Here is a 115,343-nt window from a genome sequence, read left to right as displayed (position 1 = left end):
GCTATCTCCGTACCCGTGACCGTTGTGGCCTCCGTTGGGGCTGCCAGTCGGATCGGGGTGCTCATCAAGGGCGGCGGCGCCCTGGAAACTCTGGGCAAGATCCGCACCATCGCCCTGGACAAGACCGGAACACTGACACGGAACAAGCCTTCAGTGATCGAGGTTGTTGGCACCAGCTCCGTGACGCGGGACCAGGTTCTTGCCCTCGCAGCGGGGCTGGAAGCCCGCAGCGAACACCCGCTGGCCCGCGCCATCCTCGCCTCGACCACCGACCGGGCATCGGTCACCGACGTGGACACGATTCCCGGGGCGGGCCTAGAGGGCCGACTCGACGGGCGTCTTGTTCGACTTGGCCGCCCGGGCTGGATTAATGCTGGTGCCTTGTCCGGCGACATTGAGCGGATGCAGCATGCAGGGGCCACCGCCGTACTTATCGAGGACGACGGGCAAGTCATCGGAGCCATCGGTGTCCGCGATGAACTGCGCCCCGAGGCCCGTGAGGTCATCGCCAAGCTCACCGCGGCCGGATACACCACGGCCATGCTCACCGGTGACAACGTCATTACCGCAACAGCCCTGGGCAAGGCAGCGGGCATTACCGAAGTCCACGCCGACCTGCGCCCGGAGGACAAGGCAGAGATCATCCGCACCCTCCAAACCCGTCAGCCCACCGCGATGGTTGGCGACGGAGTCAATGACGCGCCCGCCTTGGCCACGGCCGACTCAGGAATCGCGATGGGAGCCATGGGTACCGATGTGGCCATCGAAACCGCGGATATTGCACTGATGGGTGAGGACCTGAACCACCTACCCCAGGTACTGGACCACGCACGCAACACACGGCGCATTATGCTCCAGAACGTGGGCTTGTCCCTGTTGCTGATTGCCGCACTCATCCCCTTGGCTCTCTTTGGTGTCCTCGGCTTGGCCGCGGTAGTCCTTATCCACGAATTGGCAGAAATTGTGGTAATTGCCAACGGCGTCCGGGCCGGCCGGATCAGTGGCAAGACCACACTGAAAAGCACACAGCCGGTGCCGTCCTTGGAGCCGGCAGCTTGAGCGCCCAGGCCCTGGAGGCAGCCGCCCCCGGGAAGCGGCGGATACGCGTGATCAGGATCGGCATGCTGCTTTGCGCCGCAGTCCTGGTTGCCGTGGATCTTGCCATCAAGACAATGGCCGAAGCTTTGCTATCCGACGGTTCAACGACCGACCTTGGTCTGATCAATTTCCGATTGCTCTACAACCCAGGCGTCGCGTTTAGCTTTGGTGCGGATCTTCCTGCCGGGGTCGTTATCGCGGTCACCGGGCTGATCATCACCGCCCTAATTTGGTATGCGGTTGCTTCAGCACCGGCTATGAGCAAGTTTTCCAGAACAGGGGCGACATTGTTGATCGGTGGTGCACTCGGCAATTTCATTGACCGGCTGGACGGGCACGGTGTGGTGGACTACCTGCACACCGGATGGTTCGCCACCTTCAATCTGGCCGATGTATTCGTCACCGTCGGAGTGCTTCTCTATGCTATCGGTACCCTTCGTGCCGCCCCTTCACGGACCGCTGCTGAAGAATAATACCTACTCCCCGAGCGACTACGTATCGTCCACACATGCCCCAATTCTGCACCGAGACGTAGACAGGGTGGAACCCTCCAGCGCCGTGATTGGCCCATCAATTTCTGAAGATAGGACAGGATCTGAGCGCTATGGTCTTCAGAGGGCTGTATGTGTTTTTTTTGAGGGTCGGCCGTGGACACTCTGCAGCAACAGGGTTAACATTCATTTCACCACCAGTTGTTTGGCCCCGAGGCTTGGGTGATATGGCTGATGAAAAAGGGAAACTGTGGTCCCACGTGTAAAGACTGATTCGAAAATTATTCGTGTGCAATCGGGGGCAACCGCCTTCTATTCCCACTGATCTGATTTAGGAGAGGTTGAGATGAAAACGAATCCGCATCAGAGTAAAACCGAGGAAGATGCTCCACTGCAGATGCCACAGATCGTTTGTTCGGCTTGCTGTACATCGGAGCATCTGATCATCGAATCCATCGAGTCACTGGTGCCTCGGAGAGACGGGGGGATTGCAGTGGAATATAGCTGTGGTATCTGCGAGTCCTTCTACGCTCATGAGGCATCCGTGCAGGATGTGGCCAGCTTCCTTGCGGAAGGCGATGAGATACCCGGCGTTTTGAGGTTCGGAAGGTACTACATACATTGCGGTGAGCCGATGGAAGAAGGCGACATGAAAATATCCGGCGTGGGTGTCGATGAAGACGAAGTGACTGGTTTGCACTACGTCCGTATTCCTTCAGTTGTTCTGCGGTGTCGTTGCGGATTTCAAATAGCCATACCAAACTAGTGCCCTATCCGCTGATCAGCCCTCTGTTGTCTTGTGGTGCTATGAATTTCATGACTTTCCCATGAGTAAGGATGGAAGTAGGTGCATGAAATGTTGACATTTGGGATTGAGGAAGAGTTCGTTCTTCTTGACCGCGCTACACTGGTGCCCGTTCCGATCGCGGCCGATATTCAACGGGGACTTGCAACCTTCGGCTTTGGACCTGACATCGTTCACAGTGAGTTTCTTCGGTGTCAGGTGGAGTATTGCTCGCCGGTGTTGATGCAGTTTGACGAGGCCGCTCAAGCGTTGTGGGACTTCAGGTCTGTTTTGGCTGCATGCGCTGAGGAATACGGTGCGGTAGTAGCCGGTGTCGGCACTTCCTTTATGAATCCAGTGCGTCCAATGGTGACCGAGAATAGTAGGTATAGGGAAATTGCAGAATGCATTGGCCTTCTGGCATCGGAGCATTATATTAATGGGCTCCATATCCATGTGGGGGTCCCAAGCCGGGAGGCAGGGATAGTTTCCTTGAATTTCTTGCGCCGCTGGCTTCCGACGGTTCTGGCGATGTCAGCTAACTCACCGTATTGGTGTGGGCAGGACACCGGTTTTTCCAGCTGGCGTGCAATCCAATATCGGCGCTGGAGCACTGCAGGGTGTCCGCCCGAATTCGTCGATCCTACTGATTATGATCAAAGGATCCAAGCCCTGATAGGCATGGGGATCACCCCTGATGAGGGGTCCATTTCATGGTCGGCTCGGCTTTCTGCCCGTCATCCTACTGTGGAAGTTCGGGTCGCAGATGCTCAGCTCAATCCTTCCACCACGCTGCTGTTAGCACTTCTCATCCGTGCCATAGTTCTCACATCGATGGCACATCCCGGGACAGTAAAGCCAGGCCAGGACCCTGAGCTATTGGACGCGGCGCTATGGCACGCGGCGCGGTACGGCCTGTCTGCCCAACTGGTACATCCGTTGCATCACAGTCTGATGCCAGCGTCGGAAGCGGTTCAGTCTTTGCTCGATACTATGCAGCAGGCATTAGAAGTGTCGGGAGACCTTGCCATTGTCACCGCTTTGACCGAACAGTTACTTCTGGTCGGTACAGGGCCCGATCGGCAACGCCTTGCCTTCAACACTGCAGGTCAAAAGGGGCTTGCCTCGTTTCTGGCCAAGGCCGTCAGGAGCGAATCATCGGCTCATCTTCCCGTCGCCGGTCATCTCGGGCCTAATGATCCCAGACCGATGGAGTCTGACTCTTTAAGTTGACGGGCACCTTGCCTAAGCCCAAACCAACAGCATTGGCCATCCAATGGACCAATTCTTAACGACTAGTCGTTGACGGGGGACCTTACCCTGTAGTTCCTGTAGCTTCGTGGGCTGCTCCGACGGGCTTGGATTCGGGGGACCCGCGTTGACGCAGGTAAATGGAGAGCACCACCATGGATCCAACTGCGAGGAATTCTGATTGCCAGTTCTGCAGTGTGCGATTCCAGAACTCGGGAGACAGAACATATTGGCCCCATGTCAGGGTGTCTTGTAGATCTTGAACTTGTTTTTCGTTATAGGCACTGACGCCGGCCACAGATTGGGCAAACCAGGACAGAAAGAATATCGAACCCATGACGAGTACGAGGGAGTTGGCGAAAACCTGATGGCGCCAGCCTGACAATTTCGCCCAGGCGGGGGAGCGCGAGGTTGCATAGTCTCCCGTGAGTTGCTCTTTGTCGGTCTCGGGCCCAATCTTGTCCAGTTCTTTGGATTCCGGAGAGCCTTTTTGTACTAGCCAGACGGTGGCCACAATGTAGAGCAGGAACTGCAAATACTCAGATTGCCAGTTCTCGGCTACATCTACCCCGAAGCTGGCAGACGTTACATACTGTCCTAAGCTGACGGTGGGAAAGCCGGCTGAGAGTTGTTCTTCGTTGTACAGCGCATGGCCGGTAAGTGCTTGGCCTAGGAGAGCCAGCAGAAAAATCAGGCCAAAGAATAAACCCAAACCATTCTCGCGCAATGTTTTTTTCATGGCATGTCCTAACTCTGTGAAAAGCCGACCACTAGGATGAATATCAGGCCTAGGGCAATGACGAGCAGATATGCGATAAATTGCCGTCTCATGATTGCTTCCTTTCCCCGGTGCTGTTGTGGACCCTACGATAAAGAGCATCGGCAACCCTCAAGCGACAGGCCCCGTGGCGGGCAGAATCGAGGCCGCAATGACTACTGCTGGGATGGACGGCACCGAACATGATGGGATAGCGGATGCTGGCACCGGGCGTCACGAAACCCGCAATGAGAAGCGGGACCGCAACTGGGACGACCTGCTGCAGGAACTGCGTGTCATGCAGACCGGCACTCAGATCATCGCGGGATTTCTGCTGACGTTGCCGTTCCAGCAGAGGTTCACTGACTTGGACGCATTCGCAGTAGCGCTGTACTTGGGCTTGGTGGTTCTGGCAGCCGGAACCACCTGCCTGATGTTGGTTCCTGTCGCCATGCACCGTGAGCTGTTTGGCCTGCGGGTTAAGGACCGGTTGGTGGCTTCGGGGCACCGGGTGGTCAGTGTGGTGTTGTGGCTGATTGGGCTGCTGGTGATGGGCACAACGGCCCTGATTTTCTATCTGGTGTTGGACGGGCTGGCAGCGGCCTTGGTCGCCGCGGCATTCGGCCTTGCGCTGCTGCTTGGGTTGCTGATTTATCCCCGTCGAATCAGGGGCAGCCGTGCACGGCACTGAAAGCCCGAACTGCCGCCAGTAATGTGTGGAAAGCATGAGCTTTGCCTACTGTCCGGTTTCAGGGCCGGTGCGGAACCCAATCAATTTGTGCGTGCCGTCGCAATATGGCTTGATCCCTGATGCTCCGCAGCGGCATAAAGCCACAGTTTTTCTACGTCGAGGCAGGGCCTCTCCCGTGGTTGACACGATCTCAAAATCGCCGCGCACCAACAGCGGCCCATCTGGGCAAGCCACTATTTCCGGGACGGATGTATCCCTCACATGCACATGACCTTGGTCTGAGCTCCCGGGGACTTTGGGCTCTTCTTTGCTTGCTGTAGGCATCTTAGTCATGGGCGGGGACTTTCTCGATGTGCAGGGGAGTGGTGGGTAGGGGTGCCAGAAGTGAAGTGGTGCCGGATTCCCAGGCGTCCATTGTTCTTCGGGTGGACATCGCATCGAGGGCAAGTGCCGCAGCCGCGCCGAAGTAGATGTCTTCTAGGAGTGCCGGTTCGGCGTCAAAGAGCCCGCCGGCTAAGTCCCGGCCGGCGATCTGCTCATGCACTGCATCGGCCTCTACATGTTCGTCAAAGTAGCCTGTGACGTCCTCCTTGAAACCATGCCGACGGAATCCATTACCGTAGAGCCGGTTAGGCTGGGACGACGTCATTTCGTAGGCAGCGAGGTGGCCCACGATAGCGCCCCTGAGGCGCCTGTTCAGTCCAAACATGGACATCATGTTGGTTCCAGCCAAAGTCAGCGCGGGCACTGCGTCCACATAGCCGCCGTAGTCTTCGTCAAGTCCTAACCCTCGCATGGTGCGGGCAAAAAGGGCCGAATGCATCCGCTCCGGCCGTCCGCCACCATATTCATCTGCCTGAATCTCTACCATGGCAGCCTTCGACCGACCAGTCAGGCGTGGAATGGCCCACGTGTGCGGATCGGCTTCCTTGAGTTGATAGATGGATTTATGGATCAGAAATTCCTGCAGTTGTTCCACTGTGGCCGCTTTGGCAACAAAACGGGACATGGACGGCCCAGTGTCCACAGCGGCCATGGCGAACAGGGCCTCCGCCACTGCATCACTCGTGCGAGCATTTAGTTCTGGAAGCACGACGGCGGCGCGCAATTCCTGTTCGAAGGCGGACTCAAGTTGCCCTCGTGCGGTGATCAGGGAGGGGTTCCATTCCCATCGTTCATCCGCTTGCGCCAAGCCGCTGTAGTGCAGCTCGTAGAGGATAAATAGAGTCAGTTGTAGGTCCTCATCAGCCAGCATGCCCTGCGTCTGCGCTACACCGCTGGCAACACTGTCCAGGAACGGGCTGAAATCCTCTGCTTGATTCTCTGCTGAGCCCCGCAACAGGTTCACTAACGATCGGCTGGCTGGGCCGCGGGCTGTTGGAAATTTCATTGGGGTTCTCCTGAGTGTGGATCGTTCCCCGGACGCGTGGTTGACACGGCATCGCTGCCGGATTCAGCATCCGGGACACGGACTAAGTTGATTGTTGCTGCCTCGAGCATCTGTAGCGCACGTAATGTGGTCTCCTGCACAACCTCGGACGGGTTTCCTAGAAAGCGGTGTTTGGCTACGGAGGTCCCAGTTGGTGTGTGAACAGCAATAAATACAGTCCCCGCGGGTTGGCCTTCTTCAGGCTCCGGTCCACCCGCGCCGGTCACAGCTACAGCGAAGTCTGCGTGCATCATTTCCGCTGTCCCATCGGCCATCTGCCGGGCACAGTCGGCCGTAATGACGTCACCGCGTTCGACTCCCAAAACTGAGAATTTCACTTCACTGTCGTAGGCAATTACGGAGCCGAGAAACCATTCGGAGGAACTTTCAGCCGCCCCCAGATGGCATGAAATACTCCCGCTTGTCAGGGATTCCGCAGCGGCCACCTTGTGGTGTGCCCGGCGCATGATGCGTGAAATTCGTGCAGAGATCTCCACTGATTTTTCCAGCAAGCGATCCGGATGAGGGGCCTTCATGATGTTCTCCTGCGCGGCATGCTCTGTTGCAGGCATCGAGGATCCCTACCCGGAAGGCATCTGATAGCTGGTACAAAAATCACAGTTTCCTTCTTTTCTAGGTCTCTCTGGTGCCAGGTGCCCATGTCATACCTTCATCAGCGGAGCTAGCGTGAGAGGCAGCTCGCGGGTTGAAGTCATTTTTGGGCGGTTCACAAGTTAGGGGGAGGGGGTTCCGCCATTGACGTTCAGTGTTTCCCCGGACACGTAGCTGGATTCAGGTGAGGCGAGAAAAACAAACGCCGGTGCTAGTTCCGTCGGTTGCCCCGCCCTACCGAGCGGGGTGTCTTTACCGAACTTAGGCAGGGCTTCTTTGGGCTGGCCGTCGCTGACTTGAAGCGGAGTCCAAATTGGCCCTGGCGCCACGGCGTTGACGCGAATGCCGCGTGGAGCCAATTGCTGGGCGAGGCCCTTGGAGAAGTTATTAATAGCTGCCTTGGTGGAGGCATAGTCGATCAGCGTAGGCGAGGGGTTGTAAGCCTGAATCGAGGTGGTATTGATGATGGTTGACCCTGGAGCCAAATGTGGCAAGGCTGCCTTGGTAATCCAGAACATGGCGAAGATATTTGTCTTAAACGTTTCTTCGAACTGCTCATCGCTGAGATCCTCTAGTTTCTCCACAGCAATTTGCCGTCCGGCGTTGTTGACGACGATGTCCAGCCCGCCAAGCTGTTCGACGGCGTTAGCCACCAATTCACGTGCGGTGGAAGCTTCTGAGATGTCTCCGGGCAAGGCCACGGCGTTTTGCCCGCATTCACGGATGATTGCTGCAACCTTTTGCGCGTCAGGCTCTTCAACGGGGAGATAGGACAGCGCCACGTCTGCCCCCTCACGGGCGAAAGCAATGGCAACAGCGGCACCAATGCCGGAATCTGCCCCGGTAATTAAGGCTTTTCGGCCTACTAGCCGGCCAGTGCCTCGGTAGGACTTCTCGCCGCGGTCCGTGTGCGGCTTCAAATCACGGTCCAACCCGGGCTCGGGCTGATCTTGGATGGGCGGGCTGATGCTGGGGTAGCGGGTGACAGGGTTTTGGAATGTGTACTGGTCATTGTTCGTCATCAGTAATTCCTTTCAATGAACTTGCAAACACTAGAACTAGTGGTCCAGATTAGACATCATGGCAGTTGGCTCATGCCGGTGGTGACTGCCGTTCAGATTCCAGTCTTTGGATGTGCAGGCCCGGACTTGCTCCGGCCAGTCCAGTTTTGGCCCTCGCCACCGTTGAGCGCTGCGTCCGGAAACTCATCCGAAACCTCAGAGGCGATATCCAGAGGTGTGGCGGCAGTGGCATCGGAGACTGAGTCCAGCGGGGTGGCAGCACTGGTCGATTCTCGCTTGTGGGCTGGTAAGACTTGGTCTATCAGTTTGTGCACCGCATGGCCCGCTTGATCCTTAACGGATTCTTGGATGTTGGAGACTGTCGCCTGGACGGCGTCTCTGTTCCATAATTTCTTCGCGGAGGCCTTGATTTTTTCGTAACTGGCTCGACCTGCACGGGTGCCCAGTACGTATCCGGCAGTCAGTCCGGCGAGAAATGTTAGCTTCGATTTCATGACGTTATCCTTCTGTGTGGAGAACCTCGGTCATTTCAGGTGTTTATGCTTCCCTCCCTCTTGGCAGCTCTGCGTTTGTGCGCACGGGGCTTCGCTGGACCGTTCGCGTTGGAGTAGCGAAACGCCGGGAAGCAGAGAAAGGAAAGCTGTCGCGGTGCTGGTTGCGGTTGAGCGGTCAGCACCGCGACCGGGGCAACTCCTAGGCTGCAGTTTTGTTCCGGCCGGTAATGGCGCCGTAGATTCCGGCCACAACCAAGCCACCAACGATTGCGAGAATCCAGGAACCGAGATTCCAAAATTCCATTTTTCCGTCTCCGAACAACAAGTCGCCGATCCAACCACCGACCACGGCGCCGACAACGCCCAAGACCAGACTGGTGATCCAGCCGCCCCCGACTCGGCCAGGCATGACTGCCTTGACGATGACCCCCACGATAAGGCCCAATACGATCCATCCGATGAAACCCATGACTCCTCCTTAGAAAAGAATGGCTAACTTTATACGGTAAAAATCCGGAAGCTAGTTTCCAGAAGGCCCCGCCATCATATGCAACGGCCGACAATGACAGCCTAACCACAACAGGGACAAAAATCTCCACTAGATGTTTCATTTATTGCGGCGAGAAGGCGTAATGTCCTTCTCAAATACAAGTCTGGTCCCACAGGCATTCCACTCTCAGGCTGCGGTGCTTGCCGTCTTTTTGACCGGCTGGTGGGTTCGATCCCAGAGATCTCCAGAATGAGGGCGGGTTCGCTGACGCTCTTGAGTGCAACACTAAAAGGTGCACGATAAGAGCCAATGCAAGGGAGTGTCATGGCAACGTTGGGTGCATGGATGAAATCCACGGTGACGGGCCAACGTGTGTTGCTCGCCGCCAAGACTGCCTTGGCGGTGGGTGTTGCTTGGTCTTTGGCACCCCACCTCCCTGGAGTGGTTGATGATTACCCCTATTACGCGCCTTTGGGGGTCTTGGTGAGCATGTATCCAACGTTCATGGGATCGGTGCGCACGGCGGTGCAATCTCTGGCTGGTTTGCTTTTGGGTATTGTTTTGGCTGCCGGGGTTCTTCTGTTGGGAAATCCGAACGTGGTCTCCATCTCTGCGGCAGTTGGCTTGGGGGTTTTACTGGCGGGGATGCCTCGACTCGGAGCTGGGCGGGAGTACGTCCCCGTAGCGGTCCTTTTGGTGTTGATCATTGGGGGCCAAGACGCCGACGCATTTTCGATTGGATATGCCGTTCAGATGGGATTTGGCGTTGTGGTGGGTCTCGTGATTAATGTGGGCATATTTCCGCCCCTGGCACTCGATGCAGCTCGGGCACAGATATCGAGGGCGCGGCTGACACTCATCAGCCAGCTAGAGGATGCGGCGGCCGCCTTGGGTGAGCAGTGGCCGCCACAGCATGAAGAATGGGCGGCCCGGCGGCATGCGCTTGATGATGCCATTGTTGAGGTGAGGGATGCCGTGCACAACGCGGCCGAAAGTCAACGGGCTAACCCGCGTGCCTTCCGCCGTTCACGCCACGGCGTGGTTGCAAACAGCTATGGTGACTTAGCTGTTTTGGAGGACATCACGTTCCACGTTCGGGATCTTTCTGAAGTCTTGGCCGGAGCGATCTGGGAAGGGCCTAACGAGTTCCGGCTGGAAGTGATGCTGCGTGAACCGCTACGGCGGTGCTTGTCGGCAACAGCCGGATTGCTGCAGTCGTGGGAGGACGGCGATGACCATCAGGAGTCTATTAACCGTGTGTCCACACGCCTGAGCGCCTTGACGGATGCCATCGCTGCCAGCCACGCAGCAGCACCTCAAGGCGCCGGCGTTGACTCTTTAGCACCGGGAGCAGCCGCTGCCTTGGATGTGCAGCGGATCCTCACTGCACTTACCCGCCATCTACGTTCCGACGGCGGCGGCCCTTGAGCTGGCTGACTGTTCCAGATACAGCCGGGCCATTGAATTCTGGCAGAATGACCACACCGAAAACGCCTAAGGATGCTGGGCCTGGCCATCTATAGCCCGATATTTGGGGTGAGGCAGAAACTGAGTGGGGCTGGCGTTCCTGTGATCGAATCATTACCGTGGGAAATACACCGGCCGCAGCAGATCGGCCGCTTCGAGAGGAGTTCCCATGGTTTCCAAGAAAACTTCCACGGCGAAATTTACTGTCCCCGGCCTGTCCTTGAAGGACGGACATCAGGTGGCAGCCACCCTGCAAGGCAGGCTTCACTCCTTGAATGACCTCCAACTGACATTGAAACACGCACACTGGAATGTGGTGGGGCGTGATTTTATAGGTGTCCACACCATGCTTGACCCCCAGATCGAACTGGTCCGGGCGATGATTGACGAAACAGCAGAGCGTATCGCGACGCTCGGTGTCTCGCCCAATGGGCTGCCCGGTGCGCTGGTCAGGGATCGGGACTGGGACGATTACGGGTTGGGACGCGCCTCCACGATGGAGCACTTGGCCGCTCTGGATCTTGTCTACGACGGCGTGGTCTCCAGCCACCGCGATGCCATCGCACTCACAGGAGAACTTGACCCCATCACCGAGGACATGCTCATTGGGCAGACAGCGAAACTAGAGCTTTTCCAGTGGTTCATGCGCGCGCATCTGGAAAACGCTGGGGGGACACTGAGCGACGCTGACACGCACACGGAAACCTCCGCTGCGGCAAAGTCCAAGAAATAGAATTAGAACGCAGCGAACCAGCAGTACGACAAGAGTAAGTACGAGATCAAGATCAGGAGCATCAACATGTCAAACACGGAGCAGTTCGACCATCCCCAGAGCCGCGACGCTGCCGAAAAGTCCATCAAAGACAGAAACGATGCCTCTGGACCTGAAAATGACGGGCCGCAAACGGTGCCCAGCACAGTTTCACAAGACGTGGAATCTGATCCTGCGCTCAATGACGGACTTGGCCAGGACTGGGCCGACGAGGGAGGATCCACTCCCCAAGGACCGGCCACATCGTCAGAGTGAACCAGCTACTTTGCCGGCGGGCATCGTTCTCTGATTTCTAATGCTCCTAAACCGTCGGTATAACCGAACCCTCATGTGCCCCGCCCTGCTTTCAGGTCGGGGCACATGCGCGCGGCGGCAGTGTTACGGGGGAGGGGAGCCCTGCGTGCCAGTCAGGGACCCACTTGCACAGCGCCAACGGTTGCCTTGGCCTGGTAGATGAACCCATTGTGGCAGCGCCTATTTGAGCTATTGCCGCGGCCCAATGGACAACCGTCGAGGTCCCTCAGTGAGCCGCCGGCGGTTGCTGCCCGAACGCGACGAGCAAGCGCCCAGTGAAAGTGTCCGGGCAGCTCAGCGCACAGGGGATGACATCGACAGTTCCCGGCGCGGTATTCTCATCACCTAAATCTTTCGTATGAACGTCTAAGAATTTGCTTGTTTGCGGCGGTCAACTGCCCAGACAGAGATCGGGGCCTCGCCGACGTGTAGTCCACATGGTTAGTTCAGAGGTTTCTAGAAACTTTCTAGTAGCTCTCGTTAGGGGAAACTGTGAAGAAACAAGATCAAGGTCCAGGCATTTTTACCCGGTTCACTACCAAGGTAGCCACCGTTCTGGGCCGTCCATGGATCTTCGCGACGGCGGTAGCTGTCCTGATTTTATGGGCGCTTTCCGGACCACTGCTTGGCTTCTCCGATACATGGCAACTCATTATCAACACCAGTACCACGATCATCACTTTTTTAATGGTGTTCATTATCCAGAACACCCAAAACCGTGACAGCGAAGCGCTGCACGTCAAACTTGATGCCATCATGCTGGAGTTGAAGATCAGTAACGCCAAACTCTACGACGCCGAACATGAGGGGGAGAAGGAGCTTGAAAGCCAACGTCAGCGACTGAAAGATGATGGTGAGGAGAATTCAGGAGCTATGGGCCAGTAGACCCCGCCTCGATGAGGAGAGACTTGGCCGGCGAAGCATGGACAGGAACATGCGTGATCTGAGCGGCACTCGGAATATCATCCTAGGGCCGCTCACGCCGGTCAGAACAGGAACTTGTCCGGGGTGAGCGGCAACGTTCGTACCCGGAGTCCGGTGGCGTTGTAGGTGGCATTGGCGATCGCGGCCGCAGCTCCCACGATGCCAATCTCACCAATTCCCCTAGCGCCGAGTGGGCCAGCACGATGGTCGGTTTCCTCCAACCAGATTGCATCGACATCGGTAATGTCAGCGTTGGTGGGAATGTGATAGTCGGCGAGGTCGTGGTTGACGATCATGCCAAACCGGGGATCCATGACGCCTTCTTCATGCAGCGCCATGCCGATGCCCATGGTCATTCCGCCGATGAATTGTGAGCGTGCCGTGCGGGGATTAATGATCCGGCCGGCAGAGAACACCCCGAGCATGCGGGAAACCCGGACCTCTCCGGTGTCGGCATGCACGCGGGTTTCAGCGAACTGGGCGCCGAAGGAGTGCATCGCATAGCGCTCGGCATCGGGGTCTTCGGGTGCCTCTGCCTGGGTCTGCGCACCGGGTGCAGGATTGCCCCCGTGCTCTCGACGGAAGGCCAGGGCTGCTGCAATGATGGTGCCACCCCAGCTGGCCGTGCCGGAGGAACCACCGGCCACCGTCGCCACGGGCAGGGAGGAATCACCTATTTCCAGGTGCACCTGAGCCGGTGGAACATGCAGGGCATCAGCGGCGATCTGGGTCAGGACAGTCCAGGCGCCGGTACCCAAATCAGCGGCGCCGATTTGCACCGTGTAGGATCCATCTTCTTGGAAGGACATCCGTGCGGCATTGCCCGGGTTTCGCATGAAGGGATAAGTGGCGCTGGCAACGCCCAAGCCCACCCACCAGCCATCTTCGAGCCGTGCCCGCGGCTGAGAGGAACGCCGGCCCCAGCCGAAACGTTCGGCACCTATCCTGAAGCATTCCAACAAGTGGCGGCTGGAAAATGGTTTCCCGGAATCCGGATCACGGTCGGGTTCATTCCGGACCCGCAGCTCAAGGGGGTCCAGCCCGCATGCCTCGGCCAACTCATCCATGGCAACTTCCGGGCCAAACATGCCCGGGCATTCCCCGGGTCCGCGCATCCACGATGGAACCGCGACATCCAAGGGCACTAGGCGGTGCGTAGTCCGCCGGTTTGGCGAGGAGTACATCATCCGGGCCGGGACAGCCGTTTGCTCGGCGAACTCCTTTATTCTGGAGGTCTGACTCACCGCATCCTGCGAAATGGCCACAAGCCGGCCGTTCTTGTCCGCACCCAAGCGGACATGCTGAATGGTGGGTGTGCGGTAACCAGCCAGAGAGAACATTTGCTGTCGCGTTAGTGCGAATTTCACCGGCCGCCCGCCACTGCATTGCGCGGCCAAGGCAGCGAGCACCACGTGGGCGTGCGGCAAACCCTTGGACCCGAAGCCGCCACCTACATGAGGAGCAATCACCCGGACTGCCTCAGGAGCTAGCCCGAACATTGGTGCGATGCTCTGCCTGACAGGGTGCACTCCCTGGGTGGAGTCGTAGAGCGTCAGCTCACCATCTTGCCACTGCGCCACGGTGGCATGGGGCTCCATGGGATTGTTGTGCTCGGCCGGGGTTGTGTAAATCTGGTCAATCACCACGGCGGAAGCCGCCAGTGCGGCCTCAACATCTCCCTCACTGGTGTCAGTGTCAAAGTCTCCATTGACCTGTTCCGGCGCATATAGCCCGGGGTGCTCCGCACTAAAGGCTGCATCGTGTTCGGCGATCTGGTATTTCACGGCCACCAGACTGGCTGCATGACGTGCAATCTCAGGTGTTTCAGCTATCACTGCTGCAATGAATTGGCCGCGAAATCCAATGTGGGGACCTTGCAGAACAGCAAGCTCTGCATCGTCTGTTTGCGCCAGTTTGGGGGCGTTGAGGTGGCTGAGCACGGCAATCACGCCGGTCACCCCCTCGGCTCTACCTGTGTCCATCTTGCTGATCTGCCCCAACGCGATGGTGGACTGGACAGGATACAGGTAGGCGGGATTTTCCACCTGCTGATCGAAGGCGTAGCGTGCGGTACCCCGCACTTTTGCCACACCGTCCAGACGCCGGAGACTGGAGCCGATAGCCGTCGATTTGAGCAGTTCAACCATTGTTCTGCCCTCCGGCGAGCTGGCGAAGCACCGCAACCATGGTGTTGCGGACCATGGGTATTTTGAAAGCGTTGTCCGGCAGTGGCGAGGCGAATACAAGTTCAGCATCAGCGGCCCGGCGGAAATTCTCCTCAGTTGCTTCCGCGCCACGCAGGACTTCCTCGGCACGTTCTGCCCGCCAAGGCTGGTGGGCCACGCCGCCCAGTGCGATGCGCACCTCACGGAAGGTCCCGCTGTCGTCAATGTCCATTAAGGCCGCCACTGACACTAGAGCAAACGCGTACGACGCGCGGTCCCGCACCTTGCGGTAAGCCGACAGGCTGGAAGTGTCCGCTGGCAGGTCCACGGCGATGATGAGCTCGCCGTGTTCCAAGGTAGTGTCGCGGTTCGGCTCACTCCCCGGGTTGCGGAACAACGCCGTGAGCGGAAGTGAGCGCTTCCCGTGAGTTCCCAAGATTACGACCGTGGCGTCCAGAGCCGTCATGGCGACGGCCATGTCGGATGGGTGAACCGCCACGCAGCTGTCCGAAGCGCCAAGAATGGCATGGTTGCGGGTATAGCCGCCAAGGGCTGAACAGCCGGTGCCGGGTTCACGCTTGTTGCAGGGTGTGCTTACATCCTGAAAGTAAACACACCGAGTGCGCTGGAGCAGGTTTCCGCCCGTGGTGGCCATGTTGCGGAGCTGTCCGGAGGCGCCAGCTAACAGCGCTTGGGAAAGCACGGGATAGCGTTGCCGGATCAGCGGATGTGCTGCGAGATCGCTGTTGCGCACAGTTGCCCCGATCCGAACACGCCCGTCCGGCAATTCTTCAATCGTATCGAGAGGGAGCTTACTGATGTCGACCAGAAAATCCGGGGTGGCGATCCCGAGCTTCATATGGTCAACGAGGTTGGTGCCGCCAGCAAGAAACGCGGCTCCGGAATGGCCGGTCACCTTGGCGACGGCACTGGCGGCGCCCACGGCACGTTCATAGTCAAAGGGGATCATGAAGTGGCTCCTGCCGAACCGTCGGGACCTGGAGCGGAGTCTGTTTCTGCTACTTCCCGTAGCACTTCATTCCCGGTGGGGGCATCAAGGTTTACAGCCTCTCGGATCGCCGCAACGATGTTGACGTAGGCGCCGCAGCGGCAGAGATTTCCGCTCATACGTTCACGGATCTCCTCATCGGTCAATTCCATCGCAGCTGTGCCTGTGCCACTGCCGATGGCCGTGACGAGGCTGGGCTGTCCCGCGGCGGCTTCCTGCAGCATGCCCACCGCCGAACACACCTGACCGGGAGTGCAATACCCGCACTGGAGACCGTCTTTCTCCAGAAAGGCTTCCTGCATGGGGTGCAGTTCCTGTCCGCCGCCCAGTCCTTGGGCCGTGGTCACCTCAGCACCTTCCTGTGTGACAGCGAGCACTAGGCAGGAGTTCACCCGCCGACCCTCCAGCAGTACGGTGCAGGCACCGCATTGGCCGTGATCGCATCCCTTTTTGGGTGCGGTTACCTCCAGTCGGTTCCGCAGCGCGTCCAAGAGCGTGGTGCGGGTGTCAACGGTCAATGACCGCGGCACTCCGTCGACCAGCAATGCGATCTCTACTTCCATGGATACAGCACCTCCGGTTGGTACGGGCGGGCCTGAATTCGGGTCAGTGCCAAACGCTTAGTGTGTCTATTTCGTAACATATCCCAGTGAACGGCGGCGTACAACCCTCTGCCGAGCGGCGGCTGACACTATCGTTCGTCGTGCCTCGAGGCCACGGCTTTGGGTGAAAGCGAGGGCTCTGGCGCAATGCGCGGGGGTCTGGCAGAGTGAAAGAATGACTGATGCATCCACGAAAGCGCTGATCCTGGTCTGCACACTTTCACCCTCGCCGGAGAAATCCAGTAGTGATTTGTTGGCCCACCAAGTCGCCGAAGCATTTTCCAATCACAATGTGCAGAGCGAGATTCTGCGCATTGTGGACCACGACGTGAAGCCGGGGGTGAAGAAGAACATGGGGGGTGCAGACGCATGGCCCGCCATTCGCGACAAATTAATGGCCGCCCAAATCTTGGTGTTGGCCACCCCAATTTGGGTGGGACATCCCTCCAGTCTGGCCCAGCGGGTGTTGGAACGGCTGGATGCAGAACTCTCTGAAACTGACAGCCAAGGGCGGCCCATTCTGTTTGACAAGGTCGCAATGGTGGCCGTAGTGGCAACGAGGACGGTGCCCACCATGTCATCGCCGATCTGTCCCAAGGGCTCGTCGAAGTGGGATACTCCATCCCGGCCCAGGGGTCCACCTATTGGGTGGGTGAAGCCATGCATAGCATCGATTATCAAGACCTCGAAGCGGTTCCTGAAGTGACGGCCAACGCCACGCAGATCTCCACCCGGAATTCTGTGCATCTGGCTGCGTTGCTTCGAGAACGGCCCTATCCGGCGGGATAATTCGCCACAGTAGGCGGACATCCTGTACCGGCTTGGCCATCAGTTTGGCCCAGCCTGATTGGCCCACTGTCGGCAGCATTTATTGCCAAGTTTCGCTGCCGGGATCAGTGCACCATCGGCTGGCTATGAGGTGCGGCGACTCCCCGTCGCCGACCGCCACGAACTCGTCAGGATACTCAGGCACGGAGATATCGCCCGAAACTATCAAGCCGAAACGATCGGGGCTTAATAGGTATATCTGCTACGAATGATTTCTGTACGTAACGGTGGGGCTGGGAGAATCCCACCTAAACCTGTTGTTCGTTCATTGCGCTCCCCAAACGGTCACCACCGCAGATTCAAACGACGTGGAATCTGATCCTGCGCTCAACGACGGATGAGGCTAGGACCGGGCCGACGAGCGAGGAGCCGCTCCCCAAGGTCCCGCCACGTGGTCACAGTGAACTAGTGGCTTTTCCGGCGGACATCGTTCCCTGATTTCTGATGCCCTTGAAACGTCGGCGCAACCGAACCCCCAAGTGTGCCACTGCGTGCTTACCCGACGGGCGAGCTGGCCGAACCGGGCCAAGGCATATTGGCGACATTGCCATAGCCATCGTCCTCTCCAAAGCCGATGCTCGGAGCGGCGCTGCTGGAAAAAAGTAGCGCCAAAGCGTCCCGTCCACCGATCGCGTAATGGGCCCGTTGCTGTTGAGCCCCGGATCCTCGGACCTGCAACTGGAGCAGCAGGGAGGAGACCGCGGCGAGGTCTTCACTGGCGGCCAGAGCGGGCGTGATTGTCTCCAAGAGGCACGCGATTGCCTCTGACGCGGGAACCAACCTCTGATGAAGGGGATGAACCAGTTGGCCACTCATTCCGTATCGGGCGCCGTGCCAGAGGGCAGCATCCATAAATTCGCTGGTTGGTTCCGGTTGCGAACAGGGGGCAAAGTCTAAGCATGTTGCGACTAGGCCCCTGCACAACAGCGCTAGGAGGATTGAGGACCAGGGCTGTAGCTGCGCGTCAGCTACCCGGATTTCAAGGGTTGGCTGGTGTTCGGACAATCTGGCATACCAAGCAATGGAGCCGCTGTCCGGAGTGCCGCCAATGCCTATGAGGGCGTTGACGCGGTTGCGGTAGTCCTGGGCGTCGGTGAAATGCGGGGGGCATCCCGCCGTGGTCCAGCGGCGGGATTGAATGGCCCGCCAACTGGCAAAGCCGGTGTCCACGCCACACCAGAACGGTGAATTTGCTGAGATGGCCATCAGGGTGGGCAGCCAGCGGCGAATGCTGTTGAGGCAGCGCAGTCCGCTCTCCTGGTCCGGGATGCCCACGTGGACGTGCAGGCCGTTGATTTCATGTTCCTGGCTCAGAGCAGCCACCACCGTAGCAATTTCTTCATAACGGCTGTCCTCGGTCATTATCGGTGCCAAGGATTTCTGGTAGGGCGTCCCTGTGCCGGCCACCACCACCCCATGTTCGGCTGCAACGCTCAGCAGCGCAGTGCGGAATGTTGACAGTGAACCCACTGCCACTTCCCGGGAGTCAAAAATAGGTGATGCGAACTCAATTTGTGATTGAAAGAATTCGTGCTGCACCTCGGTAATTTTATACCCCGCGGCCAATAGTTCTCTCTGGATGGCGGGGGCCACATGGGCTGGCGAAAGAGTGTCGGGATCTAGGAAGACAAACTCCTCTTCGATGCCAAAGGTCAACATGTCGGTCTCCATTTCAGCCAGGGATGCGGGATGGACATTTACAATCGAGAGCACAATCATGGTTGCGGGCATCATGCTACCGGCAACATTGTCCCGAGCATAGGAATTCTTAAGTGCAGTGGCCCGCGTACTGGCGCGGATTTAGCACCATCAGCTGCTTGCGGGGGTCTTGACCATGCTTCGCTACGAGGTCAGAGTTGGTGTTGTTGCATCAATCACCCAAATCAGTGGGAGGAATCATGACTGAATCCAGTTTGCCCGTACCGCCGCCAGTTCCCGGAACGCCGTCGGTTGAGCCGCCCTCATATGATGAGCCAACGCAGCCACGCAAACCGTTGCCGCCCAAACCCGATCAGCACGGGCCCGAACTTGTCTCCTCCACGGGCACCCCCACGGGGGAGACGGAGAACTCGCGTAGCCAGAGCGGTGATTACCTCACCACGGCACAAGGCACCAGACTGCAGGACACGGATCATTCCCTCAAAGCCGGGCGCCGAGGCCCGACTCTGCTCCAAGATCATCATTTACGCGAAAAGATCACCCACTTCGACCATGAACGCATCCCGGAGCGGGTGGTACATGCCCGGGGTGCTGGGGCTCATGGTGTTTTCCAGTCCTACGGCACAGGTGCCGGACTCACACGTGCTGGGTTCTTGGCTCCGGAAGTGGAAACCCCTGTCTTTGTGCGTTTTTCGACTGTTGTGGGGTCCCGGGGTTCGGCGGACGCGGTGCGGGATACTCGTGGTTTCGCGGTGAAGTTCTATACCGACGAGGGCACCTTCGACCTCGTGGGAAACAACATTCCGGTCTTCTTCATCCAAGATGCCATCAAATTCCCTGACGTGGTCCATGCCGCCAAGCCGCATCCTGACCGGGAGATCCCGCAGGCGCAAAGTGCCCACGACACTTTCTGGGACTTCGTTTCCTTACACACCGAAGCACAGGCTCACACCCTGTGGTTTATGGCTGACCGTGGCATTCCTCGTTCGTTCCGAATGATGGAAGGATTCGGTGTTCACACGTTCCGCATGGTCAACGCTGAAGGGACGACGGCGCTGGTCAAGTTCCATTGGAAGCCCGCCTTGGGTGTGCACTCGCTGGTGTGGGAGGAAGCACAGATTCTCAATGGCATTGATCCCGATTTTCACCGCCGCGATCTCGCCGACGCCATCGAATCCGGCCACTACCCTTCGTGGGAACTGGGCGTGCAAGTCTTCCCTGACACAGAGGATGAGATGTTTGCAGGGATTGACTTACTGGACCCCACAAAATTTGTTCCTGAGGAACTCGCGCCAGTGCAAATGCTGGGCCGTATGACCTTGAATGCGAACCCGAAAAACTATTTCGCGGAAGTCGAACAAGTGGCGTTCCACCCTGGGCATCTAGTGCCGGGCATTGACGTTAGCAACGACCCCCTGCTGCAAGGGCGACTGTTTTCGTACCTAGACACCCAGATCAGTCGACTCGGCGGACCTAACTTCGGCCAGCTACCTATCAACCGCCCCCATGCACCTGTCAATGACATGCTCCGGGACGGCATGCACCAAAGCGCCGATCATGCAGGGGTGGCCCCTTACAAACCCAACTCTCTGGATGGTGGCTGTCCCTTCCATGCAGGCGCGGACGCCGGTGCCTTCATCGACATTCCGCAGGCTGTGCAGCAGGGCCAAAAGGAACGCGCCAACCCGGCAACCTTCAAGGACCATTTTTCCCAAGCAACGCTGTTCTACCGCAGCCTTACCGCAGTGGAACAGGACCATGTGGCGCAGGCTTACGCCTTTGAGCTGGGCAAGTGCTACGAACAAACCATCCGGGAACGGCAACTTGCTGCTCTGGCAAACATTGACGCTGATTTGTGCCGCCAGGTTGCCGCGGAACTGGGGCTGCCCGCCCCTGAAGCCACAAAGCCGGCTACGGAGCAAACCCCAAGCCCGGCCGTGTCGCAGCTGGGTCAGAATTGGCCCATTGCATCGCGAGTCATTGGCATTGTGACCGACGCCGGAAGTGATGCCGACCAGGTACTCCAAGCACGAGATGCCCTCACTGAAGCTGGGATGCTGGCGTTGATCATAGCCCCAGTAGCCGGCAAGCTCCTTGACACGGGGGAGCCCGTGCAGCGTAGCTACGCCACTGCCCGCTCCGTGGAATACGACGCCGTCGTTCTCGCCACCGGAGAAATGACTGGATTAGACCCCCGGGTCGTGGTGTTGGCAGCAGAAGCATACCGGCACGGCAAAGCGATCGGCGGATGGGGCAGTGCGGGGGAAGTATTGGCCGCCGCCGCTGTGGATGCGCAGGCAGCAGGGATAGTTCATGGATACCCGGGGGAAGTGGTGGAGGGCCTAGCTCAGCTACTTACAGAGCATCGCGTATGGGCAAGGTTCAGCCCGCAGCAACGGGGAGAGGACTGAAGCGACAGAGATACTGCAGGCCGTTGGCCGACACACAACGAGAAAGAGAGCGATGAAGGAACAGCTACACAGAGTCGAGCCAGGGACGGGCGGGATAACCCGCAAAGGGGCCGGTCGGGGTTTCTCGTATGTGTCGGCCAACGGTCGCAGAATCACTTCCGATAAACTACTCAAACGCATAGCAGACCTAGCCGTTCCACCGGCATGGCAGCATGTCTGGATTGCCTCGGATCCGCGGGCACATATTCAAGCCACCGGGGTGGACGCCGCCGGGCGCACCCAATACATTTACCATCCCCAGTGGCGCGAACTGCGAGATGACGAGAAATTCATCCGGTCTCTGGCTTTCGCCCAACGGCTCCCCAGCATGCGCAGGATAGTGACACGAGACCTCCAACAACACAGCGATGCCAAGCGGCGGACGCTTGCAGCAGCCGTGCGCCTCATTGACCGTGCTGGATTGAGGGTGGGTGGAGCCGCCTATGCTGAGGAGAACGGTTCCTTCGGCGCCACCACGTTGCAACGGCGCCACGTTCACATCCAAGATAGCGAGATCCGTTTAGTGTTCCGGGGCAAATCAGCGGGCGCGTGGGACGTGCATCTCTCCGATACGTTATTGGGGGACTACTTTTCCTCAGTGCCAGAGAACCCCCGCCAAGGACCAGCGTTGTGCTATATCGTCAAAAATGGGCGTCGGAAAATCTGTCAGTCCGTCTCCGATTCGGACGTCAACTCCTACCTCGGCACAGTAGTAGGTAGTGGCTTTACCGCCAAAGATTTTCGCACCTGGCAAGGAACCACGGTAGCCGCAATTTCTCTGGCTCGCTCCTACCGGCTGGGAGCCTCATCGCCCGATGCCGTTACCGCGGCCATTCAAGATGCCTCCGTGTGGCTGCACAACACCCCCACGATAGCCAAGGATTCATACGTGAATCCTCGGGTGGTGGCCCTTTTCGAACAGGGTAAAGTTGCTGCCCTGAACCGCCAGCGTGACAGTGCTGTACTTGAGTTGCTGACCTCCGGAACCAGAGCCCATAGGAAGTCCGCATCGCAGGGCAGCGTCACCACCTGAAAGGGGAGCAGGCAAGGCAGCGACTCAGTCACGGAAGATAAGGTGGGCCGTTAGAGCAGCCAATCCGGGTCTGACACTGCGGATAGGCAGGGGATGCGAGCATTCCGAATTTTTTTGCTTCGACAAGGGGCGCGTTCCTCCACTGCTGGCTGAACGCACCCCTTGGCCCGACAGTTTTTAGCCGGCGTCGAAGGACTTGCCGCCATCTTCTTGACCTGGCTCAGAGTCTGTTTTTTTGGCGTCGGTTCCCGTGCCATCGGGCAACTCCTCAGGGTTCTTACGCCCCTTAGGCTTTTGCGCTGAGGTTTCTTGCTCCGATTTCGCCGGGGCCTTCGGTTCGTTTGTTTCGTCGTGTGTCTGCATAGCGTTCCTCCTCATTGTTGAATGTATTGCTTGGATCAATTGATGGCCCTGAAGTGGCGGGTCAGTCTCCGGGATCGGCTCCCTGCGCGGCTTGTAACAGCGTTCCGAGCCTGCTCTGGTCTACTTTCTCCAGTAACTCCCGGACGTCGTCAAAGACTTCCACGGCTCCCGCGTTGTACAACTCCGCTGCGCTGGTGCCGCCGCTGCCCACCCCGATCATGGGTATACCCAGGGCTGCCGCGGCTTTGGCATCCCAGACTGCATCACCCACAAAAAGAGCATGGGTGGTGTCCACGCCTACTGATTTCAGAGCGGCGGCAAGGATGTCAGGAGATGGTTTGCCCCGCTCGGCGTCAGAGGAACTAGTGCTTGCAGCAATGGCGTGATCAGCGTCTAGGGCCTTGCGCAGCACGTCCAGTTCAGTCTGCGCGGCGGATGAGGCCAGGACCACCGCCGCTCCTGCCCGGGCACAATGCTCCAGCAGTGCTGCGGCAGACTCGAAAGGAAGCAGGGCCGGCCAATAGGTGGAGAAAATGGTGTCATGCGCGTCGATGAGCTTCTGGGTCTGTTTGGGGCTGGTGCCATTGCCCAGAATGTGCCGGATTAGTTCTTCACCACCCATTCCTATCGCCCTGTGCAGCGTGGCAGCAGGGGCAGTGAAGCTCTGTTGGCGTAAGGCCTGCCACCAGGACAGTGTGTGCAAGTAGTTGGAATCGATCAGGGTGCCGTCCACGTCGAATAGTACGGCATGGGAATATTCACTGGCCATGGGGCTCTCCTTTCATTATTAGATCTATTGTCGGCAGTGACGTGGTCTGCTCTGTTTCCGGCGTACTGGCTCGGCCAAGTTTGTCCAGAAAATCAGCGAAGCCCCCACCGGTTCGGCTGTTGATCCGTCCGGAATTTTTGACGCGGGAAGTGTCGGTGGCGGCCACTATTTATCCCGAGGATCGGGACGCAGCCGCGAAGAACCGGTCTCATGTCCTTGGTCATTTGAGCCGCCCAGAGCGGCAAAAGTATCCGCTCTAAAGCCCCTAAGAGCCCCCTGGATGTAGGGATGATCCTCGTTTCTCTGATGGAGGTTGAGCCGGCGCAGCATCCGCACTGTACCAATAGGGGAGCTGCGCAGTTCAGCAGTGTCCACGACAACGTCAGCACCGCCTGCGGTAAGTTCAAAATTTCTCTGGAGCCAATGCTCCGGGACCTCCGTATCAGCGTCTGTGTTGGCAATCCAGAATTCTCTAGTCGGCCCTTGCCGTATCAACTCTGCTGGGATGCCGGCGTTTCTATAAGCTGCCACCCTCAACGCAGGCACCTGCCCACACCGGCCGCTTCTCAGCACGGAGGATAAGAGGCACATCCGCACCGTTTAGCGGGCCGACCATTTCAGGCAGTGTCGCTGAGCTCACGTAGTAGCCGATCTCGAACAAAACGAACAGGTCGAATTTCCTTTCCGACCAATTCGCGGGAAGAACAGCGAAAAATGCATTGGCGGTTTGCCCATTTTCCGTGTGAACCGTCAGCGTACTTTTCTCAGCGGCCTGCGCCGTCGGCGTCCGCATCCGGTTCAGAGGAAAATGACTCTCTACCCTCGCGGGCGGGTTCCGTATTACTGTCGTTGAGAGGGGCATCCGCTGACGGTAGATCCAAGGACGACTCATCCTCAGGAGCAATGTGCGCTGGGCTGCCCTCTGCTCGGTCCAACTCCTCCCGGTACTGATCGTCAGTGCCCCCAAGTCGCCCAGCACCTGGTTCGCCATCACTTCCAGCCTCTTCATCCTCAAAGAAACTTTTGTCGGGAGCACCCAAGCTCGCATCATCGCTCAGTGCTTCCTCATCAGTTTCTTGGCCTCGAAGTGTGGGGTCAGGTGATCCAGGATTGGTGGCAGCATCATCGGGCATTTCGTCTTCGGGGGTGGGAGAGCCGTACCCTCCTTGAGCCTGATCTGCGGGCTGCTGCCCTTTGAGGGTTTCTTCGCGTTTTTCGTTGTCTTCGATACTCACGATGTTCTCCTTCGTTGACGGATTCACTCATCAGGTCTCGCTGTTCTTACTGTAATCACAAGCCGCCGCTTGCGAAAGCCTGCCACATTGGCAAGAGTGGGTAAGGAACGGGTTACGCCACTGCAAAACAGAGGAGACAACGGAATGAAAATCATTATAAAAATTCTGAGCCTGGGGGCAAGTCTGGCGGCTGGAGCCGCCGCGCGTAAAGCATTGGCTGCAGGCTGGCGAAAAGGTACCGGCCATGAGCCACCCAAGGAGGCCGACGACCTAGGGAATCCATTGCCGGGTGTACTGGTTTTTGCGCTGGCCACAGCAGCTACGGGCGCTGTCATTCACGTCATCACTCAACGACTTGCACGCAAGGCAACACTGAAGCTGGAAAGCAATCCAGCTGAGGTCTAGCTCTCCCACTCATCAAAGTCCCTGCCATGGCAGGCAGGGAGTTCCTGCGGGCACCCGCCCTGACAGCGGGCGGGTGCCCGCAGACAAACAAGGAATTTTAATCGTCCCGGGACCACATCACAAGCGTTGCTCCGAACGAAACACGCCCCTGCCAGAATGAAGGCCACAGCCAACGTGAACCCCGTCCCAGCGAAGTGCGCTGCAGATCAGGGTGCAGCATAGAGGCGGATGGCGAACGCAGTTGAAACGACGGCGCCCGTCGCATGAAAGCCGCTGCAAGGCAGCTCTCAGCCGTTATCTGCCTCTGGTTTCACCTGCTCACCTGCGGGGCTCGCACCACGGCCGCTGTAGTCTCGCACTCTGCGATGCCCCTAGCAATATGCGGCGGGTTCGAAGATAAAGATCCAGCACCGGGATTTTCCATCCAAGGATGCGGACGAAGTTTTGCCTTCGGCAATGAAATTGGTTCGCTACGGTGTGCTCTCGGAGTTTGAGGCTTATATTTCCAGATAATTGGCGGGAGAACTGCCCTACAACATGCGTGGTACGGATATGTTGGTGCTGTATTCGCGCCAGACGTCCATGAGCGCGGTCAAAAGTATTCCTAATGATTTACTTCGTTCAGTGCTTGGCGACGATGCGGTCCTTCAACGGGGGAAGTCCCGGTTACGTGCAGTTAGTAGTGCGGAATGGAGCGTGAGTTTCCGGCTTCGAAAAACCCGAAGCTCACAGACCTCCCAGCCAAGACTGGCCACCATTGAGTCGTGCTGGTGCGTACTCCGTGGCTGGCTGACATCCGGGTGGGTCCGGCTCTGCAGAGAGAACTGCTTCCAAAGATTGGAGGCTCCGGGAGCGGCTTGCTCTGCAGTATAAAACAGCGCCGACTAAATCACCGGGGGTGCTGTGGGGAAAAACGGATCCGGATGACCGGGCGCGCTCGGCTCGGGAACGGGGAGCGGAGGCCCGTTGGGATCATCCGGCTGGGCCGGCTCTGTCGGATCAACAGGCGCTCCGGGGTTTGGGGAAGGATCGACGGGAAACGGTTCCGGAGCCTGCGGCTTCGGTTCAACGGGCTGGTGCTCGTTCATGTGTGGCGCCTCTTCTCAGTGGCTGCTATTCGTGGGGAGACAGGTTGTCCCGACGCGAGTGCCGCACTTGTTGCCACAAGTGCGAACGTCATCTCATGCTACCGAGGTTGCCGCGGAGCGTCCACGTCCTCGAGGCAGCAATGGCCCGAGCACATCCTGTGGACGGCAAGCAGCGACGGGTCTGGGAATCCGAAGAAGACTTCGCCCCCTCGCAGCGACTCCTTGGTGAGGATCCTGCAAGGCCGAGGCGGCGGGCTCAAGGACTTAGGTGCCCGGCCAAGAAGGCTTGAAAAGCACAAAGCTTTACACTCCAATTGGTGTGCGGCAACTTAAAAAGACGTAGATATTTACCGCATGTCTCGTTAGAGTCGAAGTGGCGGATGAAACAGCCATCAGCCAACGAAGCAGCGACCCGCTCAGTGCTGCAGGAGAAGTCGCATGACCGGATTTTCTGCAATTTTTGCTAAAGCGAAAGGCAGGAGGACCATCCAAGTCACACTTCACCACTCCCGGAAGGATCTTCAGCGGCATGAACGGTTTCCCTATGCTTGCGACAGATCACCTTGGGGACGCTAAGGAAAAAACGGGCATGCGCAATGGACTCCGTGATCCCTTCCATGCCCCCGGAGACGTACCTGAGGATATACAATCCAAAATACTGTTTGGGCCTTAGCCCCGAAGCGGCTGAATGCGAGCCTGGAAGAAGCGCAACCGAATCGCGAAAGGACAGAGATCATGCCTGAGAAGCAGAATCCCAGCCTGAAGGATCCAGAGATGTACGAGGCTTTGCGCGATGATGGAGCCTCGGAGCAAAAAGCAGCCAGAATCTCCAATGCTGCGGCCAAGAAGGGACGATCTGCGGTGGGGCGCAAGGGCGGCAAGTCCAAAGACTATGAGGACTGGACTGTGCCCGAGCTCAAAGACAAGGCCAAAGAAATTGGACTGGGCGGATATTCCAAAAAACGTAAGTCGGAACTCATTGAAGCATTGCGTAATTCCTAGTTTCTGACAGTGGCCCAATACCCACCAGTGTCGGTGGAAGTGGAGTCCAGATCTTGACATCCGGGAGGCTGTCAATCGCCAATTCAATACTTAGGAGAAGAACGTGACTGAGAGCACCAACGAACCTGTGGAGATTTCCACCCGCATGCGTCCCGGGGAGTGGACGCCGGAATCCTTGGAGCAATTGGTGGGGTCGTACCAGGAGAAAATCAGGGACATGGGCGCCCCCATGGAGGAAATTGTGACTAACGTCAAAACTCCCGAAGACGGATCAGCCCACGTGCATGTGAGTTGGCGCCATGCGGGTCTGCATACATTCGCAGATCTGGGCCAGAGCCCCGTCGAGGAGTCGGAGTTATCGCGTGGCCACGGTGAATCTATTCCTGTTGGCGAGCCTACTGAAGATTCCAAGGGCCTCGGTGCTGTGTTCGGTGACGCTGAACGGTCAGCCATTGACGAGCCACCGACCGCACGGTCCCTAAGGGCCAAGGAAAATCAGCCCACAAATGAGTACCGCGTCTTCACTGACGACGACGGGAAAACCATTGTCGAGGATGCCGGTCCCGCGAAGGAATAGATTCTCGGCATGTAAAAGAGAAAATCACAACAGGAGGAATGATGGGTATTGCAGATAAGTTCGACGCAGCCAAAGACAAAGCCACCGGAAAGATCAAAGAAACTGTAGGCAAGGCCACGGATGACAAGTCGCAGGTGGTCGAAGGCAAGTTGGAGCAGGCCAAAGGTACGGCCAAGGACAAGCTGGCAGACGCCAAGGCTCACCTCAAGGAGGACTCTAACGACGTTCACACTGATGACACCGAGGGCGGAGCATCCACCACTGGCGGTGCGTGACGGAAGCGCCACCACCAAGGGGGCAGCTGGTTGGCAGATTTGCTGTCCCCGCGGTGGGTTTTTCGCAGCAGGCTTTTCCGCAACAGTGTTTGATTCGTGGTTACCGTCATCCTGACAACACTGCCGATGCCTCCTGCGTAGGGGCGCTTAGCTTCCAATTTCATTTGTCAGTGCCGCCGCGGCGACCGGACATGGTTTGGGGAGCTCCGAGGATTCCTCACGTCGGGCCAGAGCCTTGCGTATGGTCTAGCTCCCAATGCACGTCCTTGGCTGTTTTGTCGGGACGCCACCCACGCCAGGTTGCGTGACGCAGTTTGCCGTCAGCGGTGAGCTCGGCGTATTTGACCTCTCCGACCATTTTAGGTGTTGTCCACACGACGTCGCGCCTGTCCGTGGCGGCGATGTTCTTGACAGGTGGAGTCTTGCGTTCACGGGTTTTCAGCAGAGCTGCAGCCTCCTGCAGTTCATGTTCGGAGAAACCGGTGCCCACCCTTCCCACGTAGCGCAGCCCGCTCTCGTCATGCACGGCAAGTAGTAGTGAGCCGAGGGTTTTGCTGCGGGAGCCGGTACCCTTACGCCAGCCAATGACGATGACTTCCTGATGTTTTTCGTCTTTGATCTTTAGCCAGTCCCGGCTGCGCTTACCCGGTAGATAGCGGCTGTCCATTTTCTTGGCGACCACACCCTCTAACTGGAGTTCACGGCTTGTAATCAGTGCTTCTTCAAGAGTTCCCGTGAGGGCAGGCGGCACGTGGATGTGTCGACCTTGGGCAACTGCTGCAAGGAGTGACTCGCGCCGTTGTGAATACCGCTTGTGCTGCAGTGGTTGCACGACGCTCCCAGCACTTGTTTGCAGCGCATCAAAAAGCATCAGCTGGACGGGAACCGTTTTCATGGCCTTCGCAATATCCCGAGGGTTACTCAGCTTCATGCGTCTCTGCAGTAATCCGAAATTGGGCCGACCGGACTTGTCCAAGGCGACAATTTCGCCGTCGAGCACGGACCCGTCAGCGGCCAAAGATGCAAGCTCCTGGAGTTCCGGGTATTGCTGAGTGACATCCCGGCCACTTCTGCTGGCGATACGCACTGTCCCACCAGCCACACCGGCCATGGCACGCATGCCATCCCATTTCATCTCGAATGACCATGATGTGGTGAAATCCACGCCGTCTGCTGTGGCCGCCGTCGCCAGCATGGGAGCGGGGAGATCCAAGGCTTCCCCTGTCCAAATTTTCGCCCGCCGCGTCTGCGTGACTAGCCTGTTACCCGCACTATCGGCACCGGGTGCGAGGTCGAACTCACCCGCTTTTTCCTGTGTCTGACGACCGGTATCGGGCTGGTCTTTCATGAGGTGGATCAGCCAATTCTTTGCCCCTCCCATGCCGGGGGTGTTGATGAGGGCGTAGCGGCGCGGGACTCCGCCCAAGCCGCCGTCGGGCCTGCCGTGGAGCAATGCAATGACTTCCTTTCCCTCTCGCCATTTCTCCAGCACGCATGTTCCTGCGTCCCAAATGGTGACAGTACCTGCTCCGTACTCGCCTTGAGGAATGGTGCCTTCGAAGGAACCATAGCCTAAGGGGTGGTCCTCCGTCATGACGGCCAGCCGGTTTTCAGCCTGTTCTAGGGGCGGGCCTTTGGGGACGGCCCAGGACACCAGGACGCCGGAATGTTCGAGTCGGAAATCCCAATGCAGTCGCGACGCGTGATGTTCCTGAATGACAAACGTGGGTTCGGAGGAAGCGGTGTCTTTCGCAGGCTCAAGGGGGACCGGCTCGGGGGTTTTGCCAGCGTCGCGTATGGACCGGTATTTATGAAGCCGGTCCGCTGCCTCTGGCCGTTCCTCGACGGGTTGCTGCAAGCCTAAATTACTGATGGGGTCGATTTCTTGTTTGACCCTCGCTACCACTTCATGGAGTTCGAGCTGGCGCAGTTCGGGGTCCGCAATCTCATCCCACAATCGTGGGGCGGCAACGGTGGGCCTAGTCCTTCCGCGGAGTGAGTACGGGCAGATAGTGGTCTTGGCTTCGCTATTTTGACTCCAGTCAATCAGAACCTTGCCGTTCCGCAATGACTTTTTCATGTCTGAGACGATCAGGTCCGGATGGTCCGATTCCAAAGACCTGGCAAGTTCATGGGCGACCTTTTCAATGTCTGTGGAATCGTAACTGCCGTCCAGAGGCGCATAAAGATGGATGCCCTTGGACCCGCTTGTGACCGGATAGGCCTCCAAGCCCATGGCAGTGAGCAGTTCACGGCACAGCTGCGCAGCCTCGGCACACTCCCTGAGGGCGGCACCATCCCCTGGATCCAAGTCCAGAACCAGCCGGTCGGGCCTTGCTGGCTTCCCGTCTAGACCAAACCTCCACTGTGGAACATGGATTTCCAGTGCGGCCACTTGGCCAAACCATGCCAAAACGGCAGGCTCGTTGACGAGGGGATAAGTATTGACATGGTCCTTGTGCATCAGGATTTGCCGCGGAACCCAGTCTGGCGCTGAGTTCTCAAGGTCTTTTCGAAAAAAGACTTTTCCAGGCTTCTCGGCCGTGCCCACTCCGTCCACCCAGCGTTTTCGTGTAGCGGGGCGCCTCGCCGCCTGTGGAATCAGGACATGGGCCACCTAGGCGTAGTAACCCAGCACATCAGCCTTGGTGGTGCCGGAATCAGGGTAAAACACCTTGTCCAAATTGCTGAGCTTTAAACGGTGGCCATCAACATTCACGAGTTGATCTGCTGAACGGGACACGTTAGGCCTCCTCGGTGGACATAGTTCATTGTTACCGTGTGGTGAGTTCTTTGCCACCCCTGCCCGTGATCGCACCCCGGGCAACCGCCGTTTCATGCCACCGGCTATCCTCTGGAAAAGACCCAACGATGGTGCTTAGCTGGATCCATGAGATCAATATGGACTGGTTCGATTGCTTTTGGATTAGTCAATGTGCCCGTCAAAGCGTATGGGGCCACCCAAGATCATGATGTGGATTTGCACCAAGTTCACGATGCCGACGGCGGCCGCATCCGCTACCAGCGACGTTGCGAGGTCTGTGGAAAGAAAATCGATTACGGGCATATCGAAAAGGCCTTTGACGACGGAGACCGGACAGTCGTGCTTAGTGAGGAAGACATTGAGTCCCTACCAGCGGAAAAGAGCCGCGAAATTGAAGTGGTGCAGTTCGTGCCCAACAACCAAATCGATCCCATCATGCTCGAACGCAGCTACTACCTGGAACCCGACTCTAAATCTCCCAAGGCCTATCGACTGCTGGTAAAGACCCTGGAAAATACGGAACTGACGGCAGTGGTCAAATTTGCCCTGCGGCAGAAAACTCGGTTGGGAGCACTGCGGGTCAGCGGCAAGGTTCTGGTTCTACAGGGGATCCTCTGGGCTGACGAGGTGCGCGACCCCAGTTTTCTGGACTCCTCGGGAACAGCCAAAATCAGTGCACAGGAACTGAAGATGTCTTCGGCTTTGGTTGCTCAGTTCCGCGGAGACTTTAATCCAAGTGATTTTGCGGATGACTATCAACTAGAGTTGCGAAGCCTGATTGACGAGAAAATCAAGCACGGCGATTCCCTAGACACTGCAGCGACTTTTGGAGATGAAGAGGAAGCAGAAAAATGCAAGCCAAAAACGTGACCAACTTTTCGTTCAAAAACGTGAGTAAAACGTGACTTGGGCCGTTTTTGCCCTTAAATGGCTCTGACCTGCGGAACATAACCGCAGGTCAGAGCCACATTTTGGTGCCCCGGGCGGGAATTGAACCCACGACCAAGAGATTAGAAGGCTCCTGCTCTATCCGCTGAGCTACCGAGGCGTTGGCCCAACCAAGGGCCGCATCTAAATTATCAGGTTAATTCACCAATCTCTTCCCCCACAGGCAGGGCAGCCACTGTTTAGGCCCACATTTGGGGTTTTTCCACTGGTGGGCAGGCTATGAACGGCGTTGGCTGGATCCCAAGCAACCATTGCCGCAGCTGCGGCTTATCGAAAGGTAGTGAAATGGCCAACTACATCAGCCTTCGGGGATTTGTCAGCTCGGACATCACAATGAGTACTACGGAGACCGGTCTGGTGATCGGGAAATTCCGCATGGGTTCCAACACGCGCCAGCGGGATCCTGTCACAAACCAGTGGGTTGACGGTAAGACCAACTGGTTTCAGGTCACAGCTTTCAGGACCTTGGCTACCAACGCCATGATCAGCATTCACAAGGGGAACCGGATCGTGGTCATGGGCAAGCTCAACGTGACTTCCTACCTGCGTAAGGACGGCACACCAGGCAACGGCGTTGAAATCGAAGCTGACAGTATTGGCCTCGACCTCAATTTTGGAACCGTCACCTATCACCGCATGCGTTCTGCCAAGCAAAGCTACGACGCAACAAGCGGCAACCCCGCGGGTGGATCTCTGCAACCGAATTTCGAGGAGGGCGAATTCCCGCCTGACGAGCCAGCCGATACTGTCAACCACGTTGACGGTGACGACGAGGATGCCGGCCAAGGAGATTCTGATGATGACGATCTGAAAGCCGCGGAAGGTCTCCAGTCCGGCGAGCACGCTGATGAGCAAACTGGCGAGATTCTCGTGAGCTCAGCGCCCTTCTAGTGCGGGGGGCCAAAGTATCAGGTGCACATGGCACAATGGCGGGGTGACTTTGGAAAAGATGACATATTGCCACCAGCCCGCACAACGCAGCAGGGGCGTCCGGGCTGTAGGTTTAACGGTTCTGCTGGCTGCCACCGCGGCTCTGGGCGGTTGTTCACTCTTGCCTGGTGGAACGCCCACCCCGGAAGCGGCCCCACCAGTCAGCACGGCCCCGGTCAAGGGCGATGCCCCGACTCCCAGTGAGAAGCCGGAAACCGTGTCTGCGGCAGAAGAGATGTCGGGCAAACTGAAGGCGTCGCTTAGCGCTTTAGCGTCCACTACCAAGGCACCCAATCGCGAGCAAATGATGGCCGCGATGCTTGAAGCGGGCGCCGTCAAGGAAAGCGTCGAGTTGTCCATTGACATCACGCCCACTGGTCTGGCCGTTGATGCCATCGAATCGGCCACACTCGTGGGAGCAGAGTGCGTCATTGGGCAGGTTCGGGACGGAAATGTTGCCGTCACCATCCTGCCCGTCCTAGGTTCAGGGCGCTGCTTTGTGGGAGACACGCACTAACTTCGTCTCCTTCGAAGCAGCCACATTCTGCCGTGTTGCTCACTTAGGCCGTAGCGAATGTGAGTTATGAGCCTGCACCCACTAACCTTGTGGGTATGGCGGAATTTATTTATACGATGTCCAATGCCCGCAAGGCTGTTGGCGAAAAACTCATTCTTGACAACGTAAGTATGTCTTTCTACCCCGGCGCCAAAATTGGTGTTGTGGGTCCCAACGGTGCCGGTAAATCAACCATTCTGAAAATTATGGCTGGCTTGGACACTCCTTCCAACGGTGAGGCTCGTCTGAGCCCGGGCTACACTGTGGGCATTTTGCTCCAGGAGCCGCCGCTGAACGAGGAAAAAACCGTTCTGGGCAACGTGCAAGAAGGCGTTGGTGAGATCTACTCCAAGATTCAGCGCTACAACGAGATCTCTGAGGAAATGGCCAGCCCCGATGCTGACTTTGACACCCTCCTTGAAGAGATGGGCAAACTGCAGGAAGCCATTGACGCTGCCGACGCATGGGACATTGACTCCCAGCTCGAACAGGCCATGGATGCACTCCAGTGCCCGCCGGGAGACGCCGATGTCACGTTGCTCTCCGGTGGTGAGCGCCGTCGCGTAGCTTTGTGCAAGCTCCTGCTGCAGAAGCCGGACCTGCTGCTCCTTGATGAGCCCACTAACCACTTGGACGCCGAGTCCGTGAACTGGTTGGAACAGCACCTCAAGAGCTACGCCGGCGCCGTTCTCGCCGTGACCCACGATAGGTACTTCCTGGACCACGTGGCCGAATGGATCGCAGAAGTTGACCGCGGTCACCTGTACCCCTACGAAGGCAACTACTCCACGTACCTGGAGAAGAAGCGCGCCCGCCTTGAAGTTCAGGGCAAGAAGGACGCCAAGCAGGCCAAGCGCCTCACCGAAGAACTCGAGTGGGTACGCTCCAACGCCAAGGGCCGCCAGACCAAGTCCAAGGCTCGTCTGGCTCGCTACGAGGAAATGGCTGCCGAGGCAGACCGCACCCGCAAGCTCGACTTCGAAGAAATCCAGATTCCGCCGGGCCCGCGCCTGGGTGGCATCGTGCTCGAGGCCGAAAACCTCAAGAAGGGCTACGGTGACCGCATCCTGATCGACGGACTGAGCTTCACCCTGCCACGCAACGGCATTGTTGGTGTCATCGGCCCGAACGGTGTTGGTAAGTCCACGCTGTTCAAGACCATTGTTGGTCTGGAAGAGCTCGACGGCGGCAACCTCAAGGTTGGCGACTCAGTCAAGATCTCCTACGCGGACCAGAGTCGTGGCGGAATCGATCCAGACAAGACCCTGTGGGAAGTTGTTTCCGACGGCTTGGACTTCATCCAGGTTGGACAGGTAGAAATGCCGTCCCGCGCTTATGTTGCCGCTTTCGGCTTCAAGGGTCCGGATCAGCAGAAGAAGGCGGGTGTGCTCTCCGGTGGTGAGCGCAACCGCTTGAACCTTGCGTTGACCCTCAAGCAGGGTGGAAATCTGTTGCTGTTGGATGAGCCCACTAACGACCTTGACGTGGAAACCCTCAGCAGCCTGGAAAACGCGCTGCTGGAATTCCCCGGCTGCGCCGTCGTGGTATCGCACGATCGCTGGTTCCTGGACCGAATTGCTACCCACATCCTCGCTTACGAAGGCACCAACGAGAACCCGGCCAACTGGCACTGGTTCGAGGGTAACTTCGACTCCTACGAGGAGAACAAGGTTGAGCGCTTGGGCGCCGATGCGGCACGTCCGCACCGCGTCACCCACCGCCGCCTAACCCGCGACTAATACGCAGGGCCCATAAAGAAATGGCCGGTCCCCACAAGGAGACCGGCCATTTCTATGCCCAAAAACTATTAGTCGTGAGGAGTGCCCTCAGGAATACGGATCATGCCTTCTTGAGCAACCGAGGCGACCAGCACGCCGTCGCGCGTGTAAAAACGGCCCATATTCAGCCCGCGAGCCTCCGAGGCACTGGGGGATTCGGCCACATACAGCAGCCATTCGTCCACCTGCACCGGGCGGTGCCACCACATGGCGTGGTCCAGGCTGGCAACGCTGATGCCCGGCGTGGCCCAGTTGATCCCATGGCGGCGCAGCGACGGTTCCAGCAACGTGTAGTCACTGGCATAGGCCAAGGCGGCACGGTGCAGGTTCTGGTCCTCGGGCATGGGTCCAAGCGTTTTTAGCCACACGGCTGTGTGGGCAGTGTGTTCGCCCTTGACGTCGAAGTAGATGTTGTGGCCAACGTGGCGGATGTCGAAGGGGCGCTCATAGGCCCAAGCGTGAGCCACCGGGTGGTTGATTCCGCCCAACAGTTGGGCCGAGGTGGGAAGAGTCTCAGGTGCTGGAATACCCTCTGGCATCGTTTCTTGATGCTCAATTCCATGATCGGGGTGCTGGAAGGAGGCGATCATGGACAAGATCGGCACACCGCTCTGGTAAGCATGCGTGCGGCGGGCCGCGAAAGAGCGACCGTCGCGCAGGCGCTGCACACCGAACGTCAACGCTGATGCGGCATCACCTGGGCGCAGGAAGTAGCCGTGCATCGAGTGGACCAGTTGGTCCTCATTCACGGTGCGAGCCGCTGCCACGATGGATTGCGCCAAGACCTGGCCGCCAAAAAGTCTGGGTCGGGGTGCATTGGCATCGCCGAGTCCTACGAAAACGTCCTCATCGGTCTGAGCCCCGCTGGCGTCGGAAAGATCCAACATGCGTAGGAGTGTTTCCATGTTCTCTGTTGCTGATGGTGTCACATTCATAAACGTGACTCTATGTGTCAGGGGGATGCTGCGACAAATGGACAATCCTGCATAAAACCCGTCAACTGGGCCTGGCTTTGCTGTGAGGTGAGGAACATCAATTGGTGGCGCCCCGGCGGCTTTGACATGATGAAGGCATGGCACCCGGTCTCCAGCTCTCACAGCAAATCCGCTTCGGCGACATTGATTCCTACAACCACGTCAATAATGTGGTGTATTTGCAATATCTCGAGGACGCCCGAGTCCACTTGACGTATGCCGAACTGCCCGGTGGCGGCACCTTTCAGGACCTGATCGGCACCGAGCTGTTCATCCTCGTGGGCCGCAACGAGATCGAATACCTTGCCCCCATCAGCTTCCGCACCGAGCCCGTTTACGTGAACATCTGGGTCACCAACGTCGGCGGCTCCAGCTTCGATTTCGGTTACACCGTCTCCGAGGCCGACACCTCCATCGTCTACGCCCAAGCAGCAACATCAATGGTGTTGGTCTCGCGCGACACTGGCCGCCCCATCCGGCTCACGGATCAACAGCGCAGCTCCTTGGAAGCATGGCGCGGGGATCCCGTGCCGTTCAAGCGCAGCCCCGCCCGCCCCGTGACAAAAACCGTAGAAGGAAACCGCTGATGTCCACCACCACGCACACTGAAGAATTTGATCTTGCCGACGCCGGGACGGTCGCGGATCTGCGCACCTTTGTGACGCGTGCCCGCAACGCGGACGACGGCGCCATCCGCCTTCAGGGGGCCGGTCACGTTCTCGCGGCGTATGTCTGCGTCATGCGCGGGAAGCTTTTGGGGGAGGGGACCCCCACCATACTGGGGCTGCGCACCATGGCTCTGGGAACGCCGTCGGACATTGATGTGACAGTGTCACTGTCCTCGGTGGCTGACCGGTTGGCACGCATGGACGAAGGAGACGCGAAACTTCCCGTTCCGCCCATGACGGTGCAGGAATCCTGGACGGGCATCAGCGCCCCGCGCAGCGCGTGGGAGGAGATCGGCACCATTTCTGCCGACGAACTCATCGCCGTGGCGAAGTCTGGTGTTCAGGAAATTGGGCAGATTATCCCCGTCAATCCCGGAGCCCTGCTGGTGAACAACGTCCGGTCCTCCGTCTGGGGACGTCCCATGGACGGTGTTCCTGGCGAGATTCCCGGCGGTGCGGCCTTCGCAGCTTACGCACTGGGTTTCGTAGCCCCGGGCCAAACCGGCACCATCTACAGCTCGCACCGGTGGCTGCGGATCAGCACCAACCGCGGCCACATCTTGGTCAAGCCAGCGTCGCTGCTGTAGGTACCCCTGCTGGCGACAGCGGCTGTTCTTGACAGGCTAGTAGCTACAGCGCCTGCGACGGATCTGAGGGTGCGTTGACCAGCGAATGCGCCGCGCGTTCCATGTAATCCCACAAGGTGGCCTCATGCATGGGCGACAGTTCACCGGCGTCGACTCCCTTGCGCATGGCGGCGAGCCAGCGGTCGCGCGCCTCAGGGGTGACGGCGAACGGCACGTGGCGCATGCGCAGGCGCGGGTGGCCGCGTTCCTCCAAATACGTGCGCGGTCCGCCCCAGTACTGCTCGATGAACATCAGCATGCGGTGCTCGGCCGGGCCCAGATCTTCCTCGTGGTACATGGCGCGCAGCAATGGATCGGCGGCGATGCCCTGGTAGAAGACGTGAATGATCTTCTTGAACGTCTCGTGCCCGCCCACCTGCCCGTAAAACGTGTCCGAATAGTCCACCGGCTCAGCAGCCGGCTCATCCGCTGCGGGGCCTGAAGTGGACGGCAGCGGGCGCCCCACGGTGGTGGGAATGGGCAGCAGGGTGGCCAGCGGCTCGCCAAAGCGCGACGGGATGGGCGTGCCCTCCGGGGCGCTCTTTTCGGCAGCGTCGTTGGCGGCCGGTCCCTTGGCGAAGGGCGAGGTGGGGTTGTACTCGGAACTCATGGTCGCTTCAGTTCTTTCTGGGTGCTCATTCGGTGGACTCGTTGGCAGTACTTGCCGCGGGGGCGTTGCTGGGGCCGCTGGGGTTATTAGCGGTCGACGCCGGAGACGCCCCTTGCGCGGATGGCGCACCTGCCGCGGTGGTCGGGGACGCGCCGTCGGAAGTGTCAGTGTCGATGCCAGGTGTGGGGGAGATGTAGCTACCCTTGGAACGGTTGCCCAGGCGCAAGATCTCGCCGTTGCGCAGGTACCAGAGCGTGCCATCTTCGCCCAGGACCCTGGTGATGCGCAAACTCACGTACTCGACCGTGCCGATGACCTCACTGGTCTGGATGACGTCACCGATACCGTATTGGTCTTCAATGGCGATGAAGATCCCGGCGAGGAAGTCACGGATGAGCTGCTGGCAGCCGAAACCAATCGCAATGCCCACCACACCCACGCTGGCCAGCAGGGGCGCAATGTCGATCTCGAAGGCGATTAGCACGTAGAAGCTGGTCACCACGGCAACCACAATGGTCAGGACCGAGTTCAAGAGGGTGCCGATGGTGCGCGCCCGCTGCACGCGTCGCTCATTTTCCAATGCGCGCACTACGGGGTCTATATTGCGCAGCATGGGAGCCGCCCAGCGCAAGGTTCGGTGTTCCAACGGGGCGCGGTCCATCCTGGCGCGTTTGACTACTATCCGGATCAAATAGTGCAACACCAGCCACACCACCAGGCCAATGGCGATGGTGATGCCGGCCAACACGAGGTGGTTGAGGAAGGTGCTATTGGGTTCACCCAAGAAGTTTGTCGCTTGCACTCGTGATCTACCTTGTGTCCGTTCAGGGTTGGAAGTGGGGCCTGTTATCAACCCTAACGCGGACACGGCATGATTTTAGTCCTGGGTGGTTTAGTCGAAGGTGGGTGTTAGTAGCCCAGGTTCGTGATGCACAGGAAAGTTCAGGCTGCGGGCGATGAAGCACTGGGAGGCAGCTTCGGCATGTAGGGAGAGGGCGAGCTCTTCGGTGGCGGGATCGGTTACGTAGATATTGGGGTGCAGCGTGGCTGATTCAAATTGTCCGCTGCCATCGGGGTTCAGGATCAAGGTGCCGGTGGCGGTGTCTTCATACTTGGTGACCACCACGCCATGTTTCACGGCCACGTGCAGATAAGAGAGCATGTGGCACTGCGCCAGAGCTGTCAGCAGCAGCAACTCTGGATTCCACCGGTCCCGGTCTCCGTGAAAGGTCTTATCTGCCGAGCCCAGCAGCACGGGCATGCCAACGGCCGTGACACTGTGGTCGCGGCCGTAAGCCTTGTAAGCGGATGTCCCGGATCCCCGGTTACCGGTCCAATTGACGTTGATCTCGTAGTGATGCTGATTCAGTGCCATGAGGCTAAGCGTAGCGCTAGCGCTAGGGGCCTTCCCCAAACGAGCTTCAGTTGCCTCTACATTCTTGGAACTGGTAAACGGAACTCCTTAGCGGAATGTCCGCAGGAACGGGCTCAGCGCCGCAGCATAACCATTCTGGTATCCGGCGAGGTTGGGGTGGAACGGGTAGACGCTGTCTCCTATGTTGTTCAGCCACGGCGAAGCGGAAGGAACTCCATGGCCGTTGAACAGATAAGCCACTGGAACAAAAGCTGTCCGGTTTGAGAGGGCGCTGACGGCTAATATGCCGTTGAGTAGGTCAGCGGCTGCGTTGAGTACTTTTGTTCCGCTGATTTGAGTGGGAGTGAAGCCCAAAGCGGCCATGTTCTGCGGTTCAAAGAGCCGCGGATAACCCACATACAGGACCTTTGCCCCTGGGGCCTTGGCCTTGATTGCCTTGAGCATGGAGGCCACCGACTTCGGCAGATTTCTCATGAGGTAGATCGAATTGGCTACTGCTGCTTTGCAGAGTGCCACGGTTGAGGTGGGTGCCAGGCAAGCTCCGATGGCGGTTGTCCACCCGATGTCGTTGCCGCCTGCTGTCAGCGTGATCAGTGTGGTGCTGGGTGAGAGCTGGGGGACCTCCAAGGTCCGGACCTGCTCCGTGCTGAACCCGGCACAGGCAATATTGGTGACTTGGGTGCCCATGGCTGCGGCAACCCAGGTGCCGTAACCGTTGGCGCTTTGACCGCAGTACCCCTCGCCGCCTCCGCCTGATCCGGCCGAGTAGGAATCGCCCATCACGGTGTAACTAATGGTGACGGGAGCGGTGCGTGTTTGGGCCATGGCCGGTGCTCCGGCGATGCCTGCAATCATCCCGATGGACAGGAGCGAAACAGCGCCTGCCCGGGCAGCAAATCCCTTAAGCTTATGTATTCCCATGCCCTGAAGATACGCCGCTGAACCGTGCGGGGATAGACTTGCTGGCACGTGCTTTTTTGTGGCCGGCGCCTGCGTGCCGGCTTAAATAACGACATGCAAAAACGGGTGCGCCCGCAGCATTTTGCAGCTGAGACGCACCCGAAAAGCCCTTAGGCGCCTGGCTCCTTAGGCGTCGGCGGCCTGAGCCCGGAGCGCGCGCACCACGGTATCCCGGCTTTCCGTCAGCAAGCGGCGCAGGGCCGGAACATCCGGACTCAACGCGTCAAGGAAAGCATCCGTGGCGTCCAGCGTTGCTTGCGATACCAGCTGCGACGGGTACAGTCCTGTGATCATCGACGATGCCGTCTCGTATGACTTGGATTCCCACAGATCCTGGATAGCCGCGAAGTACTTAGCCACATAAGGCTCAAGCAGGGATGTGTCCCACACCTTCGTGAACCCATCGATCGCCGCGCGCTGCACAGCGTTGGCACGCTCGCCACGGACGACGACGGACTCCCAGGTCCCAGCCTTCCCCTCGGCTGTGGGGATGGCTGCGTGGGCGGTCGCTGCCGCGAGTTGACCGTTCTGGGTATTGTCCAGCGCCAAGGCAGCCTCAATAACGGATGCATCGGCACGGCCACCGGCGGCCAAGGAGATGAGGAACTCCCAGCGCATGTCGGTGTCCAGCGCCAACTCATCCAGCTGCACTTCACCGTCCAGCAGCGCCTGCACCACATCTAGTTGAGCCGGTGACTGCGCGTGGCCAGCGAAGGCCTTCACAAACTGCAACTGCGCATCCGAACCAGCCTCGGAGCTCTGTGCCAGTTCCCACAGGGAATCGGCGGCAGCAATGGCTGTGGCCTTCTGGTGCTCGGGGGCAACGTAGAAGCTCAACGCCGTGGCCAGCTGACGCAGCAGCACCATGATGACTGTCGAATCAGTCTCGTAAGCAATCGTGGCCAGCACAAAGTCCACATAGTCGCGGGCAGGGGTTTCACCATCACGCGCCGCATCCCACACCGACGCCGAGACCAACGTGCGCGGCAGCGATTCCTTAAAGTCCTGCACATGAGCCTTGGCGGTGGCCAGTGACTGCGGATCAAGGCGGATCTTCGCGTACGCCAGATCATCGTCGTTGAGCAGGATCAGAGCCGGACGCGCCATACCCACCAGTTCCGGAACGGACGTCGAAGCCCCGTCAATATCCAACTCCACGCGGTGGGTACGGACCAGCTTGCCGGCATCGTCCCCGGAAGTAGCCAGATCGTAGAAGCCGATGGCTGCACGGTGCGGGCGCAACGTCGGGTGCTGGTCAACAGCGGACTGGGCGATCGAGAATGAGGTAATCACGCCGTCGTCGCTCACCTCGATGACGGGCTTAAACGTGTTCACACCGGCAGTTTCGAGCCACTTCTCTGTCCACACGGAGAGGTCGCGACCGCTGGCAGCTTCCAGCTCCACCATGAGATCGGGCAGCTCGGTGTTTCCCCAGGCGTGCTTGGCGAAGTAGGCGCGGACGCCGGCCATGAACTCTTCCTGGCCCACCCAGGCCACCAGCTGGCGCAGCACGGAGGCGCCCTTGGCGTAGGTGATGCCGTCAAAGTTGACCAACACATCCTCAAGATCGTTGATCTCAGCCTTGATGGGGTGCGTGGAGGAGAGTTGGTCCTGACGGTACGCCCAGCTCTTTTCCAGCGAGGAGAACGTGGTCCAGGCGTCCACATACTGGGTGTTTTCCGCGGCGGCCAGAGTGGACATGAACTCGGCGAAGGACTCGTTGAGCCACAGGTCATTCCACCAGCGCATGGTGACGAGGTCGCCGAACCACATGTGCGCGAGCTCGTGCAAGATGGTGATGGCGCGGCGTTCCACCATGGCGTCGGTGACCTTGGAGCGGAACACGTAGCTCTCCAGGAACGTCACGGCACCAGCGTTTTCCATGGCCCCGGCGTTGAATTCGGGGACGAACAGCTGATCGTACTTAGGGAACGGGTACGGCACGCCGAACTGCTTCTCAAAGAACTCAAAGCCCTGGCGGGTTAGCTCAAAGACGTTCTCGGCGTCCATGAATTCCATGAGCGACTTGCGGGCGAACACGCCCAGCGGCACGATCCGCCCATTCGAGCTGGTCAGCTCGCCGCGCACGCACTCGTAAGGGCCGGCAATCAGCGCGGTGATGTAACTGGACATTTTCAGCGTCGGCTCGAAATGCCAGACGGACGTGCCCTCACCGGCAGCTTCCGGGGTAGGGGTGGGGGAGTTGGAAATGACGTCCCAATGCGACGGGGCAGTGATGTGGAAGGTGAACTCGGCCTTCTGATCGGGCTGCTCGAACACGGCGAACATGCGGCGGGAATCCGGTACCTCAAATTGGCTGTACAGGTACACCTCGCCGTCCACGGGATCCACAAAACGGTGCAGGCCTTCGCCAGTGTTCATGAACAGCGCGTCGGTTTTGACGGTCAGTTCATTCTCGGCGGCGAGCTTGGGCAGCTGGATGCGTACGCCGTCGGACACCTCTGCTGGATCCAGTTCAACCCCGTTCAGGGTCACCTGGTGCACGGCGTGGGTCACTGCATCAATGAACGACGACGAGCCCTCCTTCGCGCTGAACCTCACCGTGGTGGTGGAGGCGAAGGTGGATTCGGAGGTGGTCAGGTCAAGGGTGACGTCATAGCTGTTAACGGTCAGGGAAGATGAGCGCTCAATGGCTTCTGCGCGGGTGAGATTCATGCCAGGCAAGGTAGTGCCTTCCGTTGTGTCAGGTGGGTGGCCGGCCTGAAGGGTGATCAGGATGGCTTCTGTGGCTGCAACCGGACGGAACGGCAGTGTTCCGACAGCGGTGTGCAGTGATTGTTCCACGGTACTCCGCACCGGGCGGGAACTGAATTTGTCCGGCCGGTGCGGATGGGACAGGGTTGGAGCAGAGAATTGTTGTGCGGTGCGAAAGAAAAGAGTTTTTGGTGGGGGAGCAAGCACGCAGTGCCGATGCGGAACGGATCTACAACAAGCGGTGGCTTATCGCCCTAATTGTGGGCCCGCTGCTGCTGGGGGTGTTGGCCGCGGCCTGGATACTGACGGTGGCCGACAGATTGCCGGCAGAGTTGGCGTCCCACTGGAACGGCAGGAACGAGGTGGACGGCTGGATGTCCGTGGCCGGGGCCGCCTGGATGGCCGTGGCCATGGGTGCATTGGGCGCCCTCATTGCGCCAATGGGCATCCTGTTCCGGGCACAGTCCTTGCTGTTTGCCCGGATTGGTGTGGGCTTTGGGTTGGCGTTTGGGGTGGGCATGGTGGCCCTTTCCGTGGCGATGGTTGCCGGTCAGATTGATCTTGTAGACACGTCCCAAGCGGATCTTTCCGGCCCCGTCATGGCTGCGGGCGTGGGGCTGGCGTTCGTGGTGGGCCTGGTGGGAATGTTTTTATATAAACCGGACGAAGTGGACCGGACCCAGAGTTCGGAGGTCATTGCCACCAACGAGGCCGCCGCCTCGGACAGGAGCCCGGTGGTGCAGGCCGGCGTGTCGCGGGCCGCACGCAATGAAACTATGCGGATCAGGGTTTCCATGGGCAAGTTGGCCTGGCTGTTGAGCTTGGGCCTTGGTGGGATCGTCGCCGTCAGCACCTACTTCATCTTCCCGGTCCTTGGACTGCTTGGGCTGGTGGTTGCTGCGATCACGTGGGTGTTCTGCAGTGGCACCATGGTCATCGGCCCGGAGGGGCATAAGGTGCTGGCAGGCGGATTCTGGAAGGTCATGCCGCTGGAGTGGAAGGAAGTCCGGGGCGCCTCAGTGGAAGACATCACGGCTATGGATTACGGCGGGTGGGGCTACCGGATGAACGGCGGGAGCATTGGTTTCATCATGGGCAGCGGCCCGGCCCTCATCATGGAGGCGGGATTCCACCAGAAGTTCGTGGTGTCCATGCCGGATGTGGCAACGGCGGGCGAGGCTGCGGCCTTGGTCAACGCTTATGTTCACAGCGGGAAAGTGAAAAGCTAAGACCATGACCTCCGATGGTAGGAATGAGCTTAGGAACGAACGGCATGTCGATGCCCGTGCGATGCGCTTTGCCCTGGTCTTCCCGTTACTGCTGGCTATAGGACTCATTGCCGGCGGGCTCATGATGACTGCCAAGCTTCCCGGTGGCGCTGTGCTGCCGTGGGGCGGGGACCCAGTTTCCATGCCCGTATTCCTTGCTGTGGGTGCCGCCGTAATTCTGCTTGTCGGGGCCGGTCTTGGCAGTTTTGGGGCACGCACTAAGCTGCCTCGCACCCTGCGCCGCATCCTTCTGGGCGTGGCGATGGCCTTGCAATTGGCCGCCTGCACGTTGTTTGCCGCGGCACTGTTGGGCCAAGCTGGCGAAGGTTCACTGCCTTCCGTTCGCGTTGACGGTTACGTGCTGCTCATGGGTTGTGGTCTGGCGGCCGCGATGGGTGTGGTGTTGGCCTTGACCTTCAAACCGGACGAGCAATGGACCTCAGCGGATGATCAGGCCCTCGCCGCCCTGCTCGATGCCGAGATGGACCCCACGGCTGTGAACGACCAAATGGCGTACTTCATCCATCCCCGCGGCTCGGTCATCATGATGATCCTGCTGGCGGCGATCCTCCCCGGATCCCTGTTGACGTTGCTGTCCCCGTGGATCCTGCTGGGCCTGGGTGTGGCGGCACTGCTGGTCATCGCCATGCTCTGCGCCACGGTTCAGGTGGACCGCCGGGCGCTGGTCGTGAAGATCCTGGGACTTGTTCCTGTCCTGGTGGCACCCTGCGAAGGCGTGGACGCGGCCGTGTCCTTGGACATTGTGGCCGGTGACTATGGCGGGGTTGGCCTGCGCAAGCACAGCGGGTCTGCAACCTTCCTCGCCCGCTCAGGTGCCGCCGTCGTGCTTCGAATGAACGACGGCGGGAAGGTTGTGGTGGGTGCCCCCAACCTCGATGCGGCTGATGAGCTCTCGGAGATACTCAACCGCCGGGCCGGGAAAACGCCGCAGCAACGCTGAGGTCGCCGGCTCGGCAGGAAGGACGGCAGGGAAACGGCGCGGCGGTAGGTAGGCTTGACGGAGCACAATCACCTCGAACCTAAGGAATTCTCATGCGCGTTCACATCGCAACCGACCACGCCGGCATGGAGCTCAGCGCCCACCTCATCACCGCCTTGGCCGCCAAGGGCTACGACATGGTTGACCACGGACCGCAGGCCTACGACGCAGAAGACGATTACCCCTCTTTCTGCATCAACGCGGCCCTTGCCGTTGTGGCGGACCAGAAAGCAGGCGTTGACGCGCTGGGCATCGTGCTGGGCGGTTCGGGCAACGGTGAGCAGATCGCAGCCAACAAGGTCAAGGGGGTGCGTGCTGCATTGGCGTGGAACCTGTCCACCGCACGGCTGGCTCGCGAGCACAACGACGCCAATGTGGTAGCCGTCGGCGGCCGCCAGCACAGCGTTGAAGAGGCCACGGAAATCATCGAAGCATTCCTGGCCGAGCCCTTCAGCGACGCCGAACGCCACGTGCGCCGCATCGGCAAGATCGCCACGTACGAGACCACCGGCGACGTCGTCGAGTAAATAGTCGAGTGAATCGTCAACGAGTAAATAATTGGCGTCAGTTGTGAGTAGATGCACGGTGCTGGCTCCGGGGCGCTCGGTGTCCGGGGCAGCATCCGCTAGTGGTTGGCAGCTCTCTGGCAGTGGGCGCAATGCCTGAGGGCCATTCCGTCCACCGTTTGGCACGGCAGTTCAATGACGTCTTTGGTGGTGCCGCACTGGCTGTTTCCAGTCCGCAAGGAAAGTTTGCTGCGGGCGCGTTGTTAGTTGATGGCCAAGTGCTGCAGCGGGCCGAAGCGCACGGGAAGCAAATGTTCCTGTACTTCTCTCATGATCTGGTGATGCGCGTTCATCTTGGCCTCTATGGGGCATGGGATTTTGGTGGCGACTCCACGTTCACGGGGGCGTCCAGCATCGGTGCACCCCGGCGAATCGGAGAGCAGGAAATTTCCGGCACCGATGGCTCCGGCACAGATGGCTTCATGCTCAGCGGGGAAGCTCCCGGCGGGCGTGAGGAATACCAGGGCCCGCCAGAACCCAAGGGCGCTGTACGGGTACGCCTCTTGTCCGATCACGGCTGGGCTGATCTTCGCGGGCCCACGGCTTGCGAGGTCATCACCCCCGATGAATCGGAAGTGGTACGGCGCCGGCTGGGACCGGATCCGCTGAACAATCTGCCCGGCGACGCACAAGAGTTTGCCATCCGGATCCGTAAGAGTTCCACCGCCATTGCCTTACAGCTGATGAAACAGGAAGTGCTGGCTGGGGTAGGCAATGTCTACCGGGCCGAGGTGCTGTTCCGGCTAGGCCTTGACCCGATGCTGCCAGGCAAGAGCCTGGGCACCGATGAGGCCCAGACGCTGTGGGAGGACATTGCCCGCATCATGGCAGATGGTGTCCGCGATGGGCGCATCATCACCACCGAACTCAGTGACCGCCCCGCAGGCGTGGGCTTGGAAGTGGGCCACGGGCTGCGTGAATCCAGCGTGCCCGCAACTACCGACGCGGGAACCAACGCGCGCACCAACAAACACGTGCCGGTGGAGGACGCCCACTATGTGTATAAACGCGAAGGGCGGCCCTGCCGGCACTGCGGCACCGACATCGCGTTGAAGGAGCTCGGTGGCCGGAAACTATATTGGTGTCCGAGCTGTCAAAAGAGTTAGCCGGTGAACAATGCTGCCGCTCCCGCATGTTGCCGTGGGATAGAGCTGCGGCAAATATGCGGGAGCGGCGGCAATTTTGGGCTCGGATTCGCCCGATTTGCAGGACCGGCAAAGTGATTGATAGTGTTACGGAGTTGTTGCGGCGAAAGCCCACAGCAGGCCCAGAATATGGGGGCGTAGCTTAATGGTAAAGCCTCAGTCTTCCAAACTGATTACGCGGGTTCGATTCCCGTCGCCCCCTCCATATTGAAGATTCCCCGGTCACTTGACCGGGGAATTTTTGCATTCCGCGCCACTTCCGTGCCACAGCTTGGAACCACAGCTAAAAAGCCAAAGGGCCGCGGATTCCCCGGATGACGGCAGAAGCGTCCCCGCGGTGGAGATCGAAGCGCAAGGAAACGCATCCGGCGTCGTGCGTGACGGTGTGCCAAGGTGCGGATAGACGTGCGGATAGAAGGCCGGGAAATACACGGAATTCCACGGCAAGTTGCGCCGATTGTGCATCTGGGAACTTTTGCCCGTAGACTGTTGCGGGCACTACGGGGCGTAGCGTAGTGGCTAGCGCGCCTGCTTTGGGAGCAGGAGACCGCAGGTTCGAGTCCTGTCGCCCCGACTTCAGCATTATCCGGTTCACGTTTGGTCAGTGGCTGCCCATGTGCTGGGCCTAATTATCCATCAACAGACCATCAGGAGTACCACGCTGTGAAGAGCGCTGTCGAAAACCTCACACCCACTCGTGTAAAGCTCGATGTTGAGGTTTCCTTTGAGGAATTGAAGCCCAGCATCAAAGAGGCTTACAAGACGATTGGTACGCAGGTCCAGGTGCCTGGTTTCCGTAAGGGCAAAGTCCCGAACACGTTGATCGACCAGCGCGTTGGCCGTGGCTACGTTTTGGAAACGGCCATCAACTCCGGTCTCAACGGCTGGTACCAGGAAGCTGTCATCGAGAACAAGCTCGTTCCGTTGAGCCGCCCCGAGGTTGAAATCACCGAGGTCCCGGATCCCACAGGCACCGATGGTGTTGTCAAGTTCCATGTTGAACTAGACATCCGCCCCGAGATTGAACTGCCGAACTACGAAGGCATCGAAGTTGAGGTAGCCGCTGTTGAGGCTGCTGAGGAAGATACCGAGAAGGCTCTCGACGATCTGCGCGCCCGCTTTGGCACGCTGAAGACTGAGGACCGCCCGGCCGCCGATGGTGATTTCCTCACCATTAACATCGCTGCCAAGATCGACGACGTCGAGGTTGATTCAGCAACTGACCTTTCCTACCAGATCGGCGCAGGCAACATGCTTGACGGCCTGGACGAGGCTGCAACCGGACTTTCCGCTGGTGAAGAAGCAATCTTTACCACCAAGCTGGCCGGTGGCGAGCACGCTGGTGAAGAAGCGCAGGTCACCCTCAAGGTCACCTCCGTGAAGGTTCGCGAACTGCCTGAGGCAAACGACGACTTCGCTCAGCTGGCTTCGGAGTTCGACACCATTGCCGAACTGAAGGAAGACCTGGCCAAGCAGGCTGCCGAGTCCAAGACCGTTGAGCAGGGTGTTGAAGCCCGCGACAAGGTTCTTGAAGCACTCATCGGCCTGGTCGAGGTTCCCGTTCCGGACTCCGTGGTTGAAGAGCAGCTCGAGCAGCACTTCCGCCCCGAGAACTCACACGGTGAAGACCACGACACCGAAGAGCACCGCGCTGAGGTCAAGGAAAACACCGAGAAGGCCTTCCGCAACGAGATCATCCTCGATGCCATCGCTGAGAAGGAAGAAATCAGCGTCAGCCAGGCTGAACTGATCGACTACATCGTGTCCTCCGCCAGCCAGTACGGCATGGAACCGAACCAGTTCGCTCAGATGCTGGATTCCTCCGGCCAGGTCAACATGATAGTTGGCGAAGTTCGCCGCCGCAAGGCACTCGCCGCTGTTTTGGGCAAGGCCACCGTGACCGACTCTGAAGGTGCCGCAGTGGACTTGACCGACTTCGTTTCAGTTGCATCCGAGGAAGAGGAAGTTACTTCCGAAGACGAGGTCATCGAGCCGACAGCTGTCACTGATCCGGGCGAAGTCCGCATCTAAGGCGTTCCCTTACGGGTTTCAAGATCTACAAGCCGTTGCCGGCTCCTTCTGGGAGCCGGCAACGGCTTTTTTGTGCCCCACAACAAGGCTGCCGGTGGGTGCATTTATTCCCCTACGCGCAGGGCGAACGGTGATCGTGCGCCGACAGCGAACAGCGTCCAGATGGGCCACAAACCCGGTGCGAAAAGGGCTACTGTCCAAGTAGTGAACATTAGTGATGGACCCGCTGGGCACGCCCGGCAGGCCACACGAAGGAGAGGTAAACCACCATGGCACAGCACACCACCCCCACGATGGCCAGCGCGGACCCGTCCGGATCGGACCAGTACATCTACAACCGCCTGCTGAAGGAACGCATCATTTGGCTGGGCTCGGAAGTTCGTGATGACAACGCGAACTTGATCTGCTCGCAGCTGCTGCTGCTCTCGGCTGAGGACCCTGAGAAGGACATCTACCTTTACATCAACTCACCCGGTGGATCGGTCACAGCCGGCATGGCCATCTATGACACCATGGAGTTCATCCCGAACGACGTCGTCACCGTCGCCACAGGGCTGGCCGCCTCGATGGGACAGTTCCTGCTCTCCTCGGGCACCAAGGGTAAGCGCTACGCGACACCTAACGCACGCATCCTCATGCACCAGCCTTCCGGCGGAATTGGTGGAACGGCGTCGGACATCAAGATCCAGGCCGAGCTGATCTTGCACATGAAGAAGGTCATGGCTGAACTGACGGCTGAGCAGACCGGTCAGACTGTCGAGAAGATCTTGGTCGATAACGACCGTGACAAGTGGTTCACGGCTGAGGAAGCCCTCGAATACGGCTTCTTCGACAAGATCTCCCGCCACGCAGGAACCGTTGCCGGTGGCGGCGGAACCCACGCCAAGTAAGCAAGCCAAAGAACAGATTTCAGGAGCAAGAAGACATGACATATAACTTTGGCAGCACAGCGTTTGGCAAAACTGCCGGCAACCTGCCCACCAGCCGTTACGTACTCCCTCAGTTCGAGGAGCGCACACCGTACGGCTTCAAGCGCCAGGATCCGTACACCAAGCTCTTCGAAGACCGCATCATCTTCCTCGGTGTTCAGGTTGATGACGCCTCGGCCGATGACGTCATGGCCCAGCTGCTTGTGCTGGAAGCCGACGACACCGACCGCGACATCACCTTGTACATCAACTCTCCCGGCGGATCGTTCACGGCCATGACGGCTATTTACGACACGATGCAGTTCATTCGCCCCGAGATTCAGACTGTCTGCCTGGGCCAGGCTGCTTCCGCAGCAGCTGTGCTCTTGGCAGCCGGTGCTCCGGGCAAGCGTCTGGCCCTGCCGAACGCCCGCGTTTTGATCCACCAGCCGGCACTCTCCGGCGGCCAGGGTGGCCAGGCTTCTGACCTGGAAATCCAGGCCAATGAGGTCATGCGTATGCGTGAGTGGTTGGAGAACACCCTCGCCGACCTTTCCGGCCGCACACCGGAGCAGGTCAGCAATGACATTGAGCGCGATAACATCCTCACCGCCGCTCAGGCCAAGGAATACGGTCTGATCGATGAAGTGCTGGCACCGCGCAAGATGAAGCCGGTAGCGATCACCCGCTAGGCAATCTGAAGTACCTGCCGGAACAAGGGAATTAATCCCTTGTTCCGGCGTTTGCTTTCCACCCAATGTCAGTACCTTGGCTTAGAGTGGATGGTAATTCGAAGGACGTTTCCGGCACCTGCTGTGGAATGAAGAAGTAGTAGAGGTAACACCGCTACCAGCGGGTTATTCGTGGAAGGACACGCCAATGGCCAGGATGGGCGAAAGCACCGATCTGCTGAAGTGTTCCTTCTGTGGAAAGAGTCAGAAACAAGTCCGCAAACTCATTGCCGGACCCGGTGTCTACATCTGTGATGAGTGCATTGAACTGTGCAACGAGATCATCGATGAGGAACTCTCTGAGGTCGCGGATCTAGACGCTTTTGAACTGCCCAAGCCGCGGGAAATCTTCGACTTCCTGCAGGAATACGTCATTGGCCAGGAGCCCGCCAAGCGCTCATTGGCTGTTGCCGTCTACAACCACTACAAGCGCATCCAGTCCGGGCATGCCGTTAAGAGCACCACCATTTCCGGCGGCGTCCACGACGAGGTGGAAATCGCAAAGTCCAACATCTTGCTCGTTGGCCCCACCGGTTGTGGCAAGACCTACTTGGCGCAGACGCTTGCCCGTCGCCTAAATGTCCCGTTCGCCGTGGCAGACGCCACCGCCTTAACCGAGGCCGGCTATGTGGGCGAGGACGTGGAAAACATTCTGCTCAAGCTCATCCAGGCCGCAGACTTTGACATTAAAAAGGCCGAGCAGGGCATCATTTACATTGACGAGATTGATAAGATCTCGCGCAAGTCTGAGAATCCCTCCATTACCCGTGACGTGTCCGGTGAGGGCGTGCAGCAGGCGCTGCTGAAGATCCTGGAAGGAACCGTAGCATCGGTGCCGCCGCAGGGTGGGCGCAAGCATCCGCATCAGGAATTCATTCAGATTGACACCACCAATGTGCTCTTCATTGTGGCTGGCGCGTTTGCCGGCCTGGAAGAAATCATCGGCTCCCGCGCGGGCAAGAAGGGCATCGGCTTCGGGGCCCCGCTCAGTGCCCTGAAGAAGAACGAGGCTAGCTACGCCGATGTCATGCCGGAGGACCTGCTGAAGTTTGGGCTCATCCCCGAGTTCATTGGCCGCCTGCCCGTCATCACCACTGTCACCCAGCTGGACCGCACGGCCTTGATCCAGATCCTCACCGAGCCGAAGAACGCTCTGGTGAAGCAGTACCAAAAGATGTTCACGCTCGACGGCGTTGAGCTTGAGTTTGATGATGAGGCGCTGACGGCAATTGCCGAGCTTGCCCTGGACCGGGGGACCGGTGCCCGAGGCCTGCGCGCCATCTTGGAAGAAGTGCTCCAGCCCGTCATGTTTGATCTGCCCAGCCGTGAAGATATCGCCACCGTAGTGATCACGGCAGAGGTAGTGGCTAAGCAGGCCGAGCCCACCTTGATCCCCCACGAGGTCGTGGCCAATCGCAGGAACAAGTCAGCGTAACTGCAGCTGCCAGCTGTCCTGCCCGGAATAGTTTTTAGCCTGGCTCCGTTGGAAATAATGAAGGGCTTTGGCCCACTCAGTTGCTGTAATCCATGCTCTACCAAGGAGATTTTTACGTGTCTGAAAGCACTTTGACTGCACCCGAAACGGCTGATTTCTGGTTTGACCCCACCTGCCCCTTTGCCTGGGTTACCTCGCGATGGATCGGTGAAGTGGAGCAGGTCCGCAACATCACTGTCAACTGGCATGTCATGAGCCTGTCAGTGCTCAATGAGAATAATGCGGATATTCCGGAGGATTACCGAAAGCGCATGGCAAAGGCTTGGGGCCCGGTCCGTGTCATCATTGCTGCCGTCCAAGAGCACGGTGAGAAAGTCATCAAACCCTTGTATGACGCCATGGGCACGCAGATCCACAACAACGGAAACAAGGACATTGCCGACGTCATCGCCAAGTCCTTGGCCGAAACAGGTCTGCCGGCAGAACTGGCAGCTGCCGCAAACACCGACGCCTATGACGTTGCCTTGCGGGCCAGCCACAGCGAAGGCATCTCCAAGGTTGGCCAGGATGTCGGTACACCGATCGTAGCCTTCGACGGCACAGCCTTCTTTGGCCCTGTGATCACCCGAATCCCGCGCGGCGAGGACGCCGGTAAGCTCTGGGACGCCACAGTGTCACTGGCCAGCTTCCCGTACTTCTTCGAGATCAAGCGCAGCCGCACCGAAGACCCGCAGTTCGGCTAAACACCTGTCAAGTGGACATGGCTTTTTGGGCCCCGTCCGTTGCCTGGCTAGCTCGCAACTTATACGCCTGAGGGCAGGTGGAAAAGTTTCTCAAAAAACTTCTCCACCTGCCCTTGCCTGTGTCCTGGCACAGGCGCATACTTGTTCTTACCCAATCCGCCAAGGAAAGGGCTGGTAGAAACTAAAAAAATTCAGTGACTGAACCTATGATCATTGAGCACTGCTTCGGCGGGACGCTCGTAAAGGTTCGTTAGCACCGGTGACGCGGTGACTGTCCTGAAAATCGTTAGCATCCACCAGACCGCGTTCGTCACATGCGGCATGAAAGTCGAAGCCCCACCGACGGCAATAAGCCGATGGGGCTTCCCCTTTGCCCAAAGGTAGAAGCAGCAGTTCACCTAGTCTTCACCGTGCTGTTCCTGCAACGGCCCGTGGTGGCAACCTCAACCCGTCACGGTTAAAACGTGAAGATTGCCATCATAGCTGAGTCATTCTTGCCGGAAATGAACGGGGTCACCCATTCACTCCTGAAAATCCTCCAATACTTGGACGCGCGCGGTGACGACGTCCTGGTCATTGCCCCATCGAGCACGCAAGCAGTACCCGCGGTGGTTGAAGGCGCAAGGGTCAGGCGACTGCCCGCTGTCCCGCTGGCCGGGTACCCAAACATTCGTGTAGCCCTAGGCGGGGTGCGCCGGATCAAGACCCTTCTGGCAGAGTTCGAACCGGACGTGGTCCATCTAGCTTCTCCCTTTGTGCTCGGCTGGAGGGCCGTCCGAGCCGCTGCTGCCCTGGGGATCCCGACCGTAGCGATCTACCAAACCGATGTGCCCGGATATGCCGGCAAATACGGTCTTCCCTACCTGGAAAACTGGGCGTGGCAGCGCGTGGAACGCATCCACACCACGGCGACCACAACACTGGCACCATCCACGGATTCCGTGCACAAGCTGCGCGGCCACGGGATTCCGCGGGTGGAACTGTGGCGCCGAGGTGTGGACACCGATCGTTTCCACCCCGACAAGCGCAGTATTGCCTTCCGAAACAAGGTCGCCCCCAACAGCACCAAGATTATTGGTTACGTGGGCCGGCTCGCGTTGGAGAAGCAGGTGCAGGACCTGTCCGTGCTGGCCGATATCCCCGATACCACCGTTGTCATCGTCGGGGAAGGCCCGCAGCGGGCAGCGCTGGAAGCGGCCCTGCCGCGGGCTCACTTCACCGGTTTTCTTGGCGGCGAGGACCTCGCGAGCGCCATGGCCTCCTTCGATCTCTTTGTGCACCCGGGCGAGTTGGAGACCTTCTGTCAGACCATTCAGGAAGCCATGGCGTCGGGGGTCCCCGTGGTCGCAACGGGTCGTGGTGGGCCCGTCGATTTGGTCGACTCGTCCCACACGGGCTGGCTCTACACACCGGGGAACTTGAACGAGTTGCGCGAGTACGCCCTAGACCTCATGGGTGATGATGCCAAACGCGCAGCATTTAGCGCAGCCGCCTTCGCTCAAGTGCAGGGTCGCAGCTGGTCCGTTGTGGTGGATCAACTCATGGAACATTACCGTCACGCCATAGCCGCGGGTGCTGCTGTGCCCGCCGAACTCAGAGGAACAAAATGAAGGTTTCAGTCATTGGTGCCGGCTACCTGGGCACCGTTCACGCCGCCACATTGGCCGCCATGGGGCACGAGGTTATCGGGCTAGACACCGATGCTGCCAGGATCGCCCAGCTGGCCGCGGGCATCACCCCGTTCCATGAACCCGGTCTGGAAAAGCTTCTGCAAGAAGGGCACGACGGCGGCCGCCTCACCTTCACCACGGACCCGGCACAGGTGGCTGAAGCTCATGTGCACTTCCTGTGCGTGGGCACACCCCAGTCCAAGACAGGAAACGAAAGTGATCTGAGCTTCCTGATGGCAGCAGTGTCATCACTGATTCCGTATCTGCGCCCCGACGCAGTGGTCGTGGGGAAATCGACTGTACCCGTTGGAACCGCGGCCAGGATCCAAGAGATGCTCGTTGGCACGGAGGCAGTGCTGGCATGGAACCCCGAGTTCCTGCGTCAGGGTAGCGCCGTCCAAGACTCCCTGATCCCGGACCGGATTGTCTACGGCGCCCAAGATGGGACCGCTGGGGCCCAAGGGGCTGCCGCCCTAGACGCCGTCTACGCTCCGCTGCTGGCACGCGGTACACCGCGCATCATCACCAACTTCGCCACAGCGGAACTGATCAAAGTATCCGCCAACGCGTTCTTGGCTTTGAAGCTTTCCTACATCAACGCAGTGGGTGAGTTTTGCGAAGAGGCTGGGGCCGACGTCGTGCAATTAGCGCAGGCTCTGGGGCATGATGAACGCATAGGTGGCAGATATTTTCAGGCCGGTGTGGGCTTTGGTGGCGGCTGCCTGCCCAAGGATTTGCGCTCCTTCCGCGCCCAGGCACAAGCGCACGGTGTGGAATCGCTCGATGAGATGTTTTCTCTCGTTGATGGCGTGAATGCCGATGCGCGGTATCGCGTGGCCGAAACCGGTGTGCGTTTGTTGGGTGGTTCGGTCAAGGGACGGGCCATCACTGTTCTGGGCGCCTCCTTCAAGCCGCACACCGATGACATTCGGGATTCCCCTGCACTGGATGTGGCCTCCCAGCTGGCAAACCAAGGGGCCAGGGTAACCGTGACTGATCCGCAGGCAGTGGAAACTGCGTGGCTCCAATACCCGCAGCTGACGTTTGAAAGCGACCTTGAGAGGGCCTTGGCAGGCGCCGAATTGGTTCTGCTCTTGACTCCCTGGCCCGAGTTCCTCGCCCTCGACCCGGCCAACACGGCTGCCCTTGTGCAGCGACCCGTCATGCTGGATGGTCGCAATGCCTTGGATGGTGCGCAGTGGCGCGACGCCGGATGGGACTACCACGGTGTGGGCCGGGCCACGGAGGCAAGCGGGGCCGTTTCAGCCCGGACGCCGCGGCCGCAGGCAGCGCTCTAGGAGCCGTGGAGAACAGCATCCCGGGCAGATATGTCGCGTTGGGGGACTCCTTCACGGAAGGGGTCGGCGATAGCAATAGGCACCTGCCCAATGGGGTCAAGGGTTGGGCAGATCGCGTGGCAGAGGCGCTTGCCCACGATACGCCTGGCTGGGAGTACGCGAACCTAGCTATCCGCAGCAAACGGCTACGCCACATTGTCGCCGAGCAGATCGAAGCAGCAATCGCCATGGAGCCGACGCTGATTACGCTGTATGCCGGTGGCAATGACGTCATGGACGTGGGCACCTCGATCACTCAGATCCTGGAGCACTACGAATTTTTGGTGTCACAGTTGGCCGGATCCGGGGCCACCCTGTTGCTCTTCACCGGCTACGACGTGGAAGTCTCCCCGCTGCTGACCCCGCTCCGTCGAAAGAACCACGCCTACAACGCGGGCATCAAGGAGATCGCGGCAAAGTATGGGGCCACCGTGGTGGATTATGCCGCGTTGGACGCCTACGCAAACCCGCGCATGTGGTGCTCGGACCGGCTCCACATGTCTAAACGTGGGCACAAGTACCTGGCCGCCCATGTGCTGGAGATCTTGGAAGTCTCACATTCGATCATGCTCAAGGAGAAAAAGCTCCCACCCACGCCCACATGGAAACAGCGCGGTCACGGGCATTATCTGTGGGTCAGAGAGTGGGTGGTACCCCTGATCGGTCGAAAAATTCGGGGCACCACCTTGGGCGATTCGCTTGCGCCGCGGTGGCCTCAGCCCGTCCGCGTCCCGCCCAAGAAAGGCCTCAAGAAGTTGGCCCAGAAGGTCAACCACTGATGCAAAAAGGAACGCTGCACCACCAAAAAGTGATGCAGCGTTCCTGATCGCGGCTGAGCCTGATTCCGGCTGAGCCTGGTCCGGCGCTATTGCTTAAGCCTGGACGGGCTCCTCAGCGGGCGCCAGTACGACGTCGGACACGGTCAGTTCGCCCTCACCCACGGCAACCGTGAGTTCCAGCGCATTGGCGGCGGCCCTGAGGTCGCCCAAACCGGCCCTCAACTGAGCTGCCTCAACTTCGCTAGCTGTCACAGTCGCGGCGAGCACCTGAGTGCGCTGCTTGACCTTGGCCTCGGACTTGGCCTTACGGATCCCGCTCAAAGCATCCCCGACCGTCGCGAGCAAGGAGGTGTCGCCGTCGTCCACGCCAACAGCGGCGGGCCACGGTGCGCGGTGCACCGAACCCGTACGCCACCAGCCCCACACTTCCTCCGTTGCGAAGGGCAGGAAGGGTGCGAACAAGCGCAGCAGCGAATCAAGGGTGGTGGCCAGGGCGGCCAGCACCGAAGCCTGACCCTCTTCGCCGGAGGCACCGTAGGCGCGATCCTTGATCAGCTCAACGTAGTCGTCGGTGAAGTGCCAGAAGAAACTCTCGGTGATCTGCAAAGCACGGGCGTAATCGTACTTTTCAAACGCAGCCGTAGATGCAACAACAACCTCGGAGAGCTGGGCCAGCAGGCCACGGTCCAGCGGATTGGTGAGCACAGCGGTGTCGGCTGCGAGCACATTGGCTTCCGTGGCGCCCAAGTTCAGCACGAACTTGGAGGCGTTGAGCAGCTTGATGGCCAGACGACGGCCAATCTTCATCTGCGCAATCTCGTACGCCGTGTCGGCACCAAGCTTGGCGGAGGCTGCCCAGTAGCGGACGGCGTCGGCGCCAAAGTCGTTGAGCACATCGGTGGGGACCACCACGTTGCCCTTGGACTTGGACATCTTCTTGCGGTCCGGGTCAAGGATCCAACCGGAGATCGCGGCGTGCTTCCACGGTGCGCTGCCCTGCAGAGCGTCGGCGCGCACTGCGGAGGAGAACAGCCAGGTGCGGATGATGTCGTGGCCCTGGGGACGCAAATCGAACGGGTAGACCTTGGAAAACAGGTCCTCATCAACGCCCCAGCCGCCAACAATCTGCGGTGTCAGCGAGGAGGTGGCCCAGGTGTCCAGTACATCGGCGTCGCCTACGAAACCGCCGGCAACATTGCGCTGATCCTCGGTGTATCCGGGAGCAACATCTGCTGCGGGGTCAACCGGCAGCATCTCGGTGCTGGGCAGGATCGGGTGATCGTAATCCGGGTTAGCGTCGGCATCCAACGGGTACCAGACGGGAACCGGCACGCCGAAGAAGCGCTGGCGTGAAACCAGCCAGTCACCGTTCAAGCCGGAGATCCAGTTGTCATAGCGCGAACGCATGAACGCGGGGTGGAATTCAATTTCCTTGCCGCGGTTGATCAGGCGTTCACGGCGGTCCTCGTCGCGGCCACCGTTGCGGATGTACCACTGGCGGGAGGAGACAATCTCCAAGGGCTTGTCACCCTTTTCAAAGAAGTTCACGGGGTGCATGATCTTCTTGGCTTCGCCATCCATCAGCTCGGCCTCGCCCAGCATCGCAATGACGCTTTCCTTGGCGCTGAAAACGGTCTTGCCGGCGATGGCTGCGTAGTTGGCGCGGCCTTCCTCGGTGGTGATCCACTCAGGAATTTCACCCAGGATACGACCGTCACGGCCCACAATGGCGCGGGTGGGCAGCTGCAATTCACGCCACCAGATAACGTCGGTCAAGTCACCGAAGGTGCAGACCATGGCAATGCCGGAGCCCTTGTCAGCCTTGGCGAGGGCGTGCGGACGGACCTCAACCTCAACACCGAACAAAGGCGAGGTGACCTTCTTACCGAACAGCGGCTTGTAGCGCTCATCATCCGGGTTAGCCACCAGCGCCGAGCACGCTGCCAGCAGTTCCGGACGCGTGGTCTCAATGTAAATCTTGGTGCCGTCTTCGGCGAAGAACGGGTAGCGGTAGTACGCGCCCGGCATTTCACGGTCTTCCAGCTCTGCCTGCGCAACAGCCGTGCGGAAGGTGACATCCCACAGGGTGGGCGCTTCAGCCATGTAGGCGTCGCCGGCGTTCAGGTTCTCCAGGAAGCCGCGCTGGGAAACTGCCCGTGAATGATCATCGATGGTGCGGTACGTCAGCGCCCAGTCAACAGAGAGGCCCAAGGTCTGGAAGAGGTGCTCGAAAACCTTCTCGTCCTCAACAGCCAGCTCTTCACACAGTTCAATGAAGTTCTTGCGGGAAATGACATCCCAGTCGCGCTGGTTCTTGGCCGGCGTGGCCGGGGGACGGTAGCCCTCAACATAGGAGAACTTCGGATCGCAACGCACACCGTAGAAGTTCTGCACACGGCGCTCGGTGGGCAGACCGTTGTCATCCCAACCCATGGGGTAGAAGACGTTCTTGCCGTTCATACGCTGGAAGCGAGCCAGCACATCGGTCTGTGTGTAGGAGAACATGTGACCCACATGCAAGGAGCCCGACGCCGTCGGCGGGGGAGTGTCAATCGAGTACACCTGCTCCCGTGTGGTCTCACGGTCAAACTTGTAGGTGCCCTCTGCCAGCCAGCGCTTGGTCAGAGACTCTTCCAGTCCCTCCAAAACGGGCTTGTCGGGAACGTTGCTTGTGGTGGGTGCGGGCGTGTCTGTGCCCGGAATGTTTTCAGCCATGGAGCAATTCTTTCATGAGTTGCCATGGAACCCAGATTCGTCCCTTAATGGGCAGGTGATGATTCCTCTTCAAGCAAGCACCCTGTGGCAGGCGGCCGCGCTGGAATATGCCCAGATTCAGCCTGAACCAGAGAGCACCGAGTACGCCGCGCACACCCTGCTTCTGGGCGGTCGGCTCGCCGTGTTTCGCCAAGCCAAGACCACGCCCACCAAGCTGGGCCAGTTTGTCACGCTGTGGCAGCGTTCCTTGGAAGGGCCTATCCGCCCCTTTGACACGGACGACGGCGTTGAACTGTTCATCATCCACGCCGGCCTGGGCACGGGGCTGGGCCAGTTCGTGTTCCCCCTTGCCGTTTTGGCTCGCCACGGGGTGGTGTCAATTGATGGCAAGGGAGGCAAACGCGCCATGCGGGTTTATCCGCCAGAGGTAGTGACCACCAGCGCGCAGGCTCAGCGGACCCAGAAATGGCAGTGCGAGTACTTTCTGCCGATGGATGCGCCCGCGGCCCGGGTGTTGGAGCTGTACGCGGCCTGATTGGGCGTGCCCGCCTGAATGACTTCACACATACGCAGAACTGGTTGCTACTGGTGCGTCTAGATGCTCATACGCACCAGTAACAACGAGTGGTGCGTATGTGTTCAGGGAACTTCACGCACACGCACCACTGGCGTTGAGTGGTGCGTATGTGTTCAGGGAACCGGCAGCCCGGGCCCCTGACGCCCCCACGCACCGGGGCTATGATGCAAATATGGGCACAATCAGGATTTTGCGTGTTTATGAGGAGCCGGACCCGGGGGAGTACCGCGTCCTCGTCGACAGGCTCTGGCCCCGGGGCGTCAAGAAGGACAAAGTGGACCTCTGGCTCAAAGAAGTCGCTCCCAGCACAGAGGTACGCAACGCCTTCGGCCATGTGCCGGAACACTTCACGACCTTTCAACACGACTACACAGCGGAGCTGGAGCACAATCCGGCCGTCGCAGAGCTGCGGGAAGTCATCAAAGACCGCGAAAAAGTGGTGCTGCTCTACGGGGCCAAGGACCACCATGAAAACCAGGCCGCCGTGCTGCTCGACTTCCTGAATGCGGCCCCATAGCGGCTACATTTGTTCCATGGCTGAAAACACTTCCAAGAATGCAATTGTCACCGGAGCCAGCTCCGGAATTGGTGCCGCCGCAGTCCGTCAACTCCGTAGCAACGGCTGGAACGTGATTGCCGTAGCCCGACGCGAGGACCGCCTGGCTCAACTGGCACAGGAAACTGGCGCCCTACCGTTCACCGCCGACGTCACCGTGAGTGAGGACATCGAGCGGTTGCATGCCTTCGCTACCGAAACATTCAAAACAGCAGGCGGTGTGGACACCGTGATCAACATTGCCGGTGGCGCTCGCGGTGTGGACAGTGTGGCCAACGCCAAGGAGGACGATTGGCAGTGGATGTTCCAAGTCAACGTGCTCGGCACCTTGAATGTCCTCAAGGCCTTCCTTCCAGACTTACGCGACCATGGCTTCGGCACGGTTCTAAACCTGACCTCCACCGCTGGGCACACAGCGTATGAGGGCGGCGCCGGCTACAACGCGGCCAAGTTCGGCCAGCACGCACTGACCGGAGCCCTGCGTTTGGAGGAAGCCGAGCACAATATCCGCGTCATCGAGGTGGCCCCCGGAATGGTGCACACCAATGAGTTCACCGTTAACCGGCTCGGCGGGAACCAAGAAGCCGCAGATGCGGTGTACCAGGGCGTGGACAAGCCACTGACGGCTGAGGACGTGGCAGAGGTGGTGGCATACGCCGTCGGGCTTCCCCATCACATCAACCTGGACCAGATCGTCATGCGTCCGGTGGCCCAGGCAGCAGCACACAAGGTAATTCGCCGATAGTCGACTCTGCCCGCATTGACCCGTGAGCTTTGGTCGCTTAGAACGCTCAAAGCAGCCTTTTGTCACGGGTCGGTGAAGGCCGGGTCGGTGAAGGCCGGGCCAGAGCAGGCCGGGACCGGGCGGTGAAGGCCGCTCCAGTCCTAGCCCCGCGCAAGTATCCGGTAGAATGAGGAACAAAGCTTCGACCCGGCTATCACCGGTGAGCTTCCGGAAGAACGCCGCGCGCCCCGCAAAGCAAGTAGAACCGGACGGGTAAGCCCGTCACAGCAGCTAATGAGCGGCCGCACCAGCGCCCTCGACGCAAGTCGAAAGGCGAAGGGACGGTAAGCGAGGTGGTACCGCGGCGCAAGCCGTCCTTGCATCCTGAACCTGAACACCCACAACCAGGATGATGTGATGACCCACTTCCCGAAGGCCTCTGCCGCCGCCGGCCTCCACGCCGAATCCAAGCACGTTCCCTCCTCCGTGAATTTCCCGAAGGTGGAAGAACTCGTCCTGAAGTACTGGGACGAAGACGGCACTTTCCAGGCCAGCATTGATGCCCGGGATGCCGGTGAAGATGGGTCAAACGAGTTCGTCTTCTACGACGGCCCTCCCTTCGCCAACGGCCTGCCGCACTACGGCCACCTGCTCACGGGCTACGTCAAGGACCTGGTAGCCCGTTACCAGACCCAGCGCGGCCACCGCGTGGAGCGCCGCTTCGGCTGGGACACCCACGGCCTGCCCGCTGAGCTGGAAGCCATGAAGCAGCTGGGCATGACGGACAAGGCCCAGATCGAGGCCATGGGCATCGACAAGTTCAACGACGCCTGCCGCTCCTCCGTCATGAAGTACGCCGGCGAATGGCAGGAATACGTCACCCGCCAGGCCCGCTGGGTGGACTTCGACAACGACTACAAGACGCTCAACGTCGAGTACATGGAGTCCGTCCTCTGGGCCTTCAAGCAGCTCCACTCCAAGGGGCTCACGTACAACGGCTACCGTGTGCTGCCGTACTGCTGGAAGGATGAGACGCCCCTTTCCAACCACGAGCTGCGCATGGATGACGACGTCTACAAGGACCGTCAGGACCAGACAGTCACCGTCACCTTCCCCATCCTGACTGGCGAATCGGCCATCTCGCAGGAGTTGGCCGGCGTCGCTGCCATCGCCTGGACCACCACGCCCTGGACCCTGCCCACCAACCAGGCCCTCGCTGTTGGGCCCAAGGTCAGCTACTCCGTGGTCCCTGCCGGTCCCAACGGGGTCACCCTGGGCGCCACCGCGGAGAAGTTCCTGCTGGCCGCTGACCTCGTTGCCGCGCACGCCAAGGACTTGGGGTACGACGACGGTGCTGCCGCGACTGCCGCTGTCACCGCCAGCTACACGGGTGCCCAGCTTGAAGGCCTCAAGTATGAGCCCCTGTGGGACTACTTTGCCGACGACGAGAAGTACGGCACCGCTAAGTCCTGGCAGTTCCTGCTGGCCGATTACGTCACCACCACCGACGGTACCGGAATCGTCCACCAGGCTCCGGCCTACGGTGAAGAGGACCAGAAGGTCTGCGAGGCGTACGGCATCCCCGTTGTCCTCTCGATCGATGAGGGCGCCAAGTTCCTGCCCCTGTTTGCGAACGGCCCGTTGAGTGAGATCGCTGGCGTGCAGGTCTTTGACGCCAACAAGACCATCACGCGCGTCGTGAAGGACGCCGGCCGCCTGGTCCGCCAGGCCAGCTACGTGCACAGCTACCCGCATTGCTGGCGCTGCCGCACACCCCTGATCTACCGTGCCGTTTCCTCCTGGTATGTGGAAGTCACCGCGTTCAAGGACCGCATGGTGGAGCTGAACCAGGACATCAACTGGATCCCCGGCAACGTCAAGGACGGCCAGTTCGGCAAGTGGATTGCCAACGCCCGCGACTGGTCCATCTCCCGCAACCGCTACTGGGGTTCCCCCATCCCGGTGTGGCAGTCCGACGACCCCGAATACCCGCGCACCGACGTCTACGGTTCCCTGGCCGAGATGCAGGCCGACTTTGGCCGCCTGCCCCTGAACAAGGAAGGCGCAGTGGACCTGCACCGCCCGTTCATCGACGAGCTGACCCGCCCCAACCCGGATGACCCCACCGGCAAGTCCACCATGCGCCGCGTGGAAGATGTGCTCGATGTCTGGTTCGATTCCGGCTCCATGCCGTACGGCCAGGTCCACTACCCGTTCGAGAACGAGGACTGGTTCAACACCCATAACCCGGCCGACTTCATCGTCGAGTACATCGGCCAGACCCGCGGCTGGTTCTACATGCTGCATGTGCTCTCCACGGCACTCTTTGACCGCCCGGCGTTCAAGAACGTCATCAGCCACGGCATCGTCCTGGGCTCCGACGGGCAGAAGATGTCCAAGTCCCTGCGCAACTACCCGGATGTTTCCGAGGTGCTGGACCGCGACGGCGCCGACGCCATGCGCTGGTTCCTGATGGCCAGCCCCATCCTGCGCGGTGGCAACCTGGTGGTCACCGAACAGGGCATCCGCGAGGGTGTCCGCCAGGTCATCCTGCCGCTGTGGAACGTTTACAGCTTCTTCACCCTCTACGCGAATACCGCCAACGAGGGCAAGGGCTACGATGCCAAGCTGCGCTACGACGACTACTCCGACCCCATGGACCAGTACCTGATGGCCAACACCGGCGACCTGGTGCGCGAGGTGGAAGCCAAGCTCAACGAGTATGACGTCTCCGGCGCCTGCGACTCCCTGCGCAGCTACTTCGACATGCTCACCAACTGGTACGTCCGCCGCAGCCGCAACCGCTTCTTTGACGAGAACGTGGACGCCTTCGACGCGCTCTACACGGCACTGGAAACAGTGTGCCGCGTCGGCGCATCCCTGCTGCCGCTGGTCACCGAGGAAGTCTGGCGCGGTCTCACCGGTGGGCGCTCCGTGCACCTGACCGACTGGCCCAACGCCGACCTGTTCCTGCCTAATGCGGACTTGGCTGAAGGCATGGACCGAGTACGCCAGATTTGTTCCATCGGTTCGAGTTTGCGCAAGGCTGCCAACCTGCGGGTGCGTCAGCCTCTGCAGGAATTGACCGTCGTCACATCCAACTTCAACCTGAGTGTTGCCGCTGACATCGTTAAGGACGAACTCAATATCCGCAATGTTCGCTTCGTTGATGCCACTGTCGCTTCCCCGGAAGAGTTCGGCATCTCCCAGAAGCTCGTGGTCAACGCCCGTGCCGCTGGACCCCGCCTGGGCAAGAACGTCCAGCTCGCCATCAAGGGCTCCAAGTCCGGCGATTGGTCCGTCACCGATGGTGTCGTCACGGCCGGCGGACTGACCTTGGAAGAGTCCGAGTACACGCTGGAGACAGTTGTTGCCGACGCGGCCGACGGCGGCAAGAGTGCCGTTGCGATGTTGCCCGGTGGCGGCTTCGTGGTGCTCAACACCGAGTTGACCCCCGAGCTCGAGGCTGAGGGTACGGCTCGCGATATGGTCCGTGCCATCCAGCAGGCACGTAAAGACACCGGCCTGCAGGTCAGCGACCGGATTCGCACCGTCATCAGCGCCCCGCAGGACATCATCGACGCCCTGCATGCCAACGCTGAATTGGTCAAGAGTGAAACCCTGACACTGAAGCTTGAACTCATCCCCGGTGACGTTGAAACCACCATCACAGTTGAACGGACAGTGTCTTAGATGACTGCTAACCACGACGAATTCTCGGTGGAGAGCGTTTACGCCGAACTCTTGGGCCGCGCCCCGGAGAACAAGATGGAACCGCGTCTGGCTCCCTTGGTCCGTGCCATGGATATTTTGGGTGACCCCAACAAGGCGTTCCCCATCATCCACATCACCGGAACCAACGGAAAAACCTCCACGGCACGCATGATCGAATGTGGCCTGCTGGCTCACGATCTGCGCACGGGCCGTTACACCAGCCCGCACCTGACGAAGGTCACCGAACGCATTAGCGTTGACGGGGCTCCCGTCAGCGACGAGACGTTTGTGCGGATCTGGGACGAAATCCGCCCCTACCTCGAGATTGTCGACGCCGAACTTGAAGCAGCGGGCGAAAACCGCCTGACGTTCTTCGAGTGCCTGACCATCCTCGCCTTCGCGATCTTTGCCGATCAGCCGGTAGATGTAGCCGTCATGGAAGTCGGCTTGGGCGGCATCACCGATGCCACCAATGTGGGAGATGGCCAAGTTGCTGTCATTACCCCCATCTCCCTCGACCACACCGAGCTGTTGGGTGACACCACCGGCCTCATCGCGGAGGAGAAAGCTGGCATCATCAAGGAAGGCGCGTTCGTCATCAGCGCCGCCCAGCCACAGGATGCTGCCCAGGTCATCCTCGAAAAAGCCCGCGAAAAGCATGCCGACTTCCGCTTTGAAGGGGTGGAGTTCGGTGTGGAATCACGCACAGTTGCCGTGGGTGGGCAACAGCTGGACCTGCAGGGTCTGGCCGGCCGCTACCCGGGGATCTTGCTCCCGCTGCACGGTGAACACCAAGCCCAGAATGCCGCCGTCGCACTTGCGGCATTGGAAGCATTCTTGGGCGGGGGAGAGAAGGAACTCAACCACGAGCTGGTCCAGGAAGGCTTCGCCGCCGCCACCTCACCCGGCCGTCTTGAGGTCATGCGCACCTCGCCCACCATCGTGGTCGATGCTGCGCACAACCCGGCAGGCATTGCCGCCAGCGCCGCCGCACTGCAGGAGTCCTTTGCCTTCAGCAAGCTCGTGGTGGTTCTGGGTGTCCTAGTCGAAAAGGACGCCGAGGAAATCCTGAACTCCCTCAAGGAAGCGTACGGGGATGAAGCGCAGGAATTGTGCCTGACCCAGTCCAACTCCCCGCGTGCCATCCCGGCCGCGGAACTGGCCGAACTCGCCGTCGACCTAGGCTGGGATGAGGAAGACGTTCACATTGCCGAGAAGCTCGACGACGCCATCGAGTGGGCCGTTGAACGCGCCGAAGCCAACAATGACCTCGCCGGCGGCGTCTTGATCACCGGCTCCATCACCCTGGTGGGCGAGGCCCGGATCCTCTTGGGCCGCCCCGGCGAAAAGGAAGGCGCCTGACATGGCAAAACTGACTAAGGCCCAGCGCGAATGGCGGCCTAATACGCCCAAGAAGTTGCGCTCCACGAAGACCATGTTCGCCTCGGTGGTGCTGATGCTCGAGGCCTTCGTGGCATTGTTCTTGGGCCTGGCACTGTTCGGCCTCAAGGACAAGAACCCGGCTTATCTCATCGCTGCCGCCGTATTGGCTGTGCTGCTGATCCTCGCCTGCGGTGTGGTCCGCAAGACCTGGGGCGTAGCCTTTGGTTGGATCCTGCAACTGCTGCTGATCGCCGGCGGTTTCTGGGAGCCCTCCATGTTCGTAGTGGGCGTGCTCTTCGCGGTCGCCTGGTGGTATGCCCTGTTCGGCGGTGCCAAGATTGATCGTGAGAACGCTGTCCGGGCCAAGGCTCAGGCCGAGTGGGATGCAGCCCATCCCGCAGAGTCTGCACCGGAAGAACCTGCCCCGGACGAGCCGTCCAAGTAAGCTGTTATTGATCGTCCTTTTTATCTAGTTATTGGAGTTATCTGTGAGCATTGAGCGCACTCTTGTCCTTGTGAAGCCCGACGGCGTGGCACGCAACCTCTCCGGTGCCGTGTTGGCCCGCATCGAAGCCAAGGGCTACACCCTGGCTGAGCTGAAGAAGGTCACCCCCACCCGCGAGCAGCTGCAGGCACATTACGAGGAGCACGTGGGCAAGCCCTTCTACGAGCCTCTGGTTGAGTTCATGCTCTCCGGCCCGGTTGTTGCCGCGATCTTCGAGGGCCACCGCGTCATCGAAGGCTTCCGCGCACTGGCTGGCACCACCGATCCCACCACCGCCGCTCCGGGCACCATCCGTGGCGACTTCGGTCGCGACTGGGGCCTGAAGGTGCAGCAAAACCTGGTCCACGGCTCAGACTCCGTAGAGTCCGCCGAGCGTGAGATCGGCATCTGGTTCGCCTAGTCCCCACTCGCCGGCCCAGTAAATCGCTGGCACGATTTCCCGGGAACCTGGCGAGCGTGGGCCCAGCACCCCTATAAAGTTCGACGGCGGGTGGTCACCTTTTTTACAAAGGTGACCACCCGCCGTCGAACTTTAAGCGCAGATGCTTTAAGCGTAGGTGTGTGTTTTAGCCGATGATGGCGTGCATGAAGCGGAAGAAGATGGAGGCCAGCACTGCAATGTAGAGCAGGCCGACGATCACCCAAGCCCATTCGTTGAGGACTTTGGTCAGTGCCGCCGGGGCGGGGATCACGCCGTGGTTCACATTGCGCAGCGTAGTGAACACAAAGATCGGGATCATCATGGACCACACGATCATGCAGTAGGGGCACAGTACGGCCAGCGTGTACAAGGCTGTAAACCAGAACCAGCACACCAAGGCCATGCCGGCAGTGATGCCGATCTGCACGCAGATCCAGAACCAGCGGTTCATGCGTGCGCCGGCCAGCAGGACCACGCCAATGGTGATCACGACGGCAAAGGCGCAGATTCCAATGAACGGATTGGGGAAGCCCAGAAGTGCGGCTTCAGGTGTCTTCATGACATCGCTGCAGGAGATCCAGGAATTGAAATCACAGCTGGCTGACGCATTGGGGTCCACATACAAGTGCAGCCGTTCCATCACCAAAGTGAAGGACGCGATCCACGCAATGACTCCGGTGATGACCAGCAACCAGCCAAACGGTTTGGCCCGGGCCATGGCTGGTTTGTCCAGATCTGCGGGATCACTGGTGGAAACGTTGGTGCTGGGCATGGAGTCCTATTCCTCGCGAGCGGCGTGATTGTGTCCTGATTGTAGCGCGTGAATCTAGGCGCGCCCTGCGCGGAATCGTGGGATGGACAGGCTCGTATGAGACAATGGGTTCGGCTGGTTGGTGATCCACATGCGCCTTTCGGTCCAATGGCACGCCCACGGGCTGCTGGAGAAGAAGCTGCCTCGTGTGCAGCCATCCACCAGCCACGTTTCTCGCAAACCATTGGCTTTTCAGAGCTTGCGCACCCATCAAGTTGGTGCCGCCTGAAAAGTAATTAGACGACTTCCGTCAACGCCCGAGGGTGTTGGCACATCGGCCGAACTTGGCACCCGATGTGGGGGTGCCGATTCGGCGCGAAGGTAATGCCCACAATGGAAAATGAACAACCCACACTCGACAACACAGATGTTGCGCAGGTAGCTCCGGTTAAGGCTCGTGCCACGCGATCGCGCCGCGCCACCTCAGCAGTGACCAGCCCCGGTGCCAACGCTGCTGCAACAGCCGCTGCTAAAGCTCCTGTTGAGGCAGCTGCTGCGGTTGCGCCGGTTGAAGTGGCCGAGGCCGCCGCCCCTGTCAAGAAAGCCCCCGTGCGACGCAGCCGGGCTAAGAAGACCGAAACCGCCGCTGATGCAGCTCCGGCTGTCGCAGTTTCCGCCGCTGACACGAACGCTGACACGAACAGTGCCGCAGCCAAAGCCACCGAAACCAAGGCTGCCGAAACCAAGGCTGCCGGCCCGTCGCTGCTCGATGCCATCGCCGAGGTAGCTGCCACGGACGCCACGGCTCCTGTCACGGCTCCCGTCAAGAAGACCACCCGCCGCCGCGCCAGTGCCCCTGTCACTGCTCCTGTTTCGGCTGAGGTTGCCGGGCAGGGCGAGCTGAGCTTGGCAGGCGAGGAGCCGGCAGCTGCTGGGCAGACCGAAGCCCTTCAGGCTGAGGTTTCGCAGACTGAAACAACTCCGGTCAAGAAGGCCCCGGCTCGGCGCAGCCGAGCAGCCAAGGCACCTGTCACCAAGGTTGCCGCCACCGAAGCTATTGCGGCTGAGGTTGCCGCCACCGGAATTGTTGCCGCCGACGTTCAGGCCACCGCAACCGCTGCGGAGGAGTCCTCTACTAGCGCCGCCGCCGATGCAGCCCCGGCAGCCAGCCGTTCCACACGGAGGGCGCCTGCTCGCCGCGCCGCCGCCAAGGCTGGTGCCCCGGCCGCAGCCTCTTCGGCCGCGACAGCTGCAGCTGCTCAGGAATCCGCACCGGAGCATAGTACTCAGGCCACTGACACCACGAACACCTCAGCTGCGGTAGATTCCACTCCGTCCGAGACTGCAGCCGCGGAGACTGCCGGCGCCGAGAGTGTTGCTGCGGCTCCCCGGGTCACCCGTGGCCGCCGTCGAACTGCCACGAAAGCTGCCGGTCCCGCAACTGATCCTGTTGCAGCGCAAACTCCGGCCGAAGAAGCAGCGTCGGCTGAGCCTGCTGCGACTGAGCCCAACACGAGCACCTCCGCTGACACGACCGTCTCCGCCACTACTGCACCTGCCACGGCTGCAGTTCAGGATCACCCCGCGCATGTAACGGAGTCCTTGTTCTTGGCACCAGATGCCGGCATCTCGGCACTGTTCTTGGCACCGGATCTCAGCTTGGCTGTGCCCGCAGCCACTGTCCAGGATGGCTCGGACGGCGACAACGGTGACAACCAGCGCTCCGGCACAGACACCGAGCAGCGCGGCCGCAACCGGAATCGCAACCGCCGCCCGCGTGCGAGTGATGCTGACGCTGGTGAAAGCACCGAGGACATCGAGACTTCTGAAAATGACCATGATGGCTCGGACGACGGCGTGACCTCCCGCCGTCGTCGCCGTCGCCGCCGTGGTGACCAGGATCTGGAACTGACCGGCGGTAGCGATGAAGACCCGCCCAACACGGTGACCCGGGTCCGTGCCCCCCGCGTGCCCACCGAGTCCGCAGCTGGCGTCAGCAACCGCGTCACGAGCTTGCGCGGCTCCACGCGTTTGGAAGCGAAGAAGCAGCGCCGCCGCGATTCCCGCGACTCCGGCCGCCGCCGCACGGTCATCACCGAGGCCGAGTTCTTGGCTCGCCGCGAATCTGTTGACCGCGTCATGGTGGTCCGCCAAGCCGATGACCGGATCCAGATCGGTGTCCTCGAAGACGGCATCTTGGCCGAGCACTTCGTGTCAAAAACCCAGCAGGACTCCTTGATCGGCAACGTCTACGTGGGCAAGGTCCAGAACGTGCTGCCGAGCATGGAAGCCGCCTTCGTCGACATTGGGCGCGGCCGCAACGCCGTTCTGTACGCCGGTGAAGTTGACTGGGATGCCGCTAACCTCAACGGCCAGCCGCGCCGCATCGAAAATGCGCTCAAGTCCGGCGACTCCGTCCTGGTGCAGGTCTCCAAAGACCCGGTGGGCCACAAGGGTGCCCGCCTGACCAGCCAGATTTCCCTGCCCGGCCGCTACCTTGTGTTTGTGCCCGGTGGCTCCATGACAGGCATCTCACGTAAGCTGCCCGACGTCGAACGTAACCGCCTCAAGCGTGTCCTGAAGGATCACCTGCCGGAGAACGCTGGCGTCATTGTTCGTACCGCAGCCGAAGGTGCTAGTGAGGAAGAGCTCACCAATGACATCAACCGTCTGCGTGCGCAGTGGGAAGGCATCAATAGCCGCGCTGATTCTACGAAGACGCTGGCTCCAGAAATGCTGTACGGCGAACCTGATCTGACTATCAAGGTGGTTCGCGACGTCTTCAATGAAGACTTCAGCAAGCTCATCGTCTCCGGTGAAGACGCGTGGGACACCATCGAAGCGTATGTGACATATGTGGCCCCTGATCTGCTGGATCGCCTCGAGAAGTGGACCAAGTCCGAGGATATTTTCGCCGCACATCGCATTGACGAGCAAATCAACAAGGCACTTGAGCGCAAGGTCTTCTTGCCCTCTGGCGGCTCGCTGGTCATTGACCGCACCGAAGCCATGACCGTGGTGGACGTCAATACCGGCAAGTTCACCGGCTCCGGCGGAAACCTGGAAGAAACTGTCACCAAGAACAACCTTGAAGCCGCCGAGGAAGTGGTTCGTCAGCTGCGTTTGCGCGACATTGGCGGGATCATCGTCATTGACTTCATCGACATGGTTTTGGAATCCAACCGCGATCTAGTGCTACGCCGTCTGGTTGAGTGCCTGGGCCGCGACCGGACCAAGCACCAAGTTGCCGAGGTCACCTCGCTGGGTCTGGTGCAGATGACGCGCAAGCGCATGGGTACCGGCTTGCTGGAAGTCTTCGGCGAGCAGTGTGGCACCTGTGCCGGTCGTGGCATGGTCACGCACGAGATCCCCGTGGAGCACCGCCGCACGCATTCCCCGGCCCTCGAAGCAGCTCAGATCCACGCGCCCAAGCAGGAACAGCGCGAACCCGAGCGCACGGCTAACCGGTCAACTCGCAGTGAACGTAAGCGTAACCGCAACCGTGGACATCAGGACGGGCAAGAGCAAGAAGAAGTAACCACCCCGGTGGTTGAAGAGTTGAGCGACGCAGCTAAGGCACAAAAGGCTCACGAAGCCCGCACCGCTCTGGCGAACATTGCAGCGGCAGCTGCCGCTACGCACCACGAGCACGCTCCTGAGCAGCACGCTGAAGGTAGAACAGCAGGAACAGCAGCAGGGGAGTCTGCCCAGCAGCACGACTCTGCCGACTCTGCCACTCTCACCCTTGGTGGGGAAGCCATTGAACTGCCGCGTGGACACCGCAGCGAAAGCAGTGGCTTTGCGCAGCCCAACAATGCTGATCAGGCAGCAGCCTTGGCTGGTCTGACTCAGGCGTTGGATCAGCTCGCTGCCCCCAGCCAGGAATCAGCCCATGACGGTGCCGATTCAGGTGGAAACCGATCGCGCGCACGTCGTGGCCGGCGCAACCGTAGCGCCCGTAGCGCTCAGGGTGGAGCTGACATGACGGTAGAGACCGTCGATGCGGTCCCTGCAGCTCAGGGTTCCACACCGCATAGCAGCGCTAAAGCGGAGATCCCTGCTCCCGCAGCCGCCGTCAAAAAGAACGCCGAGCCCATCATTTTGGGTGTAGGAGTTCCGGCTTCCGAGCTGTAGTAGTCCCGGCTCGGTTGAACTGGCCCGCAGCGGTGACACAAAAAGCACCTTTTTGTGTCACCGCTGCGGGCCAGTTTTCGTTGTGAGCCGAGGTGCAGGCTAGGGTAGGGGGCGACACGGGGTGCCAGGCTACAAGGGCCGGCTGAGACAATACCCGTTGAACCTGCCCGGTTAGCACCGGCGAAGGGATGTCCTGATGAACACCACTGCACTTTTTCCAGATGCTTCGCCAGCTGCGTTTTCAGCTGGCCGCGAGTCGGCAGCACAGCAGCAGCTGCAGCTAGAACATCCGCGAGTTCTGAGTATTGCCGGCTCCGATCCTTCGGGCGGAGCCGGTATTCAGGCCGATATCAAAACCATTTCCGCTCATGGCGGCTATGCCATGGCAGCCATCACCGCACTCACCGCCCAAAACACGGTAGGAGTGCACAGCATCCACACGCCGCCAGCAGCATTCCTGACTGCTCAACTGGCCGCAGTTTCAGCAGATATCACCATAGACGCTGTGAAAATCGGCATGCTGGGTACCGCAGAGGTGGTGACAGCAGTGGGGGAGTGGCTGAAACAAACCCAGCCTCCCGTCGTCGTACTTGATCCGGTGATGGTGGCTACCAGCGGAGATGCGCTCATGGACAGGGAGGCACTGACCGCCATGTTGTCCTTGCTGGGGCTGGTGCACTTGGTGACCCCGAACATTCCTGAGCTGGGAGCCCTGTTGGGCCGGCCAGCGGCGACGAGCTGGGATGGGGCCATTGCCCAGGGGCGGGAGCTGGCTGCCGCGCACCAGCTTCGGGTGCTGGTCAAGGGTGGGCATCTGCCCGGTGCAGACTGCCCGGACGCACTGGTCAGTGCCGATGGCACCGTCCACGAGTTCCGTGCTCCACGGATTGATACGCCCAACACGCACGGGACAGGATGCTCGCTCTCAGCGGCTGTGGCGACACTACAAGCGCAGACCGGTGATTGGAGCATCAGTATTGACCATGCCAAGGACTGGCTTGGCCACGCACTGGAAACCTCCCGTGAGCTGAGGGTGGGACGCGGTCCAGGGCCCATCAACCACCTGCACGAACTATGGGCCAACGCCACGCCACGGCAGAACAGCTTCAGTAGGGAACTGTGGCAGGACTGTGCTGAGCAACGAGCCGCCATCGCCTCACTAGATTTCATCAAAGAACTTGCCGCAGGAACGCTGTCGCGCCACCACTTTGCCTACTATCTTGGGCAGGACGCCCTCTACCTCGGAAGCTATTCACGGGTGCTGGCCAAAGCCAGTGCCTTGGCGCCTAATGAAACGGAGCAGAAGTTCTGGGCCGCCGGAGCACAGAACTGCCTTGAGGTGGAAATGTCGCTGCACCGCGACTGGCTCAGCCACTACCCGGTGAACTCTGCTGAGGCGATGACGCAAGGACCCGTCACCAAGCACTACGTTGATCATCTGCAAGCGGTGGCCTTCTCCGGCAGCTACGCAGAAGTGGTTGCCGCGGTACTGCCCTGCTACTGGCTATATGCAGACGTGGGTGCGATGCTGCACGCCGACTACTTAGCTTTTACTGGCGAAGACTCCACTAAGAGCCCTGCCGAGCACCCTTACGGCGCCTGGCTGCAAACGTATGCCTCCGCTGATTTCGCGCAGGCGACAGAAACCGCCATCAGCATTCTGGACGAGGCTGCCTGCCGTGGTTCAGCGAGCGAGCGCGCTGGAATGAAGGTGGCTTTTGCCCATTCAGCACAGTATGAGGTGGACTTCTTTGCGGCACCCCACGCCCATGCACAGCAGCCTCCACATGGTGCTGGGTGATTAACACCACCTGCCCGTGGGCAAAAAGACGGCGAGTCTTGCCCGTAAATGCTCTTTTGTTCCCAGACTCGCGCTAAAGTGGCTTAGTGCGGTTCTACGGACACTGCGGTCAAAGGATGAAATCTTAGGTTCCATCCGAGGCTGCACGGGTCGAAGAATCAGCGTCATTTGCTCCCGGAGCAGGAATTAGCGTATTCTTGATCTTCGGTGCTTACGCCAACACCTAGGGCAACCACTCCATGGCAGAACTCCATTGAGGTCCACGGCGTTGAGGCACGTAGCATGCACACCGCGCGGTTCAATCTTGAACTGCGGCGCATGCGGTTGGCAAGGGTCAAACACGATCCAAGCTGGCATAAAAACTTTGTAATAAACGTCGAGAGAAGTGAGTTCCCCAGTGGTGTACGCGATTGTCCGCGCAGGCGGCCGTCAAGAAAAGGTTTCCGTAGGAGACCACGTGACCATGAACCGCGTCCCCGGTGGAGTCGGCAGCACATTTGAGCTGCCCGCCCTGCTGCTGGTTGATGGTGACAAGCTCACCACAGCCGCGAAGGACCTGGCTAATGTGAAGGTTACGGCTGAGAAGTTGGAGGATCTTCGTGGACCGAAGATCGTCATCCAGAAGTTCAAGAACAAGACCGGCTACAAGAAGCGTCAGGGTCACCGTCAGGAACTGTCCAAGGTCAAGATCACCTCAATCGCTTAATAAGCGCTCTGACGGTTCGATCCACTTAGATACTTTTAGTAAAAAGGCAGGCATTTTCAAATGGCACATAAAAAGGGTGCGAGTTCCACTCGCAACGGTCGTGACTCCAACGCTCAGTACCTGGGCGTAAAGCGCTTCGGCGGTCAGGTTGTCAAGGCTGGCGAAATCATCGTTCGCCAGCGCGGCACTCACTTCCACCCCGGCGTTAGCGTCGGCCGTGGCAAGGACGACACGCTGTTCGCATTGGACGCAGGCGCAGTCGAGTTCGGCACACGTCGTGGACGTCGTGTTGTAAACATCGTTGCAGCTGCGGTCTAATACCAAAGCTTTTGTCAGTGGAGCGGGCCGCATGGCTCGCTCCACTGGCTTTTAACACAGCGTGATTTTTATTGAGATTTAATTGCGTTCCATACAGTTTTTGTTCAGTTTCATCCATGGGCCGGCATCAGGCCCTAGTTCCGTCCGGGACTAGAATTAGTGCGAAATAGTAAGTTCTATTCAAGGAGATTTCAGTGGCCAGCTTTGTTGACCGGGTTGTTCTGCACGTATCCGGCGGGACTGGCGGCCATGGCTGCGTCTCGGTTCACAGCGAAAAATTCAAGCCGTTGGGCGGGCCCGACGGCGGCAAGGGCGGCGACGGCGGTAGCGTCATCTTCCGCGTCAGCGACCAAACCACCACCTTGCTTGACTTCCACCACGCACCCCACCGCCGCGGCGGCAACGGCCAGCCCGGTATGGGCGACTGGCGCGACGGAAAAGACGGAAACTCGCTGATCCTTGATGTTCCCGATGGCACAGTCATCAAGGACCGTGAAGGCAACGTCCTCGCCGACCTGGTAGGTATTGGCACCGAATATATTGCTGCAGCCGGTGGCCAGGGTGGACTGGGCAACAATGCCCTTTCTTCACTCAAGCGCAAGGCTCCGGGCTTCGCACTGTTGGGTATTGCCGGCTCAGAGGCCGACATTGTCCTTGAGCTGAAGTCCATTGCAGACATTGCCTTGGTGGGCTTCCCCTCCGCCGGTAAATCCAGCCTCATCGCTGCCATGTCTGCGGCCCGGCCCAAAATTGCCGATTACCCCTTCACGACCCTGATCCCCAACCTGGGCGTTGTCCAGGCTGGCGATGTCCGCTTCACCATGGCCGATGTGCCCGGCCTGATCGAGGGTGCCAGCGAAGGCAAGGGCTTGGGCCACAACTTCCTGCGTCACGTAGAACGCTGCGCCGCGATTGTGCACGTCCTTGACTGCGCCGCGCTTGAAGCTGACCGCGACCCCATCACCGATCTGGCCATCATTGAGCGCGAACTCGACAGGTACGACGTCGACATGAGCTTCGCAGGAACCGACGGTGACGTGGTTCCCCTGAACGCCCGCCCCCGCCTGATTGCACTGAACAAAGTTGATTCACCTGACGGCCGGGACATGGCCGGATTTGTCCGAGCTGACTTGGAAGCCCGCGGCTACCGCGTCTTCGAAGTCTCCGCGGCAAGCCACGAGGGCCTGAAGCAGCTTGGCTTCGCCATGGCTGAAATTGTCACAACAGCACGCAAGGCCCTCGCCGATGCCCCTGCCACGGTGAAGCCGGTTGTCCTGCGCCCCCGTGCAGTCAATGAATCCTCCTTCACAATCCACCGCGAAGAGCGCAACATGGCTCCGTTGTTCCGTGTTCGCGGCGAAAAGCCCGAGCGTTGGGTTGAGCAGACCGACTTCCAAAATGAGGAAGCGATCGGCTACTTGGCAGACCGGCTGGCGAAGGCCGGAGTCGAGAAGGAACTCTTCCGCATCGGTGCCACACCCGGGGATACCGTGGTCATTGGCGGGGACAACGGTATGGTCTTTGACTGGGAGCCCACCATGATGGGCGGGGCCGAGCACTTGGCAGCTCCCCGCGGCACTGACCTTCGTCTGCTCGACTTGGGCGATCGCCCCACACGGTCACAGAAGCGCCAGGAACAGCAGGACCGCCGCGACGCCAAGGCCGCTGCACGCGCGGAAATGGCTGCCGAGCGGGACGCGGGTATCTGGACCGAGCTCAGTGACAACCGCACCGCCAGCAAGGCGCACAGCATTGCCGCAGAAATGGCCGCTGAAGGTTCGTCCGACGACACAGGTGCAACGCAGGACTAATGGGAACTATGGGGCAAGACCAGGTGGGCTCAGTTACCTCACGCAGTCGGATGACCACGGCTGCTCGCATCGTTGTCAAGGTGGGATCTTCATCGTTGACCTCTGTTGCGGGCGGCATCTCCGAGGAAGCATTGGAGAAGTTGGTGGCTGTGTTGGCGCAGCGTCAGCTCTCCGGTACTGAGATCATCCTGGTTTCCTCAGGTGCTATCTCTGCCGGCCTGCTGCCACTGGGACTGGCCAAGCGGCCCAAGGACTTGGCTACCCAGCAGGCAGCTGCCAGTGTGGGCCAAGGTCTGCTGATGGCCCACTACAACCGGGCCTTCACCTCCCACGGGGTCACTGCATCTCAGGTCCTGCTGACGGCTGAAGACCTCTCGCGCCGGCATCAGTACGTCAATGCCCACCGGGCTTTGGAGCGTCTGCTGCACTTGGGCGTAGTGCCGATCGTCAACGAAAATGACACCGTGGCTACGCATGAGATCCGGTTCGGTGACAATGACAGGCTCGCCGCTTTGGTGGCTCACCTGGTCAAGGCTGATGCGCTAGTACTACTTTCCGACGTCGATTCGCTCTACGATGGGCCGCCGTCAGAAGGCGCCACTCGCATCAGCAATGTGGATTCTCCTGAGGATCTTGAAGGCATTGTGATCGGTAGCGCTGGCAAGGCCGGGGTTGGTACCGGCGGCATGGCAACCAAGGTTCAGGCTGCCCTGATCGCGGCTGAAACCGGTATCCCGGCCCTGGTTACTTCCACGGATCAGGCAGCGCTGGCGCTGGCTGGCGAAGACGTCGGCACGTGGTTTGGTATCAACGGCAACAAGCGTCCGGTGCGCATGCTCTGGCTGGCCCACCTCGCGGACATTCGAGGCCGGCTCGTGCTCGACGACGGCGCCGTCCGGGCTGTGGGCGAACGGCACAAGTCACTCCTGCCCGCTGGCATCACCGCCGTGACAGGAGACTTTGATGCTGGTGACGCTGTTGAGATCAGCGATTCCGAAGGTAATGTCTTTGCCCACGGTCTGGTCAACTACCGGCATTCGGACCTCCCGCAAATGCTGGGACGGTCAACGAAAGCCTTGGCTAAGGAACTTGGCCGCGAGTTTGAGCGTGAAGTGGTTCACGTTGACGATCTGGTGCTCCTTAATAGCTGACTCGCAACCGTTTGGCCTGATCAGATTGCGGACTGCATCACAGCGCCCTGCGCACCGGTACCTTAGACTTGGGGCATGACCGAGCAGATTGTTGAACTAGATATCGCCGCCGACGTTCGGGCGATCACCGACCGTGCCCGCAGGGCCTCCCGCCGTATGGCCGGAGCGAACCGTGCCTGGAAGGACAAGGGGTTGCGAGCCATCGCCAAAGCCCTCTTAGCGAACCAAGAAAGCATCTTGGCAGCCAACGCCAAGGATGTGGCTGCGGGTCGCGAAAATGGCACGTCAGCACCTATGCTCGATCGCCTCACCCTGACCAAGCCACGAATGCAGGGCTTGGCAGACGCACTGGAAAACCTTGCCACCCTGCCGGATCCCGTCGGCAATGTGGTGCGTGGCCAGACCCTTCCCAATGGATTGCGCATGCGCCAGATCAACGTTCCCATGGGTGTTGTGGCCGCGATCTATGAGGCCCGTCCCAACGTGACTGTGGACATCGCCGGCTTGGCACTCAAGAGCGGCAACGCCGTCATCCTGCGCGGTGGAACCGCCGCCGCCAACACCAACAAAGCCCTGCTGAGCATCCTGCGTGAAGCTCTGGATTCAGTAGGTCTGCCCTCGGACGCTGTTCAGTCTGTGGATCAGTTCGGCCGTGAGGGTGCCAATCTGATCATGAAGGCTCGAGGTTCCGTAGACGTGCTGATTCCCCGCGGCGGCCGTGAACTCATCCAAACTGTCGTCAATAATTCTTCGGTCCCCGTCATTGAAACAGGGGAGGGCAACGTTCATATCTTCATTGACGCCAGTGCGCAAGAAGAGATGAGCGTAGATATTTTGCTCAACGCCAAAACCCAGCGCCCCAGCGTCTGCAACACCGTGGAAACTCTGCTGGTGCACAAGGACACCAAGGTGCTCTCCGCGGTTCTTTCGGCCTTGACCAAATCCGGGGTCCGGCTGCACGTTGACGAACGCATCCAGGCGGTGTTGCCCGCTGGTATCACCGCGGACCTTGCCACCGACGAGGACTGGGCCACCGAATACATGGACCTTGATTTGGCGGTCAAAATGGTCGACTCTCTTGATGAAGCCATCAAACACATCCGCACGTGGAGCACCGGACACACTGAAGCAATACTGACCAACGATCTTGGCAATGCAGAAAAGTTTATTGCCGAGATTGATTCTGCAGCTGTGATTGTCAACGCCAGTACACGGTTCACCGACGGGGGAGAGCTGGGGCTGGGCGCCGAAGTTGGCATCTCTACCCAAAAACTCCATGCCCGTGGACCTATGGGCCTGACCGAACTGACAACCACCAAGTGGATCGTTCAGGGCGAGGGGCAAGTCCGCGGCTGACCTTTGAAAAAGATGGTTATCCATTGAGTGGATCCGGGGTGATGAGCTGTGGCCTGCCTCATCATGTGGGCACCTAAATAGTGGGGCAGCTCCACACAAGAGTGGGGTAGCGCCATCCCTTTTGCGATGGTGGTGCCGATCCGAGCGGGCACCCGCGGGTTCCCGGCCGTCCAACCTCTCAAGCCCATACCCAACGTCGAAATGTCTGTCCAGACTGTGACGTGCTGAGCAGGGGCCACTCAATGGATAGCCACCGTAAAAAAGTGTGTGCCTAGCCACGTGTACCCATCAGAATCGTGCTGGTGTGGTGCACACGGCGCGGCCGGTGCCGCCGAGCGTGCCGATAGCACGTACCATTAGAAGGAATACATGCACTAATCGGCCAGAGGTGGCGAGATAACCGCCCGGCCACGTACCCAAGGGGAGAAATAATGCTGACCCAGCTTGCCGGCGTCGTACTTGCTGCCGCAGAAGAACACGAACTTGCGCCATTGATTGCGCCGCCGTTTGTGATTGGCGGTGTCATGCTCGCCTTCCTGCTGCTGCTGATGTGTGTCACGGTGTCGTTCATGAACTTGGGCAACCGTCACACCGCTGTTGAAGCAACGGATGACCCCCACCGCCAGCACACCAACAAGCACCTGCACGGCAACGACTCGGCGTCCTCCAATCACTGAGGAAACAACCCGGGTATCTTCGGTTGAAGGTACCCGGGACCGTCTCCGGGTTGGAGTCATGGGTGGAACGTTTGATCCGATCCACCATGGTCACCTTGTCGCAGCCAGTGAGGTTGCGAGCGTTTTCAAGCTTGATGAAGTAATTTTTGTTCCCACTGGTCAGCCTTGGCAGAAAGCCAAAGGCAAGGTCAGTGCCGCAGAGCACCGTTACTTGATGACAGTGATTGCTACGGCCGCGAATCCGCAGTTCACGGTCAGCCGGGTGGATATTGACCGGCCAGGGCTGACTTACACCATTGATACACTGCGTGATTTGCGCAGGATGCGCCCTGAAGCGGACCTGTTCTTCATCACGGGCGCCGATGCGATGGCCCAGATCATGTCATGGAAAGACAGTGATGAGCTGTGGGACTTGGCGCATTTCGTGGGGGTCACCCGTCCGGGGCATGTGCTCGATGACGCAGGCCGCACCGATGTGAGCTTGTTGGAAGTGCCCGCCATGGCGATTTCTTCCACTGACTGCCGTAAACGTGTGGCAGAGCAAAACCCCGTTTGGTACCTGGTTCCAGATGGTGTGGTGCAATATATTGCCAAGTATGGGCTGTATGTGGAACCCGTAAAAGATGCCGGCGCAGGTCTAGTGCCGGTGACTAAAGAGAACCGAATGAGTAAGTAATGAGCAAGGAAACTGAGCCGATTCGAAGCCGCAGGCAACTGCGCGAACAATCAGCGCACACCACTGGCGCCCCGGGAGTAACCGCGGCGCCTGCTGGCATTGCACCTGTTTCGCCAGCCCCTGCTGCTCCAGAGCCAACACCTCAAGCCGCGGAAACAATTCCGTTGCGCGAACGAGATTCACAGATTCGTGCACGTGACCGTGCGGCTTTGCGGGCCTACAAGGGACTCGTTGATCCGCCAGAGCCGAGCCCACTGCCCTCACGTAAAGCGCTGAGGCAAGCCCAACTCGACGCCGAACGCGCCCCCATAACTGCCCTCAACCCGGTAGTTTCGGTAACTGCAATGGCCAAGAAAAGCCCTGCCTCACCCCAGACTTTGCAGGGCCCTGCCGTGGAGTTGCAGACGGTTGAAGCAGCAGAGGCTAAGACGGCGGAGCCCGCGGCCGCCACTGTCCAGACAACTCCTGCTGCTTCTGCTTCTGCGTTTGGGCACGTTTCCGCTCCTGCCACGGGACTGCGGAGCCGGGCAGGCCGCCGTGCCGCACCAGTGGCCGCCGACACGATCGCTGGCGGCACTTCTTCTGTAGGTACTGCTGGAACTGCCGCGTCTGGAACTGCCGTGCCATCGTCGGCGCCTGCGACAGCCCCCAAGATACCCAGCCCCCCAGCCACCAAACCAGGCAATGCTCCGGCGGACAACGGACTAACCCAGGGTGCGCCGGGTGACGGAGTGGCTGGCAGTGCCGTTGCTGACACAGCCGTAGCTGGTGAGGACCCTAATCTTCCGCCCATGCCCGGATTGGTCCCCGGCGGAAGCTACTATCCAATCTCGGCTGGGCCACCGCTGGCACCAGGCCCCGAAGAGCTCGAGGCCCTAGCGGCAAAGCGGGCGGAAGCCGAACGGGCGGCCATTTTGGCTCAGCGTGCCCAAGCCCGCGAGCGGTTGGCGCAGGAAAATGTCAAGAACCGCCGCCCAGCGGCTGATCCCACTGCAACGAACAACCTAGCCATGGTCACACCCATGGAATTCATTGAGGTTCCCGGTAGTGAACGGCCCATGCTGCGGCCACCCACTACCACGCATGTGCCGATCGTGACACGGTCCACACCCCGCCAGCCACCGGCCACCCCGGCCCGACCGGCGATGACGGAAGCCTTGGTGAATGCCCAGACCAGCGCCACTGCTACGGACACCCCTGCCGCAGCGTTGGATGCTGCCACAGCCGGGAATAATGCCGGTACCCAGAACCATGGTGCATCGGTTCCGGCAGTACCGAATATCAATGCTGAACGTTTCGATGCTGCGGTAGCAGCGCGTGCCGCTCACCGGCCTGGTCCGGGGAAGCGTCCCTTGACGGGTGGCCGAAGCAGCACGCTCAAGCGTGCTGAGGCCATGGCCGCAGTGGATCAAAGCGCTCCTGCCATCCGCGCGGCAGTTCAGCCGGTACAGGAAGCGGCTGAACCGGTTCCCGTGCAGCGCTCACAGATGCCGCCCATGCCAGCTGACTACGCCCACGGTATGGAACCGTTGGATGCCATGACGGCTGGGTTGCGGCGCACTCAACGAAATCTCTTGATTCAGTGGGGCAGCATTATTCTCGGCGGCGCGGCCTTTGTCGCTGGCGCCATCATGGTCCTGACTAATATTCTTAACTAAGTTTTTACAACAATCAAAGGAACACCAGTGACAGCAACACAACAGTCCATTGACTTGGCACGCGCTGCGGCGCGCGCCGCATCGGACAAACTGGCCCAGGACGTGATCGCTATTGACGTCAGCGAACGTCTGGCCATCACGGATATCTTCTTCATCGCTTCCGCTCCCACGGAGCGTCAGGTCAACGCCATCGTTGACGGGATCGAAGACGAGCTACACAAGTTCGATCTACGTCCGGTGCGTCGTGAAGGGCGTTCAGGCGGACGCTGGGTCTTGCTTGACTACGCCGATATTGTGGTTCACGTCCAGCACGAAGAAGACCGTGTTTTCTATGCTCTGGAGCGTCTCTACGGTGACTGCCCGGTTATTGACCTGCAGTTGGCAGAGTCCGACCCCTCCGCTAACTCGGCTGAATTGCTTGGGTCAGCTAAGGCGACAAAGTCCACAGACTCCGATGACGCAGCAGTACCGGCTACGCCGGCCGCGGAGTAACAACACAAAGAATTAGCACTCTGAATTGCTCCGTTAGGGGCTTTGGATGGGACATTATCAATTGATGGTCAACCACTCTCTTGGGCGTTCAGTCCTGCAGCCCGCCGGTCCACGCCGGCGGGTCATTTTTTGGCGCCATGGCCGTACTTCTTGGAATGCTGTTGGGCGTTTCCAAGGTCAAAGTGACATTCCTCTTGATGAGGTTGGTTTCTCACAAGCCAGCCGTGCTGCAGCCCTGCTGGCCGGCAAGCTCGGTTCTAGCAGCGCTCCCGAACACCCTGTACAGATCCTCTCCTCAGATCTTTCCCGCGCCTTCTCCACAGCGCAGGAGCTGGCGGCACTGACCGGCGGTGCCGTACACGTGGATCAACGACTCAGGGAAACCTATGGCGGGGAGTGGGAGGGCAAAACCTTTGCGGAGATTACTTCCACCTATCCCGAACAAATCAAGTTATGGCAGCGTGATGAGCCCGGCGTCCGTGCGGGCGGGGGAGAGACCAGAAGCGAAGTAGCCCAGCGGATGGTCGATGCTGTCCTGGATGCAGTGGCTTCACTGCCCGACGGGGGCACCTTGGTGGTGACAACACACGGCGGAGCCACGCGAGTGGCCCTGGCCAAATTGCTCGGTCTGCCCGAATCGCTGTGGCGCACCCTTTCCGGGCTTTCCAATTGCCATTGGTCAGTGGTGGAAACGTCACAGTTGGCGGTGGACGGAGCCGAAACTGGGCACTGGCGGTTGCTCGAACACAACGTTGGAACTCTGCCGCAACCGTATGAAGCACCTGAAGATCTTGCCGAACCGGTGGAGGATTAGACCCCCAGAACTCGCCGATTTGGCACTACGCCAAAACGTGTTCTAGGATAGACAGGTTGCTTCAGCCAAGACCGACAGGTCAAGGAAAAAGCATCAAGGCAATAAAGAGTTTGGGGCTGTGGCGCAGCTGGTAGCGCACCTGCATGGCATGCAGGGGGTCAGGGGTTCGAGTCCCCTCAGCTCCACCAAACACATCGAAGAGTGGCAACATTGAATCGGTGGTTTATAACTAAATATCAATAAGTTTTGGGGCTGTGGCGCAGCTGGTAGCGCACCTGCATGGCATGCAGGGGGTCAGGGGTTCGAGTCCCCTCAGCTCCACCAAGACTAAATCCGGGCATCTATTCGTAGGTGCCCGGATTTTTTTCGTAGGGCAGCACCAAAGCCGTCCGATTGTTTTCGGGGGTTAGTTGGACCGGCCTCCAGTCCGAAGCTGACTCTGTTTGAACCAGCAGATCATGCGGTTTTCTCGCTACTTTCCTCGCCTCAGCTGCTGTTTGGAATCGGAGAATCGCCTTATCTGCTGTTTCAAATCTCAACCGGGTCCACACCTGTCAGTGCCGCCAACCGACTCAGATTCACCGACTCCGTGCGGGTAGTGAAAGAATGATTGCGTGTCCACGCCAGAACCTGCCCCCATCCCCGCTGCCCGGAGCTACGAAGCGGTACTCACCAGCATCGAAGCTGACCTTCGTGACGGAAAGATCAAGGTAGGGGATCAGCTTCCGGGTGAGCGTGCGCTGGCCTTGACGCATGGAATCTCCCGTGCGTCCGTCCGGGACGCCATCCGTGTCCTTGATGTGATGGGCGTAGTGCGAACTGGAGTGGGCTCGGGGCCGCAGTCCGGCGCTGTGGTAATTGCCAATCCCATGGCCGGCTTAGCTGCCACGCTCAGACTGCATATGGCGACCAATCACTTTCCCGTGGCAGACATCGTCCAGACCCGCATCATGATGGAGACCTGGGCGGCGGTGGAGGGAGCCGGCCGGCCACGAGACGCCGGGCAGGAAGAATCGCTGCACAAGCTCATTGCAGCCATGGCAGCCCCGGATCTGGATAGGGAAGAATTCCACGTCCTGGACGCCGCTTTCCATGTGATGCTGAGCTCGCTCGCTGGCAATGCGGTCATTACAGCCATGATGGAGTCCCTGCGCCAGGCGATCCAAAGCTACGTCAGTGCCGCGATAGATAACGACACCATGTGGGATGCGATGGTTCCCTCCTTGCGCGCCCAACACAGTGAAATTCTGGCCGCTGTCTTGGCCGACGACGGGGTCCGTGCCGCCAGCGCTCTCAAGGACCACATTGAGTGGTTCCACTCGCAGACTCACCCCATGTAATAGCTGTCCTAGGCAAGAACCCCCGCAGAAACAGACACAGAACCAGCAAAGAAAAGTAGAGCTCATGACAGCAGATAGTTTGCGATGCCCGTGCAATAGCGGGGAGATCCTAGGAAATTGCTGTGCTCGCTACTTGGGTACTGACAACAGCCCGGGCTTGGACACTCCGGGCGAAAACAGTCAGGGCCTAGCCCCGGCGTTCCCACCCACTGCCGAGGCGCTGATGCGCTCACGCTTCAGCGCCTTCGCCCTCGGCGATGCGCACTACCTTTTGCGCACCTGGCACCCGGATGAGCGCCCGGATTCGCTGGAACTGGACCCAGATCAGCAGTGGTACCTGCTAGAAATCCTGGGCACCCAACGCGGTGGCCCCTTTGATAACGACGGTGTGGTCAGCTTCCGCGCGCATTACCGCTCTGCAGCCAACCGGAAGCTGCGGGATTCCTTCACGGAAACCAGCAGCTTCACAAAAGTTGGCAAACAATGGCTGTACGTCAAAGCCTTAGAGCTAAAGCCTTAGAGATACAGCCTTAGCGACTCAGTACTCTTCCTCTTCGGCTGGGCCAGGTTCGGTTTTGGGCGGTGCTGTATGAGAGCCGCCTGCCGATACTGATGCGGCTTCCTGCTCGGCCAATGCGCGGCGGGCATGCAAAATATCGCCAATGAACCAGTCATACAGCAGCACGCCAATGACACCACCAATGAGTGGACCCACAATTGGCACCCAGAAGTACCAGCTGAATGCGCCAGGCACCCCCGTGATGGTTCCCGGCAAGGCAACATCACCCCAGCCGGCCATCCAAGCGAATACGCGGGGACCAAAGTCACGGGCAGGGTTGATGGCGTATCCGGCGTTGGCGCCGAAGGACATGCCGATCGCGGCTACCGCGAAACCAATCATGAGCGGACCCAGATTAGCTTTGACGGCCATATTGCGCATATCGATGATGGCGACGATAAAGATGATCAAGAACGCGGTGCCCACAATTTGATCGATGAGCGGAATGGTCAGATTGCCCTTGAAATAGGGGGCTGGGAACGTGGCGAAAATGGAGAAGGTTGCCAGACCCCCGGCCTGGTCACGCTGAGTTTTTGAGGCCGTATTGAACGCGTCAATGGCATTGAAATACACCACATATAGTAGTGCGGCGGCGGCAAAGGCTCCTACCACTTGGGCCACAACGTAGGGAATGACCTTGTTCCACGCGAACTTTCGCCGGACGGCAAACGCCAGAGTTACCGCGGGGTTCAAGTGCGCTCCGCTGACACCGCCAGCAACATAGACGCCCAGGGCTACGGCCAAGGCCCAGCCCCATGTGATCAGTAGCCAGTCTCCGGCGGCCATGAAAATGGTGGTGTCAGTGGCGGCACGGCCACTGCCTGGAAGTGCCGCGACGGCCATGGCGACCACCCCGTCACCAAAACAAATCAAAACGAACGTGCCGAGGAATTCTGCGAGGAGTTCTCCCCACACGCCTCCCACGCGCTTAAGGCCGCTACCATCCCTGACGGTTCTGCGCAGCGGTGTGATCTCACTCATTTTTATCATCCTTCGAGTCGTCGATGACGGCGACGTATCTTTGACTTCAGGTGACTGCCTCCAGTATAAGTCCGTTGTGATTCTGGGCACCCGAACATAGGGAGCAACTTTTCGCGCAAATACGGCGCGGTAGAGTTGCCCCGTGAAGGAAAATAGTGGCGTAGAGGGCAGCACTTTTGATTTTGAGCAGTTGCGGAGGTTCCCTGACATTGAGGCGGAGAATCTGTTCGCTCACGACGCCACTGACGAACTGATCCTGCGGGAAGCCGTGGCTGCGCTGGAGACGTCCGACGGCGGACACCTCGCCGTGGTCGGAGACCGGTACGGGGCGCTGACCTTGGCTTCCGCAACGGTCCACGGACTCGCGGGCCTGCGGGTCCATCAGGATGGGCTCTCCGGTGAGCAGGCACTAGCCGCTAACGCTGAGCGGGCCGGCCTATCCGGGGCGTACACCTCGATGGCACTCGGGCCAGAGCTGTTCGCCAATGCTGCGGTGGTGTTGTGGCAACTGCCACGCAGCCTTGAAGAGCTGGCCGAAGTAGCCGAGCTGATCAGCGCTCACGCCGCCTCAGATGTGCAAGTTTTTGCTGGCGGTCGTATCAAACACATGACCCTGGCCATGAACACGGTTCTGGCGCAATACTTTTCATCCGTCGTCCCCGGCCGGGCCTGGCGCAAGTCTCGCCCGCTGACCTTGGCTGGCCCTCTTAGGGAGGCAACGGCGTCGAGCTTTCCGAAGCGGGAATTCCACGCCGAAGCCGGGCTCTGGCTCTGCGCCCACGGGGCAACATTTGGTGGCACCAAAATTGATGTCGGCACCCGATTCTTGCTCGAATTCATTCCGGAGATGCGCCCAAACGCAACCGTGGCCATTGATTTGGGCTCCGGTAACGGCACCATCTCCGCAGTGTTGGCGAAGGCGCGGCCTGAGCTGGCCGTTATCGCCACAGATCAGTCGGCTGCTGCGGTGGCCTCCACGGAAGCGACAGCAGCAGCTAACGGCCTCAGTGATCGGATCGAAGCGGTCCGCGATGACGCACTGGCCGGATTTGCCTCCGACTCGGCTGGATTGATAGTTCTCAACCCGCCCTTCCACGTCGGGGCCACCGTGCATGCCGGGATTGCGCACAAGCTTTTCGCCGCGGCCGCCCGTGTGCTGGCCCCGGGAGGCGAGCTGTGGTGCGTCTACAACCGTCACCTTGACTACAGGGGAGCCCTGGCCAAAGTGGTGGGACCGACCCGCGTAGCCGGACGGAACAGCAAATTCACGGTCACCGTTTCCACCAAGGCTCAACCGCCCCGAGTCTGAACCACGCAGGGACTGTATCCACAGAGACTGTATTAGAAAGCAGAACCCAAGTGCCACAGCCCGCCGTGGCGTGCACAACTCCCCGCCCGCAGCGATGTAATCTGACAGCTGAGGAATGGTTGGGGGACAGTATTACGCAGGCTGCTGGCAAACAACAGCAAATGATCGTCTCAAGGAGAAAATGTTGGGTGTTCCCGAGATGGTGGTGCCGCAGCGCCGCCGCGGCACAAATCTTCCCAAAATGGGGGATTTCAACCAGGCCGTAATCCTGGATTCCATCCGACGCTCCGAGGAGGGGCTCAGCCGGGTTGAACTGGCCGCCTCAGCAGGATTGGCTGCACAAACGGTGTCCAACATTTGCCGCCGCTTGCTCGATGCCGAACTGATCATGGAAGCCGGCAAGGAGACCTCAGGTCCCGGCAAGCCGCGCACAATCTTACGGCTGAACCCCCAAGGCATGTATGCCATTGGTATTCACATTGACCCGGCACTGACCAGCTACGCCTTGTTAGACGCCGTGGGCACAGTGCTGGTCTCGATTGATGAGCCCACCGATCTTTGTAGCACGCCGGAACAGGCAGTCGCCGCGATGGGCGCACAAATCCGCCAGATCATTGCCGAATCCGGCATTCCTGAGCAAAGGGTTGCAGGGGTTGGTGTTGCTACCCCTGGCCCCGTGGACGCCAGCAGTGGAACAGTGGTTGACCCGCCGCATATGACCGGCTGGAATAGGGTTCCCCTCCGGGACCTCTTGCGCGAATCAACGGGGCTACCAGTGGTCATGGACAAGGACGTCACCGCCTCTGCCGTGGCCGAGCTGTGGGCCGGAGCCGATGCGAGTGCAACAGACTTTGTGTTTGTCTACATTGGCACGGGTATCGGCGCCGGTTTGGTGCTCAATGATGAAGTGGTCCGCGGCGCCTCGGGCAACGTGGGCGAGATCGGACACATCATCACGGACCCCGACGGGCCACCGTGCGATTGCGGCCGCCGAGGTTGTGTCAAGGTCACCTGTATGCCTGAAACTCTGGTGGCACAGGCTCGGGCACTAGGCGGACTTCCTGCGCTGGCCGAAGGGGCCGTTCAGTCACTTCCGGAGGACATGGCAGCACTGGCGGAGGCCGCTGCAGCTGGGAACACGGCGGCTCAAGACGTGCTGGCACAATCTGCCCGACGGCTGGCAGGTGCAGTGTCGGTGTTGACTAACCTGTTGGATGTTGACCGGGTGGTTTTTGGTGGTCCGTTCTGGCCCGCTCTGGCACCCACCTACCTAGCCCAGATGCCGGCTCTGCTGACTCACCTCAGCGTCACGGACAGTGTTCATTCGGTGGATGTTGTGGGCACCATTGTGAACTCAGGGGAGGAAGCCTTCGGCGCGGCCTGCCTCGTCATGGAAAATGCGTTCAGCCCCAAGGCCGCCCAGCTGTTGTTGGACTCCAAGATCTAGTCCGGTAGTCGGGAGCCGGTACGTGGCGCGAACCAAGTAGCCGGCTGAGCCCGGTGGCCACGAAAAACTGACGCAGCCAGTGTGGCCAGCTGCGTCAGTTCATTCTTACCGTCGTGGAGGAGAGAACGGATCAGTCCGTTCCCTCCACGATCTCGCCAAAGGGAATGGCAGGATCTGTGTGCGCCTGAAGTACATGGGGAGTGCGAATGATGCGCACCCCATGATTCTTCTCGGCCACTGATTGCTGCAGCACGGGTCGGACGGTGGCAATAAAGTCCTCGTCTTTACCTTGCAGATAGGCTTCATACACTGCTGGCAACTGGCTCATGATCCTTACTGTAGTCCGCACCGTGCTTCCCTGGACAGGGGTGCATGGGAAGTTCTCCCCATTGCGCAGTCGCACTAGAATGTATGGACTGGTCTGTAGGATCATCCCTGACCCGTGTCCTTCGAAAGGCCCCATCACCGTGTTATCAACCAGCGTGAGCCCGACCCTCGACCAAGCAGAGCTGGCTCAGGCGCAGCAGGTGATCGGCAATATTTCCCGTAGCTTTGAGCACAAAGTGGTGGGACAGGCACGCTTGCGTGAAACACTTTTGATCTCCCTGATGACCGGCGGTCACGTCCTACTGGAATCCGTGCCGGGCCTGGCCAAGACCACAGCCGCACAAACTCTGGCCGAATCCGTCAGCGCCTTGTTCCACCGAATTCAGTGCACCCCTGATCTGTTGCCCAGTGACATTGTGGGAACCCAGATTTACGACGCCGCACAGGGCACCTTTGTCACTCAGCTGGGACCGGTTCACGCCAACATTGTCCTGCTGGATGAAATCAACCGTTCCAGTGCCAAAACGCAGTCAGCCATGCTTGAGGCCATGCAGGAACGTCAAACCACTATTGGTGGTCAGGTCCATCCGCTGCCGCAACCGTTTATGGTCATGGCTACCCAAAACCCTATTGAGCAAGAAGGCACCTACCAACTGCCAGAGGCGCAGATGGATAGGTTCATGCTCAAGGATGTGCTGGATTACCCCAGCCCGGTTGAGGAAGCTGAAGTGATTCGTCGCATTGATTCCGGGGTGTTCCTGGCCGCAGCAACACCGGGACCGGTAGCTAGCCTTGCGGACATTCGAGCTTTGCAGGACACCGTCAAAAAGGTGTATTTGGACCCGGCGCTGATCAACTACATTGTGGGCCTGGTCTACGTTACTCGCCACGCCGGCCAGTACATCGACCCAGCTCTGGCGAAGCTCATTGAATTTGGTGCCAGTCCTCGTGCCAGTATTGCCTTCACCCAAGCTGCCCGTGCCCTGGCACTGCTGCAGGGCCGCGACCATGTCATCCCCGAAGACATCAAATCGTTGGCCGATCGCGTGCTGCGGCACCGCATCATCATGGGCTTTGAAGCCGTGGCGGAAAACGTCGGCGTCGAAAAGGTGATCGCCGCCATCGTTGACTCAGTTCAAACGCCGTAGCCTGCTTATGACCACGTTGTTGACAGGTGTCAAAGCCAAAATGTATATCTTCGCCCACCGCCGTGCCCGCGGTGTGCTCGACGGCGAGTACGCCTCCATTTTCCGGGGCCGCAGCCTAGACTTCGATGACCTCCGAGACTATGTGCCCGGCGATGAGATCCGCGATATCGACTGGAAAGCAACGGCACGTGTAGGGACACCCTTGATCAAACGGTACGTCGCCACCCGCAGGCAGCAAGTTCTCTTTGTGGCCGATACCGGCCGCAATATGGCGGCAACCTCTCGCGGCGGTGACATCAAAAAGAACATTGCCGTCATGGTCATGGGCGTCATGGGTCTGCTGGCTACCCGGCATGGTGACTCCGTGGCGCTCGTTTACGGCGACGGTGGCACCACCTCCGCGTTGCCAGCCAAGGGCACCGAAAGTCATGTGGAGAATTTGCTGCGCCAGATGGACGGGGCCTCCTTGGCCCGCGGCTCCAGTGATCTGTGTGCACGGCTGGAATATGCAGCCTCCCACATCAAGACCCGCACCCTCATGGTGGTGATCGCCGATGAAGTCACTGCCGACGAGCGCTTGGCCAAGGTGCTGCGCAGACTCAAAGCCCAGCACGAAATCCTGTGGGTGGAAATTGCTGATGCCGTTCTGGCTGGAACTGACGCGGTCCACAGCGCGCACGGCACAGGAACAGATGTTGAGGGCATGGCGCAAGTGCTGCTCCTGCTCGCTAGCGAACCAGAGCTGGCCCGAAACTACGCTGACGCCGCCGCCGAACGAGCCCGGGGATTGGCCGAACTCTTGAAGTCCAACGGAATTGCTTCGAGCAGCATTGGCGCCTCAGCGCAGGTCATGAAGGAAGTCTTCGCCCTGTTGGAAAGGCATCGCCGTGCCCGCTGACGCGACGTTTTATGCACCCATCGGGTATTCAGTGTGGTGGCCCCTGCTGGGGGCGGCCCTGCTGATCTTGTGTGCTGGCACGGTGGCTTGGATCTGGATCGCCACCAAACCGCGAGCAAGCGCTGGGGTACCCCTGTTTGTGGCACCTCGGAACCCATCAAGTGTTAAGCAAAAGTACTGGGCGCTGATCGATGACATTCAACACCGGCACGACGCCGGCCAACTGGATGGGCGCTCAGCCCACCTTGAGCTGAGCCTCGCTGTGCGCACCTTTGTGCATGAGATGACAGGACTCAAAACTCAGCGGATGACCCTCGCTCAATTGCGAGAGCACCGGCTACCGTTGGCCGGGGACGCTGTGGAACGGTTTTATCCGGCCGAATTTTCACGGGTGGGCGAAGCCTACTCCGTGCCGGATTCGGCGCAGACAGCACGGGAGGTGGTGGCTCAATGGAACTGAAATTTTGGTGGCTGCTTCCAGTGGGGCTCGCCATCCTTGCAACCGTTGTGGTGCTTTTGTGGCGTCGGCGCGAGGAAACTGGCCTAGAGTTGCCGGTCGCCCACGCCGAACGGCTGACTGCGTTACCGGCTTATCAGCGCGCTGTGCGACGGCGGCGAAAGTGGCTCACCACCGCCGTGGCCGCCGTGGCGGTGCTGGCGGTGTCGCTGTTGGTGGCGGCTGCTCGGCCAGTGACCGAGCGCACCAGCATTCCCGAACAACTCAACCGGGACATCATCTTATGCCTGGATGTGTCCGGTTCCATGCTGGACACTGATGAGGCCATTGTCACCGTGTTTGCCAAGTTGGTGGAAAAGTTCAAGGGTGAACGGATTGGCCTAACCATCTTTGACTCCTCAGCTGTCACCGTCTTCCCGTTGACAGATGATTACGACTTCGTCGCCGAAGAGCTCAAGATTGCCCAAAAGGCTCTCAGCATTGACTCTTCGTCCTTTGAATATTTTGCTGGTACCTACGAGGCCGCTGGTTCTTCCCTGATTGGTGATGGATTGGCCAGCTGTATCAATGGTTTTCCTGCCGTGGGGGAGTCGGAGCGGTCTAGATCGATCATCCTTGCAACGGACAATCTCTTGGCGGGAAGACCGCTGTTCAGTTTGGCTGAGGCGACCTCATTGGCCCAAACAGCCAAGATCCGTATTTACTCTCTGAACCCCAACGACTATGGGACCAGCACGTTCTTTGGCAACGCAGCAGACGGCCTGAAAAAGACGTCTACGGCCACCGGCGGCGGCTACTTTGCTTTGGAGTCTGAGTCCGCAGTTCCCGAGATCGTTCAAAAAGTACAGACCACAGAAGCGGCCTTGCTCAAGGGTGCGCCGCAGCGCACCATCTTGGATAATCCGGGCTGGGCCTTAGGGGCTGCGCTGTTATCCCTTCTGGTCCTCGGGGCTGCGGGCTGGAGGCTCCGGCGATGACACTGCTCCCAATTTTGCCGCTCTGGCTCTACCTTTCTATTGCCGTCCTGCTCCTGGCTGGCGCGGTCACCCTCCTCATAAAGGGAGCCACCGCCGCCCGTTGGCGTTTTGCCGCCTTGGTGGTGCTGGTGTTGGTGGCCGGTGCCCGCCCCGGACTAGTGGGCGCCTCCGCCCCAGTGGCCAACACCGAGCTCAATGTGTACTTTGTGGTTGATGTGACACCCAGCGTCGCTGCCGAGGACTACAACGGAACGTCTCAGCGCCTTGAGGGCATGAAGAGTGATATCGCGGCTCTCGCCACCGAACTGGCCGGGGCACGCTTCTCCCTCATCTCCTTTGACAGCACTGCCAAGGTCACGTTGCCGCTGACCACCGATGCCACGGCACTGCAGACCATGACAGAGGTGCTTACCCCAAAATCTGCCTTCATCTCCAAGGGCAGCAGCATCAGTGTGGCGAACCAGTTGCTCGGGCAAAGGCTGGCCGCCGCGGCGGAAAGTCACCCTGAACGGCCCCGCCTGGTGTTTTATCTGGGGGACGGCGAACAGACCGCCGACGCTGCCCCCGAACCGTTCAAGGACAATACCGAACTCATCGACGGAGGTGCGGTGCTGGGCTATGGGACCGCCAGTGGTGGAAAGATGCGCGAGTACAGCTTCAGCAGCGATAGCCCCGGCCCCTACATTCTGGACAAGGCGGCCCAGTACAAGCCGGCCATCTCCAGCATTGATGAAAAGGCGCTAGCGGATATTGCCGCTGAGCTCAACGTTCCGTATGTGCACCGGGAACAGCCGGGGAACATTGCCGCGGCGTTGGGAAAGTCGGCGCCGAAGGTCTCCTCCTCAGCTGTCGATGGCATGGACTCCCGGTCTGGGGCGGGACGCATCGAGCTGTACTGGCTCTTTGCGCTGGCCGCTTTTGGTGTTGCCGGGTGGGAACTGCTCTCACTCAACTGCGCGTACCGTCAGTTACTGACCCCGGCCAAGGAGCGCTCATGATGAACCCTCAAGTGTTGGGCGATGCCGTCCAGTCCACAACGTCTCCGGCTGAATCTCGCGAGGCCGCCAAGGCAGAGGCCGCCGCGGTGGTGATCGCTGCCCGGGGCAGGCGGCGTAAACTGCTGCTCATCGCAGCCCCGGCCGTGCTGGTCACAGCTGTTGTAGCCCTGAAGTTGCTTAGTCTGCCACTGGCTGCTGGGCAAGCTGTCTCAGCGTATGACGCTGGCAGCGCCGATGGCACGGTCCGGGCCGGGCAAGCCATGGGGGTGCTGAACCTGGTGGAACGCTACAAGTCTCACTTCGCCGTGGGGGATGGGTATGTGCTGCGCGGGGACTTCACCCAGGCAAAAGAGGAATTTGCCACGGCCTTGGAACTGGTACCGGCACACGAGTCCTGCAAGGTCCGGGTGAATTTGGTGCTCACCCTGGAGAAGCTCGGTGAGGCACAGGAAAAAGCCGGGGACCCGGCGTCGGCCATGGAATTTTTTGCGCAAGGCAGCGAAACGGTGGCTCAAGCACCGCGGGACTGTTTCACCCCCAATAGTCCCAACAACGAGGACGGCGAGGGTGATGCGCTCCGCGAGGCGGCGCAACGCCTTCAGGAGAAGCAAGCTGGGGCCTCTGCCAGTGGCGAAGAGGGCCAAAAAGGTGAGGGCGAGTCTGAGCAGACCCCGCCGCCGCCGGCCAGCAAGATGGAGCAGTTGCAGGAAGCTGGGCAGAAGGCGCAGCGTGAACGCAGCAAGGGCGAGCGCCTCGATGAGATGCTCGAGGAGGATCCGCAACAGCATTCCAAGCCGTGGTGACGGGCGGCCCCAAGGCCCTGCCCCTAGGCCTGCAGGCCGGGTCCTAGCGCAGTCGCCAGAGTGCCGCGCCGCTCGCTGATGGTGCACTAATTTGGCGTAAAGAGTAAAAACTCTTCTAGTTCCGAACAAAAGAAGGGAAATATTCCGTAAAGTCGCGTCGTAATTCGATGGTTGGGTTGCGATGCCGGAAAGAGGGTGCATATAGTGGACGCACGTTAGTTCCTCAACGTGTGTCAGCGACCTTCGGATGAATCGAGGGTGTGGGTGCCCCCATGTGGGTCTGACATTTGCTCGCGGACCAAGCCACTGAATGCGCAATTATGCGTAGCCTGCGCTTGCTTGCCGCTGCTTTCTTCGAAAATGTGATCGTTGCAGCCATGTGGTGTTCTAGAAGCCTGTGGTGGCAACGGCCAACCCATCCTCAAGGACCCCAGCAAATGTCTCCTCCGACCCTGATACAGGTGTCGGCGCAAGCAGCACGCAGCGCGCCGATTGCCCTCTCCTACGAACTTTTCCCACCCAAGAACGATGCCGCCGAGGCCACATTGTGGGACACCATCCGCGAATTGGAAACCACCAATCCGGACTATGTCTCCGTTACCTACGGGGCCAACGGCAGCAACCGGGACACAGCTGTTGAACTGCTCCACCGGCTCCTGAACGAAACCTCCCTCTTGCCACTGGCGCACTTGACGTGTGTGGGGAACACGGCCGATGAACTGGCTGAAATCATCTCTGAGCTGTTGGATCACGGTGTCCGCGGCATCCTGGCTCTCCGCGGGGATCTGCCGCAGACACAGACCGGACCCACTGAACCAAGAGCCGGATCACTGAACTACGCCCAGGACCTGATTGAACTGATTCGCCGCGTGGAACAGCGCCGCTCGGCGTTGCTGTGTGCTGGCAAGGTGGCCATTGGTGTGGCAGCTTATCCGGCACGGCACCCGGAATCGCCCTCCATTGAACATGATGTGGAAGTGTTGTTGGCCAAGCAGCATTCTGGTGCTGACTTCGCCATCACCCAAGTGTTTTTCCACGCGGACCAATACAAGGACCTCGTCACCCGGGCCCGCCGCGCTGGCGTGAGCATTCCGATCATTCCCGGTGTCATGCCGTTGACCAGTCTGCGACGGGTTCAGCGCCTAAGTAACATAACCGGGGTTGAGCCCAGTGCCAAACTCCTAGATGATCTGGGCCGCGCCGATGACGCAGCGCAGAGCCGGAAAATTGGTGTCAAGGCCACCGTAGATCTTGCTCGAGCAGCCTTGGACGCTGGAGCTCCGGGCCTCCACCTGTACACCTTCAACGAGCACGCAGCAGCTCTAGAAGTACTAGAGGAACTCCAACTGCTGCGCCCAGGGCGCCCGTCCGTAGGGCCTCGAGCCAGAGCATCCCGCTTAGTGCGGGCCTAACTTCAGCGCCACATCGCAGCCACTTTTACCTTTTTGTCTTTGAAATCTTTGTCTTTGAAATCTTTGTCTTAAAAATCTAAGGAAACTTACATGTCAAACACCTCTGCATTCCCCGCCGCCTCCCTGCTGGGCTACCCCCGCATTGGCCGCCGCCGCGAACTAAAGAAGGCCATCGAGGGATTCTGGGCTGGCAAGATCGACGCCACCGAGTTGGATGCCGCAGCCAAGGAAATTCAGTTGGGTACCGCCCGCCGTCTGGCCGAGCTAGGCCTGAACGAAGTTGCAGCCATTCCCGGCACCTTCTCTTACTACGATCAGGTACTGGACGCCATCACCCACATCGGCGCCGTTCCGGCCCGCTTCGGTGAACTGCGTAACGCCGATGGCCAGCTGGACATCAACGCCTACTTCACCTTGGCTCGCGGCACGGTTGAGCAGCAGCCGCTGGAAATGACCAAGTGGTTCGATACCAACTACCACTACTTGGTGCCGGAGATTGGCCCGGAAACCTCCTTCTCACTCACCTCAACCCGCGTGGTGGAGCAGTTCGAATACGCTCTGGCCAACGGCTTCGAGACCCGCCCGTACCTGGTTGGTCCCGTCACGCTCTTGCTGTTGAGCAAGGCTAGCGATGAAGCTCCGGCAGATTTCAACCCACTTTCCCGCCTGGAAGACGTTCTCCCGGTCTACGCTGAACTGCTGAGCCGCCTCGGTGCAGCCGGTGCAAGCTGGGTTCAGCTGGATGAGCCGGCTTTGGTGGCCGATCAGGATGTGCCCGTTACCGAAATTCAGGCTGCCGTTGCGCGCAGCTACGAGGTCCTCGGAGCAGTTGCCGGCCGCCCGCAGATCCTTGTCTCCACCCCGTTTGGCGCACTGCGCGAATTGCTGCCCACCTTGGCTGGCGCACCCATCGAGGCTCTGCACATTGACGCGTTCAAGGGTGCCGTACCTTCCGCTGCGGAGCTGGTCTTGCTGGCAGGTAAGACTGTGGTTGCCGGTGTAGTGGATGGTCATAACATTTGGCTCAACGATCTGGCCGAATCGGCTGCCCGTTTGGATACCTTGAAGGCTGCCGGCCTCACGGTCACCGTCTCCACCTCCACCTCCACCCAGCACGTCCCGCATGACGTCACCGAGGAAACCGCGCTGTCGGAAGAACTGCGCAGCTGGTTGGCGTTCGCAGACCAGAAGGTCACCGAAGTGGTGACGCTGGCAGCGCACCTTGCGGACCCGGCGTCGTCCGCTGCCGCCATTGCCCAAGCCTCCGCCATCATTGCCTCCCGCTCCGAAGCAGCAGGTGTCAAGCGCCCCGAGGTGCGCGCCCGCCTGGCCGCCCTGACCCCGGCCGACTTCAACCGCTCCGCCTACGAGGTACGCGAGGCGGCACAACAAGCCGCGTTGGCACTGCCGCCGCTGCCCACCACCACCATCGGGTCCTTCCCTCAGACCGGGGAAATCCGCTCGGCCCGTGCCCGCGCCAACAAGGGTGTCATCACCTCGGACGAGTACACCACGCTGATGAAGGATGAGATCAAGCGCGTAGTTGAGTTGCAGGAAGAGTTGGACTTTGACGTGCTGGTGCACGGCGAGCCCGAGCGCAACGACATGGTTCAGTACTTTGCCGAGAACCTCGAGGGCTTTGACGTGACGGTCCATGGCTGGGTTCAGTCGTACGGCAGCCGCTGCACCCGTCCCTCCATCCTCTGGGGCGATGTCACTCGCGAGAAGGCCATCACGGTTTCGTGGGCCGAATACGCGCAGTCACTGACCAGCAAGCCCATGAAGGGCATGCTTACAGGCCCGGTCACCATTCTGGCGTGGAGCTTTGTCCGCGACGATCAGCCCTTGGGTGACACTGCCAACCAGGTGGGCTTGGCGCTGCGTGATGAGATTGCGGATCTGGAAGCCGCTGGCATCAAGATCATCCAGGTCGATGAGCCTGCCCTGCGCGAACTGCTCCCGCTGCGCCGCGCAGACCAGGGTGCTTACCTGGATTGGTCAGTCAATTCCTTCCGCCTCTCCACGGCCGGTGCAGCAGACGCCACCCAGATCCACACCCACCTTTGCTACTCAGAGTTCGGTGTCATCATCGACGCCATCGATGGACTCGATGCCGATGTGACCTCCATTGAAGCTGCCCGCTCACGCATGGATGTTGTCAACGATCTGGAAGCACACGGCTTTGGCCGCGGTGTTGGTCCCGGCGTCTATGACATCCACAGCCCCCGCGTTCCCGGCCAGGCCGAGGTCACCGAACTGCTCGGCACCGCCGTCAAGCACGTGCCGGTCCGTCAGCTCTGGGTCAACCCGGACTGTGGTCTGAAGACCCGCGGCTACGTCGAGACCGAAGAGTCCCTGCGCAACCTGGTCAAGGCCACCAAGGAAGTCCGCGCCCAGCTCGCCGTCTCCCATACGCACTAGTAGTAGCTTCCCTAGTACTACCAGCGCCACAAGCTTCGCCACCAGCGCCCCGGGCCATCCCATCAGGAATGTCCCGGGGTGCTGTGCTGTCAGTAGCCGAAGTGTATTACCGGCCGGTAACCCCAAGGATCTGAAGAGGGGTAGATTAATGCCATGAGCGTACAAGAGAGCGTGGCGGCGGCCCGGACAGTCTTCAAGAGCGGTGTTAGCAAGCCTCTGGCCTGGCGGCTGCAGCAGCTGCGGGCCATGAACAGCATGCTTGTTGAGCACCTGGACGACTTCACGGCCGCCCTCGCCGCAGATCTCGGCAAGCACCCGGCAGAAGCATGGCTGACCGAGCTGGGCTTTCTCACCTCAGAGATTGCCCACACCATCAAGCACCTCGAAGGTTGGTTGAAGCCACGCAAGGCTCCTGTGCCCTTGGTACTGCAGCCGGCCCGGGCCACGACGGTACTTGAGCCGCTCGGCGTCGTGTTGGTCATTGCGCCGTGGAATTACCCCATCCAGCTGCTACTCGCCCCCATCATTGGTGCCCTCGCAGCCGGCAATACCGTAGTGGCCAAGCCCAGCGAGATGGCGCCCGCCAGCTCGGCCGCGCTGGCCCGGTGGATCCCTGACTACCTCGAGGGTGCGGTGACCATCGTGGAGGGTGGCGTGCCGGAGACCACCGAGCTGCTCGAGGAACGCTTCGATCACATCTTCTACACGGGTAATGGCCGCGTAGGGCGCATCGTGATGGCCGCCGCCGCAAAGCACTTGACGCCGGTGACGCTGGAGCTGGGCGGAAAATCGCCCGTCTACATTGACGAGTCCGTGGACATGGTTGCTGCCGCGCGCAGGATCGTCTGGGGCAAATTCATGAACGCCGGGCAGACCTGTGTGGCCCCGGACTACGTCATGGGTACCGACGCGGCGCTTGCCAAGCTCGCCAAAGAACTGCCGCTGGCCATCGAGGACCTCTATGGAGCTGATCCGGCGCACAGCCTGGCATACGGCCGGATTATCAATGACAGCGCCTTTGCCCGGCTCACCGGTCTCTTGGCCCAGGACCTTGCGGACGACGCCGGATCGGCTCTCGTCAGTGGGGGGAGTTCGGACGCGGGCACCCGCTACATTGAACCAACAGTGCTCTATGTGGACGCCGAGGCGCAGCTCATGGACGCGGAGATCTTCGGCCCTGTGCTGCCACTGCTGACTGTTGGCTCGGCCGATGAGGCTATTGCGTTCATCACTGGCCGGGACAAGCCGTTGGCTCTGTATGTCTTCAGCGAAGATGAAGGCGTCCGGGCGGACTTCATGTCACAAACATCATCCGGCGCCCTGAACTTCGGGGTCCCCGTGGCGCATGTTTCCGTTCCTGGCCTGCCGTTTGGTGGGGTGGGGGAGAGCGGCATGGGAAGCTACCACGGGCGGCTCTCGGTCGAGGCCTTCTCCCACCACAAGGCTGTGCTGGATAAGCCGCTATCCCCGGACACGCTCTCGCTGATCTACCCGCCGTACGGGGCTGTCAAGAAGCAGCTCATCAAACGATTTGTGGCGCCGGCGAAGAAGTCCAAGAAGCCGACGACGGCCTGAAACGCGGCCACCTAAAACGCTGAGGACCCGCGGCACTAACGTTCTAAGCCCGTTACGGCTTCGGGTCCACGTGGCTGGTGCCGGTGACCTCAGCCAGCATGCTGGCTAGTTTGTCCACGAACACCTCCACCCGGGCTGTGCGGCTGTCGTTGATGAGCAGGGCAAAGATATTACGGGCCAGCCGGATCTCCGGGACATCCAAGACCACCACGTTCTCAGCCCGGCCCTGCAGCGCCAGTTCGGGAACCAGTGCTGCGCCCAAGCCCACGCCCGCGAGTTGCAGGCTGGCGTTGAAATCGTCACTGTAGACGGCTACGCGCGGATGCAGATTGCAGCTGGCAAACAGTCGTTCGATCACGGCAGCATCGCTGGTGCCTGGGTGGTGCATGATCCATGGCATGTCAGAGAGTTGCGCGGCCTCCATGACCGAGCCGGGTTGGATGCCCCAGGATTTCGGCAGCACCACCCTGAAGTTGTCGTCGCCGATCCATTGCCGGTTAAGGCTGTGCGGCCACGCCAGCCCGGATTGGCCCACCTGATACACCAAAGCCACATCAAGTTCGCCGCCTGTGCGCAGACCAACAATGGTCTGCTGCGGCTCGCCGACCGAGACATGCAAGTTGATCCCGAGCTCTGGCCATTGCGGGCTGGCCAGTAGCCGCGGCAACACATGGGTAGCTAGGGAGGGGAAGATGCCCAGTCGCAGTTCCTGACCCGTGCCCTCCTCTGTCTTGGCGCTCGCAGCCAGCAGTGCGTCAATATCTGTCAGGACCTTGCTCGCATGCCGCGCCATGACTAGGGCTGCGTCAGTTGCTTGCACGCTGCGGGCCGAGCGCTGGAAAAGCTGTACTCCGCTGTCTCGTTCCAAGGTGGCCATCTGTTGTGAAACGGCCGACGCCGTGTACCCCAGTCGAGTGGCAGCCGCGGCAAAGGAACCGCGGTGCACCACTTCTAGCAGGGTGCGCAGGTGCAGGGGGTTGATCACAGGTGGCCCTCTTTCTGCCAAACAGTCTCTGCAGAGTCGCTGCCGAATGGGCAGCTTGCAGGGAAGCTATAGCTTCCCTGCAAGCATAGACGGGCATAAGCGGGCAGGTGGGGACGCGCTCGGACAGGTAGCTACGCGAAGCTACTGGCTCCTAGCAGAGTCATCCAGCAGTGCTGAAAACTCGTGGCGCAACCACAAGTGGCCACAAGTATCGACACGCCGGAAAACTAGACACGCCACACATTAATTTGTGGCTAAGTACTCCACAGCCTGTGGACAGAGAGGTTTAAACCTTGAGTTTTGGCGCTTTTAAATCTTCCGGCCTGTGGATGACGGGTGCATAAAATGACAAAGGTGTAATACATCATGTTGGGGTCTTTCGCTGGCGCGTGCACTAGATGTAGTATTGAATCATCGAATACAGCAGTTTGGGTTGATGCCCGAAAACACTGGCGAGGCCGTAGCGGAAGCTGTCAGGCCCCATAGGCAGTGAGCGAGCCCCGGCGGGGCAGGAACGCTAAATTTTAAAGAATAGTTTTATGAAAAAGGGGAACTCGATCATGACCGTTACGGTTTACACCAAGCCTGCATGTGTCCAGTGCAATGCCACGTACCGCGCCTTGGATAAAAAGGGCATCACTTACCAGAGCGTGGATATCTCCACCGATCCGCAAGCGCTGGAGCACGTTCTCAGCTTGGGCTACCAGCAGGCGCCTGTTGTGATCACTGACGCTGACCACTGGTCAGGTTTCCGCCCGGACAAGATTGCCGAACTGGCTGCCGCCGTCGAAAGCGCCAGCGTAGCGTAATTGATACCGCAGGCCAGCTGCCTGTGGGATCATCATTAGTTCCCGTGCATCACGCACACGAGTGGGGCTGGTTCACAAGAATGGCCAGTCCTACAACCGCAAGTAAGTAGTTGGAAAGCGAAAGCCATGTCAGCGATTGCAGCAGAAGCCGCAGTAGCTCAGATAACTTCTCGAACCACCAGCAGCCGGCTGATTTATTTTTCTTCGGCCTCCGACAACACTCACCGTTTCATTGTGAAACTGGGGGTGGAAGCGGCCCGGCTGCCGATATATACCCACGAAGAAACCCTCCTGGCACAAGAGCCATTTGTCTTGGTCCTACCCACCTATGGCGGGGAGAACCGGCTGGGGGCAGTACCAAAGCAAGTCATCAAGTTCCTCAACGTGGAACAAAACCGGATGTTGATCCGCGGCGTCATTGGCGCGGGAAACACCAACTTCGGCGAAACGTATTGCCTCGCCGGTGACATCGTCGCCGAGAAGTGCAAAGTACAGCATTTATACCGTTTTGAACTCATGGGAACGTCTGCGGACGTCGATCGGGTTCGTGAAGGATTGGAAGAATTTTGGACACGATTGTCTCAGACCAAGAAGTTGCAGTGAAGGCATCGAAGGAGATGCCCGCAGCCTGGGAGGGCATGGGCTACCACGAGCTGAACGCCATGCTCAACCTGTACAACTCCAAGGGTGAAATCCAGTTCGACGCGGACAAGGCCGCCGCCCGGCAGTACTTCCTGCAGCACGTGAACAACAACACCGTGTTCTTCCATGACCTGGAAGAAAAGCTGGAATACCTGGTGAAGAACGAGTACTACGAGCGCGAGACGCTGGATCAGTACACGATGAACTTCACCCGTGAGCTGTTCCAGCGCGCGTACAAGAAGAAGTTCCGCTTTGAAACCTTCTTGGGCGCGTTCAAGTTCTACACCTCTTACACGCTGAAGACGTTCGACGGAAACCGCTTCCTTGAGCGCTACGAAGACCGTGTGTGCATGGTTGCCCTGCACCTGGCCCGCGGTAACGAAGAGCTAGCCAACAGCATCGTCGATGAAATCATCGACGGCCGCTTCCAGCCGGCAACCCCCACCTTCCTGAACGCTGGCAAGGCACAGCGCGGCGAGCTGGTCTCCTGCTTCCTGCTGCGTATCGAAGACAATATGGAGTCCATTGGCCGCTCCATCAACTCCGCACTGCAGCTGTCCAAGCGCGGTGGCGGCGTGGCGTTTGCGCTGACGAACATCCGCGAAGTGGGTGCACCCATCAAGCAGATCGAGAACCAGTCCTCCGGCGTCATCCCCGTGATGAAGCTTCTCGAAGACAGCTTCTCCTACGCCAACCAGCTCGGCGCACGCCAGGGTGCAGGAGCCGTGTACCTGCACGCCCACCACCCCGACATCAACCGTTTCCTGGACACCAAGCGCGAGAACGCCGATGAGAAGGTCCGCATCAAGACCCTCTCCCTGGGCGTTGTCATCCCCGACATCACCTTTGATTTGGCCAAGCGCGACGAGGACATGTACCTGTTCTCGCCGTACGACGTCGAAAAGGTTTACGGCGTGCCGTTCTCCGACATCTCGGTCACCGAGAAGTACTACGAAATGGTGGACGACGCCCGGATCAAGAAGACCAAGATCAAGGCCCGCGAGTTCTTCCAGACCCTCGCCGAGATCCAGTTCGAATCCGGTTACCCGTACATCATGTTTGAAGACACGGTGAACCGCGAGAACCCCATCGAGGGCAAGATCATCATGAGCAACCTGTGCTCGGAGATCCTGCAGGTTTCAGCGCCTACAACGTACAACGACGACCTCTCCTACGCCGAGACCGGCAAGGACATCTCCTGCAACCTAGGCTCATTGAACATTGCCAAGGCCATGGATTCCCCCGACTTTGGTGCCACGATCGAAACGGCCATCCGCACCTTGACCGCTGTCTCGGACATGTCAAACATCACCAGCGTTCCCTCCATCGCCAAGGGTAACCGCCAGTCGCGCGCTATTGGCTTGGGCCAGATGAACCTGCACGGCTACCTTGCCCGTGAGCGCGTCCACTACGGATCCGAAGAGGGTCTGGACTTCACTAACATCTACTTCTACACGGTTGTGTACCACTGCATCCGTGCATCGAACCTGTTGGCGATTGAGAACGACTCCACGTTCATCAACTTCGAGAACTCGAAGTACGCTTCGGGTGAATTCTTCGACAAGTACACGGACCAGGAATGGCTGCCGCGGACCGCCCGGGTTGCCGAGTTGTTTGAGGGCATGCACATCCCCACCCAGGACGATTGGCGTGCGCTGAAGGCTTCCGTCATGGAGCACGGCATCTACAACCAGAATCTGCAGGCTGTCCCGCCCACCGGTTCCATCAGCTACATCAACAACTCGACCTCCTCGATCCACCCGATCGCCTCCATGATTGAGATTCGCAAGGAAGGCAAGCTGGGTCGCGTCTACTACCCCGCCCCCTACCTGACGAACGACAACATCGAGTACTACAAGGATGCGTACGAGATCGGCTTCGAGAAGATCATCGACACCTACGCCGCTGCCACGCAGCACGTGGACCAGGGCCTGTCCCTGACGTTGTTCTTCAAGGACACCGCCACCACGCGCGACATCAACAAGGCTCAGATCTACGCCTGGCGCAAGGGCATCAAGACCATCTACTACATCCGTCTCCGCCAGCTCGCGCTGGAAGGGACCGAGGTGGAGGGTTGCGTCTCCTGCGCTTTGTAGTAGGAATTGTATCAAGTTAGTCACTAGTTTTTAGGTTAGTTTGTGCATAACTGAAGAGCACGACGGCGGGTGAGTCCCCGCCGTCGTGTCTTTGGCTTAAGATTGTTTTGGCCCTTCGTGGCTACCAAAGATTTATACAAGGGAGAGAAGCACCCATGACACCGGACAAGCTGAAGTTGGCGAGCCACGTAAAGGCCATCAACTGGAACCGCATTGAGGACGATAAGGACGTTGAAGTCTGGAACCGCCTGTGCAACAACTTTTGGCTGCCGGAGAAGGTGCCGCTGTCCAACGACGTCCAGTCCTGGGCTACCCTGACGCCGGAAGAACAGCTGCTCACCATGCGCGTGTTCACCGGCCTGACCCTGTTGGACACCCTGCAGGGCACCGTGGGTGCCGTGTCGCTGATCCCTGACGCCATCACCCAGCATGAGGAAGCCGTCTACACGAACATTGCGTTCATGGAATCGGTGCACGCCAAGAGCTACTCCTCGATCTTCTCCACGCTGGCCTCCACGAAGGAAATTGACGAGGCTTTCCGCTGGTCGGTAGAAAACGTGAACCTGCAGAAGAAGGCTCAGATCATTGAGTCCTACTACTACGGTGACGATCCGCTCAAGCGCAAGATTGCCTCCACCTTGCTGGAGTCCTTCCTGTTCTACTCGGGCTTCTACCTGCCCATGTACTGGTCCTCACGCGCCAAGCTGACAAACACCGCTGACTTGATCCGTTTGATCATTCGCGATGAGGCCGTGCATGGCTACTACATTGGCTACAAGTACCAGAAGGGCTTGGAGCAGGTTTCAGACGAGCGCCGCGAAGAGCTCAAGGCCTGGACCTTCGAGCTCATGTTTGAACTCTACGAAAACGAAGTTCAGTACACGCACGACCTCTACGACTCCGTTGGCCTGGCCGAGGACGTCAAGAAGTTCCTGCACTACAACGCCAACAAGGCGCTCATGAACTTGGGCTACGAGGCCATGTTCCCGGCCGCGGTCACCGACGTGAACCCGGCCATCCTCTCGGCCCTGTCGCCGAACGCTGACGAGAACCACGACTTCTTCTCCGGGTCAGGTTCCTCCTACGTCATCGGCAAGGCAGTCAACACCGAAGACGACGACTGGGACTTCTAACCCCTCTCCGAAGTTCCGGTCTAAGCGCCTGATAGAAGGCCCGAATCTGCGTGTAGCTCGCAGATTCGGGCCTTTTTAGTGCCCTCCTTGAAAGGTGCGGGAGCAGTCTCTTAGGCCATGCGGACTCGGCAGAAAACTGAATTAAACTAATTTAGCCATATGATGGATAAATTAGTGAAGAAGAGCGGTAGTTCACTTATGCTGATGTATCTACAGGACAGCATTTCGTTGTCATAAACATAAGGGAGTACGGGTCATGAGCGAATCAAGTCAGCTTGGAAAACCAACAGGAGCTTTCATTGGCGCATCGTGGATTGCGTTGGGGTTGGGAATGGGCGTCTACTTTGTAGGCCTCTGGAACGCCAAGATGGAACTGAACGAGAAGGGTTTCTACCTCACGGTGTTCCTGTTCGGGCTTTTTGCCGCAGTGTCGCTGCAGAAGGCAGTGCGCGACCGGGCCGAAGAAATCCCCGTGACACCCATTTACCTGGGCATCGCCTGGTTTGCGTTGCTGGCGGCACTCCTGCTGCTTGCCATTGGTCTCTGGAATGCCGAGCTGCTGTTGTCGGAGAAGGGTTTCTACGGCATCGGATTCGCTATGAGTTTGTTCGCGGTCGTGGCGGTCCAGAAGAACATCCGGGACCTTGCTGCCCACCGAGCGGTCTATCCCGATCAGGGTCCGAAGCCGGGGAACAGGCTCCTAGAAAATCTCGAACCGTAAAAAGAATCAACCAAAAGAGGAAACGACGGTAGCCGCACCAGTAACAAGGATGTGGAATTGATACCGTGAAGTCTATGAAAGAGGAAAACATCCACGCGCATCAAAGTGCCGCGGCAGCCCGATTCGTGCGCGATGCCGCGGCTGCTGTGCGTCCGGGGAAAATCATCGGGCCGCGCGATTCCGGCGACGCCTGGGTTGAGGGAGACGCCGGGAAGTTCTGGGGCACGTTTGGCTCCGCCGGTCTCTTAGTGTTCGACGCCGAACGCGGAGTCTTGCTGCAACACCGGGCCCTCTGGTCTCACCATGGCGGCACGTGGGGCCTTCCCGGGGGAGCCCTTCACAAGGGTGAAAGTGCCGTGGATGGTGCGCTGCGCGAATCGTGGGAAGAAGCGGGGGTGCCGCGCGAGAACGTGGAGCTGCTGTTCACATCGGTCTACGACGTGGGCTACTGGCGTTACACCACTGTGGTGGTCAAGGCCGTGGTCCCGTTCGAGGCCGTCATCAGTGATCCCGAGAGCCTTGCCCTGGAATGGGTCATGCCCGAGGACGTTGCCCAACGCCCGCTGCACCCAGGCTTCGCTGCGGCGTGGCCCGAGCTCCGGCGTCGTTTGTTGGCATGAATTTGTTACGGTGACCTCATGACTGAGAATTCAATCACCCCACCCGCCGAGCCGGTGTGGCTGCGCCGCCACCAGGACGTGGTGGCCGCAGCGCTGGATGCGCAGACGTTTTCCTCCCATGTGTCGGCGCATTTGAACGTGCCCAACGGCATGGATGGTGCGGAACACACCCGCTACCGAGCCGTGGTGGATAAGTACATGAGCCCCCAGCGCTCCGCGGAGCTGGAACCGATGTGCCGCGCAGTGGCAGTAGAGCTCATCGAGGAACTTACAGACGGCGAGAGCGTTGACGTGGTGGGCGGATTTGGTCGCCGCTTCGCCGTTCGCGCACAAAGCCGATGGTTAGGCTGGCCGGCCGCATTGGAAGAACCGCTGCTGCAGTGGATGTCTGACAACCACGACGCCACCCGTTCAGGCGACCTTGCCCAGACCACGGAAATTGCCCGACGCTTCGATGCGATTATCACCGATCTGGTCAACACCCGCCGTATGGGGCGGATCGGCGGCCGCGGCACTGCCCTTGACCCCACCGACGAGCTCGCCCATGACTTTGTGGGCAACGTTCCGTTACTGGCCACCGAGATTGTCAGCATCCTGCGCAACTGGACCGCGGGGGATCTGGGCACCATTTCCCGCTGCGTGGGCACCGTTGTGAACCACCTGGCTCAGCATCCAAAGCTCCAAACGGAACTACGCAACCGACTCGACGATCACGCGTTTATTGATGCTGCCCTGGATGAGATGCTGCGCATAGACAATCCCTTCCTATCCAACAGGCGTAAAACCACCACCGAGGTCACTGTGGGCGAGCACCATCTTGCCGCCGGGCAACGCGTCTACCTGGATTGGGTCTCGGCCAACCGGGATCCGGAGGTTTTCGGTGACCCGGATGCATACCGGCCCGAAGAAAATGCGGACAAGAATGTGGTTTACGGACTAGGCAAACACGTCTGTCCAGGTCGCGATTTGTCCACCATGGAACTGCGTGCCGCCACCACCGAACTGTTGGCGCGGACAACGGCCATTGTGCCCGCGCCGGGGCAGGAGAATGTTCGTGAGACCATTCCGCTGGCAGGCTTTCGCAGCGTGCATGTGATCCTGCACAAGCAGTAAAGCTTCGAGAAAGCTTCGAGTCGCAGCCTGGCGCCCGCCTAGTTCAGCCCGCCTAGTTCAGCCGGCTTAGTTCAGCCCCAGAATTTCGATGGTCTGTTCCCGCATATCCATTTTGCGCACCTTACCTGTGACGGTCATGGGGAATTCGTTCACGGCGAGCACATAGCGCGGGATTTTGTGGCGGGAGAGGTGGCCCTGGCAGTAGGCGGCGATGGCTGCGGCATCCAGCGGCGTGGCACCGGGCTTCATGAGGAGCCAGGCGCACAGTTCCTCGCCGTAACGGTCATCGGGCACCCCAATCACCTGGACGTCGGCAATGTCTGGGTGCTTGTACAAGAACTCTTCGATCTCTCGCGGGTACAGGTTTTCGCCGCCACGGATCACCATGTCCTTGATGCGCCCCACAATGTTGACGTAGCCATCGGGGTACATCACGGCAAGATCTCCGGTGTGCATCCATTGTTCCGGATCAATCGCTGCGGCGGTCTTCTCTGGATCGTTCCAGTAGCCCAGCATCACCGAATAGCCGCGTGTGCAGAACTCGCCAGGGGTTCCGTGGGGGACGGTCTCGCCAGTGGCGGGGTCTACGATTTTGATCTCGAGGTGAGGGTGCACCCGGCCTACCGTCTCGGTCCGGTGGGCCACGTCGTCGTCCATGAGCGTCTGCATCGACACCGGCGAGGTCTCCGTCATGCCGTACGAGATGGAGACGCCCTCCATGTGCATCTCGGTGATGCAGCGCTTCATGACTTCCACGGGGCAGGGTGAGCCGGCCATGATGCCGGTGCGAAGGGTGGAGAGGTCGTAGCTGGCGAAATTGGGCAGGTTCTGCTCGGCGATGAACATGGTGGGCACCCCGTAAAGTGCCGTGCAGCGTTCCTCCTGCACGGCAAGTAACGTGGCGGCCGGATCGAACGACGCTGCCGGAATGATGATGGCTGCCCCGTGTGTGGTGGCGCCTAAATTGCCCATGACCATGCCGAAGCAGTGGTAGAACGGCACCGGAACGCACAGCCTGTCGTGCTCTGTGAAACCGATGGTTTCGGTGACGAAGAAGCCGTTGTTCAGGATGTTCCGGTGGCTCAGCGTGGCGCCCTTGGGGTAGCCGGTGGTGCCGGAGGTGTACTGAATATTGATGGGGTCACCGGGCTCCAGTGTTGCCATGGCACGTTCGACGGCGTCCGCTGGCACCGCCTCTCCGCCCGCCACCAGCGCGTCCCAAGTTGGCGTGCCAATATAGACGGCAGCTGTCAAGTCAGGGCACTCCGGACCAACTTGCTCCACCATGGCCTGGTAGTCGGTTCCCTTGAAGTCGGGCAGGGCCACAATCATGGCCATGCCCGATTGCTGGACGGCGTACTTCAGCTCGTGAACCCGGTACGAAGGGTTGACGTTGACCAGGATGGCACCAATCTTGGCGGTGGCATACTGCAGCAGGACCCACTCGGGCACGTTGGGTGCCCAAATGCCCACACGATCTCCCTTGGTCAACCCGGCGGCGAGGAGCCCGCGGGCTAGGGCATCGACGTCGTGGTTGAGTGCAGCGTAGCTCCAGCGGCGGCCGGAGGGCCTGTCAATCAGAGCATCACGATCAGGGAACTGCAGTGCCATTTTCTGGAAATTGGCGCCAATCGTTGCCTCAATCAGAGGTATGGTGGCGGAGCCGGACGTCTGGGAGTCATGAACTTCTGTGGTCATGTGACGATGCTAGTACGGTCTTGAGTTAATGTGTACTAACTCACATGATGAATTTTCGGCGTGGTGCTGCCAGCAGGCGACCGTCATGGAGTTTTTCGGGCAAAAAGCCGCGGCCCACCACCCGGGCCGTGATGGGTTGGACGGCCTTGGCTGCCAAAGTGGCCAGACGTGCCTGCCATGGACGCAGGGGTGTGTCCTGGCGGCCCGTGGCGAGTAGTTTGTGGACTCGCTGCTGCAGCGGCTGCATGAGCCGTACTGGCCGTTGCCGCCGGCGCTGGACCTGCAAGGTGGCGGCATCCGTTGAGGCCCCGGCGAGCAGGGGAGGGGCCAGTATCCGTGCCGCGGCGACGGCGTCTTGGATGGCGTAGTTCACACCCACTCCGAACACCGGGCTCATGGCGTGTGCCGCGTCCCCAATGCACAGCAACCCGGGCACGCTCCACTGATCCAGACGGTCGAGCTGCACGGAGAGCAGCTTGACCTGGTCCCAGTCCACGAGCTGTGCGACCGCCGTGGATAGGAACGGGGCGATGCTGGTGATGCGTTCTCGGAAAGAAGCCAAGCTTGCTTCACGTAGTGCGCTGAAGCTGTCCTTGGGAATCAGCATTCCCATTTGGTAGTAGCCGGGGCGGGGGATGGTGATGAGCATGGTGCCCCCGCGAAGATAGCCCAAGGTGTCCGGTGGCGGCAAGGGTGGGGTGGGAAGCTGGAACCACAAGACGTCAATCGGCGCACCCAACTCCTTGGCGTGCAACCCCACATCTTTTCGGAGCGCAGAATCTCTGCCATCGGCGGCGATTGTCAGGGCAGCGGTGATCTCCACTTCGCCGTCCGGACCCACTGCAGAAACGCCGGTGACTGGGCTGGGCGAACTGGTGACGGGCGAGCCTATTGTGAATGAACCACCGCTGGGTGTGCTGTTCTTGGATCGTTCGCCGTGTAGCAGTCCTGTGGCTTCGGTACCCATCAGGAGATGGAAATTATTCAATGATTGGGCCTGCGCAGCCAGTAGATTCAGAAAATCCCATTGTGGCATCAGGGCAATCCGTCTGTTGGCCCCGCGCAGGGTGCCAAAGTTCACCGGGGTTAGACGCGTTCCGCCCACCACAACGTCCAAGGTGGTGATGCTTTGCTGCGGAATGTTCAGAAACGCCGAACGTAAATCCAGTTGGTCGATGAGGTCCAGCGTGGAGGGGTGGATGGTATCGCCGCGGAAATCCCGGAAAAAGTCGGCGTGTTTCTCCAAAACGGTGGTCTCCACGCCTGCCCGTGCCAGCAGCAGTCCTAACATCATTCCAGCTGGTCCGCCGCCTACAATGCAGCAGCCTGTCTGCTTATGGGTCACGGCCATGGCCGCCTCCTGTGCCGGTTGGTGCAGTTGCCTGCCCTTTGATGCTACGCCGGGATGCTCCGTTGGGGCAGGGGCAACGATGGCGACCAGCGCGTAGATGAGCCTGATCACTTGGTAGGGTGCGGCTTAGCGGCTTCAATCTCGATAAGATAAGGTAAGACTAATACCACAGGCTTCTGTGGCTATATTATTTTCTTCCCGGGGGTACCTCACACTCATGATGGATAGCATCGTTTCCCTTCCGTTCGTGTGGGCTTTCCTGATCCTGTTCGTCATTGTGATGCTGCGTTCCAACGGAACCTACTGGGCGGGCCGCGGTCTTGCTGCCGGAGGGCGCAAGACCAAGTTGCAAAAGCACCTAGACTCCCCGGCCGTGCAACGGGCGGAAAAGATCATTGCCCGCTGGGGCGCTCCCGCAGTCAGCGTCAGTTTTTTGACCATTGGCATCCAGACGGCCATCAACATGTCGGCTGGATTGGGTCGCATGCCGTTGCGCCGCTATATCCCCGCCACGGTGGTGGGATCCATCGCTTGGGCCTGCATCTACGCCACGATCGGCCTCGCCGCCTTTGACGCGGCCATTGCCGCTGCTGCGGGTTCGCCGCTGGCAATCGTGCTGCTGGTCCTGGCTGTTGGTGCTGTGATTCTTGGTGTTCATCTCTTCCGCGTCTCACGTACCCGCAAGCTGGACAAGAGCGCCCTCGAAGATTGCCCCGTCATGGGCGTGGAAATCAGCGATCCCACCACGGCTAAGGCCTAACACCTTCAGCGGTAATACCTCCGGCAAGAGCTACTGAATCTCCTCCCCTCGAGGTGACTGGTCCCACCAATCGATGAATTGCCGCAGGCACGGTGGCTGGCGGTAGAGTCATTGCCATGATGGACCAAACAACAATTACTGCCGTAGAGGCCACCTCGTACTATCGCCATCTTGGTGGGAATCGCTACGAGTCAACTGCTCATGCTCAAGGTGCTTGGAATCCCCATGAGCAGCACATGGCGCCAGTGGCTGGCCTCATGGTTCACGCGCTGGAGCAATTTCAGCACCGCCCGGATATGCGCCTGGTGCGGATTAACTTTGACATTCTCGGGATGATCCCGGCCGGCGAATTCACCCTTGAAACCACGTTGCTGCGCCCGGGGAAGACCATTGAACTCCTCCAGGTGGAGTTGCTGGCACAGGGCCGTGCAGCGGTGCGAGCCACGGCATGGCGCCTGCAAAAAAATGACACCACTGCTGTTGAAGCTTATGAGGACGAACCCTTGGGCAGTGTGGAGGAAGCGCTTCCTTGGGACGGCATGAGTACCTGGCCTGGTGGTTTCATCAAGACTCTTGAAGGCCGTTCGCTGCCCGATCACCGCCCGGGCCATGGCCGAGCCTGGTTGCACAGTCCCTTCACCATGCTCGATGGCGGAGAGCACTCCTCTGCACTGGTTCGCCTGCTAGGTCTGGCTGACAGTGCCAACGGTGTGGCTGCCCGTATGAACCCCGAACCCGGCGGCTGGATGTACCCCAATGTGGACCTTTCCATCCACCTCTACCGCGAGCCGGTGGGTGAATGGCTGGGTCTGGCTACGCACGTCACTATTGGTTCCGACGGCGTAGGGCTGACATCGTCAGTGCTCCATGATGTGACTGGCCCCTTTGGGCGTTCGGAACAGATTCTGACTGTCCGACCCATCCCGCACTCCCAGTGAGTACTCTGCTGGCACCTGTCCTAGAAGTGCACCGGCAGCAAGTTAGCCGTGGCGCCGAACTGGACCTCAACTATGCCTTGGAACTGTTGAGTGAGGTCAAAACCGGGAGCCGGGAAGCGATGTTGCGCTTCTATCGGCCCGAACCCACCGTGGCGTTTGGACAACGTGATGCCAAGCTGCCCGGGTTCGCGGCTGCCGAGGCAGCGGCCCGAAAAAATGGTTTTCAGCCCGTAATACGCAAAGCCGGTGGCCGGGCTGCCGCCTATCATCAAGGCACGCTGGTGGTGGACCACATCCAGCGAGAGGACGATGCCATTCTTGGCGCCAAGGCTCGCTTCGCCTTTTTTGCTGAGCTCTTCACCCAGGCCCTGAAATCACTGGGTGTGGATGCTGGAGTGGGCGAGATCCCGGGCGAATATTGCCCCGGGGAATTTAGCGTTTACGGACGCGGACCGGCCCACAGCATCAAGCTTGTGGGCACAGCGCAGCGCGTTGTGGCAGGTGCGTGGCTGTTCAGCTCGGTCGTCGTGGTCGAGAATTCGGCGCCGATTCGTGCGGTCCTGGCCGATAGCTATGCAGCCCTAGGTCTGGAGTGGGATCCGGCAACCGCAGGAGCAGCGGAGGACCTGCGTCCGGGCCTGACCGTTGACGACGTGGAAGCAGCCGTCCTGGCGGCCTACGCACAGCACACCGAGCTAATCGAGCCGTAATCGGCACGCATGGGCCTTGCCCCGCCATCCAATCTGCAGGTAATGCGAAAATTCTTGCTGATTCTTCGCATTACCTGCAGTTTGGACTTATCTGAGCGTCCGGAAATCTTATCTGAGCGTCCGGAAATCGCGTTATCCTCAGTTTGGACCGGCTGGAACGCGGGCCTTACTGCTGTGCGGCAGCCAGAACGCCCGGCGCCTCGGCGGCAATCGTGGTTGAGTCGCCGTGCCCGGTGTTGACTACGGTCTCGCCTGGCAGGCTCAGCAGCCGTTCGGTGATAGAGGCAACGATCGTGGGGAAGTCGCTGTAGGAACGTCCCGTGGCGCCGGGGCCACCGTTGAACAAGGTGTCTCCGGAGAAAACGGTGCCCAGATCCGCCGCGTAGAAGCACGTGGAGCCGGGGGAGTGTCCCGGGGTGTGCAGTGCGGTCAATGCCGTGCCAGCAATCTCGAATCGTTCACCGTCAACAATGGCGCCGTCAGGTGTGGTCCCCGGGTAGATGTCTTCCCAGAGCATCTGGTCAGCGGCGTTCATGAGCACCGGCGCTTCCACCAAGGTGGCAAACTCGCGGGCGTACCGGATGTGATCGTCGTGTCCGTGGGTGAGCAGTACGGCCTTGACCGTGCGGGTGCCCACGGCTGCTGCGATGGCAGCGGCATCGTGCGCGGGATCGATCACCAACACAGAGCTGTCATCGCCCACGATCCAGACGTTGTTATCCACATCCCAGGTACCGCCGTCCAGCGAAAATGTTCCGGCGGTCACGAGCCGTTCAATGCGCGCGCTCATGCGAATTCCACCACCGATCGCAGCACAGAGCCCTCGCCCATCTTGGCGAACGCGGCTTCAATATCGTTGATGGTGATGCGTTCGCTGACAAACGCGTCCAGGTCCAGCTTGCCCTGCTTGTAGAGCTCCACGAGCATGGGGAAATCACGGGAGGGCAGGCAATCGCCGTACCAGGAGGACTTCAGTGAACCGCCGCGACCAAACACATCCAGCAGTGGCAGTTCCAGCGTCATCTCCGGGGTGGGTACGCCCACCAGGACCACGGTGCCGGCCAGATCGCGGGCGTAGAAAGCCTGCTTGTAGGTCTCGGGACGTCCGACGGCGTCAATCACCACATCTGCACCGAACCCTCCGGTGTGGTTTTGGATAGCGAGAACCGCATCCTCGGTGGAGGCATCCACTGTGTGGGTTGCGCCCAGGGCTACCGCTGCTGCCAGCTTCTTGGGATCGCGATCCACGGCGATGACTTTGGTGGCCCCGGCCAGTGCTGCACCGGCAATTGCTGCGGAGCCAACTCCGCCACAGCCGATCACAGCGACGGTGTCACCGCGCTTGACGCCACCGGTGTTGATGGCGGCGCCAATGCCGGCCATGACACCACAGCCGAGCAGGCCCACGGCGGCGGGGTCTACATCGGCGTCGACCTTGGTGCACTGGCCTGCGGCGACGAGGGTCTTTTCAATGAACGCGCCAATGCCCAGTGCGGGGGAGAGCACGGTGCCGTCCTCGAGTGTCATCTTCTGCGTGGCGTTGGAGGTGTTGAAGCAGTACTGGGCCTGGCCCTTGGCGCAGGCGCGGCAGTTGCCGCACACGGCACGCCAGTTCAGGATGA

General features: G+C 59.7%; 102 protein-coding genes, 5 tRNA genes, 4 pseudogenes and 1 riboswitch (2 of these 112 running past the window's edge). Of the genes and pseudogenes, 80 read left to right on the top strand and 31 right to left on the bottom strand.

Features of this window, described 5'->3' with window-relative positions:
• From AB0P14_RS08165 to AB0P14_RS08150, 4 genes are all read left to right on the top strand, one after another.
• Positions 1-1,059: the 3' portion of a cation-translocating P-type ATPase gene (locus AB0P14_RS08165; protein WP_363840170.1), read on the top strand. 897 nt of this gene lie to the left of the window's left edge; only the last 1,059 of its 1,956 coding nucleotides appear in the window; its start codon lies off the left edge, out of view; it ends in the stop codon at positions 1,057-1,059.
• Positions 1,056-1,571, top strand: coding sequence for a signal peptidase II (lspA, locus tag AB0P14_RS08160; RefSeq protein ID WP_306300004.1), 516 nt, complete (start codon positions 1,056-1,058; stop codon positions 1,569-1,571). Before AB0P14_RS08165 ends, lspA begins: the two co-directional genes overlap by 4 nt.
• Before the next feature lie 364 nt (positions 1,572-1,935).
• Positions 1,936-2,355, top strand: a complete 420-nt coding sequence (locus AB0P14_RS08155; RefSeq protein ID WP_363840167.1) for a hypothetical protein — start codon at positions 1,936-1,938, stop codon at positions 2,353-2,355.
• A 90-nt stretch (positions 2,356-2,445) separates the two neighbouring features.
• Positions 2,446-3,606 (top strand): glutamate--cysteine ligase, encoded by a 1,161-nt coding sequence (locus tag AB0P14_RS08150; RefSeq protein WP_363840467.1) that lies wholly within the window; start codon positions 2,446-2,448, stop codon positions 3,604-3,606.
• An 82-nt stretch (positions 3,607-3,688) separates the two neighbouring features.
• Here the strand turns inward: AB0P14_RS08150 and AB0P14_RS08145 are convergent, their stop codons facing one another.
• The gene (locus AB0P14_RS08145; RefSeq protein WP_253596394.1) at positions 3,689-4,363 is read right to left on the bottom strand and encodes a DUF6766 family protein; all 675 of its coding nucleotides are present in this window, start codon (positions 4,361-4,363) and stop codon (positions 3,689-3,691) included.
• Positions 4,364-4,553: 190 nt separating this feature from the next.
• Between AB0P14_RS08145 and AB0P14_RS08140 the strand changes: the two genes are divergently transcribed.
• Entirely contained in the window at positions 4,554-5,072 is a 519-nt protein-coding gene (locus AB0P14_RS08140) for a DUF6328 family protein (protein WP_253596391.1), read from the top strand.
• Positions 5,073-5,117: 45 nt separating this feature from the next.
• On the opposite strand, the gene AB0P14_RS08135 is transcribed toward AB0P14_RS08140, so the two are convergent.
• From AB0P14_RS08135 to AB0P14_RS08110, 6 genes are all read right to left on the bottom strand, one after another.
• Positions 5,118-5,396, bottom strand: a complete 279-nt coding sequence (locus tag AB0P14_RS08135; RefSeq protein WP_218712548.1) for a CDGSH iron-sulfur domain-containing protein — start codon at positions 5,394-5,396, stop codon at positions 5,118-5,120.
• 1 nt (position 5,397) lies between these two features.
• Positions 5,398-6,462 carry an iron-containing redox enzyme family protein gene (locus AB0P14_RS08130; protein WP_363840163.1) on the bottom strand — a complete coding sequence of 355 codons (1,065 nt, stop codon included), beginning with the start codon at positions 6,460-6,462 and terminating at the stop codon, positions 5,398-5,400.
• Positions 6,459-7,073 carry a CinA family protein gene (locus AB0P14_RS08125; RefSeq protein WP_218712526.1) on the bottom strand — a complete coding sequence of 205 codons (615 nt, stop codon included), beginning with the start codon at positions 7,071-7,073 and terminating at the stop codon, positions 6,459-6,461. The genes AB0P14_RS08130 and AB0P14_RS08125 overlap by 4 nt, the downstream gene beginning before the upstream one ends.
• A 162-nt stretch (positions 7,074-7,235) precedes the next feature.
• Positions 7,236-8,135 carry an SDR family oxidoreductase gene (locus tag AB0P14_RS08120; RefSeq protein WP_218712525.1) on the bottom strand — a complete coding sequence of 300 codons (900 nt, stop codon included), beginning with the start codon at positions 8,133-8,135 and terminating at the stop codon, positions 7,236-7,238.
• 92 nt (positions 8,136-8,227) lie between these two features.
• A complete protein-coding gene (locus AB0P14_RS08115; RefSeq protein WP_218712524.1) occupies positions 8,228-8,629 on the bottom strand; it encodes a YtxH domain-containing protein in 402 nt (133 codons plus the stop codon).
• Between the two features lie 199 nt (positions 8,630-8,828).
• A complete protein-coding gene (locus tag AB0P14_RS08110) occupies positions 8,829-9,098 on the bottom strand; it encodes a GlsB/YeaQ/YmgE family stress response membrane protein (RefSeq protein ID WP_218712523.1) in 270 nt (89 codons plus the stop codon).
• Between the two features lie 345 nt (positions 9,099-9,443).
• On the opposite strand from AB0P14_RS08110, the gene AB0P14_RS08105 reads away from it, so the two are divergent.
• From AB0P14_RS08105 to AB0P14_RS08090, 4 genes are all read left to right on the top strand, one after another.
• A complete protein-coding gene (locus AB0P14_RS08105; RefSeq protein WP_363840158.1) occupies positions 9,444-10,547 on the top strand; it encodes an FUSC family protein in 1,104 nt (367 codons plus the stop codon).
• A 208-nt stretch (positions 10,548-10,755) separates the two neighbouring features.
• Positions 10,756-11,319 carry a DNA starvation/stationary phase protection protein gene (locus tag AB0P14_RS08100; protein WP_253596382.1) on the top strand — a complete coding sequence of 188 codons (564 nt, stop codon included), beginning with the start codon at positions 10,756-10,758 and terminating at the stop codon, positions 11,317-11,319.
• 66 nt (positions 11,320-11,385) lie between these two features.
• Positions 11,386-11,613 carry a hypothetical protein gene (locus AB0P14_RS08095; protein WP_218712520.1) on the top strand — a complete coding sequence of 76 codons (228 nt, stop codon included), beginning with the start codon at positions 11,386-11,388 and terminating at the stop codon, positions 11,611-11,613.
• 531 nt (positions 11,614-12,144) lie between these two features.
• Positions 12,145-12,537, top strand: a complete 393-nt coding sequence (locus tag AB0P14_RS08090) for a low affinity iron permease family protein (RefSeq protein WP_052136684.1) — start codon at positions 12,145-12,147, stop codon at positions 12,535-12,537.
• Between the two features lie 101 nt (positions 12,538-12,638).
• On the opposite strand, the gene AB0P14_RS08085 is transcribed toward AB0P14_RS08090, so the two are convergent.
• Genes AB0P14_RS08085 through AB0P14_RS08075 form a run of 3 tightly spaced genes read right to left on the bottom strand, consistent with a single transcriptional unit; the run spans position 12,639 to position 16,313 of the window.
• Positions 12,639-14,723 carry a xanthine dehydrogenase family protein molybdopterin-binding subunit gene (locus AB0P14_RS08085; protein ID WP_363840154.1) on the bottom strand — a complete coding sequence of 695 codons (2,085 nt, stop codon included), beginning with the start codon at positions 14,721-14,723 and terminating at the stop codon, positions 12,639-12,641.
• Positions 14,716-15,711, bottom strand: coding sequence for a xanthine dehydrogenase family protein subunit M (locus tag AB0P14_RS08080; protein WP_363840151.1), 996 nt, complete (start codon positions 15,709-15,711; stop codon positions 14,716-14,718). The genes AB0P14_RS08085 and AB0P14_RS08080 overlap by 8 nt, the downstream gene beginning before the upstream one ends.
• Positions 15,708-16,313: a 2Fe-2S iron-sulfur cluster-binding protein gene (locus AB0P14_RS08075; RefSeq protein WP_218712517.1), complete on the bottom strand. Its 606-nt coding sequence runs from the start codon at positions 16,311-16,313 to the stop codon at positions 15,708-15,710. Before AB0P14_RS08075 ends, AB0P14_RS08080 begins: the two co-directional genes overlap by 4 nt.
• A gap of 214 nt (positions 16,314-16,527) precedes the next feature.
• Here AB0P14_RS08075 and AB0P14_RS08070 point away from each other — a divergent pair.
• Positions 16,528-17,141 (top strand): annotated as a pseudogene (locus tag AB0P14_RS08070) (NAD(P)H-dependent oxidoreductase).
• A gap of 534 nt (positions 17,142-17,675) precedes the next feature.
• Here the strand turns inward: AB0P14_RS08070 and AB0P14_RS08065 are convergent.
• Positions 17,676-18,914 (bottom strand): YbdK family carboxylate-amine ligase, encoded by a 1,239-nt coding sequence (locus AB0P14_RS08065; protein ID WP_218712515.1) that lies wholly within the window; start codon positions 18,912-18,914, stop codon positions 17,676-17,678.
• Between the two features lie 164 nt (positions 18,915-19,078).
• Here AB0P14_RS08065 and AB0P14_RS08060 point away from each other — a divergent pair, with 164 nt between their 5' ends.
• Both AB0P14_RS08060 and AB0P14_RS08055 read left to right on the top strand, forming a co-directional pair.
• Positions 19,079-21,250 carry a catalase gene (locus AB0P14_RS08060; protein ID WP_363840146.1) on the top strand — a complete coding sequence of 724 codons (2,172 nt, stop codon included), beginning with the start codon at positions 19,079-19,081 and terminating at the stop codon, positions 21,248-21,250.
• A 130-nt stretch (positions 21,251-21,380) separates the two neighbouring features.
• Positions 21,381-22,322: a DNA topoisomerase IB gene (locus AB0P14_RS08055; protein WP_363840143.1), complete on the top strand. Its 942-nt coding sequence runs from the start codon at positions 21,381-21,383 to the stop codon at positions 22,320-22,322.
• 177 nt (positions 22,323-22,499) lie between these two features.
• Here the strand turns inward: AB0P14_RS08055 and AB0P14_RS08050 are convergent, their stop codons facing one another.
• The 3 genes from AB0P14_RS08050 to AB0P14_RS08040 all read right to left on the bottom strand — a co-directional run bounded on the left by AB0P14_RS08050 (position 22,500) and on the right by AB0P14_RS08040 (position 24,689).
• The gene (locus AB0P14_RS08050) at positions 22,500-22,685 is read right to left on the bottom strand and encodes a hypothetical protein (RefSeq protein WP_218712512.1); all 186 of its coding nucleotides are present in this window, start codon (positions 22,683-22,685) and stop codon (positions 22,500-22,502) included.
• 61 nt (positions 22,686-22,746) lie between these two features.
• Positions 22,747-23,454 (bottom strand): HAD family hydrolase, encoded by a 708-nt coding sequence (locus AB0P14_RS08045; RefSeq protein ID WP_218712511.1) that lies wholly within the window; start codon positions 23,452-23,454, stop codon positions 22,747-22,749.
• Positions 23,455-24,218: 764 nt separating this feature from the next.
• Complete coding sequence (locus tag AB0P14_RS08040; protein ID WP_218712510.1) at positions 24,219-24,689, bottom strand: hypothetical protein; 471 nt, start codon at positions 24,687-24,689, stop codon at positions 24,219-24,221.
• 96 nt (positions 24,690-24,785) lie between these two features.
• On the opposite strand from AB0P14_RS08040, the gene AB0P14_RS08035 reads away from it, so the two are divergent.
• From AB0P14_RS08035 to AB0P14_RS08020, 4 genes are all read left to right on the top strand, one after another.
• Positions 24,786-25,094, top strand: coding sequence for a DUF4235 domain-containing protein (locus tag AB0P14_RS08035; protein WP_363840138.1), 309 nt, complete (start codon positions 24,786-24,788; stop codon positions 25,092-25,094).
• Positions 25,095-26,917: 1,823 nt separating this feature from the next.
• The gene (locus AB0P14_RS08030) at positions 26,918-27,184 is read left to right on the top strand and encodes a Rho termination factor N-terminal domain-containing protein (RefSeq protein ID WP_218712507.1); all 267 of its coding nucleotides are present in this window, start codon (positions 26,918-26,920) and stop codon (positions 27,182-27,184) included.
• Between the two features lie 103 nt (positions 27,185-27,287).
• A complete protein-coding gene (locus AB0P14_RS08025) occupies positions 27,288-27,761 on the top strand; it encodes a hypothetical protein (protein ID WP_218712552.1) in 474 nt (157 codons plus the stop codon).
• A 41-nt stretch (positions 27,762-27,802) separates the two neighbouring features.
• Positions 27,803-28,036 (top strand): CsbD family protein, encoded by a 234-nt coding sequence (locus AB0P14_RS08020; RefSeq protein ID WP_218712547.1) that lies wholly within the window; start codon positions 27,803-27,805, stop codon positions 28,034-28,036.
• Positions 28,037-28,253: 217 nt separating this feature from the next.
• On the opposite strand, the pseudogene AB0P14_RS08015 reads toward AB0P14_RS08020, so the two are convergent.
• Positions 28,254-30,755 (bottom strand): annotated as a pseudogene (locus AB0P14_RS08015) (ATP-dependent DNA ligase).
• 171 nt (positions 30,756-30,926) lie between these two features.
• Here AB0P14_RS08015 and AB0P14_RS08010 point away from each other — a divergent pair.
• Positions 30,927-31,649: pseudogene (locus AB0P14_RS08010) on the top strand (Ku protein); the annotation flags it as partial.
• A 123-nt stretch (positions 31,650-31,772) separates the two neighbouring features.
• On the opposite strand, the gene AB0P14_RS08005 reads toward AB0P14_RS08010, so the two are convergent.
• Positions 31,773-31,848: transfer RNA gene (locus tag AB0P14_RS08005), tRNA-Arg, on the bottom strand.
• 185 nt (positions 31,849-32,033) lie between these two features.
• On the opposite strand from AB0P14_RS08005, the gene AB0P14_RS08000 reads away from it, so the two are divergent.
• The 3 genes from AB0P14_RS08000 (at position 32,034) to ettA (ending at position 34,973) form a co-directional block, all read left to right on the top strand.
• Positions 32,034-32,639, top strand: a complete 606-nt coding sequence (locus AB0P14_RS08000; RefSeq protein ID WP_363840133.1) for a single-stranded DNA-binding protein — start codon at positions 32,034-32,036, stop codon at positions 32,637-32,639.
• A 43-nt stretch (positions 32,640-32,682) separates the two neighbouring features.
• The gene (locus AB0P14_RS07995; RefSeq protein ID WP_363840130.1) at positions 32,683-33,195 is read left to right on the top strand and encodes a hypothetical protein; all 513 of its coding nucleotides are present in this window, start codon (positions 32,683-32,685) and stop codon (positions 33,193-33,195) included.
• Between the two features lie 95 nt (positions 33,196-33,290).
• Positions 33,291-34,973, top strand: coding sequence for an energy-dependent translational throttle protein EttA (gene ettA / locus AB0P14_RS07990; protein ID WP_363840127.1), 1,683 nt, complete (start codon positions 33,291-33,293; stop codon positions 34,971-34,973).
• Positions 34,974-35,041: 68 nt separating this feature from the next.
• Here ettA and AB0P14_RS07985 read toward each other — a convergent pair whose 3' ends face one another.
• Complete coding sequence (locus AB0P14_RS07985) at positions 35,042-35,947, bottom strand: acyl-CoA thioesterase II (protein WP_363840124.1); 906 nt, start codon at positions 35,945-35,947, stop codon at positions 35,042-35,044.
• A 137-nt stretch (positions 35,948-36,084) separates the two neighbouring features.
• Here AB0P14_RS07985 and AB0P14_RS07980 point away from each other — a divergent pair, with 137 nt between their 5' ends.
• Positions 36,085-36,573, top strand: a complete 489-nt coding sequence (locus AB0P14_RS07980) for a thioesterase family protein (protein ID WP_363840122.1) — start codon at positions 36,085-36,087, stop codon at positions 36,571-36,573.
• Positions 36,573-37,241 carry a hypothetical protein gene (locus tag AB0P14_RS07975; protein ID WP_363840119.1) on the top strand — a complete coding sequence of 223 codons (669 nt, stop codon included), beginning with the start codon at positions 36,573-36,575 and terminating at the stop codon, positions 37,239-37,241. Before AB0P14_RS07980 ends, AB0P14_RS07975 begins: the two co-directional genes overlap by 1 nt.
• A gap of 43 nt (positions 37,242-37,284) precedes the next feature.
• Here the strand turns inward: AB0P14_RS07975 and AB0P14_RS07970 are convergent, their stop codons facing one another.
• From AB0P14_RS07970 to pepN, 5 genes are all read right to left on the bottom strand, one after another.
• Positions 37,285-37,758 (bottom strand): globin, encoded by a 474-nt coding sequence (locus AB0P14_RS07970; RefSeq protein ID WP_363840464.1) that lies wholly within the window; start codon positions 37,756-37,758, stop codon positions 37,285-37,287.
• Between the two features lie 157 nt (positions 37,759-37,915).
• Entirely contained in the window at positions 37,916-38,674 is a 759-nt protein-coding gene (locus AB0P14_RS07965; protein ID WP_363840461.1) for a mechanosensitive ion channel domain-containing protein, read from the bottom strand.
• Between the two features lie 108 nt (positions 38,675-38,782).
• Positions 38,783-39,265, bottom strand: coding sequence for an OsmC family protein (locus AB0P14_RS07960; protein ID WP_363840116.1), 483 nt, complete (start codon positions 39,263-39,265; stop codon positions 38,783-38,785).
• An 87-nt stretch (positions 39,266-39,352) separates the two neighbouring features.
• Positions 39,353-40,186 (bottom strand): SGNH/GDSL hydrolase family protein, encoded by an 834-nt coding sequence (locus AB0P14_RS07955; protein WP_363840113.1) that lies wholly within the window; start codon positions 40,184-40,186, stop codon positions 39,353-39,355.
• 165 nt (positions 40,187-40,351) lie between these two features.
• Positions 40,352-42,901, bottom strand: a complete 2,550-nt coding sequence (gene pepN / locus AB0P14_RS07950; RefSeq protein WP_363840458.1) for an aminopeptidase N — start codon at positions 42,899-42,901, stop codon at positions 40,352-40,354.
• A gap of 230 nt (positions 42,902-43,131) precedes the next feature.
• Between pepN and AB0P14_RS07945 the strand changes: the two genes are divergently transcribed.
• The 14 genes from AB0P14_RS07945 to AB0P14_RS07880 all read left to right on the top strand — a co-directional run bounded on the left by AB0P14_RS07945 (position 43,132) and on the right by AB0P14_RS07880 (position 56,553).
• Positions 43,132-44,169: a DUF1648 domain-containing protein gene (locus AB0P14_RS07945; RefSeq protein WP_363840110.1), complete on the top strand. Its 1,038-nt coding sequence runs from the start codon at positions 43,132-43,134 to the stop codon at positions 44,167-44,169.
• Between the two features lie 4 nt (positions 44,170-44,173).
• Positions 44,174-45,169, top strand: a complete 996-nt coding sequence (locus AB0P14_RS07940; protein ID WP_363840107.1) for a hypothetical protein — start codon at positions 44,174-44,176, stop codon at positions 45,167-45,169.
• Between the two features lie 92 nt (positions 45,170-45,261).
• Positions 45,262-45,735 (top strand): ribose-5-phosphate isomerase, encoded by a 474-nt coding sequence (locus tag AB0P14_RS07935; protein WP_363840104.1) that lies wholly within the window; start codon positions 45,262-45,264, stop codon positions 45,733-45,735.
• A gap of 131 nt (positions 45,736-45,866) precedes the next feature.
• Positions 45,867-46,880 (top strand): DNA-formamidopyrimidine glycosylase family protein, encoded by a 1,014-nt coding sequence (locus AB0P14_RS07930; protein WP_363840455.1) that lies wholly within the window; start codon positions 45,867-45,869, stop codon positions 46,878-46,880.
• A 170-nt stretch (positions 46,881-47,050) separates the two neighbouring features.
• A tRNA-Gly gene (locus AB0P14_RS07925) sits at positions 47,051-47,124 on the top strand.
• A 296-nt stretch (positions 47,125-47,420) separates the two neighbouring features.
• Positions 47,421-47,493, top strand: a tRNA-Pro gene (locus tag AB0P14_RS07920).
• Positions 47,494-47,582: 89 nt separating this feature from the next.
• Positions 47,583-48,950, top strand: coding sequence for a trigger factor (gene tig / locus AB0P14_RS07915; protein WP_363840101.1), 1,368 nt, complete (start codon positions 47,583-47,585; stop codon positions 48,948-48,950).
• A 269-nt stretch (positions 48,951-49,219) separates the two neighbouring features.
• Positions 49,220-49,840: an ATP-dependent Clp protease proteolytic subunit gene (locus AB0P14_RS07910; protein WP_363840098.1), complete on the top strand. Its 621-nt coding sequence runs from the start codon at positions 49,220-49,222 to the stop codon at positions 49,838-49,840.
• A 35-nt stretch (positions 49,841-49,875) separates the two neighbouring features.
• Positions 49,876-50,550, top strand: a complete 675-nt coding sequence (locus tag AB0P14_RS07905) for an ATP-dependent Clp protease proteolytic subunit (RefSeq protein ID WP_363840095.1) — start codon at positions 49,876-49,878, stop codon at positions 50,548-50,550.
• Between the two features lie 187 nt (positions 50,551-50,737).
• Positions 50,738-52,024 carry an ATP-dependent Clp protease ATP-binding subunit ClpX gene (gene clpX / locus AB0P14_RS07900; protein WP_363840092.1) on the top strand — a complete coding sequence of 429 codons (1,287 nt, stop codon included), beginning with the start codon at positions 50,738-50,740 and terminating at the stop codon, positions 52,022-52,024.
• Positions 52,025-52,140: 116 nt separating this feature from the next.
• Positions 52,141-52,767, top strand: coding sequence for a DsbA family protein (locus AB0P14_RS07895; RefSeq protein WP_363840089.1), 627 nt, complete (start codon positions 52,141-52,143; stop codon positions 52,765-52,767).
• 464 nt (positions 52,768-53,231) lie between these two features.
• A complete protein-coding gene (locus tag AB0P14_RS07890; RefSeq protein ID WP_363840086.1) occupies positions 53,232-54,377 on the top strand; it encodes a glycosyltransferase family 1 protein in 1,146 nt (381 codons plus the stop codon).
• Positions 54,374-55,735 (top strand): UDP-glucose/GDP-mannose dehydrogenase family protein, encoded by a 1,362-nt coding sequence (locus tag AB0P14_RS07885; protein ID WP_363840085.1) that lies wholly within the window; start codon positions 54,374-54,376, stop codon positions 55,733-55,735. Before AB0P14_RS07890 ends, AB0P14_RS07885 begins: the two co-directional genes overlap by 4 nt.
• 5 nt (positions 55,736-55,740) lie before the next feature.
• Entirely contained in the window at positions 55,741-56,553 is an 813-nt protein-coding gene (locus AB0P14_RS07880) for an SGNH/GDSL hydrolase family protein (RefSeq protein ID WP_363840082.1), read from the top strand.
• Between the two features lie 93 nt (positions 56,554-56,646).
• On the opposite strand, the gene valS is transcribed toward AB0P14_RS07880, so the two are convergent.
• The gene (gene valS / locus AB0P14_RS07875; RefSeq protein ID WP_363840079.1) at positions 56,647-59,268 is read right to left on the bottom strand and encodes a valine--tRNA ligase; all 2,622 of its coding nucleotides are present in this window, start codon (positions 59,266-59,268) and stop codon (positions 56,647-56,649) included.
• A gap of 58 nt (positions 59,269-59,326) precedes the next feature.
• Between valS and AB0P14_RS07870 the strand changes: the two genes are divergently transcribed.
• From AB0P14_RS07870 to ndk, 7 genes are all read left to right on the top strand, one after another.
• The gene (locus AB0P14_RS07870) at positions 59,327-59,803 is read left to right on the top strand and encodes a MepB family protein (RefSeq protein ID WP_363840076.1); all 477 of its coding nucleotides are present in this window, start codon (positions 59,327-59,329) and stop codon (positions 59,801-59,803) included.
• Between the two features lie 214 nt (positions 59,804-60,017).
• Complete coding sequence (locus AB0P14_RS07865; protein ID WP_363840073.1) at positions 60,018-60,362, top strand: DUF488 family protein; 345 nt, start codon at positions 60,018-60,020, stop codon at positions 60,360-60,362.
• A 16-nt stretch (positions 60,363-60,378) separates the two neighbouring features.
• Entirely contained in the window at positions 60,379-61,146 is a 768-nt protein-coding gene (locus AB0P14_RS07860; RefSeq protein ID WP_363840070.1) for an SDR family oxidoreductase, read from the top strand.
• 396 nt (positions 61,147-61,542) lie between these two features.
• Positions 61,543-64,818, top strand: a complete 3,276-nt coding sequence (gene ileS / locus AB0P14_RS07855; protein ID WP_363840067.1) for an isoleucine--tRNA ligase — start codon at positions 61,543-61,545, stop codon at positions 64,816-64,818.
• The gene (locus AB0P14_RS07850; RefSeq protein ID WP_363840064.1) at positions 64,819-66,201 is read left to right on the top strand and encodes a Mur ligase family protein; all 1,383 of its coding nucleotides are present in this window, start codon (positions 64,819-64,821) and stop codon (positions 66,199-66,201) included.
• Position 66,202: 1 nt separating this feature from the next.
• Positions 66,203-66,667 carry a DUF4233 domain-containing protein gene (locus tag AB0P14_RS07845; RefSeq protein ID WP_363840061.1) on the top strand — a complete coding sequence of 155 codons (465 nt, stop codon included), beginning with the start codon at positions 66,203-66,205 and terminating at the stop codon, positions 66,665-66,667.
• Between the two features lie 43 nt (positions 66,668-66,710).
• Positions 66,711-67,127, top strand: coding sequence for a nucleoside-diphosphate kinase (gene ndk / locus AB0P14_RS07840; RefSeq protein WP_363840058.1), 417 nt, complete (start codon positions 66,711-66,713; stop codon positions 67,125-67,127).
• 166 nt (positions 67,128-67,293) lie between these two features.
• On the opposite strand, the gene AB0P14_RS07835 is transcribed toward ndk, so the two are convergent.
• The gene (locus tag AB0P14_RS07835) at positions 67,294-67,920 is read right to left on the bottom strand and encodes a vitamin K epoxide reductase family protein (RefSeq protein ID WP_363840055.1); all 627 of its coding nucleotides are present in this window, start codon (positions 67,918-67,920) and stop codon (positions 67,294-67,296) included.
• Between the two features lie 372 nt (positions 67,921-68,292).
• On the opposite strand from AB0P14_RS07835, the gene AB0P14_RS07830 reads away from it, so the two are divergent.
• From AB0P14_RS07830 to AB0P14_RS07755, 16 genes and pseudogenes are all read left to right on the top strand, one after another.
• Positions 68,293-72,033, top strand: a complete 3,741-nt coding sequence (locus AB0P14_RS07830) for an Rne/Rng family ribonuclease (RefSeq protein WP_363840052.1) — start codon at positions 68,293-68,295, stop codon at positions 72,031-72,033.
• A 107-nt stretch (positions 72,034-72,140) separates the two neighbouring features.
• Positions 72,141-72,239, top strand: a riboswitch (TPP riboswitch).
• Positions 72,230-73,834, top strand: coding sequence for a bifunctional hydroxymethylpyrimidine kinase/phosphomethylpyrimidine kinase (locus AB0P14_RS07825; protein WP_363840049.1), 1,605 nt, complete (start codon positions 72,230-72,232; stop codon positions 73,832-73,834). It overlaps the preceding riboswitch by 10 nt.
• A 397-nt stretch (positions 73,835-74,231) precedes the next feature.
• On the top strand, positions 74,232-74,540 hold the full coding sequence (gene rplU, locus AB0P14_RS07820) for a 50S ribosomal protein L21 (RefSeq protein WP_110106340.1): 309 nt from the start codon (positions 74,232-74,234) through the stop codon (positions 74,538-74,540).
• 60 nt (positions 74,541-74,600) lie between these two features.
• Complete coding sequence (gene rpmA, locus AB0P14_RS07815; RefSeq protein WP_038462850.1) at positions 74,601-74,858, top strand: 50S ribosomal protein L27; 258 nt, start codon at positions 74,601-74,603, stop codon at positions 74,856-74,858.
• 194 nt (positions 74,859-75,052) lie between these two features.
• Positions 75,053-76,573: pseudogene (obgE, locus tag AB0P14_RS07810) on the top strand (GTPase ObgE); the annotation flags it as partial.
• Positions 76,574-76,677: 104 nt separating this feature from the next.
• The gene (gene proB, locus AB0P14_RS07805; protein ID WP_363840045.1) at positions 76,678-77,820 is read left to right on the top strand and encodes a glutamate 5-kinase; all 1,143 of its coding nucleotides are present in this window, start codon (positions 76,678-76,680) and stop codon (positions 77,818-77,820) included.
• 75 nt (positions 77,821-77,895) lie between these two features.
• A complete protein-coding gene (locus AB0P14_RS07800; protein WP_363840042.1) occupies positions 77,896-79,176 on the top strand; it encodes a glutamate-5-semialdehyde dehydrogenase in 1,281 nt (426 codons plus the stop codon).
• A gap of 431 nt (positions 79,177-79,607) precedes the next feature.
• Positions 79,608-79,853 (top strand): hypothetical protein, encoded by a 246-nt coding sequence (locus AB0P14_RS07795; RefSeq protein ID WP_363840039.1) that lies wholly within the window; start codon positions 79,608-79,610, stop codon positions 79,851-79,853.
• A complete protein-coding gene (nadD, locus tag AB0P14_RS07790) occupies positions 79,846-80,529 on the top strand; it encodes a nicotinate-nucleotide adenylyltransferase (protein WP_363840452.1) in 684 nt (227 codons plus the stop codon). Before AB0P14_RS07795 ends, nadD begins: the two co-directional genes overlap by 8 nt.
• Complete coding sequence (locus AB0P14_RS07785; RefSeq protein ID WP_363840036.1) at positions 80,529-82,187, top strand: hypothetical protein; 1,659 nt, start codon at positions 80,529-80,531, stop codon at positions 82,185-82,187. Before nadD ends, AB0P14_RS07785 begins: the two co-directional genes overlap by 1 nt.
• Positions 82,188-82,214: 27 nt before the next feature.
• Positions 82,215-82,679, top strand: coding sequence for a ribosome silencing factor (gene rsfS, locus AB0P14_RS07780; protein ID WP_363840033.1), 465 nt, complete (start codon positions 82,215-82,217; stop codon positions 82,677-82,679).
• Between the two features lie 46 nt (positions 82,680-82,725).
• Positions 82,726-83,493 carry a histidine phosphatase family protein gene (locus tag AB0P14_RS07775; protein ID WP_363840030.1) on the top strand — a complete coding sequence of 256 codons (768 nt, stop codon included), beginning with the start codon at positions 82,726-82,728 and terminating at the stop codon, positions 83,491-83,493.
• A 112-nt stretch (positions 83,494-83,605) separates the two neighbouring features.
• Positions 83,606-83,681: transfer RNA gene (locus AB0P14_RS07770), tRNA-Ala, on the top strand.
• A 60-nt stretch (positions 83,682-83,741) separates the two neighbouring features.
• A tRNA-Ala gene (locus AB0P14_RS07765) sits at positions 83,742-83,817 on the top strand.
• A 290-nt stretch (positions 83,818-84,107) separates the two neighbouring features.
• Positions 84,108-84,833, top strand: coding sequence for an FCD domain-containing protein (locus AB0P14_RS07760; RefSeq protein WP_363840027.1), 726 nt, complete (start codon positions 84,108-84,110; stop codon positions 84,831-84,833).
• Positions 84,834-84,966: 133 nt separating this feature from the next.
• Positions 84,967-85,353 (top strand): YchJ family metal-binding protein, encoded by a 387-nt coding sequence (locus tag AB0P14_RS07755; protein WP_363840024.1) that lies wholly within the window; start codon positions 84,967-84,969, stop codon positions 85,351-85,353.
• A gap of 18 nt (positions 85,354-85,371) precedes the next feature.
• Here AB0P14_RS07755 and AB0P14_RS07750 read toward each other — a convergent pair whose 3' ends face one another.
• A complete protein-coding gene (locus AB0P14_RS07750) occupies positions 85,372-86,373 on the bottom strand; it encodes an MIP/aquaporin family protein (protein WP_363840021.1) in 1,002 nt (333 codons plus the stop codon).
• A 142-nt stretch (positions 86,374-86,515) separates the two neighbouring features.
• Here AB0P14_RS07750 and AB0P14_RS07745 point away from each other — a divergent pair, with 142 nt between their 5' ends.
• The gene (locus tag AB0P14_RS07745) at positions 86,516-87,682 is read left to right on the top strand and encodes a methyltransferase (RefSeq protein WP_363840018.1); all 1,167 of its coding nucleotides are present in this window, start codon (positions 86,516-86,518) and stop codon (positions 87,680-87,682) included.
• Positions 87,683-87,863: 181 nt separating this feature from the next.
• Entirely contained in the window at positions 87,864-89,129 is a 1,266-nt protein-coding gene (locus tag AB0P14_RS07740) for an ROK family transcriptional regulator (protein ID WP_363840015.1), read from the top strand.
• A 130-nt stretch (positions 89,130-89,259) separates the two neighbouring features.
• Here the strand turns inward: AB0P14_RS07740 and AB0P14_RS07735 are convergent, their stop codons facing one another.
• Entirely contained in the window at positions 89,260-89,457 is a 198-nt protein-coding gene (locus AB0P14_RS07735) for a hypothetical protein (RefSeq protein ID WP_363840012.1), read from the bottom strand.
• Between the two features lie 139 nt (positions 89,458-89,596).
• Here AB0P14_RS07735 and AB0P14_RS07730 point away from each other — a divergent pair, with 139 nt between their 5' ends.
• The 9 genes from AB0P14_RS07730 to AB0P14_RS07690 all read left to right on the top strand — a co-directional run bounded on the left by AB0P14_RS07730 (position 89,597) and on the right by AB0P14_RS07690 (position 100,145).
• Entirely contained in the window at positions 89,597-90,604 is a 1,008-nt protein-coding gene (locus tag AB0P14_RS07730; protein ID WP_363840009.1) for a MoxR family ATPase, read from the top strand.
• 7 nt (positions 90,605-90,611) lie between these two features.
• Entirely contained in the window at positions 90,612-91,502 is an 891-nt protein-coding gene (locus tag AB0P14_RS07725; RefSeq protein WP_363840006.1) for a DUF58 domain-containing protein, read from the top strand.
• Entirely contained in the window at positions 91,492-91,962 is a 471-nt protein-coding gene (locus AB0P14_RS07720; protein ID WP_363840004.1) for a hypothetical protein, read from the top strand. The genes AB0P14_RS07725 and AB0P14_RS07720 overlap by 11 nt, the downstream gene beginning before the upstream one ends.
• Complete coding sequence (locus AB0P14_RS07715; RefSeq protein ID WP_363840001.1) at positions 91,953-92,936, top strand: VWA domain-containing protein; 984 nt, start codon at positions 91,953-91,955, stop codon at positions 92,934-92,936. Before AB0P14_RS07720 ends, AB0P14_RS07715 begins: the two co-directional genes overlap by 10 nt.
• Entirely contained in the window at positions 92,933-93,934 is a 1,002-nt protein-coding gene (locus tag AB0P14_RS07710) for a VWA domain-containing protein (RefSeq protein ID WP_363839998.1), read from the top strand. Before AB0P14_RS07715 ends, AB0P14_RS07710 begins: the two co-directional genes overlap by 4 nt.
• Complete coding sequence (locus AB0P14_RS07705) at positions 93,931-94,737, top strand: hypothetical protein (protein ID WP_363839995.1); 807 nt, start codon at positions 93,931-93,933, stop codon at positions 94,735-94,737. The genes AB0P14_RS07710 and AB0P14_RS07705 overlap by 4 nt, the downstream gene beginning before the upstream one ends.
• Before the next feature lie 437 nt (positions 94,738-95,174).
• A complete protein-coding gene (locus tag AB0P14_RS07700; protein WP_363839993.1) occupies positions 95,175-96,149 on the top strand; it encodes a methylenetetrahydrofolate reductase in 975 nt (324 codons plus the stop codon).
• A 90-nt stretch (positions 96,150-96,239) separates the two neighbouring features.
• Positions 96,240-98,570 carry a 5-methyltetrahydropteroyltriglutamate--homocysteine S-methyltransferase gene (metE, locus tag AB0P14_RS07695; protein WP_363839990.1) on the top strand — a complete coding sequence of 777 codons (2,331 nt, stop codon included), beginning with the start codon at positions 96,240-96,242 and terminating at the stop codon, positions 98,568-98,570.
• 153 nt (positions 98,571-98,723) lie between these two features.
• Entirely contained in the window at positions 98,724-100,145 is a 1,422-nt protein-coding gene (locus AB0P14_RS07690; protein WP_363839987.1) for an aldehyde dehydrogenase family protein, read from the top strand.
• A 52-nt stretch (positions 100,146-100,197) separates the two neighbouring features.
• Here AB0P14_RS07690 and AB0P14_RS07685 read toward each other — a convergent pair whose 3' ends face one another.
• On the bottom strand, positions 100,198-101,130 hold the full coding sequence (locus tag AB0P14_RS07685; protein WP_363839985.1) for a LysR family transcriptional regulator: 933 nt from the start codon (positions 101,128-101,130) through the stop codon (positions 100,198-100,200).
• A gap of 560 nt (positions 101,131-101,690) precedes the next feature.
• On the opposite strand from AB0P14_RS07685, the gene nrdH reads away from it, so the two are divergent.
• From nrdH to AB0P14_RS07650, 7 genes are all read left to right on the top strand, one after another.
• The gene (gene nrdH, locus AB0P14_RS07680; protein ID WP_363840449.1) at positions 101,691-101,939 is read left to right on the top strand and encodes a glutaredoxin-like protein NrdH; all 249 of its coding nucleotides are present in this window, start codon (positions 101,691-101,693) and stop codon (positions 101,937-101,939) included.
• 126 nt (positions 101,940-102,065) lie between these two features.
• Positions 102,066-102,542 carry a class Ib ribonucleoside-diphosphate reductase assembly flavoprotein NrdI gene (gene nrdI / locus AB0P14_RS07675; protein ID WP_363839983.1) on the top strand — a complete coding sequence of 159 codons (477 nt, stop codon included), beginning with the start codon at positions 102,066-102,068 and terminating at the stop codon, positions 102,540-102,542.
• A gap of 14 nt (positions 102,543-102,556) precedes the next feature.
• A complete protein-coding gene (gene nrdE / locus AB0P14_RS07670) occupies positions 102,557-104,677 on the top strand; it encodes a class 1b ribonucleoside-diphosphate reductase subunit alpha (protein WP_363840446.1) in 2,121 nt (706 codons plus the stop codon).
• A gap of 155 nt (positions 104,678-104,832) precedes the next feature.
• Positions 104,833-105,810 carry a class 1b ribonucleoside-diphosphate reductase subunit beta gene (gene nrdF / locus AB0P14_RS07665; RefSeq protein WP_363839981.1) on the top strand — a complete coding sequence of 326 codons (978 nt, stop codon included), beginning with the start codon at positions 104,833-104,835 and terminating at the stop codon, positions 105,808-105,810.
• Positions 105,811-106,066: 256 nt separating this feature from the next.
• Positions 106,067-106,531: an inner membrane protein YiaA gene (gene yiaA / locus AB0P14_RS07660; protein ID WP_363839979.1), complete on the top strand. Its 465-nt coding sequence runs from the start codon at positions 106,067-106,069 to the stop codon at positions 106,529-106,531.
• A 74-nt stretch (positions 106,532-106,605) separates the two neighbouring features.
• The gene (locus tag AB0P14_RS07655; RefSeq protein WP_363839977.1) at positions 106,606-107,151 is read left to right on the top strand and encodes an NUDIX hydrolase; all 546 of its coding nucleotides are present in this window, start codon (positions 106,606-106,608) and stop codon (positions 107,149-107,151) included.
• A gap of 18 nt (positions 107,152-107,169) precedes the next feature.
• A complete protein-coding gene (locus AB0P14_RS07650) occupies positions 107,170-108,264 on the top strand; it encodes a cytochrome P450 (RefSeq protein WP_363839975.1) in 1,095 nt (364 codons plus the stop codon).
• A gap of 66 nt (positions 108,265-108,330) precedes the next feature.
• On the opposite strand, the gene AB0P14_RS07645 is transcribed toward AB0P14_RS07650, so the two are convergent.
• Both AB0P14_RS07645 and AB0P14_RS07640 read right to left on the bottom strand, forming a co-directional pair.
• Entirely contained in the window at positions 108,331-109,962 is a 1,632-nt protein-coding gene (locus AB0P14_RS07645; RefSeq protein ID WP_363839973.1) for an AMP-binding protein, read from the bottom strand.
• 40 nt (positions 109,963-110,002) lie between these two features.
• A complete protein-coding gene (locus AB0P14_RS07640; protein WP_363839971.1) occupies positions 110,003-111,313 on the bottom strand; it encodes an FAD-dependent oxidoreductase in 1,311 nt (436 codons plus the stop codon).
• A gap of 217 nt (positions 111,314-111,530) precedes the next feature.
• Between AB0P14_RS07640 and AB0P14_RS07635 the strand changes: the two genes are divergently transcribed.
• From AB0P14_RS07635 to AB0P14_RS07625, 3 genes are all read left to right on the top strand, one after another.
• Entirely contained in the window at positions 111,531-112,073 is a 543-nt protein-coding gene (locus AB0P14_RS07635; protein ID WP_363839969.1) for a VTT domain-containing protein, read from the top strand.
• 119 nt (positions 112,074-112,192) lie between these two features.
• Positions 112,193-113,011, top strand: a complete 819-nt coding sequence (locus AB0P14_RS07630; RefSeq protein WP_363840444.1) for a thioesterase family protein — start codon at positions 112,193-112,195, stop codon at positions 113,009-113,011.
• Positions 113,008-113,721 (top strand): lipoate--protein ligase family protein, encoded by a 714-nt coding sequence (locus tag AB0P14_RS07625; RefSeq protein ID WP_363839966.1) that lies wholly within the window; start codon positions 113,008-113,010, stop codon positions 113,719-113,721. Before AB0P14_RS07630 ends, AB0P14_RS07625 begins: the two co-directional genes overlap by 4 nt.
• A gap of 166 nt (positions 113,722-113,887) precedes the next feature.
• Here AB0P14_RS07625 and AB0P14_RS07620 read toward each other — a convergent pair whose 3' ends face one another.
• Together AB0P14_RS07620 and AB0P14_RS07615 are read right to left on the bottom strand one after the other, a co-directional pair.
• Positions 113,888-114,511 (bottom strand): MBL fold metallo-hydrolase, encoded by a 624-nt coding sequence (locus AB0P14_RS07620; RefSeq protein ID WP_363839963.1) that lies wholly within the window; start codon positions 114,509-114,511, stop codon positions 113,888-113,890.
• Positions 114,508-115,343, bottom strand: the 3' portion of a protein-coding gene (locus AB0P14_RS07615) for an S-(hydroxymethyl)mycothiol dehydrogenase (protein WP_363839960.1). It continues 265 nt past the right edge of the window; only the last 836 of its 1,101 coding nucleotides appear in the window; the start codon falls outside the window, past its right edge; the stop codon is at positions 114,508-114,510. The genes AB0P14_RS07620 and AB0P14_RS07615 overlap by 4 nt, the downstream gene beginning before the upstream one ends.

It is taken from the genome of Specibacter sp. NPDC078709 (assembly GCF_040686795.1).
Classification (GTDB): Bacteria; Actinomycetota; Actinomycetes; order Actinomycetales; family Micrococcaceae; genus Specibacter.
The sequence above is the reverse complement of the archived record's forward strand: the minus strand, read 5'-3'. Positions and strand labels throughout refer to the sequence as shown.

Coding starts and splice junctions, on each gene's coding strand:
- AB0P14_RS07700 (WP_363839993.1), top strand. CDS start 95,175: ATGTCTCCTCCGACCCTGATACAGGTGTCGGCGCAAGCAGCACGCAGC.
- AB0P14_RS08140 (WP_253596391.1), top strand. CDS start 4,554: ATGACTACTGCTGGGATGGACGGCACCGAACATGATGGGATAGCGGAT.
- AB0P14_RS07865 (WP_363840073.1), top strand. CDS start 60,018: ATGGGCACAATCAGGATTTTGCGTGTTTATGAGGAGCCGGACCCGGGG.
- AB0P14_RS07940 (WP_363840107.1), top strand. CDS start 44,174: ATGACCTCCGATGGTAGGAATGAGCTTAGGAACGAACGGCATGTCGAT.
- AB0P14_RS07985 (WP_363840124.1), bottom strand. CDS start 35,947: ATGAATGTGACACCATCAGCAACAGAGAACATGGAAACACTCCTACGC.
- AB0P14_RS07725 (WP_363840006.1), top strand. CDS start 90,612: ATGACCACGTTGTTGACAGGTGTCAAAGCCAAAATGTATATCTTCGCC.
- AB0P14_RS07645 (WP_363839973.1), bottom strand. CDS start 109,962: ATGACCACAGAAGTTCATGACTCCCAGACGTCCGGCTCCGCCACCATA.
- AB0P14_RS08145 (WP_253596394.1), bottom strand. CDS start 4,363: ATGAAAAAAACATTGCGCGAGAATGGTTTGGGTTTATTCTTTGGCCTG.
- yiaA (WP_363839979.1), top strand. CDS start 106,067: ATGAGCGAATCAAGTCAGCTTGGAAAACCAACAGGAGCTTTCATTGGC.
- AB0P14_RS08050 (WP_218712512.1), bottom strand. CDS start 22,685: ATGCAGACACACGACGAAACAAACGAACCGAAGGCCCCGGCGAAATCG.
- AB0P14_RS08075 (WP_218712517.1), bottom strand. CDS start 16,313: ATGGAAGTAGAGATCGCATTGCTGGTCGACGGAGTGCCGCGGTCATTG.
- AB0P14_RS07825 (WP_363840049.1), top strand. CDS start 72,230: ATGAACACCACTGCACTTTTTCCAGATGCTTCGCCAGCTGCGTTTTCA.
- AB0P14_RS08095 (WP_218712520.1), top strand. CDS start 11,386: ATGTCAAACACGGAGCAGTTCGACCATCCCCAGAGCCGCGACGCTGCC.
- proB (WP_363840045.1), top strand. CDS start 76,678: ATGGGGCAAGACCAGGTGGGCTCAGTTACCTCACGCAGTCGGATGACC.
- ettA (WP_363840127.1), top strand. CDS start 33,291: ATGGCGGAATTTATTTATACGATGTCCAATGCCCGCAAGGCTGTTGGC.
- nrdE (WP_363840446.1), top strand. CDS start 102,557: ATGCCCGCAGCCTGGGAGGGCATGGGCTACCACGAGCTGAACGCCATG.
- AB0P14_RS08120 (WP_218712525.1), bottom strand. CDS start 8,135: ATGACGAACAATGACCAGTACACATTCCAAAACCCTGTCACCCGCTAC.
- AB0P14_RS07935 (WP_363840104.1), top strand. CDS start 45,262: ATGCGCGTTCACATCGCAACCGACCACGCCGGCATGGAGCTCAGCGCC.
- AB0P14_RS07955 (WP_363840113.1), bottom strand. CDS start 40,186: ATGGGAATACATAAGCTTAAGGGATTTGCTGCCCGGGCAGGCGCTGTT.
- AB0P14_RS07905 (WP_363840095.1), top strand. CDS start 49,876: ATGACATATAACTTTGGCAGCACAGCGTTTGGCAAAACTGCCGGCAAC.
- AB0P14_RS08000 (WP_363840133.1), top strand. CDS start 32,034: ATGGCCAACTACATCAGCCTTCGGGGATTTGTCAGCTCGGACATCACA.
- AB0P14_RS07870 (WP_363840076.1), top strand. CDS start 59,327: ATGATTCCTCTTCAAGCAAGCACCCTGTGGCAGGCGGCCGCGCTGGAA.
- AB0P14_RS07715 (WP_363840001.1), top strand. CDS start 91,953: ATGGAACTGAAATTTTGGTGGCTGCTTCCAGTGGGGCTCGCCATCCTT.
- AB0P14_RS07960 (WP_363840116.1), bottom strand. CDS start 39,265: ATGGCACTGAATCAGCATCACTACGAGATCAACGTCAATTGGACCGGT.
- AB0P14_RS07800 (WP_363840042.1), top strand. CDS start 77,896: ATGACCGAGCAGATTGTTGAACTAGATATCGCCGCCGACGTTCGGGCG.
- AB0P14_RS07835 (WP_363840055.1), bottom strand. CDS start 67,920: ATGCCCAGCACCAACGTTTCCACCAGTGATCCCGCAGATCTGGACAAA.
- AB0P14_RS08135 (WP_218712548.1), bottom strand. CDS start 5,396: ATGCCTACAGCAAGCAAAGAAGAGCCCAAAGTCCCCGGGAGCTCAGAC.
- AB0P14_RS07830 (WP_363840052.1), top strand. CDS start 68,293: ATGGAAAATGAACAACCCACACTCGACAACACAGATGTTGCGCAGGTA.
- AB0P14_RS08085 (WP_363840154.1), bottom strand. CDS start 14,723: ATGGTTGAACTGCTCAAATCGACGGCTATCGGCTCCAGTCTCCGGCGT.
- AB0P14_RS07630 (WP_363840444.1), top strand. CDS start 112,193: ATGGACCAAACAACAATTACTGCCGTAGAGGCCACCTCGTACTATCGC.
- AB0P14_RS07910 (WP_363840098.1), top strand. CDS start 49,220: ATGGCACAGCACACCACCCCCACGATGGCCAGCGCGGACCCGTCCGGA.
- AB0P14_RS07620 (WP_363839963.1), bottom strand. CDS start 114,511: ATGAGCGCGCGCATTGAACGGCTCGTGACCGCCGGAACATTTTCGCTG.
- AB0P14_RS07750 (WP_363840021.1), bottom strand. CDS start 86,373: ATGAGTGAGATCACACCGCTGCGCAGAACCGTCAGGGATGGTAGCGGC.
- AB0P14_RS08125 (WP_218712526.1), bottom strand. CDS start 7,073: ATGCCTGCAACAGAGCATGCCGCGCAGGAGAACATCATGAAGGCCCCT.
- AB0P14_RS08130 (WP_363840163.1), bottom strand. CDS start 6,462: ATGAAATTTCCAACAGCCCGCGGCCCAGCCAGCCGATCGTTAGTGAAC.
- AB0P14_RS07655 (WP_363839977.1), top strand. CDS start 106,606: ATGAAAGAGGAAAACATCCACGCGCATCAAAGTGCCGCGGCAGCCCGA.
- AB0P14_RS08030 (WP_218712507.1), top strand. CDS start 26,918: ATGCCTGAGAAGCAGAATCCCAGCCTGAAGGATCCAGAGATGTACGAG.
- AB0P14_RS07735 (WP_363840012.1), bottom strand. CDS start 89,457: ATGAGCCAGTTGCCAGCAGTGTATGAAGCCTATCTGCAAGGTAAAGAC.
- AB0P14_RS07845 (WP_363840061.1), top strand. CDS start 66,203: ATGGCAAAACTGACTAAGGCCCAGCGCGAATGGCGGCCTAATACGCCC.
- AB0P14_RS07930 (WP_363840455.1), top strand. CDS start 45,867: ATGCCTGAGGGCCATTCCGTCCACCGTTTGGCACGGCAGTTCAATGAC.
- AB0P14_RS07640 (WP_363839971.1), bottom strand. CDS start 111,313: ATGGCCGTGACCCATAAGCAGACAGGCTGCTGCATTGTAGGCGGCGGA.
- valS (WP_363840079.1), bottom strand. CDS start 59,268: ATGGCTGAAAACATTCCGGGCACAGACACGCCCGCACCCACCACAAGC.
- AB0P14_RS07850 (WP_363840064.1), top strand. CDS start 64,819: ATGACTGCTAACCACGACGAATTCTCGGTGGAGAGCGTTTACGCCGAA.
- AB0P14_RS08065 (WP_218712515.1), bottom strand. CDS start 18,914: ATGATGCCCGCAACCATGATTGTGCTCTCGATTGTAAATGTCCATCCC.
- nrdH (WP_363840449.1), top strand. CDS start 101,691: ATGACCGTTACGGTTTACACCAAGCCTGCATGTGTCCAGTGCAATGCC.
- AB0P14_RS07860 (WP_363840070.1), top strand. CDS start 60,379: ATGGCTGAAAACACTTCCAAGAATGCAATTGTCACCGGAGCCAGCTCC.
- AB0P14_RS08105 (WP_363840158.1), top strand. CDS start 9,444: ATGGCAACGTTGGGTGCATGGATGAAATCCACGGTGACGGGCCAACGT.
- ileS (WP_363840067.1), top strand. CDS start 61,543: ATGACCCACTTCCCGAAGGCCTCTGCCGCCGCCGGCCTCCACGCCGAA.
- AB0P14_RS07885 (WP_363840085.1), top strand. CDS start 54,374: ATGAAGGTTTCAGTCATTGGTGCCGGCTACCTGGGCACCGTTCACGCC.
- nrdF (WP_363839981.1), top strand. CDS start 104,833: ATGACACCGGACAAGCTGAAGTTGGCGAGCCACGTAAAGGCCATCAAC.
- AB0P14_RS08080 (WP_363840151.1), bottom strand. CDS start 15,711: ATGATCCCCTTTGACTATGAACGTGCCGTGGGCGCCGCCAGTGCCGTC.
- AB0P14_RS07975 (WP_363840119.1), top strand. CDS start 36,573: ATGTCCACCACCACGCACACTGAAGAATTTGATCTTGCCGACGCCGGG.
- AB0P14_RS08045 (WP_218712511.1), bottom strand. CDS start 23,454: ATGGCCAGTGAATATTCCCATGCCGTACTATTCGACGTGGACGGCACC.
- AB0P14_RS08150 (WP_363840467.1), top strand. CDS start 2,446: ATGTTGACATTTGGGATTGAGGAAGAGTTCGTTCTTCTTGACCGCGCT.
- clpX (WP_363840092.1), top strand. CDS start 50,738: ATGGCCAGGATGGGCGAAAGCACCGATCTGCTGAAGTGTTCCTTCTGT.
- AB0P14_RS07690 (WP_363839987.1), top strand. CDS start 98,724: ATGAGCGTACAAGAGAGCGTGGCGGCGGCCCGGACAGTCTTCAAGAGC.
- AB0P14_RS08020 (WP_218712547.1), top strand. CDS start 27,803: ATGGGTATTGCAGATAAGTTCGACGCAGCCAAAGACAAAGCCACCGGA.
- AB0P14_RS07980 (WP_363840122.1), top strand. CDS start 36,085: ATGGCACCCGGTCTCCAGCTCTCACAGCAAATCCGCTTCGGCGACATT.
- AB0P14_RS08060 (WP_363840146.1), top strand. CDS start 19,079: ATGACTGAATCCAGTTTGCCCGTACCGCCGCCAGTTCCCGGAACGCCG.
- metE (WP_363839990.1), top strand. CDS start 96,240: ATGTCAAACACCTCTGCATTCCCCGCCGCCTCCCTGCTGGGCTACCCC.
- AB0P14_RS07775 (WP_363840030.1), top strand. CDS start 82,726: ATGGGACATTATCAATTGATGGTCAACCACTCTCTTGGGCGTTCAGTC.
- AB0P14_RS08110 (WP_218712523.1), bottom strand. CDS start 9,098: ATGGGTTTCATCGGATGGATCGTATTGGGCCTTATCGTGGGGGTCATC.
- AB0P14_RS07650 (WP_363839975.1), top strand. CDS start 107,170: ATGACTGAGAATTCAATCACCCCACCCGCCGAGCCGGTGTGGCTGCGC.
- AB0P14_RS07705 (WP_363839995.1), top strand. CDS start 93,931: ATGATGAACCCTCAAGTGTTGGGCGATGCCGTCCAGTCCACAACGTCT.
- rpmA (WP_038462850.1), top strand. CDS start 74,601: ATGGCACATAAAAAGGGTGCGAGTTCCACTCGCAACGGTCGTGACTCC.
- nrdI (WP_363839983.1), top strand. CDS start 102,066: ATGTCAGCGATTGCAGCAGAAGCCGCAGTAGCTCAGATAACTTCTCGA.
- AB0P14_RS07635 (WP_363839969.1), top strand. CDS start 111,531: ATGATGGATAGCATCGTTTCCCTTCCGTTCGTGTGGGCTTTCCTGATC.
- AB0P14_RS07740 (WP_363840015.1), top strand. CDS start 87,864: ATGTTGGGTGTTCCCGAGATGGTGGTGCCGCAGCGCCGCCGCGGCACA.
- AB0P14_RS08100 (WP_253596382.1), top strand. CDS start 10,756: ATGGTTTCCAAGAAAACTTCCACGGCGAAATTTACTGTCCCCGGCCTG.
- pepN (WP_363840458.1), bottom strand. CDS start 42,901: ATGAATCTCACCCGCGCAGAAGCCATTGAGCGCTCATCTTCCCTGACC.
- AB0P14_RS07710 (WP_363839998.1), top strand. CDS start 92,933: ATGACACTGCTCCCAATTTTGCCGCTCTGGCTCTACCTTTCTATTGCC.
- AB0P14_RS08155 (WP_363840167.1), top strand. CDS start 1,936: ATGAAAACGAATCCGCATCAGAGTAAAACCGAGGAAGATGCTCCACTG.
- AB0P14_RS07785 (WP_363840036.1), top strand. CDS start 80,529: ATGAGCAAGGAAACTGAGCCGATTCGAAGCCGCAGGCAACTGCGCGAA.
- AB0P14_RS07795 (WP_363840039.1), top strand. CDS start 79,608: ATGCTGACCCAGCTTGCCGGCGTCGTACTTGCTGCCGCAGAAGAACAC.
- AB0P14_RS08115 (WP_218712524.1), bottom strand. CDS start 8,629: ATGAAATCGAAGCTAACATTTCTCGCCGGACTGACTGCCGGATACGTA.